The 101,566-nt window shown below is 40.5% G+C and carries 96 protein-coding genes (1 of these 96 only partly in view); 45 read left to right on the forward strand and 51 right to left on the reverse strand.

The features are described from left to right. The 9 genes from tatC to pdxA form a co-directional block, all read right to left on the reverse strand. Window positions 1–800, reverse strand: the 5' portion of a protein-coding gene (gene tatC, locus I5M19_RS13275; protein WP_200066813.1) for a twin-arginine translocase subunit TatC. The gene continues 67 nt to the left of window position 1, outside the view; only the first 800 of its 867 coding nucleotides appear in the window; its start codon is at window positions 798–800; its stop codon lies beyond the left edge, outside the window. A gap of 74 nt (window positions 801–874) precedes the next feature. Further along, window positions 875–2,209, reverse strand: coding sequence for an acetyl-CoA carboxylase biotin carboxylase subunit (gene accC / locus I5M19_RS13280; RefSeq protein ID WP_200066814.1), 1,335 nt, complete (start codon window positions 2,207–2,209; stop codon window positions 875–877). Window positions 2,210–2,301: 92 nt separating this feature from the next. After that, a complete protein-coding gene (gene accB, locus I5M19_RS13285; RefSeq protein WP_200066815.1) occupies window positions 2,302–2,778 on the reverse strand; it encodes an acetyl-CoA carboxylase biotin carboxyl carrier protein in 477 nt (158 codons plus the stop codon). 166 nt (window positions 2,779–2,944) lie between these two features. Further along, window positions 2,945–3,934, reverse strand: coding sequence for a beta-ketoacyl-ACP synthase III (locus tag I5M19_RS13290; RefSeq protein WP_200066816.1), 990 nt, complete (start codon window positions 3,932–3,934; stop codon window positions 2,945–2,947). An 11-nt stretch (window positions 3,935–3,945) separates the two neighbouring features. Next, on the reverse strand, window positions 3,946–4,884 hold the full coding sequence (plsX, locus tag I5M19_RS13295) for a phosphate acyltransferase PlsX (RefSeq protein WP_200066817.1): 939 nt from the start codon (window positions 4,882–4,884) through the stop codon (window positions 3,946–3,948). A 14-nt stretch (window positions 4,885–4,898) separates the two neighbouring features. Then, window positions 4,899–5,090 (reverse strand): 50S ribosomal protein L32, encoded by a 192-nt coding sequence (rpmF, locus tag I5M19_RS13300; protein WP_200066818.1) that lies wholly within the window; start codon window positions 5,088–5,090, stop codon window positions 4,899–4,901. Window positions 5,091–5,108: 18 nt separating this feature from the next. Next, on the reverse strand, window positions 5,109–5,630 hold the full coding sequence (locus I5M19_RS13305; protein WP_200066819.1) for a YceD family protein: 522 nt from the start codon (window positions 5,628–5,630) through the stop codon (window positions 5,109–5,111). 174 nt (window positions 5,631–5,804) lie between these two features. After that, a complete protein-coding gene (locus I5M19_RS13310; RefSeq protein ID WP_200066820.1) occupies window positions 5,805–6,989 on the reverse strand; it encodes a DUF5009 domain-containing protein in 1,185 nt (394 codons plus the stop codon). 78 nt (window positions 6,990–7,067) lie between these two features. Then, on the reverse strand, window positions 7,068–8,123 hold the full coding sequence (gene pdxA / locus I5M19_RS13315) for a 4-hydroxythreonine-4-phosphate dehydrogenase PdxA (RefSeq protein ID WP_200066821.1): 1,056 nt from the start codon (window positions 8,121–8,123) through the stop codon (window positions 7,068–7,070). A gap of 201 nt (window positions 8,124–8,324) precedes the next feature. Between pdxA and rsmA the strand changes: the two genes are divergently transcribed. Further along, window positions 8,325–9,104, forward strand: coding sequence for a 16S rRNA (adenine(1518)-N(6)/adenine(1519)-N(6))-dimethyltransferase RsmA (gene rsmA, locus I5M19_RS13320; RefSeq protein ID WP_200066822.1), 780 nt, complete (start codon window positions 8,325–8,327; stop codon window positions 9,102–9,104). A gap of 1 nt (window position 9,105) precedes the next feature. Here rsmA and I5M19_RS13325 read toward each other — a convergent pair whose 3' ends face one another. Then, entirely contained in the window at window positions 9,106–9,669 is a 564-nt protein-coding gene (locus I5M19_RS13325) for a hypothetical protein (protein ID WP_200066823.1), read from the reverse strand. 179 nt (window positions 9,670–9,848) lie between these two features. Between I5M19_RS13325 and I5M19_RS13330 the strand changes: the two genes are divergently transcribed. The 3 genes from I5M19_RS13330 (at window position 9,849) to I5M19_RS13340 (ending at window position 12,021) form a co-directional block, all read left to right on the forward strand. Then, window positions 9,849–10,787 (forward strand): NAD(P)-dependent oxidoreductase, encoded by a 939-nt coding sequence (locus I5M19_RS13330; protein WP_235985841.1) that lies wholly within the window; start codon window positions 9,849–9,851, stop codon window positions 10,785–10,787. Window positions 10,788–11,054: 267 nt separating this feature from the next. Then, window positions 11,055–11,528 carry a transcription elongation factor GreA gene (gene greA, locus I5M19_RS13335; protein ID WP_200066825.1) on the forward strand — a complete coding sequence of 158 codons (474 nt, stop codon included), beginning with the start codon at window positions 11,055–11,057 and terminating at the stop codon, window positions 11,526–11,528. 94 nt (window positions 11,529–11,622) lie between these two features. Beyond that, entirely contained in the window at window positions 11,623–12,021 is a 399-nt protein-coding gene (locus I5M19_RS13340; protein WP_200066826.1) for an HIT family protein, read from the forward strand. Between the two features lie 6 nt (window positions 12,022–12,027). On the opposite strand, the gene I5M19_RS13345 is transcribed toward I5M19_RS13340, so the two are convergent. The 4 genes from I5M19_RS13345 to I5M19_RS13360 all read right to left on the reverse strand — a co-directional run bounded on the left by I5M19_RS13345 (window position 12,028) and on the right by I5M19_RS13360 (window position 17,259). After that, on the reverse strand, window positions 12,028–12,963 hold the full coding sequence (locus tag I5M19_RS13345; protein ID WP_200066827.1) for a hydrogen peroxide-inducible genes activator: 936 nt from the start codon (window positions 12,961–12,963) through the stop codon (window positions 12,028–12,030). Between the two features lie 137 nt (window positions 12,964–13,100). Next, window positions 13,101–14,936, reverse strand: a complete 1,836-nt coding sequence (gene glmS / locus I5M19_RS13350; RefSeq protein ID WP_200066828.1) for a glutamine--fructose-6-phosphate transaminase (isomerizing) — start codon at window positions 14,934–14,936, stop codon at window positions 13,101–13,103. Between the two features lie 99 nt (window positions 14,937–15,035). Further along, entirely contained in the window at window positions 15,036–16,418 is a 1,383-nt protein-coding gene (locus I5M19_RS13355) for a DUF4270 domain-containing protein (RefSeq protein ID WP_200066829.1), read from the reverse strand. A gap of 16 nt (window positions 16,419–16,434) precedes the next feature. Continuing rightward, complete coding sequence (locus I5M19_RS13360; RefSeq protein ID WP_200066830.1) at window positions 16,435–17,259, reverse strand: glycogen/starch synthase; 825 nt, start codon at window positions 17,257–17,259, stop codon at window positions 16,435–16,437. 153 nt (window positions 17,260–17,412) lie between these two features. Between I5M19_RS13360 and panC the strand changes: the two genes are divergently transcribed. From panC to I5M19_RS13375, 3 genes are all read left to right on the forward strand, one after another. Then, window positions 17,413–18,246 carry a pantoate--beta-alanine ligase gene (panC, locus tag I5M19_RS13365; RefSeq protein WP_200066831.1) on the forward strand — a complete coding sequence of 278 codons (834 nt, stop codon included), beginning with the start codon at window positions 17,413–17,415 and terminating at the stop codon, window positions 18,244–18,246. Between the two features lie 105 nt (window positions 18,247–18,351). Then, on the forward strand, window positions 18,352–18,702 hold the full coding sequence (panD, locus tag I5M19_RS13370; RefSeq protein WP_200066832.1) for an aspartate 1-decarboxylase: 351 nt from the start codon (window positions 18,352–18,354) through the stop codon (window positions 18,700–18,702). Between the two features lie 57 nt (window positions 18,703–18,759). Continuing rightward, the gene (locus I5M19_RS13375) at window positions 18,760–19,383 is read left to right on the forward strand and encodes a thiamine phosphate synthase (protein ID WP_200066833.1); all 624 of its coding nucleotides are present in this window, start codon (window positions 18,760–18,762) and stop codon (window positions 19,381–19,383) included. Here the strand turns inward: I5M19_RS13375 and I5M19_RS13380 are convergent. Then, window positions 19,380–19,901 (reverse strand): GNAT family N-acetyltransferase, encoded by a 522-nt coding sequence (locus I5M19_RS13380; RefSeq protein ID WP_200066834.1) that lies wholly within the window; start codon window positions 19,899–19,901, stop codon window positions 19,380–19,382. The genes I5M19_RS13375 and I5M19_RS13380 overlap by 4 nt on opposite strands. Before the next feature lie 72 nt (window positions 19,902–19,973). Between I5M19_RS13380 and I5M19_RS13385 the strand changes: the two genes are divergently transcribed. Beyond that, window positions 19,974–22,352 carry a S9 family peptidase gene (locus I5M19_RS13385; RefSeq protein WP_200066835.1) on the forward strand — a complete coding sequence of 793 codons (2,379 nt, stop codon included), beginning with the start codon at window positions 19,974–19,976 and terminating at the stop codon, window positions 22,350–22,352. Between the two features lie 8 nt (window positions 22,353–22,360). Here the strand turns inward: I5M19_RS13385 and I5M19_RS13390 are convergent, their stop codons facing one another. Further along, window positions 22,361–22,882, reverse strand: a complete 522-nt coding sequence (locus I5M19_RS13390; RefSeq protein WP_200066836.1) for a hypothetical protein — start codon at window positions 22,880–22,882, stop codon at window positions 22,361–22,363. 68 nt (window positions 22,883–22,950) lie between these two features. Here I5M19_RS13390 and I5M19_RS13395 point away from each other — a divergent pair, with 68 nt between their 5' ends. The 4 genes from I5M19_RS13395 to infB all read left to right on the forward strand — a co-directional run bounded on the left by I5M19_RS13395 (window position 22,951) and on the right by infB (window position 28,170). Further along, window positions 22,951–23,370: a hypothetical protein gene (locus tag I5M19_RS13395; RefSeq protein ID WP_200066837.1), complete on the forward strand. Its 420-nt coding sequence runs from the start codon at window positions 22,951–22,953 to the stop codon at window positions 23,368–23,370. A gap of 114 nt (window positions 23,371–23,484) precedes the next feature. Then, window positions 23,485–23,949, forward strand: coding sequence for a ribosome assembly cofactor RimP (gene rimP, locus I5M19_RS13400; RefSeq protein ID WP_200066838.1), 465 nt, complete (start codon window positions 23,485–23,487; stop codon window positions 23,947–23,949). Window positions 23,950–23,952: 3 nt separating this feature from the next. Continuing rightward, window positions 23,953–25,188 carry a transcription termination factor NusA gene (gene nusA, locus I5M19_RS13405; protein ID WP_200066839.1) on the forward strand — a complete coding sequence of 412 codons (1,236 nt, stop codon included), beginning with the start codon at window positions 23,953–23,955 and terminating at the stop codon, window positions 25,186–25,188. Between the two features lie 60 nt (window positions 25,189–25,248). Continuing rightward, window positions 25,249–28,170, forward strand: coding sequence for a translation initiation factor IF-2 (infB, locus tag I5M19_RS13410; RefSeq protein ID WP_200066840.1), 2,922 nt, complete (start codon window positions 25,249–25,251; stop codon window positions 28,168–28,170). Between the two features lie 294 nt (window positions 28,171–28,464). Here infB and I5M19_RS13415 read toward each other — a convergent pair whose 3' ends face one another. Continuing rightward, the gene (locus I5M19_RS13415) at window positions 28,465–31,008 is read right to left on the reverse strand and encodes a ligase-associated DNA damage response DEXH box helicase (RefSeq protein ID WP_200066841.1); all 2,544 of its coding nucleotides are present in this window, start codon (window positions 31,006–31,008) and stop codon (window positions 28,465–28,467) included. 71 nt (window positions 31,009–31,079) lie between these two features. Here I5M19_RS13415 and I5M19_RS13420 point away from each other — a divergent pair, with 71 nt between their 5' ends. Further along, a complete protein-coding gene (locus I5M19_RS13420) occupies window positions 31,080–31,691 on the forward strand; it encodes a hypothetical protein (RefSeq protein ID WP_200066842.1) in 612 nt (203 codons plus the stop codon). Between the two features lie 240 nt (window positions 31,692–31,931). Here I5M19_RS13420 and I5M19_RS13425 read toward each other — a convergent pair whose 3' ends face one another. Continuing rightward, window positions 31,932–32,426, reverse strand: a complete 495-nt coding sequence (locus I5M19_RS13425) for a hypothetical protein (RefSeq protein WP_200066843.1) — start codon at window positions 32,424–32,426, stop codon at window positions 31,932–31,934. Continuing rightward, the gene (locus tag I5M19_RS13430; protein WP_200066844.1) at window positions 32,423–33,004 is read right to left on the reverse strand and encodes an RNA polymerase sigma factor; all 582 of its coding nucleotides are present in this window, start codon (window positions 33,002–33,004) and stop codon (window positions 32,423–32,425) included. The genes I5M19_RS13425 and I5M19_RS13430 overlap by 4 nt, the downstream gene beginning before the upstream one ends. Window positions 33,005–33,266: 262 nt before the next feature. Between I5M19_RS13430 and I5M19_RS13435 the strand changes: the two genes are divergently transcribed. Further along, window positions 33,267–33,629 carry a DUF6249 domain-containing protein gene (locus tag I5M19_RS13435; RefSeq protein ID WP_200066845.1) on the forward strand — a complete coding sequence of 121 codons (363 nt, stop codon included), beginning with the start codon at window positions 33,267–33,269 and terminating at the stop codon, window positions 33,627–33,629. A 113-nt stretch (window positions 33,630–33,742) separates the two neighbouring features. Further along, complete coding sequence (locus I5M19_RS13440; RefSeq protein ID WP_200066846.1) at window positions 33,743–34,426, forward strand: hypothetical protein; 684 nt, start codon at window positions 33,743–33,745, stop codon at window positions 34,424–34,426. A gap of 48 nt (window positions 34,427–34,474) precedes the next feature. Here the strand turns inward: I5M19_RS13440 and I5M19_RS13445 are convergent, their stop codons facing one another. Both I5M19_RS13445 and I5M19_RS13450 read right to left on the reverse strand, forming a co-directional pair. Then, window positions 34,475–34,987, reverse strand: a complete 513-nt coding sequence (locus I5M19_RS13445; protein ID WP_200066847.1) for a DinB family protein — start codon at window positions 34,985–34,987, stop codon at window positions 34,475–34,477. Next, window positions 34,965–36,185 (reverse strand): sensor histidine kinase, encoded by a 1,221-nt coding sequence (locus I5M19_RS13450; RefSeq protein WP_200066848.1) that lies wholly within the window; start codon window positions 36,183–36,185, stop codon window positions 34,965–34,967. The genes I5M19_RS13445 and I5M19_RS13450 overlap by 23 nt, the downstream gene beginning before the upstream one ends. A gap of 156 nt (window positions 36,186–36,341) precedes the next feature. Here I5M19_RS13450 and gltX point away from each other — a divergent pair, with 156 nt between their 5' ends. Further along, a complete protein-coding gene (gene gltX / locus I5M19_RS13455; protein ID WP_200066849.1) occupies window positions 36,342–37,862 on the forward strand; it encodes a glutamate--tRNA ligase in 1,521 nt (506 codons plus the stop codon). 42 nt (window positions 37,863–37,904) lie between these two features. On the opposite strand, the gene I5M19_RS13460 is transcribed toward gltX, so the two are convergent. The 5 genes from I5M19_RS13460 to I5M19_RS13480 all read right to left on the reverse strand — a co-directional run bounded on the left by I5M19_RS13460 (window position 37,905) and on the right by I5M19_RS13480 (window position 42,649). Beyond that, window positions 37,905–38,411, reverse strand: a complete 507-nt coding sequence (locus I5M19_RS13460; protein ID WP_200066850.1) for a GNAT family N-acetyltransferase — start codon at window positions 38,409–38,411, stop codon at window positions 37,905–37,907. A gap of 7 nt (window positions 38,412–38,418) precedes the next feature. Further along, window positions 38,419–39,165, reverse strand: coding sequence for an ABC transporter ATP-binding protein (locus I5M19_RS13465; RefSeq protein WP_214653060.1), 747 nt, complete (start codon window positions 39,163–39,165; stop codon window positions 38,419–38,421). A 2-nt stretch (window positions 39,166–39,167) separates the two neighbouring features. Next, the gene (locus I5M19_RS13470; RefSeq protein WP_200066851.1) at window positions 39,168–40,643 is read right to left on the reverse strand and encodes a DUF5687 family protein; all 1,476 of its coding nucleotides are present in this window, start codon (window positions 40,641–40,643) and stop codon (window positions 39,168–39,170) included. A gap of 1 nt (window position 40,644) precedes the next feature. Beyond that, complete coding sequence (locus I5M19_RS13475) at window positions 40,645–41,301, reverse strand: TMEM175 family protein (protein ID WP_200066852.1); 657 nt, start codon at window positions 41,299–41,301, stop codon at window positions 40,645–40,647. Between the two features lie 67 nt (window positions 41,302–41,368). Beyond that, complete coding sequence (locus tag I5M19_RS13480; RefSeq protein ID WP_200066853.1) at window positions 41,369–42,649, reverse strand: replication-associated recombination protein A; 1,281 nt, start codon at window positions 42,647–42,649, stop codon at window positions 41,369–41,371. 66 nt (window positions 42,650–42,715) lie between these two features. On the opposite strand from I5M19_RS13480, the gene I5M19_RS13485 reads away from it, so the two are divergent. Beyond that, on the forward strand, window positions 42,716–43,375 hold the full coding sequence (locus I5M19_RS13485; RefSeq protein WP_200066854.1) for a DNA-3-methyladenine glycosylase family protein: 660 nt from the start codon (window positions 42,716–42,718) through the stop codon (window positions 43,373–43,375). Window positions 43,376–43,424: 49 nt separating this feature from the next. On the opposite strand, the gene I5M19_RS13490 is transcribed toward I5M19_RS13485, so the two are convergent. The 9 genes from I5M19_RS13490 to I5M19_RS13530 form a co-directional block, all read right to left on the reverse strand. Further along, entirely contained in the window at window positions 43,425–44,408 is a 984-nt protein-coding gene (locus tag I5M19_RS13490; RefSeq protein WP_200066855.1) for a pyruvate dehydrogenase complex E1 component subunit beta, read from the reverse strand. A 98-nt stretch (window positions 44,409–44,506) separates the two neighbouring features. Then, window positions 44,507–45,214 carry a peptidoglycan DD-metalloendopeptidase family protein gene (locus I5M19_RS13495; protein WP_200066856.1) on the reverse strand — a complete coding sequence of 236 codons (708 nt, stop codon included), beginning with the start codon at window positions 45,212–45,214 and terminating at the stop codon, window positions 44,507–44,509. Window positions 45,215–45,218: 4 nt separating this feature from the next. Then, window positions 45,219–45,596: a 30S ribosome-binding factor RbfA gene (gene rbfA / locus I5M19_RS13500; protein ID WP_200066857.1), complete on the reverse strand. Its 378-nt coding sequence runs from the start codon at window positions 45,594–45,596 to the stop codon at window positions 45,219–45,221. A gap of 114 nt (window positions 45,597–45,710) precedes the next feature. Further along, a complete protein-coding gene (locus I5M19_RS13505; RefSeq protein ID WP_200066858.1) occupies window positions 45,711–46,937 on the reverse strand; it encodes an FtsX-like permease family protein in 1,227 nt (408 codons plus the stop codon). 34 nt (window positions 46,938–46,971) lie between these two features. Further along, complete coding sequence (locus I5M19_RS13510; RefSeq protein ID WP_200066859.1) at window positions 46,972–47,607, reverse strand: MBL fold metallo-hydrolase; 636 nt, start codon at window positions 47,605–47,607, stop codon at window positions 46,972–46,974. A 78-nt stretch (window positions 47,608–47,685) separates the two neighbouring features. Continuing rightward, the gene (gene gldD, locus I5M19_RS13515) at window positions 47,686–48,264 is read right to left on the reverse strand and encodes a gliding motility lipoprotein GldD (RefSeq protein WP_235985842.1); all 579 of its coding nucleotides are present in this window, start codon (window positions 48,262–48,264) and stop codon (window positions 47,686–47,688) included. Beyond that, window positions 48,261–49,061 carry a shikimate dehydrogenase family protein gene (locus tag I5M19_RS13520; protein ID WP_200066861.1) on the reverse strand — a complete coding sequence of 267 codons (801 nt, stop codon included), beginning with the start codon at window positions 49,059–49,061 and terminating at the stop codon, window positions 48,261–48,263. The genes gldD and I5M19_RS13520 overlap by 4 nt, the downstream gene beginning before the upstream one ends. A 120-nt stretch (window positions 49,062–49,181) precedes the next feature. Continuing rightward, window positions 49,182–51,386, reverse strand: coding sequence for an ATP-binding protein (locus I5M19_RS13525; RefSeq protein WP_200066862.1), 2,205 nt, complete (start codon window positions 51,384–51,386; stop codon window positions 49,182–49,184). 147 nt (window positions 51,387–51,533) lie between these two features. Continuing rightward, window positions 51,534–52,178, reverse strand: a complete 645-nt coding sequence (locus I5M19_RS13530) for a class I SAM-dependent methyltransferase (RefSeq protein WP_200066863.1) — start codon at window positions 52,176–52,178, stop codon at window positions 51,534–51,536. Between the two features lie 178 nt (window positions 52,179–52,356). Here I5M19_RS13530 and I5M19_RS13535 point away from each other — a divergent pair, with 178 nt between their 5' ends. Then, a complete protein-coding gene (locus I5M19_RS13535; RefSeq protein WP_200066864.1) occupies window positions 52,357–53,556 on the forward strand; it encodes a glycosyltransferase in 1,200 nt (399 codons plus the stop codon). Between the two features lie 3 nt (window positions 53,557–53,559). On the opposite strand, the gene I5M19_RS13540 is transcribed toward I5M19_RS13535, so the two are convergent. The 7 genes from I5M19_RS13540 to I5M19_RS13570 form a co-directional block, all read right to left on the reverse strand. Further along, window positions 53,560–54,408, reverse strand: coding sequence for a transglutaminase-like domain-containing protein (locus tag I5M19_RS13540; protein WP_200066865.1), 849 nt, complete (start codon window positions 54,406–54,408; stop codon window positions 53,560–53,562). Beyond that, a complete protein-coding gene (locus I5M19_RS13545; protein WP_200066866.1) occupies window positions 54,398–55,132 on the reverse strand; it encodes a peptidase in 735 nt (244 codons plus the stop codon). Before I5M19_RS13545 ends, I5M19_RS13540 begins: the two co-directional genes overlap by 11 nt. A gap of 20 nt (window positions 55,133–55,152) precedes the next feature. Next, complete coding sequence (locus tag I5M19_RS13550) at window positions 55,153–56,139, reverse strand: transglutaminase family protein (protein ID WP_200066867.1); 987 nt, start codon at window positions 56,137–56,139, stop codon at window positions 55,153–55,155. A 15-nt stretch (window positions 56,140–56,154) separates the two neighbouring features. Then, a complete protein-coding gene (locus tag I5M19_RS13555; RefSeq protein WP_200066868.1) occupies window positions 56,155–57,090 on the reverse strand; it encodes an alpha-E domain-containing protein in 936 nt (311 codons plus the stop codon). 103 nt (window positions 57,091–57,193) lie between these two features. Next, window positions 57,194–58,642: a circularly permuted type 2 ATP-grasp protein gene (locus tag I5M19_RS13560; RefSeq protein WP_200066869.1), complete on the reverse strand. Its 1,449-nt coding sequence runs from the start codon at window positions 58,640–58,642 to the stop codon at window positions 57,194–57,196. A gap of 208 nt (window positions 58,643–58,850) precedes the next feature. After that, entirely contained in the window at window positions 58,851–59,978 is a 1,128-nt protein-coding gene (locus I5M19_RS13565; RefSeq protein WP_200066870.1) for a mechanosensitive ion channel family protein, read from the reverse strand. A 103-nt stretch (window positions 59,979–60,081) separates the two neighbouring features. Continuing rightward, on the reverse strand, window positions 60,082–61,272 hold the full coding sequence (locus tag I5M19_RS13570) for a glycosyltransferase family 87 protein (RefSeq protein ID WP_200066871.1): 1,191 nt from the start codon (window positions 61,270–61,272) through the stop codon (window positions 60,082–60,084). 173 nt (window positions 61,273–61,445) lie between these two features. Between I5M19_RS13570 and I5M19_RS13575 the strand changes: the two genes are divergently transcribed. Further along, the gene (locus I5M19_RS13575) at window positions 61,446–63,581 is read left to right on the forward strand and encodes a tetratricopeptide repeat-containing sensor histidine kinase (RefSeq protein ID WP_200066872.1); all 2,136 of its coding nucleotides are present in this window, start codon (window positions 61,446–61,448) and stop codon (window positions 63,579–63,581) included. An 11-nt stretch (window positions 63,582–63,592) separates the two neighbouring features. Here the strand turns inward: I5M19_RS13575 and I5M19_RS13580 are convergent, their stop codons facing one another. Beyond that, window positions 63,593–64,210: a polysaccharide deacetylase family protein gene (locus I5M19_RS13580; protein ID WP_200066873.1), complete on the reverse strand. Its 618-nt coding sequence runs from the start codon at window positions 64,208–64,210 to the stop codon at window positions 63,593–63,595. A 92-nt stretch (window positions 64,211–64,302) separates the two neighbouring features. On the opposite strand from I5M19_RS13580, the gene I5M19_RS13585 reads away from it, so the two are divergent. The 5 genes from I5M19_RS13585 (at window position 64,303) to I5M19_RS13605 (ending at window position 68,916) form a co-directional block, all read left to right on the forward strand. Beyond that, the gene (locus I5M19_RS13585; RefSeq protein ID WP_235985843.1) at window positions 64,303–65,658 is read left to right on the forward strand and encodes a TolC family protein; all 1,356 of its coding nucleotides are present in this window, start codon (window positions 64,303–64,305) and stop codon (window positions 65,656–65,658) included. A 22-nt stretch (window positions 65,659–65,680) separates the two neighbouring features. Continuing rightward, entirely contained in the window at window positions 65,681–67,018 is a 1,338-nt protein-coding gene (locus I5M19_RS13590) for an efflux RND transporter periplasmic adaptor subunit (RefSeq protein ID WP_200066875.1), read from the forward strand. A 159-nt stretch (window positions 67,019–67,177) separates the two neighbouring features. Continuing rightward, on the forward strand, window positions 67,178–68,185 hold the full coding sequence (locus I5M19_RS13595; RefSeq protein ID WP_200066876.1) for an NAD(P)H-dependent glycerol-3-phosphate dehydrogenase: 1,008 nt from the start codon (window positions 67,178–67,180) through the stop codon (window positions 68,183–68,185). A 34-nt stretch (window positions 68,186–68,219) separates the two neighbouring features. Continuing rightward, window positions 68,220–68,525: a hypothetical protein gene (locus I5M19_RS13600; protein WP_200066877.1), complete on the forward strand. Its 306-nt coding sequence runs from the start codon at window positions 68,220–68,222 to the stop codon at window positions 68,523–68,525. A gap of 64 nt (window positions 68,526–68,589) precedes the next feature. Beyond that, a complete protein-coding gene (locus tag I5M19_RS13605; protein ID WP_200066878.1) occupies window positions 68,590–68,916 on the forward strand; it encodes a hypothetical protein in 327 nt (108 codons plus the stop codon). Window positions 68,917–68,918: 2 nt separating this feature from the next. Here the strand turns inward: I5M19_RS13605 and I5M19_RS13610 are convergent, their stop codons facing one another. Together I5M19_RS13610 and I5M19_RS13615 are read right to left on the reverse strand one after the other, a co-directional pair. Then, window positions 68,919–71,444 (reverse strand): FG-GAP-like repeat-containing protein, encoded by a 2,526-nt coding sequence (locus I5M19_RS13610; RefSeq protein WP_200066879.1) that lies wholly within the window; start codon window positions 71,442–71,444, stop codon window positions 68,919–68,921. 172 nt (window positions 71,445–71,616) lie between these two features. Further along, complete coding sequence (locus tag I5M19_RS13615) at window positions 71,617–73,428, reverse strand: DEAD/DEAH box helicase (protein ID WP_200066880.1); 1,812 nt, start codon at window positions 73,426–73,428, stop codon at window positions 71,617–71,619. A 168-nt stretch (window positions 73,429–73,596) separates the two neighbouring features. Here I5M19_RS13615 and I5M19_RS13620 point away from each other — a divergent pair, with 168 nt between their 5' ends. Next, window positions 73,597–74,466, forward strand: a complete 870-nt coding sequence (locus I5M19_RS13620) for an alpha/beta fold hydrolase (RefSeq protein WP_200066881.1) — start codon at window positions 73,597–73,599, stop codon at window positions 74,464–74,466. On the opposite strand, the gene I5M19_RS13625 is transcribed toward I5M19_RS13620, so the two are convergent. Continuing rightward, window positions 74,463–74,930, reverse strand: coding sequence for a DUF4293 domain-containing protein (locus tag I5M19_RS13625; RefSeq protein WP_200066882.1), 468 nt, complete (start codon window positions 74,928–74,930; stop codon window positions 74,463–74,465). The genes I5M19_RS13620 and I5M19_RS13625 overlap by 4 nt on opposite strands. Before the next feature lie 82 nt (window positions 74,931–75,012). On the opposite strand from I5M19_RS13625, the gene truA reads away from it, so the two are divergent. Together truA and I5M19_RS13635 are read left to right on the forward strand one after the other, a co-directional pair. Continuing rightward, window positions 75,013–75,777: a tRNA pseudouridine(38-40) synthase TruA gene (gene truA, locus I5M19_RS13630; RefSeq protein WP_200066883.1), complete on the forward strand. Its 765-nt coding sequence runs from the start codon at window positions 75,013–75,015 to the stop codon at window positions 75,775–75,777. Window positions 75,778–75,795: 18 nt separating this feature from the next. After that, the gene (locus I5M19_RS13635; RefSeq protein WP_200066884.1) at window positions 75,796–77,643 is read left to right on the forward strand and encodes an ABC transporter ATP-binding protein; all 1,848 of its coding nucleotides are present in this window, start codon (window positions 75,796–75,798) and stop codon (window positions 77,641–77,643) included. A 5-nt stretch (window positions 77,644–77,648) separates the two neighbouring features. On the opposite strand, the gene I5M19_RS13640 is transcribed toward I5M19_RS13635, so the two are convergent. Further along, window positions 77,649–77,897, reverse strand: a complete 249-nt coding sequence (locus I5M19_RS13640; protein ID WP_200066885.1) for a hypothetical protein — start codon at window positions 77,895–77,897, stop codon at window positions 77,649–77,651. Window positions 77,898–78,125: 228 nt separating this feature from the next. Between I5M19_RS13640 and I5M19_RS13645 the strand changes: the two genes are divergently transcribed. The 7 genes from I5M19_RS13645 (at window position 78,126) to I5M19_RS13675 (ending at window position 83,742) form a co-directional block, all read left to right on the forward strand. Beyond that, complete coding sequence (locus I5M19_RS13645; RefSeq protein WP_200066886.1) at window positions 78,126–79,004, forward strand: cell division protein FtsX; 879 nt, start codon at window positions 78,126–78,128, stop codon at window positions 79,002–79,004. A 40-nt stretch (window positions 79,005–79,044) separates the two neighbouring features. Then, window positions 79,045–79,302 (forward strand): DUF3098 domain-containing protein, encoded by a 258-nt coding sequence (locus I5M19_RS13650; protein WP_200066887.1) that lies wholly within the window; start codon window positions 79,045–79,047, stop codon window positions 79,300–79,302. Continuing rightward, window positions 79,299–80,093 carry an undecaprenyl-diphosphate phosphatase gene (locus tag I5M19_RS13655; RefSeq protein WP_200066888.1) on the forward strand — a complete coding sequence of 265 codons (795 nt, stop codon included), beginning with the start codon at window positions 79,299–79,301 and terminating at the stop codon, window positions 80,091–80,093. Before I5M19_RS13650 ends, I5M19_RS13655 begins: the two co-directional genes overlap by 4 nt. 30 nt (window positions 80,094–80,123) lie before the next feature. After that, the gene (locus I5M19_RS13660) at window positions 80,124–80,831 is read left to right on the forward strand and encodes a hypothetical protein (protein ID WP_200066889.1); all 708 of its coding nucleotides are present in this window, start codon (window positions 80,124–80,126) and stop codon (window positions 80,829–80,831) included. A gap of 33 nt (window positions 80,832–80,864) precedes the next feature. After that, on the forward strand, window positions 80,865–81,569 hold the full coding sequence (truB, locus tag I5M19_RS13665; protein WP_200066890.1) for a tRNA pseudouridine(55) synthase TruB: 705 nt from the start codon (window positions 80,865–80,867) through the stop codon (window positions 81,567–81,569). Between the two features lie 68 nt (window positions 81,570–81,637). After that, entirely contained in the window at window positions 81,638–82,588 is a 951-nt protein-coding gene (locus I5M19_RS13670) for a bifunctional riboflavin kinase/FAD synthetase (RefSeq protein WP_200066891.1), read from the forward strand. A gap of 77 nt (window positions 82,589–82,665) precedes the next feature. Beyond that, window positions 82,666–83,742: a DUF2157 domain-containing protein gene (locus tag I5M19_RS13675; protein WP_200066892.1), complete on the forward strand. Its 1,077-nt coding sequence runs from the start codon at window positions 82,666–82,668 to the stop codon at window positions 83,740–83,742. A gap of 78 nt (window positions 83,743–83,820) precedes the next feature. Here the strand turns inward: I5M19_RS13675 and I5M19_RS18740 are convergent, their stop codons facing one another. Continuing rightward, complete coding sequence (locus tag I5M19_RS18740) at window positions 83,821–83,943, reverse strand: hypothetical protein (protein ID WP_262895509.1); 123 nt, start codon at window positions 83,941–83,943, stop codon at window positions 83,821–83,823. A 1,165-nt stretch (window positions 83,944–85,108) separates the two neighbouring features. Further along, window positions 85,109–86,128, reverse strand: a complete 1,020-nt coding sequence (locus I5M19_RS13680) for an aldo/keto reductase (protein ID WP_214653061.1) — start codon at window positions 86,126–86,128, stop codon at window positions 85,109–85,111. A 131-nt stretch (window positions 86,129–86,259) separates the two neighbouring features. Between I5M19_RS13680 and I5M19_RS13685 the strand changes: the two genes are divergently transcribed. Then, window positions 86,260–86,589 carry a hypothetical protein gene (locus I5M19_RS13685; protein ID WP_200066893.1) on the forward strand — a complete coding sequence of 110 codons (330 nt, stop codon included), beginning with the start codon at window positions 86,260–86,262 and terminating at the stop codon, window positions 86,587–86,589. Between the two features lie 23 nt (window positions 86,590–86,612). On the opposite strand, the gene I5M19_RS13690 is transcribed toward I5M19_RS13685, so the two are convergent. Both I5M19_RS13690 and I5M19_RS13695 read right to left on the reverse strand, forming a co-directional pair. Then, window positions 86,613–87,593 (reverse strand): acyl-ACP desaturase, encoded by a 981-nt coding sequence (locus I5M19_RS13690; protein ID WP_200066894.1) that lies wholly within the window; start codon window positions 87,591–87,593, stop codon window positions 86,613–86,615. A gap of 44 nt (window positions 87,594–87,637) precedes the next feature. Beyond that, window positions 87,638–88,768, reverse strand: a complete 1,131-nt coding sequence (locus I5M19_RS13695; RefSeq protein ID WP_200066895.1) for a glycoside hydrolase family 5 protein — start codon at window positions 88,766–88,768, stop codon at window positions 87,638–87,640. A gap of 67 nt (window positions 88,769–88,835) precedes the next feature. Here I5M19_RS13695 and I5M19_RS13700 point away from each other — a divergent pair, with 67 nt between their 5' ends. The 10 genes from I5M19_RS13700 (at window position 88,836) to pyrH (ending at window position 100,643) form a co-directional block, all read left to right on the forward strand. Further along, window positions 88,836–90,182, forward strand: a complete 1,347-nt coding sequence (locus tag I5M19_RS13700) for a sensor histidine kinase (RefSeq protein ID WP_200066896.1) — start codon at window positions 88,836–88,838, stop codon at window positions 90,180–90,182. Between the two features lie 14 nt (window positions 90,183–90,196). Continuing rightward, the gene (locus I5M19_RS13705; protein ID WP_200066897.1) at window positions 90,197–92,278 is read left to right on the forward strand and encodes a cellulose biosynthesis cyclic di-GMP-binding regulatory protein BcsB; all 2,082 of its coding nucleotides are present in this window, start codon (window positions 90,197–90,199) and stop codon (window positions 92,276–92,278) included. A gap of 36 nt (window positions 92,279–92,314) precedes the next feature. Then, window positions 92,315–94,159: a glycosyltransferase gene (locus tag I5M19_RS13710; RefSeq protein ID WP_200066898.1), complete on the forward strand. Its 1,845-nt coding sequence runs from the start codon at window positions 92,315–92,317 to the stop codon at window positions 94,157–94,159. Further along, window positions 94,156–95,715, forward strand: coding sequence for a hypothetical protein (locus tag I5M19_RS13715; protein WP_200066899.1), 1,560 nt, complete (start codon window positions 94,156–94,158; stop codon window positions 95,713–95,715). The genes I5M19_RS13710 and I5M19_RS13715 overlap by 4 nt, the downstream gene beginning before the upstream one ends. Window positions 95,716–95,982: 267 nt before the next feature. Then, entirely contained in the window at window positions 95,983–96,420 is a 438-nt protein-coding gene (gene rplM / locus I5M19_RS13720; RefSeq protein WP_200066900.1) for a 50S ribosomal protein L13, read from the forward strand. A 28-nt stretch (window positions 96,421–96,448) separates the two neighbouring features. Beyond that, window positions 96,449–96,835: a 30S ribosomal protein S9 gene (gene rpsI / locus I5M19_RS13725; protein ID WP_200066901.1), complete on the forward strand. Its 387-nt coding sequence runs from the start codon at window positions 96,449–96,451 to the stop codon at window positions 96,833–96,835. 21 nt (window positions 96,836–96,856) lie between these two features. Further along, the gene (gene rpsB / locus I5M19_RS13730) at window positions 96,857–97,723 is read left to right on the forward strand and encodes a 30S ribosomal protein S2 (RefSeq protein ID WP_200066902.1); all 867 of its coding nucleotides are present in this window, start codon (window positions 96,857–96,859) and stop codon (window positions 97,721–97,723) included. Window positions 97,724–97,813: 90 nt separating this feature from the next. After that, complete coding sequence (tsf, locus tag I5M19_RS13735; RefSeq protein ID WP_200066903.1) at window positions 97,814–98,665, forward strand: translation elongation factor Ts; 852 nt, start codon at window positions 97,814–97,816, stop codon at window positions 98,663–98,665. 100 nt (window positions 98,666–98,765) lie between these two features. After that, entirely contained in the window at window positions 98,766–99,878 is a 1,113-nt protein-coding gene (gene nagA, locus I5M19_RS13740) for an N-acetylglucosamine-6-phosphate deacetylase (protein ID WP_200066904.1), read from the forward strand. 60 nt (window positions 99,879–99,938) lie between these two features. Beyond that, the gene (gene pyrH / locus I5M19_RS13745; protein WP_200066905.1) at window positions 99,939–100,643 is read left to right on the forward strand and encodes a UMP kinase; all 705 of its coding nucleotides are present in this window, start codon (window positions 99,939–99,941) and stop codon (window positions 100,641–100,643) included. Window positions 100,644–101,566 lie beyond the last annotated feature (923 nt).

Genomic DNA, 101,566 nt, shown 5'->3' on the forward strand with positions numbered 1-101,566 from the left:
CCTACTTCGTACAGAACAAATAGCGGTATACTTACTACTGTCATGGTCATCATATCCGGTGTTGGTGTAACAACTGCCGCAACTATCAAAATAATAACAATAGCATACCGCCTGCTCTCGCGCATAAATTTAGCAGTGAGTATACCCAGGGTCGACAGTATATATACTATAATAGGAAGTTCGAAAACCAAACCTGTTGCTAATGTTAGAGTGGCAACAGATGATATATAAGAATCAATGCTGAATAAGTTTTGAATCTTGTCACTTACCGTATAACTCGCCAGGAAATTAATAGACTCAGGGGTTATTACATAATAACCAAATAATACACCTAATAAAAAGAGTGTAGTGGCATAAAAAACAAAGCCTGATGCAGCTTTGCGTTCCTTTTCGTGCAGGGCAGGTTTAATAAAGCGCCATATTTCCCATAACAGGTAAGGAACACCTAAGGTAATTCCTATTATTAAAGATGAATTGATCTGCAGGGTAAATTGCCCCGCCATTTCGGTATTAATAAGGTTTATATTTATTTTATTGATACAGAAACCAGGCCGGTTAAGAAAGTCCCCTAAATGGCAAAGCATACGATAGGTCCAAAATGTTGGCTTACTGGGCCCCATTATAAAAACATCGTATATAGTATCAAAATAATAAAATACAAAACAAGTGATAATAACTATAAATATGGCCGAACGTACCAAATGCCATCTTAATGCTTCCAGATGGTCAAAAAACGACATTTCGGATTCCAGGCTGTTGCTTTTTTCTTTTATCGCCTTTATTAGTTTATTATCGCTCATTTGTATATTAAATATCCCTCTGTTAACGCTTAAAATCTACTTACGTTGTATAGTACCCTGAAAGTTTTTATTATTTAATATTCAAAAGTTTCCATAAACTTCGTGGTAAAGTTACCAGCCCGGAAATTTGGATCCTGAAGTAATTTTAAATGAAACGGAATAGTGGTTTTTATACCTTCGATAACAAACTCACTTAAAGCACGCTCCATAGTAGCCAGCGCCTCGTCGCGGGTTTGTGCCATGCAAATTACTTTCGCTATCATCGAGTCATAATTTGGTGGTATAATGTAACCGCTGTACACATGCGTGTCTACACGTACGCCGTGTCCTCCCGGAGAATGGAAGTTGGTTATTTTGCCCGGTGACGGGCGGAAGTTATTGAACGGATCTTCGGCATTTATACGGCATTCAATAGCATGCATGCTTGGCTCGTAATTTTTGCCTGATATTGGTATCCCTGCAGCTACTTTTATCTGTTCTTTTATCAGGTCGAAATTGATTACTTCTTCGGTAACCGGGTGCTCTACCTGTATACGTGTATTCATTTCCATAAAGTAGAAGTTGCGGTTTTTATCAACCAAAAACTCTACTGTACCGGCTCCTTCATATTTAACAGCTTTGGCGCCTTTAATAGCTGCTTCTCCCATTTTTTTACGCAGTTTGTCTGTCATAAAAGGCGAAGGGGATTCCTCTACCAGTTTTTGATGTCGACGCTGTATAGAGCAATCACGTTCTGAAAGATGACAAACCTTGCCAAACTGATCGCCTACAACCTGTATCTCAATATGGCGGGGATCTTCTACATATTTTTCCAGGTAAAGGCCATCATTACCAAAGGCTGCGCCCGATTCTGCACGGGCCGAATCCCAGGCGTTGCTAAACTCTTCATCTTTCCAAACTATACGCATACCCCTGCCACCACCACCTGCGGTTGCTTTTAATATAACGGGGTAACCTATTTTATTTGCTACGCTAATACCTTGTTTAACATCGGTAAGCAAGCCTTCAGAGCCGGGTATGGTTGGTACACCGGCTTTTTTCATAGTTTCCTTAGCGGATGACTTATCACCCATCGCATTGATCTGCTCAGAGGTAGCTCCAATAAATTTAATGCCATATTCAGCACAAATAGCTGAGAACTTAGCATTTTCCGACAAAAAACCATATCCCGGATGTATAGCATCGGCATTGGTAAGTTCCGCGGCCGAAATAATATTAGGAATATTCAGGTAAGAATCGCGGCTTGCAGGAGGGCCGATACACACAGCCTCATCGGCAAAACGTACATGCAGGCTGTCGCGGTCGGCAGTAGAATATACAGCTATGGTTCTAATGCCCATTTCTTTACATGTGCGAATTATTCGCAATGCAATTTCACCACGGTTAGCTATTAAAATTTTTTTAAACATTTCTTTTCAAATGTGCGGATTATAGATATGCAGATGTGCAGATACTTAAACGTACTTAATTCGCACGTCCGCTTATCTGCACATTTGCACATTTATTTAGGTTCAACCAAAAACAAAGGCTGGTCATATTCAACCGGCGAGGCGTTATCAACAAGTACTTTAACAATCTTGCCTGATACTTCTGATTCTATCTCGTTAAATAGTTTCATGGCCTCAATTATGCAAAGTACTTTACCTGAAGTTATTTCATCCCCTACGTTAACAAACAAAGGTTTATCAGGAGATGAAGACCGGTAGAATGTACCAATCATTGGCGATTTAATGGTAATGTAATTTGATGATTCGGCTGTTGCTGCAACTGCTTCGGCAGCCGGCGCCACTGCCGGGAAACTCGGCTGTACCGGAGGTGCCGGAACTGAAACTACCTGTTGAGGCATCGGTGCACTGATCACTGTAGGCGCCTCGTTGGTTTTTATAGTTATTTTAAAATCCTTTTGTTCGATAGCAACTTCATTTACACCTGATTTTGAAACAAAGCGTATAAGGTCCTGTATCTGTTTAATATCCATAGTAGCTATAAATTGGTATTGGATAAAAGTTTATTGTTCTAAGGTATGTATAAATTATGCAGATGTGCAAATATGTACAAATGCTTTTAACCTTTAATAATATATTTAATTAACATTAATTATTTAACAGATGTTTTAATATGATCAGCTTATCTGTATAGACTGATTAATAGGCCCATTTTAAATAGATAGATCCCCAGGTAAAACCGCCGCCAAAAGCAGCAAGTATAAGGTTATCGCCCTTTTTAAATTTATTTTCCCACTCCCATAAACAAAGGGGTATAGTGCCGTTTGTAGTGTTACCGTAACGTTCAATATTTACGATCACTTTGTCAGCGCTCACGCCTGTCCTGTTCGCAGTAGCATCAATAATGCGTTTATTAGCCTGATGCGGCACCAGCCATGCAATATCATCGGCTGTAAGTTGATTGCGTTCCATTATTTCGGCGGCAACATCGGCCATATTTGTTACCGCGAATTTAAATACTGCCTGGCCTTCCTGGTAGGCAAAGTGTTCTTTAGCGGCAACCGTTTCGTGCGTAGCCGGATTTACCGAGCCCCCCGCTTTTTGGAAAAGCAGTTGAGAGCCTGCGCCGTCGCTTTTTAATATCGAGTCAATAATGCCGTTACCCTCTGTATTAGGTTCAAGCAGGGCAGCGCCGCAACCATCACCAAAAATGATACAGGTGGCGCGGTCTTCATAGTTAATTATCGACGACATTTTATCGCCGCCAACTACCAGTACTTTTTTATGTTTGCCGCTCTCAATAAATTGCGACCCGGTAGCTAACCCGAATATAAAGCCTGAGCAAGCAGCCTGCAAATCATAACCCCAGGCATTTTTCGCCCCTATTTTATGGGCCAGTATATTTGCCGTTGCCGGAAAAGGAAGATCGGGTGTGGTGGTACAAAAAATAATAAGGTCTATTTCATCAGCACCTATGCCGCGTTTTTTTAAAAGCCCCTCTACTGCAGGTACGGCCATATCTGATGTGCCAAGGCCTGCGCCTTTTAATATTCTCCGCTCTTTAATACCTGTTCTGCTGGTTATCCACTCGTCGTTCGTATCAACCATGGTTTCCAATTCCTGGTTGGTAAGTACATAATCGGGCGCGTAACCATTTACAGCGGTAATAGCGGCATGGATTTTACTCATTTTGTAGTTTTTTATTGAAAAGCCTGCTTTATTTTATCAATAAGGCTGGTTTCGATCATGTCTTTTGATAAAAGGATCATGTTTTTAATAGCTTCAGGGCTTGATATGCCGTGCCCTACTACAACCGGTGCATTAACGCCAAGTATGGGGCTACCGCCATATTGCTCGTAGTTAAAACGCTCAAAAAATTCGTCCTTAAATCTCTTTTTTAAAGTGATTACATAAAAAGACTCGGCCATTTTTAAGATAACGTTACCTGTAAAGCCATCACAAACGGTTACGTCGTGATTGTCTTCAAAAAGGTCGCGTCCTTCAATATTGCCGACAAAATTAAAAAGTGGGGTATTTTTCATTAAAGGGTAGGCGGCCTGGCAAAGCAGGTTCCCTTTTTCTTCTTCTTCGCCAATGTTCATCAGCGCAACTCTGGGATTGGTAATGCCATAAACCGACTCGGCGAGCAGGCTGCCTAATACGCCAAACTGCAGCAGCACGTCGGCTTTGCAATCGGCATTAGCGCCTACATCCAACAAAATACCCAAACCGCCTTTCAGTTTGGGTACAATAGTTGTCATGGCGGGGCGCATAACGCCCGGAATTGTTTTTACGCTGAACATGGCTCCAACCAACATGGCTCCAGTATTACCTGCCGATGAAAAGGCTTGTATATTGCCCTCTTTAAGCAGGTTAAAACCAACGCTAATACTTGAGTTTGGCTTTTGTACAATGGCTTTTGTTGGGTGTTCGCCCATTCCGATTACTTCGGTTGTATGTACAAACTCGAAATGATCGGGGCTGAAATTATTTTCCTGAAGAATGTTAACTGTAGCATCTTTGTCGCCTATCAGCACCAGTTTTTGCTCTGCCGATAAAACCTTGTAGGCTTCAATTGCTCCTAAAACAGTTGCTTTGGGAGCGAAATCACCGCCCATCATGTCTAAGCCAATCTTCATTTCAGAAAATTAACTTATACGGCTACTGCTTTCTCGATCAAAACTTTACCGTTGAAGTAAACATTACCGTCAACAGTGTAAGCTCTGTGTGGTAAATGTACAGCTCCGGTGGTTTGGCATGTAGTTAAAGTAGGCGCCTCAGCTTTATAGTGCGTTCTGCGTTTATCTCTTCTTGATTTGGAAATTTTCCTTTTTGGATGTGGCATAAATCCTGTTATTTAATGTTATTTAAATTTTTTGAGCGCATCCCAACGCGGGTCTGTTCGCTCGTTTTGTTCATCATTAGCGGCCAATTTACTTAAATTGTCCAGCATATCCTTATCACAATATGGTGTGTTACCTTCATTACCGCAAGTGGCTATAAAAGGCAGCGCAACATTTACATATTCATAAATTAGCCCGGCAATGTTTATCTCATGATCGTTTTTGCCAAGGGTAATTATTTCATCATCTTCTGCAACCGCTTCATCACTAAACCTGGCTATCTGCTGTTCCTGTATATGCAGTTGCTGCGGATATTCTGACAGGCATTTATCGCATGTGGCGGTAATTGTTCCTTTAATATCAAAGTTCAGTATCAGCATTGTTTCCTGTTTTTCCAGTTCAACAACACATTGCAGATCAGCTTTTTTAACCAGCGAATAATCAAATTCGTCGAAAAAAGAATCTCCGACAACATATTCAAAGTTATGCTTCCCCAGCTTAAGGCCGGTAAAAGGAATTGCATATGTTCTGAGCGATTTCAATGAGCAACAATTAGCCCGCAAATGTATGGAAAATTACTAAAACAGAAAAGTGTTTTTTTATTTTGGTTTTCGGGGAATGATTTACTCCCGTCTTAATTGTCGACACAGGTGCTTTAAGAACTCATATCACAGGAATGCTTGAAATAGTAATGTGAAGTGTGGTGGTTCTCTCCCTCATATTCTCAATCGTATATTCACCTTATCCAGCAATCCGGTTAGCTGTACTATCAAAAAAGCGAAAACCAGGCAGCGTATAATTCCGCCTATGCCCTGATCAAGGTATTCGGGGTAAGCAAGGTCAGTCATTTCATACATGGGGTAAAACAGGTATGGTAATATATAACAGGTAAAGGTATTGGTACCTGCGGGCTCAATAGGTTTAAACCAATGGTATTTATGCTTATAATCAACCACAAAGGCAAATACCGCATACAATACCAAACTAATACCCGTACAAATAAGCACCCAAGAAGGGGTGTCTCGTATTTTAGAGATGCCCCCGCTAAAATAACGTACTATAAAACCCAGGTTAAAGAGTATTATTGCTATTACCAGCAGCCCCGCCCAAAACATTTTAATTTCTTTTTGTTGACGAAGCCGGATGTACATTACCGAGGTAAACACACCAGCCATAGTAAATGCCTGCATGGCACCGTTGCCTGATATCCATACATATTGATGTATAAATCCTAAAAAATTGAGCCAGCCAAAGTGATAGTCTATATTAAAAAAAACAAAAAACAGCCATACTGCTGCCTGTACCCATAAAGCGCCGTTGCTGTAATAATAAATAAGGCCGCAAACCAGGTATGCCCAGCCTATAAGTCCTAAAATGCCCCACCACGTTAAATGCAGCCAGGGATGATCCGGGTCGGTACTTTTGTATAATACACACATGGCTATAAGTAATACCACGCCAAAGCCCTGCAACAAGTATCTTTTAATTGCAGATGTTTGATTGCTGTAGTCTAAAAAAATGAAAAAAAAGCTGAATGTAGCCAGGCTTTCCCATACGGGCCTTGGCAAAAGGGTTGCCGGATCGTTATAGGTTTCCATGTTTGCATGAAAAAATCCGATAAATATAAGGGCGAACGAGCGGGTTAAAATACGTTTAGGTACTTGCCCGTCATGCTTTTTAAGGCGTTTTTCAAAGGCATACGGGATGGATAGTCCCACTATAAACAAGAATGCGGGGAATATGGTATCGGCTAAACCTAAAGCATCAGCATTAACACCTGCATGTTTAAGCCACTCAGGGGTGTTGGGTACACCATCCAGATCATTCACAAAAATCATCAGGAACATGGTAACCGCACGAAATGCATCAATTGACCGTATCCGGTTAATTAAATCACTCATTAAACAGGCTAATGTATTTTACAGATAAAATGTTTTATTTAACGGCAATTAAATTAAAACATTATGCGGTAATACTTCTTAGTCTCTGTCGCGGCTCATTTTTGAGAAAAGCAGCGGGTCTGCATTCAGTTCAGCCGTTTCTCTTCTATGCTTAATAATATGTACAGCAGTAAATAATGCTTCCCTGAAAGATATCTCTGAAGCCATGTTTTTACCTGCTATATCATAAGCCGTACCATGATCGGGCGAGGTGCGTACAAAACTAAGCCCTGCCGTATAGTTAACGCCCGACTCGAAAGCGATATGTTTAAAAGGTATCAAGCCCTGATCGTGATACATGGCCAGTACGGCATCAAACTGCAGGTAAGTACTGTTGGCGAAAAATCCGTCAGCAGCATACGGGCCAAAGGCCAATATGTCATGCAGGCGGGCTTCTTCAATGGCTGGTATAATGATCTCTTTTTCCTCAGAACCTATCAGGCCGTTATCGCTGGCATGCGGATTAAGGCCCAGCACCGCGATTTTTGGTTTACGTATCCAAAAATCATCGTGCAAACTTTTATGCATCAGTTTAAGTTTTGCCAATATTTTTTCGCCGGTAATGCTTTCAGCTACTTTGACAATAGGAATGTGTCCCGTTACTACGCCAACGCGCAACGTATCGCTCACTAAAAACATTAGGGATTCAGGCGCATTATCCCTTGCCTGTAAATATTCGGTATGACCGGGGAAGTTAAATTCCTCGTTCTGTATATTGTCTTTGTTGATGGGCGCAGTTACCAAACCGTCAATGGCCCCGCTTAGCAGATCGTCAGTAGCTTTTTGTAACGAAAGATAAGCATATTTGCCGCCCTCGGCTGTGGTCGTCCCCAGTTCAATACGTACATCATCTTCCCAGCAGTTTATCATATTTGCTTTTTTAAATTGCGCCTGCGATGGGTGATTTACTACGTTAAAACTCAGTTCGTTGATATGGGTTGTACGGCGATGAAAAGATGCAACTTTAGTGTGTCCGTAAACTATGGGCGTACAGTAATCATAGATACGAGCATCTGACAGCGTTTTAATAATGATCTCTAATCCGATGCCGTTTACATCACCTATACTTATTCCTATTTTGGGTTTATCACTCATGATATTTATTATTTAGTCCCGATGCCGTATTAAACCTGAGGTGCCTCAGCGTATAAATTATGCATCTGTGCGGCAATAGTAATTTGCGTTGTGCTTTAGGCTTTTAGCCTTTAGCTCACACTGCAAAGAAAAAGATTTTAAGTTTATATTTTCTTAATAAAGCACAAATATGCCTTTATTTGCTTAAATAACTAACGGATAATGACATTAGTAAGAGCAAAAAAACATTTAGGCCAACATTTTCTTACTGATAAAAACATCGCCGCAAAAATTGTGGAGAGCCTGCGCCCTGCAAACAAATATAGGCAGGTGCTTGAGGTTGGCCCGGGGATGGGCATCCTTTCTGATTTCCTGTTGCAAAAAACGGAGTATGAGGTTTTTTTAATTGATATTGATACTGAATCATACGAGTTTCTGCAAAAAAAATATCCGGAGCTGGGGAGTAAATTGCTTAATGCTGATTTCCTGCAACTCGACTTTCCTGCAACTTTTGCCCCGCAAATGGCGGTGATAGGAAATTTTCCATACAATATTTCCTCGCAGATACTTTTTAAGGTACTGGATAACCGCAACCAGGTAACTGAGGTAGTGGGTATGTTCCAGAAGGAGGTTGCAGAACGTTGTGCCGCCAAACCGGGCAGTAAGGAATATGGCATATTAAGCGTTTTTTTACAGGCCTACTACCAGGTAGAGTATTTATTTACAGTTAAAGCCGGAGTTTTTAATCCGCCACCTAAAGTGCTTTCGGCTGTTATCCGCCTTACCCGTAATGAAACTGAAACGCTGAACTGCGATGAAAAGTTGTTTTGGCAGGTAGTAAAGGCCGGCTTTAATCAAAGGCGCAAAACTCTGCGTAATGCGTTATCCTCATTGATCAATAAAGAAAAAATGACCGATAATCCAACGCTCGACCTACGTGCCGAACGCTTAAGCGTACAGGATTTTGTGAAGCTGACAAATGCGGTGGCGGAAAACCGCTGATTCAGCTGATCTGGATTATCACCGGCTCATCCGGCAGTTTTAATTTTTTAACTGATTCCGCCATTCGTTTTACAAATAAATAATTAGTTGTTCCGCCTATGGCTGCGCCAACAACAGGTATCAATCTTTCCGCGGTACGCACACCAAACATCATCAATAGTTTTTCTGCAATACCCTCCATCATGGTTTTTGTGACGGCCACCCCCGCTTCCACCTTAAATGACGTAGCTACAATGGTCATAAACTGTTCAAAGCTTACTTTGTAACTTCCTTTATTATAATAGGTGATGGCCATGGTAACCCGGAATTGCTGTGTTATCAGGTTCACAAAATCAACCGGCATACCAACAATCATGGTCAATATACCGCCTGATCCGGCTATCGCCCCCGATCCGGCTGCCAGATAGGCACACTGGTTAATAAATTTATCCAGCCCCATACGGTCAACTCCTTTTTTAATATTAAGCTGATCTATATGGTTAAATATTTGTTTGAATCCATCTTCCGACAGATGCTCTGCATAATTCTTTAATTGCGTGCGCGATTTTTTGAATGGTATTATCATAATTATTACTGATAGGCGTAAGCTCCCTGTAGTTATCACTATTAACGTGCCAATTTTTAATAAAACATAAAAGGCATAGTATTATTGGTGCCATTAGTGCATTTGTTTGTCAAAAATTTACTGGTTGATGGGTAATGTGCACCATTTTTGTAAGTTCGCTTTATATAATTTTTACTGCATTGAATAATAGTATATTAATCGTTGATGACATACACCCTATTTTTATAGAACGGGCGGAAACCCTGGGGTACAGTTGCGACTATCAGCCGGATATCAAAGCAGCAGATGCGCTTAACATTTTAAATAATTACGACGGGATGGTTATACGTTCCAAGTTTTTGGTTGATAAAAGTGCGATAGATATTGCTCCTAATCTGCGCTTTATATGCAGGGCAGGGGCCGGAATGGACAATATTGACGAACCGTACGCCATAGCCCGTAATATTACGCTGATTAACGCACCGGAAGGTAACTCAGATGCAGTAGGTGAACATGCTATAGCTTTATTGTTGAACTTAATGAATACTATTAACCTCGCCGATGCACAGGTACGCGCCGGGGTATGGGACCGGGAAGGTAACCGGGGGCACGAGCTTAAAGGTAAAACCGTTGGTATTATAGGCTATGGTCACATGGGGCAAAGTTTCGCGAAAAAGCTGTCGGGTTTTGGGGCAGAGGTTATAGCATACGATAAATATAAGACCGGGTTTAGCGATAATTTCGCACGTGAGGTAAGTATGGAGGAAATAGTGAAGAAAAGTGACGTATTAAGTATACATGTGCCGCTCACTAATGAAACAAACGGACTGGTTGATGATGAGTACCTGCTGCACTTTAAAAAACCGATATTTTTGATCAATACCTCACGTGGCAAGGTAGTTAAAACTCAGGCCGTACTAAATGCTATTAAACAAAAAAAGGTATTAGGCGCAGGGCTTGATGTGCTGGAAGTAGAGAAATTTCCCACCCTGGGTGAGCAAACCTGGTTCGATGATTTAAGGAAACAAGGGAAGGTGATATTAACCCCTCATGTAGCCGGATGGACATTTGACAGCTATCGTAAAATAAGCGAGGTAATGGCGCAAAAACTGGAAGATAGGCGTTTAATCATCCTATAAATAATGCTGAATTTAAAAGTGTTAAGTGCTATAGATATTGCGGATATATAGTGGAAACAAATTTTGGTCAGATCCGGTTCCGGCCAAAAAAATTTGGAATTTAAAACTTAAATATCTTATCTTCGTTTTACATTAAACAAGACTATGGAAGCTTTGCTCACGTAGTCTTGTTTGTTTTTAAAGCCATTACGCTCTTCTATTCACCAAAATAGTAGGGCGGTTTTTTTTGGCGGTAAACGTAAATTAAAAATTCTTAATAATTGTATTATGGCAGAGGTATCGTACTATACCAAAGAGGGTTTAGAAAAATTAAAGGAAGAATTACAACAATTAAAAACTACAGGTCGCGCTAATATTTCAAAAGCAATTGCCGAGGCCCGTGATAAAGGCGATCTTTCGGAAAATGCTGAATATGATGCTGCAAAAGAAGCACAAGGGTTACATGAAGCCAAAATTGCTCAGATGCAGCAGGCGGTGGCTAATGCCCGTTTGCTTGATGAGTCGAAACTGGATGTTACCAAGGTTTTGGCTTTATCTATAGTAAAGATAAAAAACCTTAAAAACGGTGCCACCATGTCGTATCAATTAGTGTCTGAAAATGAGGCAGATCTTAAGGCGGGAAAGCTTTCGGTTGCTTCGCCTATAGCTCAAGGCTTACTGGGTAAAAAAGTTGGTGAAAAAACCGAGATTACAGTACCCGCAGGTAAAATAGAATTCGAGATACTTGAAATAAGCCGTTAATATAACGGTACAGATAAACCGGATGGCTGTTCTTTGCTGCCCGGTTTATTTTTTATCTATCGAAACACTTCATGAATTAATTTCTTATTTAAACATGACCATATTTTCCCAAATAGTTGCTGGTGAAATCCCGGCGTATAAAGTAGCCGAAACAAACGATTTTTTAGCTTTTTTAGATATTAACCCTTTAGCAGAGGGTCATGTGCTGGTTATCCCAAAAAAAGAGATAGATTATCTTTTTGACCTGGATGATCTGACATATAATGCTATGCAGATATTCACAAAAATTGTGGCAACTGGCATTAAAGCAGCTATACCTTGTAAAAAAGTGGGTATGGCGGTTGTAGGTCTTGAGGTACCACACGCTCATATTCATCTTATTCCGCTAAATAATGTAGATGATCTGAATTTTTCACGGCCAAAACTGTCTTTTACTCCTGACGAGTTACAGGAAACTATGGAAAAAATCCGTGAGGCTATAAAAAACAGATAAAGGGAGTTATATTTCCATTATCTCTTTCTTCTTTTTACTTCGCAATCTTTTAGGTACAAACTCCAGGATCTCATTTTTAAGAGCCTCTATCATACGTCGTTTTAAAAAGTTCCGGTGTATCACCAGGCTTACTTCTCTTGCAGGCTCAGGACTTTTAAAATACCGCACCTTATCGCGCTGTTTTTCGTTCATGTCAGCCAGGGCAAGTTCAGGGAGTATTGTAGCGCCATTGTTCATTTCAACCATACGCTTAAGAGTTTCCACGCTGCCGGTATTATATTCAAAGTGTTGGTAGCCCTTGGTTGCTTTACGCCGCTGGCAAATGTTCAATACCTGTTCGCGCATGCAATGCCCCTCATTAAGTACCCACATTTCCTCCATATCAATATCATCTGGGTTAATGGTTTTCTTTTTAAACAGTTTGCTGTTTTTTGATACGTAGGCCACAAAATTTTCATAAAAAACCGGTATCTCCGTTAAATGGCTCTCGTGTAGCGGTGTCGACAGGATGCCGCAGTCCAGCGTGCCCAACTTTAGCTGCTGTATAATTTGCTCGGTAGTTTGCTCCCATACTATTAATTTAACCATAGGATATTTGGCTACAAATCCCTGTATTATTTTTGGTAATATGTAAGGCGATACGGTAGGTATAATGCCCACCTTTAACTCTCCTGAAAGTTCTTTTTGCCGGTCGGATATGATCTCTTTTATCTTCTCACTTTCAGCTAACAGAACTCTTGCCTGTGCAATTATTTCAATTCCTATCTCTGTTGGTATAACGGGTTGTTTGCTGCGGTCAAAAATTTTTACACCCAGCGTATCTTCCAGTTTTTGTATCTGCATGCTTAGTGTGGGTTGGGTTACAAAACATTTATCTGCTGCGGCTACAAAACTTCGGTAGGTATCAACGGCAATAATATATTCAAGCTGAGTAATGGTCATATCGGCAAATAGATTTAAACTATACAAATATAAAATGTTTATTGATTTTTTCTATTATATGCAGTAAAAGCCGATGTATTTAAAATAGAAACGGCCCTCTATTAAGGGCCGTTTCTATTTTAAATAATATAATAAAACTATTCTACCGTAACTGATTTCGCCAGATTACGCGGCTGGTCAACATTACAATCTCGCAGCACTGCTATATGATAAGCCAGCAATTGTAACGGTATGGTTGCCAGCAAAGGCACAAAAGTTTCACCAGTTTGCGGAATTTCGATCACATATTCTGCCATTTCCTTAACATCGGTATCTCCTTCAGATACAATGGCGATCACATGGCCGCCCCGGGCTTTTACTTCCTGTATATTACTTACTACCTTCTCGTAGGATGAGTTTTTTGTAGCTATAAATATTACCGGCATATCAGCATCAATTAAAGCGATCGGCCCATGTTTCATCTCTGCCGCAGGATACCCCTCTGCGTGTATATAGGATATCTCTTTTAGTTTTAATGCGCCTTCCAATGCAACGGGAAATGAGCTGCCACGGCCCAGGAAAAGGCAGTTGGTAGAGTCTTTAAAACGTTCCGCTATTATTTTAACCTGCTCGTTTGATAACAGCGCCTTTTCTACCAGATCGGGTATCTCATTCAACTCAGTAAGATATTCAACAAATTTACTTTGAGTAATGGTGCCACGCTGCTGTGCAATATAAAAAGCCATTAATGTTAGCACAGTAACCTGCGCTGTAAATGCTTTGGTGGATGCTACACCAATCTCAGGTCCGGCATGTGTATAAACCCCGGCATGAGTAATGCGTGGTATTGAGGCACCTACTACATTGCAAATGCCAAATATGGTAGCCCCTTTTTCTTTAGCCAGTTCAATAGCTGCCATGGTATCTGCAGTTTCTCCGGATTGTGAGATGGCAATAACCAGGTCCTTTTCACTGATAATAGGATTGCGGTACCTGAATTCTGAAGCGTATTCCACCTCCACAGGTACACGTGCATACTCTTCTATCAGATATTCACCCACAAGCCCCGCATGCCATGATGTACCGCAGGCTACAATAATTATGCGGTCAATGTTTTTAAGTTTTTCTACATACTCCTTAATGCCACCTAACTGTACATAACCCTCTTTAGGGTAAATACGGCCCCTCATACAATCTCTTATCGATCGTGGCTGCTCATATATTTCCTTAAGCATAAAGTGGTCGAAACCACCCTTCTCAAGCATTTCCAGCTGTAGCTCAAGCTCCTGTATATAAGGAGTTTGAATGGTGTTGTCGATGTTCTTTATCAGCAGGTCATCGCGTTTTATATAAGCTATTTCGTTATCATTTAAATAAATAACGTTCTTGGTGTATTCTACAATAGGAGTAGCATCTGACGCCACGAAGTACTCCCCCTTACCTACACCAATTACCATTGGGCTGCCTTTACGGGCGGCTATCAGTTCATCGGGCGCATCAGCACTCATTATAACTATGGCGTATGCACCAACAACACGGTTAAGGGCAAGGCGTACGGCTTCGCGCAAATCCAGCCCCGTTTCCTGTTGAATATCCTCCACCAAATGAATTAATACCTCGGTATCAGTATCACTTTTAAAGATATGCCCCTTTGCTAAAAGCGCTTCTTTAAGTACTACATAGTTTTCAATTATACCATTATGGATGATAGTAAGCTTTCTGTCGCCAGAGGAATGCGGATGGGAATTCCGGTCACTCGGAGCGCCATGGGTTGCCCAACGGGTGTGCCCCATGCCCGCGGTAGCTGTAAGGTCAATGTCTTTTACAAAATTTTCCAGATCGCTAACCTTACCCGCTTTTTTGTAAACTTTTAAACCTTTATTATTTAATGCAATTCCTGCACTATCGTACCCGCGGTATTCCAACCGATGTAAACCTTTTATAACAATGGGATAGGCATCCCTGTAACCTATATAACCTACTATACCGCACATAATTAACAAATTAGGGTGTTGCAGCAAACATAACTATGATGCAGCAAAAAAGCGTTTATTAGATAAACGCTTTTAAACTATAAAATTTTATAAACTTGCTTATTTTATTTTAGTATAAATAACATTAAGCTTTATGCTGTAAGGCGAATTATTACCTTGTATAATAACGCGATCGGGGTAAGATGCCGTTGGCGAAATATTTACCAGGTTTGTTAAAGCCGGATCTGCCGGAGCAATAAAAGTACCATAATCAACACTTTTACCAAGCATCAGATCTTGTATATAAGCGGTAACCAGGAAATGATATTCATTAGTGGCCGAGTTGTAGTAACCACCAAAAAACGAAGGCCCGTTAACCCCACGCGGATCACTTGTAGAAGCATCTTGCAAACGTATACGTTGTTTAGCCAGATCAAACCGATACATAGTAAGTTTAGGAGCCGGCGCATATGGGATGGTAGTACCCGGGGCTGGTGTAAGCACCAGTTCGGCCCGGTTAATAATAACGTTGTTCTGTAATGAATCAAACATGTTTTTTACATCCGGAAAACTAATCTTAGCCCTTAAGCCTGCCAAACCTTGCAAATAAACAAGAGAGTTAGTAGTAGCGGTACTGTTTAAAGCGGTTTGCACCTTTGTACTGTAAACATGTTTTATTTGAGCAGCATGACCAGCTGCGGGCACCGGCATGGTTACCACAGCGGTATCCAGGGTTCCGCCATTATTGGTTCTGTAATAAACACTTACTCTTGCCGAATCTAACGTAAATAATAGATTGCCTCCGGGGCCGGTAGTTTGCGCTTTATCTAAGTTAATATATAGACCCATAACCGCCGACTGAAATGCATTTATTGACGTGCGCAGGGAGGCCGGTCCAAATAAATAATATTGTGGGAATGCCGGATCAATAGGGATCCTGATCTGCGGTGCTACCTTTATAAGCGTATCTGGTGCCCCTTTAATAATATTATATACGCTTATGGTATCATGCGGGCGGGCTGTAAATGTTTTTGAGCCGAGCAAATCGGTATTATAATTCCATTGTTTGTTATTATAATAAGTTTTATTTGACAAAAAACGCTCATTTAGCTGATGTACATCAACCTTGAATTTTGAAGTTAACGAATCGCCATAAAAACCTTCGGCATAAGGTAAAATTAATCTTACTGAATCAATAGTTATTACGCCGGTTGGTAAAGTATAGGAGGTATTACCAGGTAACGTAAGTGCTGTAGCTATACTTGATTCAGTTGTGCCAAATTCCGGATCGTTGAAATAGGCTAACGGTGTTTTAGCAAGCCCCGTTGTTGATACGGTATCTTCTAATACAGTATTAATAACAATATTGGAATCAACAACCATGCTTCCGTGTAATTGGTTGGCATCATCAACCCCCAGCCCAATGGCATCCTGGTTTTTACAGCTATTCAAAATAAAAAGACTTATTAACAGGGTTAATAAGCCTAATTTGGAAAATTTCATATATAGTTTTAAAGCTTTATGCAACATGCACCAATTCTTCGCTGGTGATTTCGTCGTAAAAATTGTAATAATTTTCGAAATCCGAAGTGGAAACGTATTCTAAAACCGATTTATTGCTGTTTTTAACATTATTTAACACATCTTCGTCTATATTTTCGCTACCCAGCACAATAGCATCGCTATAATGTATGGCACCGGCATATAGGGCATTGTTGGTACCGTCTTTATAAAGTGCGGTGTGCTCTTCGGTCATATCGCCTGTAACTGCTTTCTGAGCAAAATCGGCATTCAGCTTTTCTTTAAAATCATTTTCATATACGGAGTAAACAACCTTTGAATTTTTAAACGTAGGGTCATCTTTATAAGTTGTTTTTAAGTAAGCAGGTATAAGTGCGCTCATCCAGCCATGGCAGTGAATTACATCGGGTGCCCAACCTAATTTTTTAACCGTTTCCAGCGCACCTTTACAGAAAAATATCATGCGCTCATCATTGTCGCCATAAAATTTTCCTTCCTTATCGTTAAAAACATATTTACGCTGAAAGTACTCTTCGTTGTCTAAAAAATAAACCTGCATGCGTGCTGCCGGGATCGATGCCACTTTAATGATCAACGGATTATCATTGTCATTAATTATGATATTCATGCCCGACAAACGGATAACTTCATGCAAACGGTTCCTGCGCTCGTTAATATTTCCGAAACGTGGCATTAATATGCGTATCTCAAAACCTTTTTCCTGCATTGCTTGCGGAAGCTGGCGAGTTATTTCGGCAATTTTTGTGAGTTCGAGAAAAGGAGACATTTCATGAGTTATGAACAAAAGCTTGGATTTAGCCATCACTTAATCAGTATTAAATTTAAAGAAATCAAAAAAATTTGAGTTTGCAAATATAAGCATTATTATATAAACTGGCAACCAATTATGCAAGTATGTTTTGGTTATTTTTAATGATTTACACACCTTTACCAAATTTTTGCAACACAATCAACTTTGAAAATTTTTACTACCCGAAAGGATCTCCGGAAATATTTATCGGCTTTTTCAGGCAACTCTGTAGGCTTTGTGCCAACTATGGGTGCATTACATAATGGTCACCTTGCCCTAATTACGCAAGCGCAGAAAAACAACGATTTGGTGATATGCAGCATCTTTGTAAATCCGACACAATTCAACGATTCAAAAGATCTGGAGAATTACCCGCGCCCTATTGCCGATGATATAGCTAAATTAACACAGGCTAAGTGCGATGTTTTGTTCCATCCGGAAGTTTTAGAGATATATGATGATAATGAGCATTGGCATTTAAACATTGGTGAACTGGAGCATTTGCTGGAGGGGAAGTTCCGCCCGGAGCATTATCAGGGTGTAATGCAGGTGGTATATAAACTGCTGGATATTGTTAAACCAACACGTATTTACCTCGGTCAAAAAGATTATCAGCAATATTTAGTGGTAAAACAAATGATAGCCTTAAAACATATCTCCGTTGAGCCGGTTATGTGCCCTATTCAGCGCGATGATGATGGCCTGGCACTAAGTTCACGTAACATTCATCTGAGCCCTGCCGAAAGGCAGCATGCACTTGCTTTATCAAAAACCTTGAATTGGGTAAAGGTTAATTTTAATGCCGGTAACATAGATAGCTTGCAGCGCCATGCTTTTACCATGCTGCAACAATCGCCAGGTGTTGATCCGGAGTATTTTGAACTTGCCGACGGGCAAACTTTACTCCCTGCTAAAGCCGATACCAAAAACGTGGTAGCCTTAACAGCCGCACGTGTAGGCGCCACCCGTTTAATAGACAATATGGTGGTAAAGGCTTAGTAATTGGTCGTTATAACAAAACTCGTATCTTTGCACCGTCATTTTTACCGGCGCCGCAAATGTTTAAGTATAAGTGGTAAGGTTATTGAAGGATGACAGGTAATTATGATTATTGAGGTATTAAAATCAAAGATACATCGCGTTAAGGTAACGCAAGCCGAACTGAATTATGTAGGCAGTATTACTATTGACGAGGATCTGATAGAAGCAGCCAATATTATTCCTAACGAAAAGGTGCAGATCGTGAACAATAACAATGGTGCACGGTTCGAAACATATGTGATAAAAGGCGAGCGTGGTAGCGGTACAGTATGCCTTAATGGCGCAACTGCAAGATTGGCACAAGTTGGCGACATCGTGATCATTATGTCATACGCGTATATGGAAACAGATGAGGCACGCGGTTACGAGCCGATACTTATTTTCCCTGATGCAAATAATAAACTGATCAAATAGATCTCTCACGTTTATTTCTTACTCTGAAATCACAGCGAACATCATTCCCGTACCGTCATGAAAAAATATATTTCAAAGTTCCATTACCTTACACAGGATCTGCCCGGCAGCAGTCATGTTGAACAAACCCGTATAGCCTGCGAAGCCGGTGCAAACTGGATACAGTATCGCTGTTTAAGTAAAAGCGACGAGGAATTGATAACCGAGATTAATGAAGTAGCAGCTATATGCGACGACTGGGGTGCAACACTCATCCTCACCAATCATTATCATTTATTGGACAAGGTTGACGCACAGGGTGTTCATATCGAAGATTTTGATGCGGATTTTGCAGCCATCCGTCAAGCTATAACCGACGAAAAAACTTTAGGTGCGTCAGCAACTAATATAGAAAGTTTGCTGCGTGTACAAAATACCGGTATGGTTGATTATTGCGGCTACGGCCCCTTTGCCCATACCGATACCAAGCCTAATAATAAACCTCTTTTAGGTTTTGATGGGTATCGTCAACTGCAAAAGCACCCGATAGAAATTCCGGTTATTGCTGTAGGGGGCGTGCAGTTAACGGATGCCGAACCTTTAATGCAGACCGGTGTTTATGGCATCGCGGTATCTGCCGCGATTAACCTGTCGCTTGATCCTGCGCATACACTTAAAGAATTTTATCAAAAAATATACTAAGTCAACGGGCCGTTTGTGGTATAGATATGTTCGTCCATTACTACAGTGTGTTTAATAACCGAGTTTTTTAAAATCCCCTGTTTGGTATACCCAGCCTTTTCCAGTACGCGCATTGATGCCGCATTTCCGCCTAAAATACCTGCCTGTATGCATATAATATCTAATTCGGCAAAACCATAATTGGTGATTAATTTTACTGCTTGGGGCATTATACCCCTGCCCCAATATTGCTCACTTAGCCAATAGCCAATTAAAGGTGTTTTTCTGTATACATCTTCCCTGAAATCCAGTCCTATAACTCCTGCAGCTTCGCCATTTATGTCAATAGCAAAGTTTGTGGGCGGCGATTCTTTCATTTTTAAACGTATAAAATCATCAGCATCTTTTAAAGTGTAAGGCGATGGAAACCTGTCAAGCAGATAAGCCGACACATTCCTGTTGTCCGCATTTTTTTGTAATGATAGTGCATCTGTGGCTTGCCAGGTGCGTAATTTAAATCCGTTTCCGTTTAATTCCATTTGTAACAATACGATCAATAAAAATAGGAATATTAACTAAACTGTTAAATTGCACCATAAAACTGTTCCGATATGAAAAGACTTTTTACTTTATTCCTCCTTTTTGCATGTTCAGGCGTATTTGCGCAAACCCTTGACACTTTAACCGTTGAAAAAATAATGCGCGATCCTAAATGGATAGGAGTAGCCCCTTCTAATATTCATTGGAGCGATGACAGTAAACATATTTACTTTAACTGGAACCCGGATGCAAAAGATCGCGACGAGCTTTTCGCTATCACCCCGACCAATTTAAAGCCACAAAAAATAAGTATTGCCCGGCAGCGTGATATGGTTCCGCAACACGGCAACTGGAATAAGAAGCATTCACAAAAGGTCTTCGAAAAAAACGGCGATCTGTTTCTTTACGATCTTTCTGCAAATAAAACCGTACAGTTAACCAATACCACCGACAGGGAAGGCAACCCGTCGTATACGGCCGATGAAAGCAGTATAGTGTACACACAAGGGAATAATTTGTTTAAAATGGACCTTACCCAGGGCCGGTTAATACAACTAACTAACTTTGTAAAAAAAGCTTCGTCAGGGGATCGTAAAAAAGGTGACAAAGGAGGCACCGAAGAAGAACGTTGGTTAAAGACGCAGCAAAAAGAACTTTTTGATATTATTAAAGTAAAAGACAAAGACGAAAAACTGGATGAGGAGGAACATAAAGCTTTTGAACCTATAAAACTTAAAGAGATAGCCATAGGTGATGATAGGTTGAGCGGTGTAGAACTAAGTCCGGATGGCAGGTACATCACCTACCGTTTAATCGATTTTCCTGACGGTGCCAAAAGAACCATAGTTCCCGACTACGTTACCGCATCGGGTTATACCGAGGATATTCCAAACCGTACAAAGGTTGGTGCGCCGCAGGCAACCTCAGTAAGTTATATTTTTGATACCAAGCGTGATACGGTTTACAGCATTCAATCCAAAGATATTCCGGGAATAAAAGATATCCCTGCATATTTTAAAGACTATCCGGAAGAACTGGCTAAGCTAAAAAAGAAGAATGCCGACCGGGAAGTAAGCATGAGCGGCCCGTTTTGGAGCGAAGATGGTAAAAATGCCGTGGTTATTGTAAACGCGGATGATAACAAAGACAGGTGGATAATGAAGCTTAATGCCGAAAAAGGGACGCTCAGTTTGATTGACCGCCAGCACGATGATGCATGGATAGGCGGCCCGGGCATTAACTCCTACTCGGGCGGCAGCCTCGGATGGACAGACAACACACACTTTTATTTCCAGAGCGAAGCCACCGGCTACTCGCACATTTACCTCGCAGATGTTACTACAGGAGAAAAGAAACAACTTACCTCAGGTAATTGGGAGGTACGTTCACTACAACTGTCAAACGATAAAAAGATATTCTACTTTACCGCAAATATTGAGCATCCCGGCATAACGCATTTTTACCGCATCCCGGTAGCAGGCGGCGTTCCGGTTAAGTTAACCTCCATGAAAGGCGGAAACGATGTGGAGCTTTCTCCTGATGAAAAATGGCTGGCTATCCGTTATTCTTTTTCTAACAAGCCCTGGGAATTATATGTGCAACCAAACAAACCCGGTGCTAAAGCAATACAGGTTACCCATTCAACAACTGCGGAGTTTAACTCCTACCCTTGGCGCGCTCCGGAGGTGATCAGCTTCAAAAACCGTTACAGAAAAGATATTTACGCACGCTTATATCGCCCTGAAAATCCCGACCCTGCTAAACCCGCGGTAATTTTTGTACACGGCGCGGGCTATTTACAAAACGTGCACTTTTGGTGGAGCGATTACTTCCGCGAGTATATGTTCAATAACCTGCTCACCGACAACGGCTACACCGTAATGGATATTGACTATACCGCAAGCAGCGGCTACGGCCGGGATATGCGGACAGGCATTTACCGCCACATGGGTGGTACCGACCTTACTGATCAGGTGGATGGGGCAAAACTCTTGGTGGATAAGTACGGCGTTAACCCTAAACATGTGGGTATGTACGGCGGCTCGTATGGCGGTTTTATGACGCTGATGGCCATGTTTACCGAGCCGGATGTTTTTGCCTCGGGCGCGGCCATACGTTCCGTAACCGACTGGGCGCATTATAATCATGGTTACACCTCGAACATTTTGAATGAACCATTTACCGACGAGAAAGCCTATCGCCAAAGCTCGCCCATCTATTTTGCCAACGGCTTAAAAGGCCACCTGCTGATGTTGCATGGCATGGTCGATCAAAATGTGAACTTTCAGGATATTGTACGGCTTACCCAAAAACTAATAGAATTGCATAAAGATAACTGGTGGCTTGCCCCTTACCCGGTAGAGGATCACGGCTTTGTACAGCCCAGCAGCTGGACAGATGAATATAAACGTATATTTAATTTATTTGAAACCACGTTAAAAGGGAAATAGCGTATTACTTAACTCTTTCTTCTTTGCAATTCTATAAAGGTTACAAAAGTGCTGCTATAAGCCATCATACAGTAACCTATAAGTAATTCCAGGCCTGAGAATACCAGCCAGGGAAATTGGGGGTGTGTAAAAAAAGCATGGCCATTGTCTGTTTGTAAAAATCTTAAAAGGTTGGCGCAAAACCCGGGAAATCCGTTTAAAAACATTATACCGCCTAACAGGATGACAATCACTTTTATAATTGAAGCCCGGTGCAAATTTAACTGGAGATTTGGTTCTCTAAAATCCTCTGCGAGCCGAAGGATGCTAACAAACCAACTGCTTTTAAATAAACATATAATTGATAAACACAAATAAATGGCGATCTGCAAGCCATAGAGAAATACGAATCCTGTAATTTGCTCGTAATTATCGCGACTATAACTCGATTGAAAAACACTAATCAGTTGAGGTACAGATATAATAATTTGCCAGCCAATATATAAACCGGCCATTTTGATTATTATAGTCCAAAAACTTTTAAAGGTCATTGTGGTAAGGTTTCAGGCAATTTCTGTTAATTTTTTGAAAAAAGCCAAAAAAAGCGTCAATTTAAATTATGAATAAATTTTTGATCCTTATCGTTCTATTGGGGCTTGGTTGTACATCATCTAAGAAGCAACCGGTTATTCATATAGGCTTAATAAACAAGGGGCAGTCGCTGCAGTTTACCGGGTTAGATAAAGCGGTGATGCAGGAGATAGCGCGCGATTCATCTGATGAAGTATGGCAAAGTTTTATCCCGGTTTACCGGATGCCTGCCGATACGGATATGAAAACCTACCAGCCTGTACAGCCGGGTAATTACCGCCTTAATGATAGTGCGGTGGTTTTTACACCCGATACCCCCTTTGTAAAAAAACAGGAATATTTTGTACGGTATTACCTTTTAGGAGAAGGGCTTGGTTTAAGCGATTATTTAAAAGGCAGTGCCAGTCCCGGAAAAACGCATTTTATTGATTTGATTTTTAAGCAATAAGCCTTTGTAATTAAAAAAAATACTTACATTTGCATCTGAAATAAAAAAGAGGGGGCGTTTGTCCCCTCTTTTATTTTATCAATCAAATTATCATTCAGCAAAAACTAAACGGTAATGAATATTGAAAAAAGAGTAACGGAGCTGGTAGAAGAAAAAATTGCCGATAAGCCAAACTTGTTTTTAGTAGATGTAAAAATGCACACTAACGGCAAACTGGTAGTGCTTGTTGATGGCGATAACGGTGTAGGTATTGATGATTGCGTACAAATAAGCAGGCACGTGGGCTTCCATCTGGAAGAGGAGAATGTGATAGAGACCGCTTATAATCTGGAAGTGTCATCGCCGGGGTTAGATACACCGCTTACATCAAAAAGGCAATATGCAAAAAACATAGGCCGCCGTTTAGCTGTTAAAATGAGCGACGGTACCAAACGCGAGGGCGAGTTATTGCAGGCCGGTGATGATTTTATAACCATAGCAGAACAAATAAAACAAAAAGGGAAAAAGGCTGAAACTGTTGAAAGCACTATCCCTACAGATAAAATAACAGAGACAAAAGTTTTAATATCATTCAAGTAGAAGATGAGCAATATTAATTTAATTGATTCTTTTCAGGAATTTAAAGATTTCAAGAACATTGACCGCCCCACCATGATGAGCGTTCTGGAAGACGTTTTCAGAAGCATGATCAGGAAAAAATACGGCACCGATGAAAACTGTGACGTAATTGTTAATACAGATAATGGTGACCTTGAGATTTGGCGAACCCGCCAGGTGGTTGAAGATGGCTTTAGCGAGGATGATGACCTGGAAATTGAGCTGGCCGAGGCCCTTACCCTGGATGATGAATTGGAAGTAGGTGATGAATATATTGAACAGATTACTTTGGAAAGCTTTGGCCGCCGTGCCATATTAGCTGCCCGCCAAACATTGGTTTCAAAAATTCTGGAACTGGAGAAAGACGAAATATTTAAGAAATATAAAGATCGTGTAGGCGAAATTGTGACCGGCGAGGTTTACCAGGTATGGAAAAAGGAAACGCTGATACTGGATGATGAGGGTAATGAGTTGCTGCTACCTAAAACCGAACAGATACCGGCTGATTACTTTAAAAAAGGCGACAGCGTTAGAGCGGTGGTAAGTAAGGTGGATATGCTGAACAGTAATCCTAAGATCATTATATCGCGTACAGCCCCCGAGTTTTTACAGCGTTTATTTGAGATGGAAGTGCCCGAAATATTTGACGGACTTATTACCATCAAAAAAATTGTACGCGAACCTGGCGAAAGAGCCAAGGTGGCGGTAGAATCGTATGATGATCGTATCGATCCGGTAGGTGCCTGCGTAGGTATGAAAGGATCACGTATACACGGTATTGTACGCGAGCTGAAGAACGAGAATATTGATGTGATCAATTTCACTAACAATATTCAGTTATATATACAGCGTGCCCTATCTCCGGCTAAAATAACATCTATTAAGCTGGATGATGAAAAGAAAACCGCGGCGGTATACTTAAAGCCCGATCAGGTTTCATTAGCAATTGGCCGAGGCGGGCATAATATTAAGCTTGCAGGTAAACTAACCGGATACGAGATAGATGTTTACCGCGAAGCAGATGAACATGACGAAGATGTGGATATTGAAGAATTCTCAGACGAGATCGATAGCTGGATAATTGATGAATTTAAGCGGATAGGCTTAGATACCGCCAAGTCGGTACTGGCATTATCCGTTGGTGAATTGGTTAAACGTACCGATCTGGAAGAAGAAACAGTAAAAGAAGTGCTATCAATTCTACAGGCTGAGTTCGAATAAACAGAATAACCAAAATTAAAATCGTATTTTTGCGATAATTAGCAGAGAAAAGAATATTAAATGTCAGAAGACAAATCCATAAAATTATTTAAAGCAGCCAAAGAGCTGAACATTGGCACGGGTACAATCGTTGATTTTTTAGCGCAAAAAGGCTATAAGGTTGATAAGCAGCCTAACGCCAAGCTAAACGGCGATATGTACGAAGTGCTTTTGAAGGAATTTGCTGTTGATAAGATTATTAAGGAGGAGGCCAAGCAGATAAGCATTGGTAAGATCAGGAAGGAAGAGACCGTTCAATTGCCGGAGCCTATTGAAAGCAGGCGTTCGCGTGAATTTGAGAACGAGGAGATACTGATCAAGAATACGGGGCATTTTACGGCCCCTGTTGAAAAGCCAAAGCCTGTTGAACCTGAAAAACCTAAAAGCGAAGAACCTAACGAATCGCTTCCGGGTGTGAAGGTTGTTGGTAAAATTGACCTTAATAACCTTAATGCTAAGCCGCAAGCGGCAGCCAAGCCTGCCGAAACAAAGCAGCCTGAGCCAGTTAAGGAAGAAGCTGTTGCGCCTGTTGCAAAAGAAGAGCCGGTTAAACAAGCTGCACCGGAGCCGGAAGTTATAACGCCTAAAGCAGAGGTGGCAGAACCGGTTGCCGAAAAGCCAGTCGCGGAGCCGGCTAAGGAAGAAAAACCTACAGCAGAAGAAAAGCTTGCGGAAGCTAAGCCTCCTGTGGCCGAAAAACCTGCAGCAGAGGAACAGGGCGAAGAGGAAAATGATGAAGTTATACGGGCAAAGGCTCAACGCCTTTCAGGCCCTAATGTAGTAGGTAAAATACAATTGCCAAGTACGCCAAAACGTAACCCCGTAGCCTCGTCATCTAATTCAGGTAACGCATCCGATCATAAACGAAAACGTAAGCGGAAGGATAACCAGCAGGGTGGGCAACAAGCTCCGCCAAGCGGAACTATTAATCCTAATCGTCCGGATTTCCGGAACCGGCCAAATAACCCGGGAGGGAATAACAGGTCGGATTTCAGGGGCAGAAACGCTTCTGGTCCTAAGGAAGAACCTTCAGAAAAAGATATACAAGATCAAATTAAGGCAACACTGGCGCGCTTAAGCGGTGCCGGTAAGTCAGGTAAGTTTGCTCAGCGTGCTAAGTTCCGCAGGCAAAAACGTGACGATGTGGCCGCGAATGCCGATGAACTGGCAGCAGAACAGGAATTGCAATCAAAAGTGCTCAGAGTTACCGAGTTTGTTACCGCTAACGAACTGGCACTGATGATGGATGTATCTGTAACGCAGATCATTTCCACCTGTATGAGTTTGGGTATGTTCGTATCCATTAACCAGCGCTTGGATGCTGAAACTTTAAGCATTGTTGCTGACGAGTTTGGCTATCAGGTGGAGTTTGTAAAACCACAAGATGAGGAAGCGAATCTGGAGGAAGAAGATGATCCGGCAGATCTGATACCACGCGCACCAATCGTGACCATAATGGGACACGTTGACCATGGTAAAACGTCATTGTTGGATTTTATTCGAAAAACAAATGTTATTGGCGGTGAAGCCGGAGGAATTACCCAGCACATTGGTGCCTACGAAGTAACCTTGCCTGAAGAAAAAGGAAAAATAACCTTCCTGGATACACCGGGTCACGAGGCGTTTACCGCCATGCGTGCAAGGGGTGCCCAGGTAACGGATATAGTAATTATAGTTATTGCTGCTGACGATAGTGTGATGCCGCAAACCCGCGAGGCCATAAACCACGCGCAGGCTGCAGGTGCTCCTATTATTTTCGCTTTTAACAAAATAGACCGGCCCGGAGCTAATGCCGATAAGGTACGCGAGCAGTTATCAACCATGAATATTTTGGTTGAAGAGTGGGGCGGTAAATATCAAACCCAGGAAATATCAGCCAAAACAGGTTTAAATATTGATCTGCTGTTAGAGAAGATATTACTGGAAGCTGAATTGCTTGAACTTAAAGCTAACCCTAACAAACGTGCCGTTGGTACAGTAATAGAAGCCGCGCTTGATAAGGGCCGTGGTATTGTAACTACAATATTGGTGCAGGAAGGTACACTAAAAGTAGGTGACGCTATATTGGCGGGCTGCTACAGCGGTCGCGTTAAGGCGTTAACCAACGAACGTGGCATGCGGGTAGATTCAGCAGGTCCTTCAACACCGGTACAGGTGTTGGGTATGCAGGGTGCTCCTACAGCTGGTGACAGGTTTAACGTACTTGACAGCGAACCCGAAGCACGCGAAATTGCTAACAAACGTTTACAATTACAACGCGAGCAGGGTTTACGTACACAAAAACACATCACGCTTGATGAGATAGGCCGTCGTTTGGCAGTGGGTAACTTTAAGGAGCTTAACATTATTGTTAAAGGTGACGTGGATGGTTCTATCGAAGCCTTGTCCGATTCATTACTTAAACTATCAACCGAACAGATACAGGTTAACGTTATATCAAAAGCAGTTGGACAGATATCCGAATCGGATGTATTGCTGGCTACCGCTTCTGATGCGATCATTATCGGTTTCCAGGTTAGGCCATCAAGCGGCGCCCGTAAACTTGCCGAAGCTGAACAAATAGATATCAGGCTATACTCTATTATTTACGACGCTATTAATGAAATAAAAGCGGCGATGGAGGGTATGCTTGAGCCTAAGTTTGAAGAAAAGATAATAGCTAACGTAGAGATACGCGAAACCTTTAAAATAAGCAAGGTAGGTACTATCGCAGGTTGTATGGTATTAGATGGTAAAATAAACCGTAATAGCAAGATACGTATCGTTCGCGATGGTGTAGTAATACACACCGGCGAGCTGGCATCATTAAAACGCTTTAAAGATGATGTAAAAGAAGTGAGTACAGGTTACGAGTGCGGTTTAAATATTGCCAACTATAACAATATAGAAGTAGGTGATATTGTAGAGGCCTACGAAAATGTAGAAGTTAAGCGTAAGCTGTAATAAGTAAACGCAAATAAAATATAATGGACGGTAACCCCGTCCATTTTTTATTTAAGAGGTTTTTGTAGTGTTATTTACTTGATTTATTCGCTACTTTTTTGTATATTGTATATAAGGAAAATGCCTCAAAAACGCTTTATTTTTTATTACCGCTCAATGGGTATCCAGCAGTAAAAACCTAAAAATTGTTACCTCTAAAAAACCGTTCAATGGTAAAAAAAACTCGCATATCTTCAGGGCGGAAATTAGAAAATGCCCGTTATGACTTGTATTCGATGTTTTTTATATGCAGGTTTAAAATCCTTTTTTTCGGGTAATGCCGGGTTTCCTGTTTCTGGTTTTGGGCAACTTTTCGGTATCATCAACGGCATAATTGCGTGCCAGTTTGGCTATGCGTTCCTCCATTGTTTCGGTAGTTAAGCGTTCGCGGCCAAGACTATCTACCATTATGGGGAAAGCGAAGGGTGTAGGGCGTTCTATCGTTTTTAAAACAATGGTTTGGGTGCTTATCCGCTGCAATGCGGCCCGAAGCCTGAACTCCTCCAGCTGAAAGGCCAGCGCCTCGTTATAAGCCTGCCGTACCAATAAGTTATCAGGTTCATATTCATTAAAAACCTCGAACAGCAATGAGGTAGATGCTTGCAGATGCTTATTTTTTACCGGTTGCCCGGGATAACCTGTAAATACTAATCCGCCAATATGGGCAATATCCCGAAAACGCCTGCGGGCCATCTCGTTGGAGTTAAGACTACTCTGTATATCGTCCAGTAAATTCTCTATTGAAAAAAATGCCACATCTTCTAATGCCTTTTCAATTGGAATGTCCTCATCGGTCAAAAGCTCAAAGCCGTAATCATTCATGGCGATAGAAAAGCTGGCGGGTTTTATTTTAGATATGCGATAGGCCAGTAATGAAGCCATCCCCTCGTGTACCAACCGCCCCTCAAAAGGATAAAACAGCAGGTGATGTCCCTCACGCGATTTAAATGATTCTATTAAAAACTCATGACGCTGTGGCAAATGCGATAATTGCGCCTGCAGATCGAACAAGGGCTTAAGGGCTTTTACTTCTATATCCTGTTCAATGCCATGTGCAACTTCGTCCAGTTTATCACGGAACACCGCCGATAGTTGCGATGATAAAGGCATACGCCCGCCCGCCCAACTGGGTATCAGGCCCTTTTTGGCATTTGATTTTTTTACGTAGGCGGTCATCTCTTTAACCCGTATAAACTCCAGGCTTCGACCCGCGAACCAAAAGGTATTGCCGGGTTTTAGTTTGGCCACAAAACCCTCTTCAATAGTACCTAAGCTGCCTCCGCTTAACCATTTAACGCGAATACTTAACTCGCTGGTAATGGTACCTATACTTAGCCGATGCCGCATAGCAACTCTTCGGCTGTTTACTTTATATAAGCCGTTCTCTATCTCTACCTTTAAAAATTCATCGTATTGAGCCAGTGTTTTACCGCCATTGGTAATAAAATCGAGTAATTGGTTAAACTCATCACGCCGCAGATCGGCAAAGGCAAAAGTCGATTTTACTTCACTGTACAATTCATCCGCTCTGAAACCATCAGATACGGCCAGCGTAACCATATACTGTATCAAAACATCCATAGTAAGCAGCATCGGATCCCGGCTTTCAAATACCCCCTGTTTTATAGCTTGTTTAAGGGCGGCACCTTCCAGTAATTCCAATGAATGGGTAGGTACAAAATAAGCTCTGGAAACCGCTCCGGGATGATGCCCGCTTCGGCCCGCGCGTTGCATAAAGCGTGCTACACCTTTAGGGCTCCCTACCTGCACAACGGTATCCACAGGCCGGAAATCTACACCCAGATCTAAACTCGAGGTGCAAACCACTACTTTTAAAGCTTCGGCATGCAGGGCCTGCTCTACCCAGTTGCGCAATTCATTGTCAAGCGACCCGTGATGCATAGCCATTACTCCGGCGTACTCGGGGTAATTATCTAATATGGCGTGGTACCATATCTCCGACTGCGAACGTGTATTGGTGAATATAAGTGTGGTTTTACTGCGTGCTACTATTTCCATTACTTGTGGCAGCAGCTTTACACCAATATGCCCCGCCCATGAATAGTTTTCAATATTTTCGGGGATAACAGAGCGGATATCCAGTTTTTTATCCAGGTTAGCACGTACCATCTTTATCCGTTCTGCTGGAAAATCATTCCCCAATAATACTTCAGCAGCTTGCTCCAGATTGCCTATGGTAGCACTTATCCCCCAAATTCTAAGCCCTCCCCAACCTTCTCCGAGGGGAGAGCGGGTTTTCAACTTACTTAATCCTAGCTCCACCTGCACACCTCGTTTAGTGCCCAGCAATTCGTGCCACTCGTCTATCACCACTACCTGCAGATTTTGAAACATTTTAGGGTATTCTTTCTGGGCCAGCATCAGGTGCAGACTCTCAGGCGTAGTAAGTAATACTTCGGGTAATTTCTTTTTCAGCGCGGCCTTATCAGCTGCTGAGGTATCTCCCGTGCGTGTGAGGATGGTCCAGGGTAAACCAATGTCGTTACATACCTCCTGCATAGCTTTTTTTATGTCGTTGGTTAACGCCCGCAAAGGGGTTATCCATAGCATAAGCAGTCCGTTATTTTTTTGTGTAGTATAATTTTCAGGATGTTTGTTGATGAAATCAGCTAAAAAAGGTAAAAAAAGCGCGAATGTTTTGCCGCTGCCGGTAGGCGCGTTAAGCAAACCCGAAAAGCCGGAAAGGTAAGCATCCGCCATTTCCTTTTGAAAGGCAAACTGGGTCCAGTTTTTTTGCCGGTACCACTCCCTGATAACTTGTTCGCCTTTTGAAATCATGCTGAACTAACAAATTAGCTTGTTTTTAGTTATTATGTAAAGTGTAATTTAAAATAAATTGTCAGGATAAAATGAACAGGTATAGATATTTAATACTACTGCTATTTACGGTAGCCATATTTTCGTGTAAACAAAAAACGTCATCATCATCTGCCGCAACTGAGCAAGTACCGGATAGCACCCAAGCCGACACTACACAAGTAGTGGCAAAAGACCAGTTAATAATTCCAGGAAAAAGCATAGGCCATATATTATTGAATGAACCGACAGATAGTGTAATTAAAGTTTTAGGTAAACCCGATAAACAGGATGCCGCCATGGGTAGTGTACTGATGACGTGGTATGCCGGCCATGATACCTCGGGCTATGAGACCAGCGTATTTGCGCATCATAACATGGGTGGTAACGATGAAGCTATTGCGCATATAACAAAGATAATGGTCACTTCACCGGTGTTTAAAACCGCCGACTCTATAAGCGTGGGTGATAAACTGACAGATATTGAAAAATATTATCCGTTAAAAAAATTGAAAACTTATCAGGTTAAAGGTAAACCGGTAGATGTGTATACAGCCGCAGATAAGGGGATTTCATTCGAGATTGATACAGCTACTAAGGAATGTAAAAGTATAGTGGTTCATAATGCAGGTGGTTCTCCGTCAGCTTATATAAATATGCATTAAAAATAAAAGCCTCCCAACCTTGCGTCGGGAGACTTTCAACCTAAACCTTATCACAATTAACCGGTAAGATTACCGGTCCGTATTATTTAATACAAATACTGTACCAATAACAATATATGGTTAAACTATTTTAAACTCATTATCTTCCAGGGTTTTAAGCCATATTTGTATTGTTTAAATTATGCAAACATAGTATGGTAAGGCAAAGTGTCAGTAAAATTAGACACTCGTGTATATCTGTTAATGATGTTTTAAACCTGATTTTTTCCTGAGGTAATTATCCAGCAGAAACAAACCCATCACTAAATCAAAAAACAGGAAGCCTTTTATTAACGGTCCTGTAAAATAGCTTTTAATTGCAGGGAGTTTTATTAATTCAGGTGTTTTAATGGTTGTGCCGGCCGTCCAGTTAACGGTGCTAAATGCAAATACCAGTAATGCCGCAACAGTAATGATAAAAAATGCTGATATGCCTAAAATAATACGCGTATCAATAGCTGCTTTTAATGGCTGCCGTGCATTTTCGGTACGGATGGTTTCCATCACTTTATAGGTAAATGCCATTGGTGGTTCATCCATTTCCATGCCCGTAAATTCGTTGTTAAGCAATAACAATTCATTGTACTTGCTTTTATATGCTTCATTGTTAGCAATAAGCGTAGCAATGGCTTTATGCTCATCTATTGAGCAGTTGCCATCAATATAATTCCAAAGTTTTTCTTCTATACTGTTCATATCAGCTCTTTAACTTCGTGTTTTAAATTGCGCTCCAGCTTTTCTTTTAAACGCTGGCGCGCCCTGAATAGTTTTACCTTAACGGTATTGGCCTCTATCCCTAAAGCTTGTGCTATTTCCTCTAAAGATTGCTCACCTTTATAAAAAAGGGTAATAATGGCCGCATCATCAGGCAATAGCTGTTCTATAGCCTGATTTAGATAGTATGACCTTGATTTATTTTCGATATTATTAACATCATATGTCCCCGGTTTATTTTCTATTTGTATATAAGTAGCCTCGTCATCAATAGAGGAGGTATCAATACGCTTTTTTCGCAAAAAGGTCATGGCGGTGGTATAAACAATACTATATAGCCAGGTACTGAACTTTGACTGCCGCTGAAAAGAGGCGAGTGAGCGATAAGCTTTTATAAAGCAATCCTGTGCTATTTCTTCTGCATCCTCCCTGTTTTTTGCAAAACGCATTGCCAGGGTAAAAACAAAGCGCTGGTGCCGCTTTACCAGATCGGCGTATGCCGACTGGTTGCCTGCCAATGTTTGTTCTATCAACTCAATATCTGAAAGCTTGCTTTGCATATACAATCTCTCTGACTACAACTGGATGATTAAGGTTACAACAATATTGAAAATTAGGTTCAGGAAACCGGAAGCAACAATACTTATTAAAAGTAGCAATAAATACACTTATACAGGATTGTAATGTGAAAAGAATAGCCTTAGTATTATTTTTTCGATCAGCCTGTAACCTGATCGAAAAAGTTGTTGTCATAGGTTACAAATACATCAGTAATTGGTGGCTTAACAACAAAATTTATTCACTTTAAAAAAATATCATATTATGAACGACGCAAGAATATTAATACCGATTTTGATCTCCTTAGGTTTTTTTGCAATGGTGTTTGGAATCTTTTATATCAGGAACCGGGAACGCATGGCGATGATCGAAAGAGGAATGGACCCCAGAAGTTATAAAACCCAACCAGCGCCTTATCAGAATTTAAAATGGGGCTTATTACTTATAGGCGCGGGTTTAGGTTTGTTTTTAGCCTATTTATTAGACCGTACCGTTTTTGTTAGTACCATGGACGATAATGCCGCAATTTATTTTGCCCTTATAGCCTTATTCGGCGGATCGGGTCTGGTGTTATCTTACCGGATAGAAAAAAAGGAACTGTATAATAAGAATAGTGATCTACAATAAAAAGAAGGAATTATCAGATAAAAAAGCGGATAATATGTTACATATTATCCGCTTTTTTTTATTTGGATATCTATTAAAAACTTAGTTATCTTTATATTATTAAACTTATGATCATGAAAAACACATTATTAACTGCTTTGCTTGTTGGTACATGCCTTGCCGCAAGCGCGCAAAAGGAAGAAAAACATGTTAAACTGAGTGATACTACCCAGTTAGTTTACGCTGTTGCAGACAACGGACACACTAAGGATGGTGCTTATTATATAAAGAATTTAAAAAACGACGGTTTGTTTTTAAAAGGATATTACAAAAATGATGAGCGTGCAGGCACATGGTATTTTTTTAATACGCAAAATAAATTAACCATGAGCTACGATTATAATGATAAAAAGATTGGGTATGTAGATCCTAATTCATTGAAAAACATTGCGGTTAACATATTGACTAAGGATGCCGAGGTGAAAGAAAAAGCTTCGGTACCGTTGCCGTTGTGCCCGATAGATTATTACTCATCCTTAATGGCTAGAGAAGCTAATATAGTTAGTGAAGCTGATCTGGACGCGGAGATAACCGCTCATATTGATGCTAAAGGCAATGCAAATTATACAGTTAGGTATATAAAAGGAAAACAGGCAACTCCTGAGCAAACCTTAAAAGTTGATAATAAATTTGATATTGACTGGGTTCCGAGCATGTATGATAATAAACCCATAGCATCCGAATTTACGGTTTATGCAACCATTAAAGCGAACGACAGGGATGCCTATAAAACACGCAGATTTCGTTGGGATAACTAACCAAATTTACACCTAATTAAAAAGCGGCTTTAATATAAGCCGCTTTTTTTATAATAAATATCTTTCCTTTAGGAGTTTTAGGTGATACAACTCATGGCCGGCAATCATATAAATCAATGCCCTTACGCTTACTTTATAATTATTTACAATGCCGCTATTTAAATATTGGTCGGATTTTAAGTCCCTGAACATATAAAGATTTGATGCACGGACAGCTTTAAACTCTTCGGCCAGGCTTTGTATGGTTTGGGTGTTGAAGTGAGCGTTTTCTACATATACATCCTGATCAAATTCAGGCAATTCGGTTCGCTCGCGCGAGAAACAGAATGCTCTGTATCCAAATACACGTTCGGTATCAATCATGTGACCAAGCACCTGCTTAACAGTCCATTTGTTTTCTTCATAAGCATAACCGGCTTGCTGATCGCTTAGATTACTGAAAAAAATGTAGCTCGATTCCTGCAAATCTGTCAGTAGGTCTAAAACATTATCTGGTAGTACAAGCGATACATAGGGTGCTGCATATTCAGGGTATTCTTCAGGCTGCGGTTTGTTTATCATCTTTAATACTTTTTAATACTATTCTGAACGTTGTTCCCTTTCCTACCTCGGAGTCACGCACAAAAATTTGCCCGTTATGGTAATTTTGTATCATACGCTTGGTAAGTGACAAACCTAAGCCCCATCCACGCTGACGGGTAGTGTACCCGGGTTGAAATACGGTATCAAACTTAGAACGGGGTATCCCCTTTCCGGTATCGGTGATATCAATAAATACCTGTTTTTTTAAGCGGTTACCACTTATTTCAACTTTTATACTGCCGGTATCTTCAATTGCATTTACTGCATTCTTTAATAAGTTCTCTAATACCCAATCAAATAAGGGAATATTTAATCCGGCTACTAAATTTCTATTCCCCGAAAGTTCAAAGCTGATCTTTTCACTCACACGCACTTTAAAATAATCAACAAAGTCTTTTACTACATCGTAAACCGCGTGTTCTTCTAATTTTGGTTTTGAGCCGATCTTGGAAAACCGGTCGGCTACAATTTCCAGTCTTTTTACATCATTCTCCATCTCAGCCATCAGCGGATCATCATCGGCATTGAATTTACTCTTTATCAATTCTATCCAGGCCATTAACGAAGAAATGGGCGTACCTAATTGATGGGCGGTCTCTTTAGCCAATCCTACCCACACCTGATTCTGTTCTGATTTGCGGGAAGAGCTGAAAGCCGTGTAAGCCACCATCAGGAATATGGCAATAACCGACAGCTGAATGTAAGGGAATATTTTTAGCTGGCTAAGCAGGTCCGAATCTTTATAATAAACTAACCATGGCTCATTCAATACGGTTAATTTTATAGGCTCATGCTGCCCTTTCATGTATTCCAGCTCATTCTGAAAATACAACGAGTCATATTTTTGTTTTTTTTGTTTAAGCTCCGCAGCCGAAAGTTTCATTAGTGTCTTCCCTGGGTCCAATCCGCGGTAATACTTAATCTCGCCTTTATCATTAGTTACAATTGCCGGTACAGTTAGGCTGTCGCGTACCGCTATAACATAATTCAGGAAATCGTTATCATAAGTGTTAACCAGCTGTTTCATACTTAATGCCCATACCTGCGCGCGTGTACGTTCCGACTGGGCAATGTTTTTTGCGAGGTAACTTGTGTAAAATAATGACCCGCTGGCAATAACTACCGCAAAGGCAAGTAGCGAATATTTCCAGCGTCGCTTTTGTTGATATGGGTTCATGTACTGATGAAAACGCCTAATGTTGGCCCAAATTACATAAAAATGTGATTAGTGTGAATTAGCGGCAACATATAATTAAAGCGCCGAATATCTGCGGTTAGTAAAAAAGCATTACAGCTTTTGCACTACCCTGCTAAACCCTATCTTTGCGGGGTAATGTCAGAAAAAAAAGTAAGAGTCCGTTTTGCGCCAAGTCCTACCGGTGGTTTACATTTAGGTGGAGTGCGTACCGTATTGTTTAACTACCTGTTTGCGAAAAAGCACGGTGGCGATTTTATTTTAAGGATCGAAGATACCGACCAGAGCCGCTATGTAGCAGGTGCCGAGCAATATATATTGGAATGTTTGAATTGGTGCAGTTTAAAGCCCGATGAAAGCCCCGTAGTTGGCGGGCCGTATGCGCCTTATCGACAAAGCGAACGTAAGCCTCTTTACAGGGAATATGCCGAACGACTAATAGCACAGGGGCATGCTTATTATGCTTTTGATACCCCGGAGGAGTTGGATCTGAAACGAAAGGATATTGCCAATTTCCAGTACGGGCATGCGCATCGAATGAGTATGCGTAATTCTTTAAGCTTGCCCATGCATGAGGTTGAGCAACTGCTGCATAACGGAACTCCGCATGTTATACGCATAAAAATGCCCGATGATGAAACCATCAGCTTTAATGATATGATTCGGGGATATGTGAGCTTTGAGACAGCGCAGGTTGATGATAAGGTGATATTAAAAGCTGACGGCATGCCCACCTACCATTTGGCCGTTGTGGTTGACGATTACCTGATGAAAATAACACACGCTTTCCGAGGTGAGGAGTGGTTGCCATCAGCACCGGTACATCTGTTACTTTGGGAATATTTAGGCTGGAAGGACGAAATGCCGCAATGGGCGCATTTACCATTAATATTAAAACCTGATGGGCATGGCAAACTGAGCAAGCGCGATGGTGCAAGATTGGGTTTTCCGGTATATGCCATGAGTTGGACCGATCCAAAAACAGGGGAAATTACCCAGGGATTTCGCGAGTTGGGTTTTTTGCCTGAGGCTTTTGTAAACTTGCTGGCTATGCTGGGCTGGAATGATGGCACCGACCAGGAAATTTTTACGCTGGATGAACTGGTAGAAAAATTCTCCATAGACCGCATAAGCAAGGCCGGTGCTAAGTTTGATTTTGAAAAGGCCAAGTGGTATAATGCGGAATGGATAAAGAACTCATCTGCAGATCAGCTGAAGCTTAAAGTGGCCGAAGTACTTCACGGGAAGGGGATCACTATTATCAACGAGGATTATTTGATTAAAATAATAGATACCGTTAAGGACCGCTGTGTTTTGCTTGCTGATTTTTATCAGCAGGCAGGATATTTCTTTAAAATGCCCGTCGACTACGATATTAATGCTGTTAAACCCAAATGGACCTTATCAAAAACTGAATTTTTCACTGAGTTGAAGAACGCTTTAAGCTACTCCGAAACTTTTGAACCTAACGATCTGGAAGCCCGTTTTAAGGCTCTGGCCGAGGAAAAGAGTTTAAAATTAGGCGAGGTAATGCTGCCTTTCCGTATTATGCTGGTGGGAGGTAAGTTCGGGCCGCATGTGTTTGATATTGCATCGCTCTTAGGCGAGGCGGAAACGTTGAGAAGGATAGATAAAGCGTTAGAAGTGTTTACCGCTTAATTACTGGGGGCTAAGGATCCTCGGTATATAAAATGAGCGATATTATTGCTCGTTTTTTAGCTCTTTGCGCATTACATAATCATTCATCCAATAGGGGCCAATGGGGATGTCTTCTTCGTAAATTACCGTGAAGCCCATTTTTTCGTAAAATGTTTTGGCCTTATTGTAGCGGTTCACGTTTAGATCGAGCAGAGATTTACCCGCTTCCCTGGTTTTTTCTTCTACGGCTTCTATAAGTGTTCTGCCATAACCCTTGCCTTGCGTAACCGGCAGGCAATAAAGCTTGTGCAGTTTATAAATATCCGGGTCTTCTGCCCGGGGAGAATATGCAGCAAAAGCGACCGTCAGGCCGTTTTCTATAAGTAATAAAAAAGTTTGCTGCCGGGTTTGCAACTGTTCTGTTATTTTTTTGCTGGCGTACAGTTCATCAAGCATAAAAATGATCTGTTCCTTTGCTAATATGGATGAGTATGCAGGCCACCACGTTTGTTGTGCTATTTGTACTATAGCATCGGCATCGGCGGCGGTAGCTTCTCTTATCAGGTGCATGTTACTTCTAATGATTTTCTTCTTCGTCGATTATTGGTGTATTGGCAGGTATAGTTTGCCCTACACCAAAATATTCTTCCAGATCTGCCAGCGTTGATGAACTTGTCGCGATATCTTTTATAATTACTCCTTTTTCCATCAGCAAAATGCGTTCGCAAACATCGGTAATGTGATTTAGGTCGTGGCTGGATACGATGGTAGTAACACCATGATTTTTATTCTGGTCTTTCAGTATGTTTTTTAACCGGAATTGTGTACTCGGATCAATATTGGCAAAGGGTTCATCCAGCATTAACAGTTGTGGTTTTTGCAGCAGGCAGGCGCCCACACCCACTTTACACTGGTTACCTTTAGAAAGGTCTCGGATGTATTTGCCTTTTTTTAATATTTCGCCGTTAAAAAAATCAGTTAATGTGGCCAGGTGTTCATCCACCTGTGCATTGGTTTGTTCATGCAGGCCGCCAATAAAATACAAATACTCTTCCGGCGTTAGGTAATCTATCAAAAAGCCTTCGTCCAGGTAGGAGGCAGTGTAGCTTTTCCAGTCCTCGGCACCGGCAACTTTATTGCCTTTTGATAAAACTTCTCCGCTTTCAGGACGTATAAGGTCAAGGATCATACGGAAGAGTGTGGTTTTACCCGCACCATTATTGCCTACAAGCCCGATACTTTCACCCTGTTTAATCTCTAACTGAGGTACGTTTACTACGGTTACGCCATTGTAAACCTTTTTAAGTTTTTTAATCTCTATCATGATTATTTATTTCTGAAGCCTTCGGCTATTTTAAATCGTTTGCTGTAAAAATCTTCTTCCAGTTTTTTTATCCAGAAGTTGCGTGTTAAAATAAATATTATCGCTACAACGGCTATCGCTGCAAAACCGAGGTTTGGATATCCCGCGTATTTAAACGGGAGATAAACCAGGTAAGGCAGCGCTATTAGCGGCAAGGATAATAATAACTGGGTTGCGCCCACGCCTTCCCAGTTCATGGCCGCACCTTTTGAAAGATCGATACGTTTATAGTTGCGATTGGCGAAAAATAATACTATAGTAATGTTAATGCCTAAGTTCCACAGGTACATAATAAAGTGGATCATAATAATGCGCCACCCAAAATATACATAAGGTGTGGTGAGTATAAACGCGATGGTTGATGCTATGGTAAACAGTAGGTATTTTGCCTTTAAAAAGTCGGTAAAGTTAATTTTGCTTACCAGTATCCCGTCAAAATGCGATGACTGCCAACTGTACATAAACTGACCGTAGTTGATGATGAATATCCCGGTCATAAACATCCCTACAAATATTTTTATGGTTTCGCCATAAGCGGCCTGTGTATAAAATATCAATCCGTAAAACATGAAGAACAAACCGATAATAAGTGTAGAGCGCGATCTTTTGTTGCGTAATATCAGTTTTATCTCATTCGCGGCCAGGTCTCCTACTATACCAAAGCGGCTAAGAACAGGTATTTCGGTACTGCTTTTATAAGCTGATGCTTTTTGAGAGCCTAACTCCTCCAGATAAAGATTTTCTTTAAGGTATAGGAAATTGAGCCAATACATGGCAACGCCCAACAATATGGGCAGCAACACCAGATACGGTTTAACGATAAGGTTCCCGAAGAATAAATAGGAGATATTACGCACAGAATAGATATGCCACATAAAATCGCCCAGCATTATCAAAATGAGCACTGCTGCGGCAATTAAAAAAACCCAGCCGTTAAGGTTAGCTTTACGCTTAATATACATAGCCAGGTAATTGTTGAATACCGACAAACCTATGATAGAAATGATAAACGCTATGGCAGATATAGCACCTGCTGCGGGTAATATTACTTTAAGAATAAAAGGAGTAAATAATACTATTGGCCAAAGGTTAAAAAACGAAAGCAAAGCTGTTAAAGCCAGGTAGCCTACTATGCTGTTACGGCGTACCGGAAGATGCAAATAGGGTTGAACCTTAAGTGTAGGTAACTCCTGCAGTTGCAGGCGCAGTAACAGATCTATCAGAAAATATATCAATATAATTCCGCAGAAGGTAACCGTTAGGTCGCTATCGGGTAAAACTTTGCCTAATATTTTATCTAAAAACAGACCGAATATGAGCACATAGGAAAAAAGCAGGAGCAGTAATATGCCCATAACCACTTTTACGCCGATGCTTTTGCCGGTATTCTTAGAGCGCCAAAAGGCTTTAAGCTCATGATTAAAAAAGGTTCCGATCATTTTAAGATGTTTTATATTCAGGATGTTTTTTATGATACCACTTATTGACAAAAACTATAGCAACAGGTATAAGTATGGGTATGTAAGATGCCAGCACAATATTAAAAAAAGCGATTACCAGCGACAGTAAAAATATTATCGGTGCCACAAGCGAGCGTAATTTTGAAACTTTTATAAAGTGACTGTTTTGTAAACCTGTACTTAATTTATTCTTGGGATCACTTACAATGTTTATAAGCCTGATGTTCATGAAACCGGTAAAGCATATATTTGTGACGTAAACTATTACAGGCGTTATCATTGGTGATTGCCAGTATTCACTGTATATTCCTGTGCTGAACGGCATCAACACTATAGAAAATAGCATTAACAGGTTGGCCCAAAGTAACTTGCTGTTGTAATTGTTCACATAACCAAATATACTGTGATGCCCGATCCAAAAGCGACCGATTACAAAAAAACTGATGAGCACTCCAATAAATTTACCAATAGAGTGATTAAATTCCTCTAAAAGATGGCTGTCAGTAAAATCAGACTGTAATTCCGGAATCTTTATTTCAATAATAAGCAAGGTGATGGCAATTGCAAATACAGCATCACTGAACAGGGCGATCCTGTCCATCTGGAATTTTTTGTGGTGAGGGTCAGTTGCATTCATATTCCGGTACGGAAGATAAGTTATTTACTATTATCAGGCAAGTGTTGGTTAAAATATAACCTAAAAGTTAATACTTGTATCTGTCTCCCCAAAGTTTCCTTAGCTTTTCTTTCAACTCTGTTTCGCGGGCATTGTTACCGGGCTGGTATAATTTTGTGCCTTTTATCTCTGCAGGTAAAAAATCGAGCTCGGCAAAGTTGCCTTCATAACTGTGGGCGTACTTATAGTCTTTACCATAGCCTATATTTTTCATGAGTTTGGTAGGTGCATTACGCAAATGCAAGGGTACAGGCAAGTCGCCGGTTGCTTTAACTAATGCCATTGCTGCGCCTATTGCCGTGGTAGCGGAATTGCTTTTAGCCGAAGTAGCCAGGTATATGCAGGTTTGCGAAAGTATCAGCTGCGATTCTGGCATGCCTATCTTGTTTACGGCCTCAAAACAGCTTTGTGCAAGCAGCAGGGCATTGGGATTGGCGTTGCCGATATCTTCTGAAGCCAGTATCAGCATACGGCGTGCTATAAACAGCGGATCCTCGCCGCCGGTTATCATGCGTGCCAGCCAGTAAACAGCACCGTTAGGGTCGCTGCCCCGCATAGATTTTATAAAAGCTGAAATAATATCGTAATGCTGTTCGCCTGTTTTATCATACAGGGCCATGTTTTGCTGTACATGCTCCAGAACCACATCATTGGTGAGGGTGATGGTTTTACTATCAAAAGCGTTTACCAGCAGCTCAAAAATATTCAGCAGTTTTCGGGCATCACCGCCGCTCAGGCGCAATAAAGCCTCGTGTTCCTTTATACTGATATTTTTTTCTTTCAGGATAACGTCCTCTTTTTTGGCCTTATTCAACAAGTTGAGCAGGTCTGTTTCCTCCAGCGGTTTCAGGATATATACCTGGCATCGCGAAAGCAAAGCCGATATTACCTCAAAGGAGGGGTTTTCGGTAGTGGCGCCTATCAGGGTTACAATACCGCGCTCTACGGCCCCTAAAAGCGAATCCTGCTGCGATTTGGAGAAGCGATGTATTTCATCAATAAACAAAATAGGAAGGGTTTCACCCTGTTCTTTAAGTAAGGAAGCTTTTTCTATTACCTCGCGTACATCTTTAACACCGGAGTTAATAGCGCTTAAAGAAAAAAACGGCCTGTATAAGGATTGCGATATGATGTAAGCCAGCGTTGTTTTGCCTACGCCCGGCGGGCCCCAAAATAGCATGGACGGCAAGGTGCCCGATTCAATAGCCTTGCGCAAAACTGCGCCTGGTCCTACCAGGTGTTTTTGCCCAACATAATCGTCGAGCGAAGCGGGGCGCATGCGTTCTGCTAATGGGGGCAGGTTGTTCATATGGTAAAAATCAACAATAGAAACGCTAAATCCTAAAAAAATTAGTAATTTTAATTTAACAATTATATGGCTCATAGGTTTACACTTGAAAATTATCATTCTATCTGCGATGCCCTTGCCTTAACAGATAGCGCGCTTGCTGGTATCATTCAGGAACATGGCTATCCGCCTATGTGGAGCCGCCCAAATACTTTTGAGTCACTGGTGCATATTATTCTGGAGCAACAGGTATCGCTGGCTTCGGCCCGGTCAGCGTTAAATAAACTGCGCGATAAGGTGCAGGAAATAACCCCTGCAAGAGCGCTGCTGCTAACAGAGGCCGAATTAAAAGCATGCTACTTTAGCCGCCAAAAAGCGGCTTACACAAAATACCTTGCGGCGGCAATTATAAGCGGACAAATTGACCTCGCAGCGTTTGAGCAGATGGAGAACGATGATATCCGCCGGCAGCTAACCTCTTTAAAAGGAATAGGCAACTGGACGGTGGATGTGTACCTGATGTTTGTTTTACAGCGTGCAGATATTTTCCCTATTGGCGACCTGGCCGCTGTGAATGCCTTTAAAAAAGTAAAGCAAACCCACCCCGCAATAACACGGGAGGATATACTGGTACTCACTCAAAGCTGGCAACCTTACCGTACCGTAGCTACCATGTTATTATGGCATTGGTATTTGTCTGTTCGGGCCGTGCCGGTTAAATCGAAGTACTTAAAGATTGGCAAATAAAAAAGCCCGCTTTGCAGCAGGCTTTAAATATAACATGGGTTAATATATATTATTTAGTAACGTACATTACCTCTTTAACCGCCTTAACTACCTTTTCAGGGTTTGGTAAGTATTCCTGTATCAGGGTTGGTGCGTAAGGCAATGGTACATCGCCGCCCATTATGCGCAGTATAGGAGCGTCTAAATAATCAAATGCGTCCTTTTGCACTTTAAAAGCAACTTCGGTAGCTATAGAGCCTAAAGGCCAGCTTTCCTCAACAATAACTAAACGGTTTGTTTTTTTAACAGAAGCTATTACGGTATCGTAATCAATAGGGCGAACGGTGCGCAGGTCAATAACCTCAGCGTGTATACCTTCTTTTTCCAGTTCCTCGGCAGCGGCGTTAACCACTTTCATTATTTTGCCAAAGCCTACTAAAGTTACATCGCTGCCTTCTTTAGTTACTTTTGCTTTGCCTATTTCAATATAGTAGGTTTCTTCGGGCACTTCGCCTTTATCACCATACATTAACTCCGACTCCATAAAAATTACCGGATCGGGATCAAGTATAGCTGATTTTAACAGGCCTTTTGCATCGGCAGGATTTGATGGTACTACTACCTTTAACCCCGGGCAGTTAGCGTACCAGTTCTCGAAACACTGGCTATGCTGTGAGCTTAACATACCGGCATTACCGGTTGGGCCGCGGAATACGATAGGCACAGAGAACTGGCCACCACTCATGGACATGATCTTGGCGGCGCCGTTGATGATCTGATCGATAGCTACCAGCGAAAAATTAAAGGTCATGAACTCAATGATAGGACGCAGCCCGTTCATGGCGGAACCAATACCTATACCCGCGAAACCTAATTCAGAGATAGGCGTATCAATAACGCGCTTAGCGCCGAACTCATCAAGCATACCCTGACTTACTTTATAGGCGCCATTATATTCAGCAACCTCTTCGCCCATCAGGTATATTTTATCATCCTTGCGCATTTCTTCCTGCATGGCTTCTCTTAGCGCTTCCCGGAATTGTATTTCTCTCATTATGTTATTAAATAATGTTTTTTAGCGAACGCAAATATAAGCACTAATGTGTAAAATACAATTGGTGCCCTGCATAATAAAGTGGTTACAATAGGTAGCTAATACTTAATAAGTTCGGCAAAATGTAATATAAGTTCAGGGTCAGGGATGTTTTGCAGGTATTTATCTTTTTCGGAGTAATATCCTACACCCGGATAATCGCCATATGCATCACCAATATCCAGCATCAGCTGAAAATGCAGATGAGGCGGCCAACTGCCATTTTCTGCGGCATTACCAAAAGTGGCTATTTGCTGGTTGGCCTTTATTGTTTGCCCTTTGGATAAGCTACTAAGGCTTCCCCTGCTTAAATGACCATATAGACTGTATAATGTTAGGCCCTCCAAATCATGCTTAAGAATAATAGTGGGTCCGTAGTCTCCAAAATGATCGTTATCTGCAAAGCTGTGTACCATACCATTAAGCGGTGCATAAACAGGCACATTTGCATCGCCCCAAATATCTACACCCAGGTGCAGTCTGCGCGGCTCATTCCCTGTATTAAATAAGGCGCTGCGCGTGTATACCGTTCGGTGCTCCATATATCCGCCAATACCGTAGCGGCAATTGCAATTGCTTAGTTTTTGGCCAACCCAATTGCTGAATGCGCTTGTATTGGTTACCAGACCGGGCGTTAGCTCGGCATTGGCTTCGGTAAAATCAAGCTGATAAAGTTTATCGGTAATGGCATTAATATCCACCACTTTGCCTGTGATAATATGCGGGTTGGCCTTAAAATGTGCTGCCAACAGTTCAGTGGCATTCATTAGCTTATTCTTCGCCGGTATCCGGTTGTCTTTCTTCTTTGCTTATTTTGTCGAATATTTTATCCATACGCTCTACATATTCGCTGGTGTCATCAACAAAAAATTCCAATTGCGGTATTATCCTCACCTGATCTTTAATGCGCGCGCCCAATTTATACCTGATCTCGGAAGCGTGTGATTTAACGATGTTTAAAGCTTGCTGGTTATCAGTATTATTGAAAAAGCTTAAAAAAACACGCGCGATAGCCAGATCGGGTGTTACACGCACGTGGGTGATTGTTACTAAAGTATTGGGCAGATAGTTTGCCCCTTCGCGCTGAAAAATGGCAGCAAGATCTTCCTGTATTACTCCGGCAAATTTTTTCTGACGTTTTGATTCCATAATGATTTAATAACGCCGGTTAGGCAAATGAGTTTGATTTGTTGTATTGAAAGGGAAAATATAAAGCTAATGAAATGAAAATGCCCTGCAAATAGTTTTTTTTATTCTGTACCGTTACAGGTCGCGTTTTATCTGATCCAAACCTTTTATGCTTAAACGGGAGCTAATGCCGGAGGCTATTGTGGCTATAACTAACACCGTGAATAATACCAGCCCGAAGTCGCTGGGTTTAAAGGCAACAGGATAGGCATCTAATACAGACATGCCGGCCCCCATTTTTATAAATTTGAAATGCTGTTGCACAAGGCAAAACAGAAACCCTATGATAATACCGATAACAGCACCTATTAATGATATCATCATTCCTTCGAAAAAGAAAATGCCTTGTATCAGTTTTTTGTTGGCGCCTAAACTGGTAAGGATGGCAATATCTTTACGCTTGTCGATTACCAGCATGGTTAAGGAACCTATGATGTTAAAGATGGCAATGATAAGTACGAACGTAAGGATCATAAATATAGACCAGCGTTCAAAATTGATAGTTTTGTATAGCTCAGTATTTTGCTGTTTGCGGTTTTTTACTGTGAATTTATCGCCGATATGATCAATAATATTTTCCTGCATGGCATCGATGTCGGTACCGGGTTTATAATTGATCTCGATAGAGGATACGTTTACAGGCTGATCCAGCAGATCGCGGGTAAACTCTATCGGGGTAATAATGTTGTCGTCAAAATCCTGCTGTATGGCAAATACTCCGGATGGCAAAATGGAACGGAATACAAAGTCATTCATAGGGTTGGCAGCACTTACGGACGTTCGCCTGGGCGAGTAAATTTGTAAGGGTACAAACTGGTTTTTTAAACTTACCCCTAAACTTGCTTGTATGGTGGAGCCGATAACCGCGTACAGGTAGTCCTTGTCTTTTAGTGTGAATGAGCCTGATTGTATGGTGCTGTCGAGCGAGCGATTTTTTAAAAAATCATCACTTACGCCCTTCACTGTAGCAATAAACGGATGATCGTTATATTTGATAAGGGCTTTTTCCTGCAATACTCTGGTATATGAAACAATAGAGCTATCCTTACTCATGTTGTTAAGATAGGGAATATTGGGGTCGAAAGTTTTACCCAGGCGGGGTTCTATCTTTATTTCGGGAGTGAAGTTACTGTATAAGGACAGGATAACCTCCTCGAACCCATTGAATACCGAAAGGATAATAATAAGCGCAGCGCTGCCCACCAAAACGCCCAGCATGGATATACCGGATATGATATTGATGGCATGGGTTTGTTTTTTAGAAAACAGATACCTTTTAGCTATGTAAACTGAAGTATTCAAAATTTATGTATTCGGCTAAGTTATTGCTTATAACTTATAAATAAGGATTATGTTGTTTTTCGTATCCTATGGTTGTTTCCGGTCCGTGTCCCGGGTAAACTGTGCAATCATCCGGCAATATAAAAAGCTTTTCTTCGATATTTTTTACCAGTTGGCTGTAATTGCCACCAGGAAGATCTGTTCGGCCTATGCTGTTACGGAATAACACATCTCCCCCTATCAATATATTTGCCGCAGTGTCATAAAAGCAAAGGTGGGCAGGCGAGTGGCCCGGTGCAAATATCAATTCAAGTGTGGTATTGCCAAAGGTAACCGTGCCACTTTCGGGCAGGTAAACCTCGGGCTGCGGTGATACCTCATACCTGAACCCCATTGCCGGGGCATACGCAACCACAGCCGCCAGTGTTTCCGACTCGCCCCGGTTGAATTGAGGTGTAAGACCATACTGATCAAAAATAAATTTGTTGCCTAAAACATGGTCGATGTGGCAATGCGTGTTTAGTAACAGAACGGGCTTTAGTTGATTGTCTGCAATAAAATTTACCACCGCGTTTTGCTCCTCGGCGGTGTACATACCCGGGTCGATTATTACGCATTCGTGGCTGTCATCAAATAGTATATAGGTGTTTTCCTGATACGGATTATTTACGAACGAGTGAACTTTTGCCATGCTGCAAAGCTAATTGATAAAAGGGTAAGCAGAAAGCGCAGATGTATAATATATCCGCTTTATCCTTCATAGCGGAAGCTAATCCTTCCATTTAAAGGTTTTGATCATTACATCCACGTCTTTTTTTATAAAGGTGAGTACGGGCTGAATGGAATCAAGGCGGGGTTCGGTGTTAAAATAAAGTGCTCCCCGCAGGTAATGACGGGTACTGTCGGTTAAAAAAAACTGCGCTGAAGAAGCGGCATTGCCATCAATAGTGTAATAAATGCCATAAATATGGCGGCGTGGATAAGCAATTACTCCCTCATCAATAGAAGTTGCTTTAACAGTGTGTTTAAAACTTAATTTGTGTGCATCTTCTATAAGCTGGTCAAATTCCTTTTTTGATTTAATATTCTCGTAACTTAAATGCAGGGTGGCGTTAAATTGCGGAAACTGTACATTTTGCCAGCAGGGTTTTGCGCCAGGGCTTTTATCCTGTTCAATTGTGGCATATTTGGGGTACTCAAAAGTAAAGGGGCAGCCTTCTGTATAAGGCTGGTATTCCTTTTTTGGAAAAACGATACGGAAATATCCGCGTGGTTTTGGTGAATAGTCGGCGTTACCGCCGCATGCTGTAAAAAACAATACGACAATAAGTAACGAAAACCATTTCATGATTGTACATCGTTTGAGTTCCATATCTCCCAGGCTTTTTCTGCCTGCAATACTAACATTTCATATCCGTTTTTGGTAGTGGCGCCGCCCTCTTCGCCTTTTTTTAAAAACAGGGTTTGTTCAGGGTTGTATATCAGATCGTATAATAAGTGCTTGCCGGTAATACCTTCATAGGGTATTGGCGGGCAGTCATCAATATTAGGTGTGGTACCTACAGGGGTGGTATTAATAATAAGCTTGTGTGCAGAAATTATGGCCGGGGTTAGATCCTTAAATAAAATATTATTTTTATGAGGCCTGCGTGTTACGGTTTTATATGCAATACCTTTATTTTCAAGCACGCACTTAACGGCCCTTGCAGCTCCGCCGTCGCCTAATAAAAGTGCTTCATCATGTCGGTTAGAGAGCAGGGGACTAATTGATCTGTCGAACCCATAAATATCTGTATTGAATCCTTCTAGCCGAAAATCGTGCCCCTTAACACCCACTTCGCCGGAAAAAGCTGCTTGTACCGGGCTTTCTTTCATTATACGTATACAATTCACAGCACCTGCGTTTCTGGCATCATGTTCTATCCAATCGAGATATTTAAGTACACCTACTTTATGGGGTATGGTTACATTAAGCCCGCAAAGATTAGGGGTAGATCGTAATAACTCCGGCAGATCCGTTAAATGTTCTAAAGGATATAGTTCATACTTGCTATCAGTAATGTTATGCGCTTTAAATTTGTCAGTAAAGTATTTTTTTGAGAATGAGTGAGAGAGCGGATATCCTATAAGTCCGAATTTTTTCATTTTATTAGTAAATAACGTATAAAAACTACTTGTACTACAGCAGGGGATAGAAACGGTTTCTTTATAAGTTTCAGTTTACGGTAATATTAGTAACAAACAGCGTGGATTTATAATTTTTATTTAATTAGCGCGTACAACTGTTAAAGCAGCGTAAAGCTTATCAATTTCAATAGGTTTAAGCAAAAAGCCGTTAAAATAACTACGGTATTCGTCATTACCCTCAGCAGTTATATCTGCCGTTAGGGCAAAAATAGGCGTTTTTTTATTCAAATTATCTGTAAGGCGTATTTGTGCGGTGGCATCATATCCGTTCATTTCGGGCATATGTATGTCCATTAAGATAAAATCGTATAAATTAAGTTTTGCCTTTTCAACAGCCTCAATACCGTTCACCACATGATCTGATAGTACACCCCAGTTAGACAATAATTTACGGGCTACCATAGCGTTAATTAAATTATCCTCAGCCAGTAGTATTTTTTTTCCCTTTAAGTCTTCTTTATCAACAGGCAGTATTTTTACCGGTGTAACGGCCTTTTTTAATTTAAGTTCAAAAGAAAAAGACGAGCCTTCGCCTATGGTGCTTGTTACGTTCACGGTACTGCCGTATAATTCCGTAAGTTTTTTAACAATGGCCAGGCCGAGTCCGGTACCACCCTGTTTGCGGGTAGTAATAGATTTTGGCTGCGAAAAACTTTCAAATATTTCAGCAAAATGATCCTGATGTATTCCTGCTCCGCTATCGGTAATGCTAAATTTAAGGGTGTGCGAGCCTTTATCCGCATTTATCCGTTCAACTTCAATTTTAACAAAGCCGTCGTCGGTATATTTAATAGCATTACTTATTAAATTACCTAATATCTGTGATAGTTTGGTTTCATCCAGTTCATAGCAATCGGCAACCGTTTTATTAATATGAAGTAAAAGATCTATGCCTTTTTGCTGTGCAAGGGAATTATAAGTTTTTAATACACGGCTTAGAAGATTGTTTATCAAACATGGCTGATTTTCGACCTGTACTTTCCCGTTATCCAGTTTGGTGAAATCAAGTATATCATTTATGACCAGCAGTAAGTTATTGGAAGCGAAATTCAATGATTCCAACAGTGTTTCGTCATAGCCGTTTTTACTGGTTAGTAGCGATGTAATGGTAGTCACGGCATTAAGCGGGGTCCTGATCTCGTGGCTCATGGTCGACAGGAACTCCTGCTTCATACGGGCCGATTGTTCGGCTCGTTGTTGTTTCTCAATAATAGCCGCCTTTTCTTTCTGGAGCCTTGCTTCCTGCTCCATGGTTTCCATTTTGGTGATGAGTTCGTAATTCTCTATCACCTTTAATGTTTGAGTATTTATTACCGCTTCTTTTTGATGCAGATAAAGTTCCAGATATTCAAGTGAGCGTACGGTATCATTTTCCAGTTTAGCTATTTGGTAAAGCAGATAGTTACACTTAAATTTTATAATGGCTATTTTATACTTCTTGCTAAAATGAAGGCCTTTTTTCAATATATCTTTTGCCCGGGACAAATCGCCAATGGCAATATATAAAGACCCCATTTTTTGATAGGCCATTGCCAGCCCCAGTTTTTCGCCTGCATTTATGTGTATATCAATAGCGCTTTTAAAATCATCTTCGGCCTGCTTAAAATTACCGGTATGGGTATAAACCTTGCCTCGTCCATAAAATGCAAAAGCAAGGCCTCTTATATCACCGGTTTTGGTTTTAATATTTATTGATAACTGAATGGTATGCAGTGCTTTGGCGATTTTCTTTTGTTTAAGATAAATGCCCGACAACGGGTTGTAAACATTTGATACCAGATTTTGGTCTTTTGCTTTTTTGGCAGCTTCTATAGCGTTTTCGTAGGCGCGTACAGCACTTTTAGGATCTCCAAAATACTCGTAAATGGTCCCTAACGATTTATAAGTGCGCGCCTGGTTGTGATGATCATTGAATTTTTTATATATAACAAGGCTGTCAAATAAATTAATAAGCCCCAAATGATGGTTGTCGGTTTTATAATAAACCCCACCAATACTGTATTTCGCATCAGCTATGCCTCTTTCGTCGTTTAGTTGTTCAAAGTAAGCAATGGCCTCGGTTGCTAAATTTACCGACCGTTTATATGCACCCCTTATCATGTAAAAAAGTGATAATTGATTAAGGCTTTTTGCTATAAATTCGTCATTATTATGTTCGCGACTAAGGGACAAGGCATTATTTGCCAGTTTTATACTATGTTTAATATTATGGATACGGCTTTTGTAGGCCTCATCCAATAACAAAGTAATAGTGTGGGCATTAGTAAGGGTAACTACCTCCATGTTATTCAAAATACTAATTAGCTACACAATTGAATACGTATTATTATGCCTTTTAGTTGCTAAATGTAATAAATATCCGTATAAATCCCCGTAGAACAAAAAAGTCGCATTTACAAAGTAAATGCGACCTTAATATTTTTTTTGAATTTACTTTATAGCTTCAAATTTTACCACAAGTTGCCAGCGTCTTTCGCTTTCCACTAATTTAAACATAGGATCCGCTGAGTCATTAAACTCGCAGCGACGGATGTTGGTGAACCCGACATCCCGGAGTTCCTTTTCTGTTGATTCCCAGTCCCAAAGCCATAAATGCTCCAAATAACCAAAAAGGTGTTTGGTTACCGCCTTAAAGCTTTTTGGGCGAACTTCCACACCCATCATCATCCTTTTGATTAGCCTGATAGAAGCTTCGGCATCTCCATTATCTTTATCGGCTATATAATCACGAACTAAAACTTCCAGATCCGGCATTATCATCCTGAAGATACCACCGGGTTTCAGCATTTTGTAAGTGTTGCGCAAGGCAATCCTGAAATGCTCTAATGACATATGTTCCAATACGTGGGAGCAATAAACTCCGTCTGCAGAGTTGTCCTTTATACCGGGTAAACCCTTTGTTATATCGCCGTATTGTACATTTTTATCAAAAACCTGGCCCAGGCTGTTTTTAAGTACAAAACCAAGCACAGGGGTATTCTGAATTACTAATGTGGGCGATACATCAAAATTTTTCCATTCAGTAGGTGAACATTGTCCGCAACCGTAGTGGACATATAATTTGTCTTCAGGCATCTTTGTTTAAAAGTGTTCTAATAGTTATATAAGTACAAAATTTACTTAACGATCTAAATATAAATTATTTTAACTAATAATGAATTTAATAAAAAAACTTATTGCTGATACCCCTATAGGTTATAAAATACCCGATGCCGCATATAATTTATTAGTTTAGTAGAACTAATTTTGGAGTATGCTTAATAACAGAAATATACTTTGCATAAGCGGTACAGAATGGCATGGTAACTATATTAAGGCGGTAGTTGAGCTGATGAAGGTTTTAGCTGCAGATAATAAAGTGCTTTTTGTAAATAATGCTCACACTTATAAAGATGCTATTGCGGGTGTTAATCATAAGGTTAAGGTGGATTATATTCAGGCGTTAGGATTAAAACCCCGTATAAGTAAAATGCCAACGGAAGGTGGCGGCACTGTTTATATTCTTACACCCCCGTTGGTTTTTCCGGTTAGCTTTTTACCCGAGGGTGCTGTTTATAATACCTTATTAACTTTTAACGCATGGCTGTTAAAAGGTAGCATAAAAAAAGCGCTGCGGAAGCTTGATATGAATCACGAACTTATCAACTTTACATCTTTTAACCCTGGTATGGGTTATATGACCGGGAGGCGCTTTAATGAAAAAACGCTGATATATCATTGCTATGACGAAGTTAAGGGTGCCCCTGCATGGCTAAGCAAGCATGGTGTAAGGCTTGAGCAAGCTTTTATGAAAATGGTTGACGCGGTTATAGTAACCTCTCAGGGTTTATTTAATAGTAAGAAAGACGAATGCGCCCGTTGTTATATTGTTAAAAATGCCGTAAAAGCAGGGCTTTTTAAAAAGGGGTTTAACGCTGATATAAATAAACAAAAAAAAGTAATAGGTTATGTTGGATCGGTTGACGAACGATTGGATTACGACATATTGCACCTTTTGTTTACCAGTTTGCCTAATGCTGACTTTGTGTTTGTAGGCAGAATTATGAGTGAAGAGATTGAAGCGAAATTAAAAAAATATAATAATGTGCAATTGGAAGGCGCAAAACAACCAGATGAATTACCTGCGTATTTAAAGCGTTTTTCGGCAGGTATCATTCCATTTATCAAAGACGAATTTACCAGGGGAATATATCCCATGAAGATAAACGAATATCTGGCAGCGGGTTTACCGGTAGTAAGCACAGATTTTAGCGATCTTTCGGATTTTGAGAGCATCATTAAAATAGCACCTACCAACGAGGAGTTTTTAAACGGTCTTGTGGAGGAAATGGAAGGCGACACCACAGAAAAAAGAATGGCGCGCCTCGCCATGGCAGAAAGCAATACATGGAATAAGCGGGCAGATGAATTATCGGCAGTAATTGAAACTGTGGAGCATGAACTTAACTCCTGATATTTAATAATAACTTATGCCATGGAATATTGAACGGGTATAATAAATAGGTTCAAAAGGTTGCTCATCTGCATACTCACATGCTACACGGATATTGGTGCAGCTAACATCCCCAAAAATGCTGGCAATTGCCGCATCTGCTGCATCACGGCCGGTTGCAATTTTAACCAGCCCGTTAAGCGGTATAAGCCTTGTAGCATCAAATAATACCCATTCGCCACCCAGGTAAGCCTCAAAACAGGCATGAAAATCGGGTGGATTAAGCCGGTAGGCATAGCCGGTAAAATACCTGGCAGGTATGGTTAACGCACGGCAAAGTGCAATTCCCAGATGTGCAAAATCGCGGCAGACACCCGCCTGTTGGGTAACGGTATCATACGCCGAGGTCTCCGAATCGGTAAAACCGCTTAGATACTCCACGTTTTTATATATCCAATCCGTAATGGCAAATACCTGCTCATATGAATTATTAATATGTCCAAAAGTATTATTGGCGAGGCGGTACAGCATATCCGACTGGCAATACCTGCTCGGATTAAGGTAGGTTAAAACCGATGGATGAAATTTACTTACCGGAATTTCAGGGATTTTGGAATGATCCTTTACTTCGTAATAATTATCAACCGTGGCATCATAATGTATGTCTATAGTTCCGGTATCCTGTATGTCCAATCTTACAAACCTGTTTTCACCATTTACGGCGTTCAGTTCTTCGGCTTTTAAATACGGGGCTATAGTTAACTTTTCATCTAACACGGTTTGGTTAGCCGTTCGTAAAGCATGCACATTTAATATGAGGGTGCTTGGCGCCTTAACCTCATATTGCAAGGCGGCTGATACTTTAAATTTCATTGTCAGGGGGTAGTTTTTTAAAAGCCTTATCCATCCATTCGCCTGGTATGTTTTCCAGCGCATCTTTTAATTCATCGGCCCATTGTGCCGATATACTTGCAAGGTCATGTTGCGTGTAACGCTGTTCAACCATCATAAAGGTGCCTTTTTTGTATAGGGCCACGTCTATAGGAAAATCAACGTTGTTACTACTTACGCGTGTAGAGTCGAACGATAAAAAACCGGCCTTTAACGCCAGGCGCATATCAGAGTCTTCGTCAACTATGCGGTTGAGTATAGCCTTGCCGTGTCCTGAATTTCCTATTACTACAAATGGAGCACCCTGCCCTAACTCAACCCAATTACCTTCGGGGTACAATAAGAATAATTTATGCTCTTCGTCATCCTTAAGCTGGCCTCCTATAATGGTATTAAGGTCGAATTTAAAACCGGCTTTTTCCAGTACGGCCCTGTCTTCCTCGGCCACCCGCCTAACCTGTTTGCCAAAGGCGTTTACTGCCTGATAAAGCTTGCTGTACTCTTCAGTTTCCAATAATTCATCAAAGTAAACAATCGCCTTATCGCGAACGGAACGCAATCCGCTGGTCATGATGAAAAGTGAATAGTTCTCCTTTTGTACAATAGTAATCTTCTTTTTTACGGTGGTATCTGTACCTGTAGTTATGCGCGTATCTGATAAGGCAATAAGCCCTTGTTTAACTTTTATTCCTAAACAGTAAGTCATTAGTTTAAATATTTTTGCCCTTATTGCTGTCTCTGTTGTTGCTGCTGCTGTTGTTGCTGTTGAATTATTTCCATATACCTTTCGTAACTGTTTCTTGATGCTGTTTCTTCAGTTTTTGGAGCTGAAACGGTAAATAAATCTTTTTCTTCATGAAGGGGATGGTCTTCGTATCCAACAGAAACAGAAACTTCGAGCGTATGTTTTGCTGAACCTTTATAAACTCCTTTAACAGGGGAGCAATCAGAAAAATTACGACCTACCGCCAGGCGTACGTGCGTTTCATTGGCTACGCAATTGTTGGTTGGATCAATACCCAGCCAGCCATATCCCGGCAGATATGCCTCGGCCCAGGCATGGGTGGCTCCCGTACCACGCATACCATCACGATTAGGGCAAATATAGCCGCTAACATAACGCGCTGGGATGCTTACCGAACGCAGCATGACCATCAGAATATGGGCGAAATCCTGGCAAACACCTGCTTTAAGGTTCCAAATTTCATCTAACGTTGTTTCTACTGTGGTAACACCCTTGATGTATTCAAAATTTTTATAAACATATTCGCAAAAACGCAATGCGGTTTTGTAAGGCGTATCATTTATTTTTCGCACATCCTCAACAATGGGAAATAATTCGCTGAGGCCCTCAAAATACTCCTGCTTTAAAAAGTCGATATAAGGTACAATGTATTTAAGGCTGAAAAGTTCATCCCATTGGGTAACTGATGCCACGTCATCAACCGGCAAGGGGCGCGGATGTGTATTTATTGATAGTTTTGAGTTGATGACAAGGGTTGTATGCGGATCAGTGTAAGTAAAGCTGCCCACCTCGTTACCATAATAATCTACATAAGTATCTACCTGCGGATTACCTGTAATATGCAGATCGTGTTTTATCACATCCTGATAGATGTCAACTATCGGAAAAAGTATGATCTTGTTGGCGCTGTCGCGCACCGGACTATCATAATTGTATTTGGTAATATGCTGTATTTTAAATTCTGGCATAGTTTATTCGCTTAATCAGGAGTTTGCAAAATAGTATTCATTTAATGAATTACCAATATTATACAGGTCATCTTTAACCAGGGTAAGAAACTGATGCAGCCCAACCTCGCTTATACTTTTAACGGAACTGTATTTAATGTTGCTTTGCAGTTTACCTATATCAAAAGATATTTCTCGATAGGTATTGGCGTTGCTGTTATTACGCAACCGGTCAAAATAGCGTTGTATGTTGTTAACCGAATAAATAACCGAGCGGGGGAAATCATTATTAAGTATTACCTGTTCTATTACATTTTGTGCCTCCAACCCGTCGCGGTAGGTTTTCAGATATAATTCATAGCCCCCAATAGAAAGCAACAGGTATTTCCAATAGGTGATATCAGTTAATAAATTGGGATTGTTGTTAATTGGACCGAATTTAACATCGAGTATATCTATAGATTGAATTGCCCGCTCCAGATATTTGCCAATATTCATGAAACTGCGCGATTGCCCGCGCTCCATAGTTATTTCCGCGGTTCCGTAATATAGCATAACCTGCTTTATTAACTCGTCCAGCAGGCCTATCGGGTCTTCTCTTTTAACCCTCACATCAAAATTAGTAGCCTTAACAGTATGGTAGTATTCATTCAGACACTGCCAAAGGTCTTTGGGGATATGTTCCTGTACGCTGCGTGCGTTTTCACGGGCCAGCGTAATGATGGTTAAGATAGAATTGGGGTTAGTTTTATCGGTGATCATATACTTTAGTACCGCCCTGCTATTACTTTCTAACTTAGCTTCCAGATCTTCATCGTGACCTGAAAATATGCGCAGCACAGGGGCCCAGGTAAACTCCTGTACCGAATCCTGAGAGGCATTATAATTAATTTTCAGCATCCTCAGAATACCATCGCTGCGCTCAATATACCTGCTTAACCAGTAAAAACTCGCTGCTACCCTGCTTAACATATCAATACAGCCCCCCGGCTCCTGTCAGGGAGATCATTTTAAACTCTGTTTGAACTACTATTTGCATTATCTTAATAAATTATAGCCCTTTAGGCATGTATGGTTAACTGAGCACCCATGTATCTTTGCTTCCACCACCTTGTGAGCTGTTTACAACAAGCGAGCCCTCTTTTAGGGCAACACGCGTTAAACCACCCGGCACTATCTCAATACCGTCAGGACCGCAAAGCGCATAAGGGCGCAGATCAATTCGCCTTGGTTGTAATGAACCCTGTATATAGCATGGCGCGGCAGACAGACTTATAGTAGGCTGCGCTATGAAATTCCGGGGATCTTTTAATATTTCACGTTTGTAATCTTCTATTTCTTTTTCCGATGCGGCGTGGCCCATCAGCATGCCGTATCCGCCGCTCTCATTGGTTTTTTTAACAACCATTTTATCAATATTTGCGAAAACATACTCACGTTCATCCTTGTTTGACAGTCGATGGGTAGGTACGTTCTTTAGCAAAGGTTCCTCATTTAGGTAATACCTTATCATGTCAGGTACATAAATATAAGTTGCCTTATCATCAGCAACGCCGTTACCTATGGCGTTCACAATAGCTACGTTACCTTTTCGGTAAGCCCCCATAATGCCTGCAACCCCTAAAATGCTGGAAGGGTTAAACACCAGCGGATCCAAAAACTCGTCATCAACCCGGCGGTATATTACATCAACCTGTTGCAGCCCGGTAGTGGTTTTCATGTAAACTATGTGATTGCTCACCACCAGGTCGCGCCCCTCTACCAATTCCACTCCCATTAAACGGGCTAATGTGGTGTGCTCAAAATACGCCGAATTGTAAATGCCCGGACTTAATAACACAATGGTAGGGTTGCTTATTTGCCTCGGCGATAACGACATCAAATTTTTATACAATATGGAAGGATACTCAATTACACTGCGTACTCCGCAATTAGGTATCAGATCAGGAAAAAGCCTTTTGGTAATTTCTCGGTTTTCAAGCATATAACTTACACCAGATGGTGTTCGCAGGTTATCCTCCAAAACGTAAAAGGTTCCGTCGTTATCACGTATAAGGTCGATACCGGCGATATGTACATAAATATCATATGGTACATTTAACTGGTACATTTCCCGTAAAAAATGCGGGCAGGAGTAAATGATATCTATCGGGACAATACCGTCTTTTATAATGAACTGATTATGATAAATATCCTTAAGGAATAAGTTAAGTGCGGTTAGCCGTTGTTTGATCCCTTTTTCTACAAATGCCCATTCTGCCGAAGTAATGATGCGGGGGATGATGTCGAAAGGAAATATCTTTTCTATCCCCTCACCGCTGTTATAAACAGTAAAGGTTATGCCCTGTGTCATAAACAGCCGTTTAGCGAGATCCTCTTTTTTGCTCAGGTCATCCGGCGATTCTTTGGACAGGTATTCAATAACTTTTTCATAATGTGCCCGAATTGTACTGTCTTCGTTATACATTTCGTCCCATACGCCACTTATTTTACTGTATTTTTCAAAATGTTGTAAGTTGTACATAAAAAACTTTCACGGATTTGCCTAAAAAAAGAACCTGAATAGATTATTTAATGCGTAAAGGCATTAATTTTTTGTAAATTATGAAAAAAAACAATGTCATAATGTAATTTTTACATTATGTAAATTTTATTTTTACTATACATAGTATGTTTTAGGCTTTATTTTAAAAAAATGAGCAAAGCAAGCCTATAAAACAGATAAAATTTATTCACCGCTCTAATGATTTTTCGGCTATTTGGTCAACTTCCCGGTTGTTTTGAGATTTTACCTCCGGCGGGTTTTTCAGTAATACCCGGCTAACCGGCAGACTGTCGGGATAATTATCGCGAATAAAAGTGATCAGGTTTTCACGGATATAACATCGCAGATCGAATGCTTTCCCGGAAGTACTTGCACTAACCAATGCGCGCAATTCAACAGTGGTTTCTTTAGCATCAGTTACCTGAATAATTTTAACACGCCTATCCCAAAGGTCGGAGGCTTCCATCAGTCTGTCAAACTCCTTACGCAAGGCATCAAGCGGGATATTATAATCCATATATAAAAAAACGGTTCCTAATATTTCCGATGATATTCGTGTCCAGTTCTGAAAAGGCTTTTCTAAAAAATAGTTAATCGGCAATATCAGCCGTCGCTGGTCCCATATACTCAAAACAACGTAAGTTAATGTGATATCTTCCACCCGTCCCCATTCACCTTCAACAACTAATACATCGTCAATACGTATGGGCTGTGTAAATGCTATCTGAAAGCCGGCTAAAAAGTTTGACAACGATTTTTGTGCAGCAAAACCAATGATAATTCCGCCTACACCTACCCCCGTAAGCAGCCCGGCACCAATGCGGCGTACGTTATCAAAACTGAGCAGTATCACCGCAATTGCAATAAATATAATTACCGTGGCCAATATTTTTCTGATGAACTGTAACTGTGTCCTTATTTTACGCTCTTTAAGGTTATCATCTTTATTAAGGTCGTAAGTATGATAAATATAATCTTCAAATACGTTTATTGCTTTAATGAGTAATGCTGCCAGCGAAATAATTAGTGCTATACCAACCAGTTTGTCGAACAAGGCGTAGTTTTTTTTGCTCAGGTCCATTAGCGGCACCATCATGTTAAGCACCAACAGCGGTACAAAGTGGTTCATTGGCCGCCCGAGGTGGATAATGGCACTCCGGAACAGGGAATAGTCTTCGGTTTTTTTATAAAGCTTAAGTATCCCTTTAATAATGGCTTTTAAAATAAACCCTACTATTACGGCTATTACAATAATTATTAAATTCCATACAAGCGGGTTTATCTTACCTGCCCAACTTTCAATTATGTTTTTCATATTTATCTCTTAATTATCATAACATTATTTGATAATAAATGTTGAAAATTTTATATTTTTTTATGAAAATCATTATAATAATGAAAAAACAGAAAAATAAAAGTCAGACTAACAAGGTCGATCTGTCGGCTTGGATGTCTGTTATACCCTCTCCTGCAAAGTCTTTAAATATCAGTTCGAATGCTATTTTAAACCAGATAATTATACACGGCCAGGCCTTTACGGCATAATTTTGCATTAATACCCGTGCAGGCCGTGGGAATGCATCTGTTGGCCCCAGTCCGGTTATTATCAGTAGTAAAACCAGTATAAAAATGTGGAAAGGAGTGAAAGGGCGTTTTTGCATCATGATATAGATAACGGCGCCTGCTACCGCTATAATAAAGGTTGGATGCTCAGATGCTGTGCTGAAAATCACTACCATTAACAATACAGAGCAAAGTATTTGTATAGTGAATTTAAATGAAGCATACTGCTTAAAACGAAGTAATGGAATGGCGAATAATATAGCGCCCCAAATCAAAAATGGCCAGTTAGGTACAGTGCTGTTTTGCGCTAAGCGTCTTACTACACCCATGATACACATATCCTGCCCGGTGGTAAGGCTTTGATTGTTTACATTTTTGATAGTTAATGCCGCGAACCAGTCGTGATAAGATTGCACTAAAAAAGAAGGGCCTGAAATTATTGCCGGAAGACAAAGAATGATCACCAGCCACACCGCACTCCAGCTAATGAATTTTAATTTGTTCTTTGAAAAAACAAAAAAGGCCAGGCCAACTATGGGGTAAATTTTCATTAATGCGCCAAAAACAATAAATAAGGTGGCATATTCTTCTTTACCTTTTTTTACCATCAGGAAGCTAAGTATTATTAACGCAGCAATAATTGGATTGAATTGCATGTAGTGTGATGAATTGGCAAATTCAATTACACAAAAAAGCAGTATAAGTGTTTTGATCCGGTTGGTGAACGGAAGCAGGTTGATTGCCGCTAAAAACGCAGCAGCATTGGCAAGCTCCCACAATAGGAAGCCGGGGCCCTCGGGCAAAATTGCAAATGGCGCTATAAAAAGCGTAAAGGCAGGGCCGTATATGTATACATCATAGTATTCTTTGGGGTAAAACAGATACAAGTTAACATTCGCTTTCATGTGGTAATATGAATCACGAAAGATGAGGTAGTTATTATCTATATGTCTGAAATATTTTAACTGCCAGCAAAACACAGCTACTGCTATGTATAGTAAACATACCCATTGGTGCCCCGTAAGGAATAGGAATTTTTTTGCCATGATGATCGCGATAAAAGTAATAAATTAACAATTTATTAAGGCCCGGAAGTTTTTTGTTTTCAGGAATATCTTTAACTATTAAGTGAATTGCTATATTTAACGTGTTAAAATAATATCAGTCAATGCCATTATCAAGCACATGTTATTTTAATCTACCTAATTAATTACTGAATATGCCTTATCTACATATACTTATTAAGCGGGCAATAAAAAAGTGTTACTGGTTGCTGTTATTTATAGTAACCCCATGTTATGCGCAGCTTGCAAAAGTAAATGAGTTACAGCAGAGGCTTAAGCAGCCTTTGGAAGATACCGTGCGGCTTACTGTATTGAAACAATTATCACTGGCTTATTCTTCTGTAGATCCTGAAAAGAAATTTTACTATGCTAATGTATATAAAAATTTAGCTGAAAAGCTTAATAACCATGAAGCTGTCGCTGATGCTTATATCAATATGGGCGTATCGTACGGTTTGCGCAGCAAGGCAGATAGCGCGCTTTATTATTTTATTATTGCCTATAACCGCGCTGAAAAGATTAATTATGAATTGGGAATGGCGCGGAGTTTATCGAACATAGGATACGCTTATGATCGGTTAGACTCTAAACAGGAATCAATTAAAAATTATTTACAAGCACTAAATATTTTTAAAAAAATAGATTACGCCCGGGGTATAAACCAAACGCTTACCAATATTGGTTCTTTATATTTCGACCTTAATCAATATAAACTTGCCGAAAGCTATTTTGCCCAGTGCCTGGCTAATGCAACTGCAAATAAAGACACTGCCGGCATAGGATATGCCCTTTATACTTTAGGAAATAGCTATCAGGCAATGGGCCAGAATAAAAAGGCGCTTACTTATCTTACTAAAAGTCTTACTATACGCCAGCAGCTTGATGACAGACCCGGCATTGCATTGGTGAGACGGGCAATTGGATTGGCCTATTACAATCAGAAACAATACGATAAAGCTTTAACAAACTTTAATATCGCCTTAAGTGCTACCCGGGAGCTTAAACAGGCATATGAACAGGGTGCTACCTTAGATGAAATAGCTAAGGTATATATAGCATTACATGATTATAACAAAGCTAAAGTTGCCGCAAATGAATGTTTAGCCATAGGTAGAGAGATCAAATCCAAAATAATGGAGTCAGCGGGGCTTAACCGTTTAATAGCTGTTTACAAAGGTGAAAATAATATTGCTAAGGCGTTTCAATATCAGTCGGAATATATAGCCACCCAGGATAGTATTTCAACTGAGAAGATATTAAATGATATCACGCTGACCGAGATAAGCCGGATGCGGGCCGAGAATGCCGAGCTTGCTAAAGATAATAAGGTTATCAGCACCGAAAACAGTAATTATCTTACCCATTTAAATCAGTACGCCAATTTACTGGTGATTGTATTTATCACACTTTGCTCAGTTATTTTACTACTGTTAATACAATACAGGCGTAATATGGATAAGCAGGCTGCTAATAAAGTTTTACAAAAGCAAAAAGAAGAAATTACAACAATAAACAAAGAGCTGCAAACACTTAACGAAGAAGTTACCACACAGATGGAGCTTACGCATTCGCAAAACATTGAGTTGGAACATTTAAATGGAGTGAAAAATAAGTTCTTTTCTATCATTTCGCATGACTTGCGCAGCCCTATAAGTAACCTCCAGAGTTTGTTCAGTGTTTACCGGGAAGGGGTAGTTGATAAAAGCGAATTCAGTATGTTGCTCGCTAAACTGGAAGATACTATAATTTCTACCGGCAATTTTTTAGATAACTTGTTAGAATGGTCAAAAAATCAATTAGAAGGTATTAAAATAAATCCGGTTGATTTTGATGTAAATGAGTGTGTTGCGGAAAATATACGCCTGTTTGAGAGTAAAATAATTATGAAGGGACTTAAAGTAACTAACCACATCATTCCACCCGCTATGGTGCACGCAGATAAGGATATGATAAACCTGGTTGTACGGAATCTTTTCTCTAATAGTGTTAAGTTTTGTAATCCTGGTGATGAAATAAAATTTGAGTCGCATACTGACGAGGGAAAAGTGATTATAGCTATACATGATACCGGGCCTGGAATAAGCCAGGGTGACAGAGAAAAACTTTTCAGTTTAGAGCATAGCTTAAGTACCGGCACACAGGGCGAAAAGGGAAATCATTTAGGGTTAATACTCTGTAAAGATATGGTAACTCAGAATAACGGGGATATATGGTTCGATACTAACCGTGATAAAGGAACTACTTTTTGTATTGCACTGCCTGTTAGTAAACAGCAATTAATTGAAGGATAATTTTTTGTGTGCTACAAAGTGTAAAAGCTATAACCCTTTTTGCTCCAATAGTCTAACGCCAAAGGCAGCGTATATAGCAAGCGGGGATAAGCCTTAAGGCTGTCATGAAAAACTACTATTGAGCCTTCGCGGGTATGTTTTATAACATTTTTCAGGCAGGCGTCAGGAGTTAAATGCGTGTCAAAGTCGCCGCTTAATACGTTCCACATAATTATTTTAAGCTGCGGACGGGCTTGTTTCAATAGCTTTATCTGTGCTTTTTTTATACGACCATATGGAGGACGGAAAAGCGGTGATTGAGTTAGATCATCAGCTTTTAAAAAATTTTGCAGATAGGTATTGTTATCAGTATCCCAGCCTTTTAAATGGTTAAAGGTATGGTTCCCTATAGCATGTCCTTCGTTTTTTACCTGTGTAAAAATGTCCGGATGTTTGGTAATATTATCGCCAATGCAAAAAAAAGTAGCCTTTGCATTATACTGTTTTAAAATATTTAGCACAAAAGGTGTAACAATAGGTATAGGGCCGTCGTCAAAAGTTAAATATATACAGCGGGTGTTTGGCGGGCCATCCCAAATTAAACCGGGATAAAGCTTTTTAAGCAGCCATGGGGTTTTTACCAGGTACATTCGCTAAACAAGTTAATATGTTGCATTTTTATTAAAAAATTTTAAAGCTTGCAAAGTAAATATCAGTTACTTACCATTGTATGCCACTAATTATGAAACTAAAATTATCCACAACAAAAGTAACCATTGCTTGCCTAATATTATTTTCGGTTGTTAATTTAACAGCGAATGCACAGGAGCTTATTACTTTGCAAAAAGCTATCGACCTTACCCTCGAGAATAATTTAACCATAAAGCAGGCAAAATTTAATGAGGCCTTAAGTACCGAAGATTACAAGCAATCAAAATATAATATGCTTCCGAGCGTAAGTGCCGGACCACAGGCATCAGTTAATTTTGGACGTAGTATTGACCCTTCTACTAATCAGTTCGTTAATCAGCGTATTGTTGGGGTAAGCGGTAATGTTAGTGCACAGGTATCTTTGTTTCAAGGGGGGCAATTACGTAACCAAGTGATTGAAAATCGTATTTTATTGGATGTAGATAAAAGTAATACTGCTAAGATTAAGAATGATTTGATATTAAGCGTGGTAACGCAATATTTGAGCATTTTAACTAATCAGGATCTGGTTACTGCGGCAAAGCAGCAGATAGATATATCAAAAATAGCGCTTGACCGTGCTCAAAAAAGTTATGATGTGGGCAACCAAACATTGGCAGATCTTGCACAGGCCAAAGCACAGCAATCAACCGCTGAATTGAATTTAACCAATGCCCAAAACCAGTTAGATCTTTCCGTATTAGTGTTAAAGCAATATATGGAAATGAATCCGCTTACCGATATTAAGGTAGAAAAACCGGATATTAGTAAACTTACTGATGTTAAAACATTGTACGATGAACAAAGTGTTTTGAATACTGCACTTGGTATTAATCCGGATGTGTTACTGGCCAAAACAAGAGAAGAATCCTTTGCTCAGAATATTAAAATTGCCCGGGGATCTTATTTCCCAAGTATAGTATTGTTTGGTTCAGCCGGTTCAAACTTTTCTGATGCGCGAACCTTATTGGGAGGCGGTAAATATCCTTTTTTCACACAATTGAATGACAACTTTAATCAATCGATAGGATTATCAGTTCAAATACCCATATTTAATCGCTTTAGTGCGCGCACAGCGGTACGTAAGGCAAAAATAAATTATGAAAATGCTAAGGTGAGCACTCAGCTTGCCGAGGATAATTTAAGTAAAGTAATTATACAGGCGGTGTATGATGTACGGGCCGCCAATAAAAAATATCAAAGTACCCTGCAAACATACCAGGCAAACAAAGAAGCCTTTAACGTAATTGAACAACGATACAACGTAGGGTTGGTAAACTCGCTGGATTACAACACTTCGTTAACTAATTTGAATACTTCTGAATTCAACCTGATACAGGCCAAGTATGAGCTGGTATTCAGAAGCAAAGTAATTGATTATTATCTCGGAAATCCTATAACCCTTTAAAAATTAAAAATCCTGAAACATCATGGGAAAAACTACTAAATATATATTGATTGGCCTTGGAGCATTAATAGTATTATTGCTTATTGCTAAAGCTACCGGCATAATTGGTAAACCTAAAATTACGCAAGTAGCGGTAGAAAAAGCCGAAGTGCGTGATATTAATGAAACTGTATCCGCCAGCGGAAAAATTAAACCGCACGTAGAGGTGAACATCAGTCCGGAAGTTTCCGGTGAGGTGGTTGATTTGCCTATAAAAGAAGGTGATGTAGTTAAAAAGGGCCAGGTGCTGTGTAAGATCCGTCCGGATATCTTAAAATCAGGGTATGAGCGTGCAGTTGCCTCATACAATACCCAAAAAGCAAGTGTTGGTAACTCTAAACAAATGCTTAAACAAGCCGAAGCTGCATTTACCAACCAGGCTGCCGCTTACAAAAGAAGCAAAGAACTTTATGATAAAAAAGTGCTGACTGTTTCAGAGTATGATCAGGCTAAGGCCAATTACGAGAGCTCCAAGGCATCTTTAGAAGCTGCAAAGCAAAACGTAATAGGATCACAATACGGATTAGAGCAAGCTGCGGCATCTGTAAAAGAAGCGCAGGATAATCTGGCCAAAACAACTATTTACTCACCGATAGATGGTGTGGTATCTAAACTGTCCATTGAACAGGGCGAGCGTGTATTAGGTACACAGCAATTTGCCGGCACCGAGATCATGACCATCTCTGACCTGGATAATATGGATGTTAATGTTGATGTAAATGAGAATGATATCAACCGTATTGGTATAGGTAATCCGGCTTTGATTGAAATTGATGCCTTTTTAGGGAAAAAATTTACAGGCAAGGTTATAGAAATAGGTAGTTCGGCGAATGTAGTTGGTACTAATGCCGATCAGGTAACTAACTTTACGGTTAAAGTGCGTATCACCGCAAAATCATATACTGATCTGTTAAAGAAAAATGCCGAAAATCATTCACCGTTCCGTCCGGGATTAACCGCAACTGTTGATATACAAACCAATCATGTAAAAGCACTTTCTATCCCGATACAATCGGTAACCACCCGTGATGAGAAAAAGCCAGCTGCTACAACAGGAACTGATGACGATAAAAAAAGCGTAGCTAACTCGACGTTACCTAAAGAGTATGCTTTTGTTTTGCAAGGAAATAAAGTAAAGCAGATTGAAGTGACCACCGGTATACAGGATGATACCTACATACAGGTAAAATCGGGTATTAAGCAAGGCGAGGATGTGGTGTCTGCTCCGTTTGCTGCCATATCAAAAACACTTAGGGATGGTATGCAGGTAGAAAAGGTTGATAAAAGCAAGCTTTTTAACGGCGACGCTAAAAATAATTAATAGATAACAAATTAAAATATACTGGCTAAGCCGGAGCGTAAAGTATCACAACTTTTACTCCGGCTTTGTACTTTAGGTAATTTGCGGTTTTATGCATAATATTTTATTAATTTGTGCTCCCCCGGTAAAACCAATTATCCGGCAGTACATTTATCATTAATGCTTGAGCAAAAAAATAAGATCGTAGTAGTAGGTGGCGGAAGCTGGGCTACAGCCAATATAAAAATGCTTACCGATAACACCATTGAGAAAGAACTTTTTTGGTGGATGCGGAATGAGCAGGCCGTTGAGCACATTAAAACCTTTAGACATAATCCTAATTATTTAAGTTCGGTAGAAATAAGGGTTTCGGCGGGCAATATATCTTCAGACCTTAAGATACTTCTTAAAAAAGCAAATTTTGTACTTTTAAACGTACCCGCCGCTTTTTTAAAGGAGGCATTGCAAACCATAACCGCCGAAGATCTGAAGGGAAAAAAAATAGTATCAGCCATAAAGGGTATAGTACCTGATGAGAATTTAATAATAGGCGAATTTTTAAATCAGCATTATAATATACCTTTTACTGATTTTATGGTAATTAGCGGGCCCTGCCACGCTGAGGAGGTTGCACTGGAGAAATTATCCTACCTTACTATAGCATCGCAGGATATGACATTGGCAGCCGAATTTGCAGGTATGATAAATACACGCTACATAAAAACCATTATCTCCGATGATATTTACGGTACGGAGTATGGGGCGGTACTGAAAAACGTATACGCCATTGCCAGCGGTATTTGCCACGGTGTAGGTTATGGCGATAACTTCCAGTCGGTATTGATATCTAACGCCATACGCGAACTGGAACGTTTTGTGGCTGCTGTGCATCCCATTGACCGTGATATAAAAGAATCCGCCTATCTGGGCGATCTGCTGGTAACTGCATACTCCCAATTCAGCCGTAACCGCACTTTTGGTAATATGGTAGGTAAGGGGTATACGGTAAAGTCGGCGCAGTTGGAAATGAATATGATAGCCGAAGGGTATTTTGCAGTAAATTGTCTACACCAGGTGAACAAACAGTATGGGGTGTATATGCCCATATGCGAAGCTGTTTATGCGATTTTATATAAAAAAGCAACACCAGTTATTGAAATGCGTAAACTGGCAGAGAAATTGAGTTGACAATATAATTGTTAACAAATTAAAATCTGCCCCCATGAAACGTTTATTTAAAACCGCAATGTTTGCCGCTGGATTGTTTGCTGCGTCGCATGGCTACGCTCAAACCCATAAAGACTCTACCATTACTCATAAAATAGGGAAAACCGCCAAAAAGGTAGGGCATAAAACATCTGAAGTAGCTGCTAAAGGCGCGGCTTCAATAGTTGATAAAAAGTACGATGGTAAAGCCGGCCCTAACGGCGAAACTATCTACATTGATAAAAATTCCGCTTATTATTATATCAATAAAAAGGGACACCGGGTTTATTTGAAAAAATCAGAGCTGATAGATAAACCCTAAAAAATAAATAAGTAAATTACAGCGTCTGCTTCGGTGAAGCAGACGTTTTTAATGCTACCCCTATATGAAAATATTTATACATACTATTACATTTGTTGTTCTTATCACCGCCATGTTAGCAACCGCTTGCAGTAAAGGAGGGGCATCCAATAAAATGCTTCAAGGTACATGGCGCTCATCAGATGGTGAAACCACCTTAAAAATAACTGCTAAGCAGTTTGCGCTTGAAAGTGATTCGCCCGTTCCCGAAGATTATTTTATAAAAGGCGACACTATTTTCACCTCATTTGAAGGTAACCAGCCCTATACTAAGTTTGTTATAGAGAAGCTGGATGATCATCACCTGAATTTACTTTTCCCTGATTCGGTATCCATCGCTTTTGAAAAATAATATCAGTATACTATTGTTAAGCTTCCCGATAAACTTGGTTTATTCCCCTCAAAAGAGATAACATAATAATATATCCCTGCAGGTAATTTTTTGCCATTATAAGTGCCATTAAACGGATTAGCATACCCCCGGGTTTGAAAAATTTGTGTGCCATAACGGTTAAAAATCGTCACAGTAGCTGATAGATCATGTTCCAGACCGGTAATAATCCAGGTGTCATTTATGCCATCCCCGTTAGGTGTAATAGTATTAGAATATAGAGTGACCGAAGCATATCCTATTCTTAATTCTTGTGTAGCTGATGCTGCCTTATAATATTCGTTACCTGATTGTCGGGCGGTGATAGTTACAACACCGGGACGAAGTAGATGGACAATACCATTGGTTATACTGGCTATACTTGGGTCACTGGTGGTAAAATTAATTGGTAATCCTGAACTTGCTGAGGCCGTTAATTCAAAATCATTATCATCTATGTTTTTTTCTTCGAGTGGTGTAAATACAATGCTCTGGCTTATTTTACCTATCGTCAGAGTACCGCTTAGGTAAGTAATTGTATAATTGGCGGTACTTGCATCGCCCGTAAAAGTAATGGGATATTTCCCCGGAACGCTATTCTCATCGGCTGTAGTACTCAGCGCAAAACTTACTATTATTACTTGCTCGTTATCACCATTTACCAATCCGCTATAGGTAGTGGTAAACGTAGGATTGGCTTGCTTATATTCGCGTGTTTTATCATCAGCTTTTATTTGTAAAAGAGCCCTTGTTACCACCAAAGTTTGACTAACAGGAGTGGCCGGGTCATAATCTGTTCCACCTGCCTGTGTTGCGGTAATAGTAGTTGTGCCCGCGCCGGTAATATGAATATGGCCATTAACAATGGTAGCTATATTTGTATTACTGCTTGTATAGATAATGGGGTTTGCGGGATTATTACTTACCGCCCCGGCATTAAAATCACCTGAACCATACACCACTGACTGTAAGGGTGGGAAATTTATCGATTGCTTGTTTGAGGCATTGTTTCTGTAAATCGATATAGTGTTGCTTTCGTTGTTGGCAATTAACAAATCCGGAATGCCATCGCCATCTATATCAGCAATCTTTACATTTTGAGGGTTTATCTCTGAGGCTAAAATAATTCTTGAATCAAACTGCGCTCTGCCTGGTGATGAAATATTATGAAAAACAGAGACCGTATTATCACCATAATCCGTTGTTACAGCGTCTATACGTCCATCTCCATCTAAATCACCAATTGTAGAAGCTTGTGGTATGTTTCCGGTATTAAAATTTTTATTAGCGCTAAATGACGTGGAGGTAATAACTCCACGTGTAGTGTTGTTTAATAGTACTGATAAATAAAAATTACCTACTGTTCCGGGGCCAAATGAATCACCCAGATTTGATATAACCAGATCATTTTTTCCGTCACCATCTATATCTGCGGTATTAACGACCAAAGGGGTTGGCGCAGTAGGATAACTCACTTTTTTTTCGAATGATGATGCGGTTATACTCCCCTGAGTAGTAATGTTATTAAAAACAGAAACCGTATTGTTTAAAAAATCTGTAAGAACAAGGTCGCTTTTACCATTGTTATTCAAATCGGTGATACATACGCTAAAATATCCGTTGCCGTTAGATATATCGAGCGGCGATGTAAATGATGAGGTAGTGATGGTGCCTGATGTACCTGTGTTTTTTAATAAAGAGAGGTTTACATTGCCCGTAGCATAGGTTACAGCGATATCAGGTTTGCCATCGTTGTCAATATCGCCTGTTTTAACAACATAGGGGTATGAGGTAGTTGCTATATCAACTTTTTGTTTAAACGATCCGGCATTTAATACATTAGCTATAGCTATATTTTTGAATACAGAGATGTTGTTATCGGTATTATTAGCCACCAAAATGTCAGGCTTTCCATCGCCATCCACATCATTAATCTCAATATAATTAGGAAAAGAGTTGGTAGCGAGATTGAAACTCGGCGCAAACGAAGACCTATCTATTGCTCCGCTTGTTGCGGTGTTACGATATATGGATATAGAGCCGGATGTTCTGTTGGCAACTACCATATCGGGTTTACCATCGCCGTCCAAATCGCTTATACCTATTGATGCGGGACCCTCGCCAGTAGGGAAATTTACACGGGCGTTAAAATATAACGCTGATATAGCGCCTTTTGAAGCAAACGTTACGTTGAACGGATAGCTGGAATACCCTGTTAAATGATTGTCGGTATTTAGTATTGATATAGGCTGGAAGGTGGCTCCTATTGGTACCTGAACAACTAGTGAATTACTGCTTGCAGATATTATTTTGGAACGTGTTGCACCAAAAAAAACAATGTTATTATTTATATCTGTATTAAAGTTGGTGCCGGTAATAGTAACTATTGTTCCCACCCTGCCATTTGCCGGTGTAAATGAACTTATAACCGGAGCCTGGGCAAATATTGTAGATACTGAAAAAAAGATATTCGCAGTAATTATTAATATATAAAATATTAGTTTGTTCAAGTTATTATATATTAGTTTTCAATTTAGGTAAAATACTTATCATTTAAACTAAAGTTTAATAAAACAAAAACCTCCCAGATGCAGCGCAAATGAGAGGCTTTGTAAACAAAACTAAACTAAAACTAATTATTGCTTCGTAAGTGAAGCTCCTATGAAAACTAACTAACTAATATTAAAATCTTCTGCGGCGTTCTGGCCTTTCTTCGCGACGCTTTCCCGAAAAATCACGAAAACCGCCACCAGAATTACTTTTTTCCCGGTTATAACCACCTTCGCGCCTGTTGCCGCTTCTTTCGCGATTGTAACCACCGCCTTCACGTTTGTTGTAGCCGCCACCACCGCCACTGCGGCGTGTGCTGCTGGTACCTTCGCCGGATATTTCTATCCTTACGTTACGGCCTTTAAAATCAACTTCCTTAAAGCCGTTCATTACCTGCTCAACATCTGCATTTTGCACTTCAAAAAACGAGTAAACGCCTTTTACATCAATTTTACCAACTGTACGGCCGCTAATTTTGGTGTTGTTACAAATGTAACCCAGCAGATCGCCGCGGTTAAATTCGTCAACTGACCCTAAGTTGATGAACAGACGGGTGTACTCCGATTTCATCCCGTCGCGGCCAAAGCGTTCTCCGCCATCTCTGCGATTTTCATCTACAGATGCGTTAAGATCAGGTGCGTTTTTATAATATTCTAAAAAGCTGTTGAACTCTAATGAGGCAAAGCGTTTAATGATCTCCTCTTTGCTCAACTCTTTAAATTCATCTATAATACGTGGCAGGTATTGCTCGATTTGCTGCTCGTTCACCTGTACATTATGTACCTTGTGTACCAGCGCAAACAGTTGTTTTTCACAAACGTCAAAACCTGTAGGTATTTCAGCTTTTACAAACTTTTTACCAATTACACGTTCTATCTGGCGTATTTTACCTAATTCCTTACTGTTGATGATAGCGATAGATACCCCTGTTTTACCTGCACGTGCGGTACGGCCGCTACGGTGAGTGTAGTTCTCTATCTCGTCCGGTAATGAGTAATTAATAACGTGAGTTACATCATTAACATCAATACCACGTGCGGCAACATCAGTAGCAATTAATAATTGCAGGCTGCGGTCGCGGTAGCGTTTCATTACCTTATCGCGTTGTTGTTGCGAAAGGTCGCCGTGTAGCGAGTCGGCATTATAGCCGTCTTTAATAAGCGCTTCAGCTATATCCTGGGTTTCTATTTTAGTACGGCAAAATACGATACCAAAAATCTCAGGGTTAAAATCCACTATACGTTTAAACGCGGCATATTTATCACGGGCACGTACAACATAATACTCATGGTCTATGTTCTCGTTACCGGTATTTTTTTCGCCCATGGTAAGTTCATGGGGATCGGTCATATATTTTTTCGCGATCCTTCTTACCTCTGATGGCATGGTTGCTGAAAACAACCAGGTTTTTTTGTTTTCGGGAGTAGTAGATAATATGCTGTCAATATCTTCCTGAAAGCCCATGTTGAGCATTTCATCAGCTTCATCTAATACTACATATTTCACCTGCGAAAAATCTATCGCTTTGCGGTTAATAATATCCAACATACGGCCAGGCGTAGCAACTACAATCTGTACGCCTCGTTTTATCTGGCGTAACTGATCGGAAATACTTGCACCACCATAAACAGCTACAACGTGTACACTGTTCATGTTTTTGGCGTAATTTTTAATGTCGTTCGTGATTTGTAAACAAAGTTCACGAGTGGGGCATAAAACAAGCGCCTGAGGATAATTTTCTTCGAAATTGATCAGTTCTAATAACGGCAGTCCAAAAGCAGCTGTTTTACCGGTCCCGGTTTGGGCTAATCCGACAAAATCGTTGCTGCCTGTTAACAATACCGGGATTGACTGCTCCTGGATTGGGGTAGGATTTTCAAATCCTAACTCAGTAATGGCATTAACAATATCATGACGGATTCCCAGTTCAATAAATGGGTTCATGATTTAAAATAACATATTTGGCTACATCGCCAAATCGGCTGCAAAGGTACGGTTAATATTTTAAAAATCAAACAGTGTGATTTCTTTTAAAATGATAAGACCTAAAATTATCAAAATCAATAGGTTAAGTTGAAAAATGTATATATTTAAAATATTAAAATCCTAAATATGAAAATCATAAAAAACTCATTATTAATACCGTTGTTCTGTTTAATATCCGGATTCTGTTATTCCCAAAAATCACCTTTTGATACCACCTTATATGGGCGTAACGCTGCCGTTGGTAAATATGCAGATATACGCGGCTTTAAAATGTATTACGAAGTATATGGTAAGGGTGAGCCTATGCTCATTATTCACGGTAATGGCGGATCTATTAATAATTTTTTGTACCAAATACCTTATTTTGCTAAAAATTATCAGGTAATACTTGCCGATAGCCGTGCACAAGGTAAATCAGTTGATGGTCAGGATAGTATTAGCTACGAGATGATGAGCGATGATCTCAATGCCTTATTAGATCATCTGAATCTGAAAAATGTGAATGTGATAGGCTGGAGCGACGGCGGTATAGAAGGGTTGCTATTAGCCATTAACCATCCGGATAAGGTGAAAAAACTTGCTGTTACTGGCGCTAACCTCTGGCCGGATAGTACCGCCGTTGATCCGTTTATATACACCATGGTGATGAAGCAGAATATGATAGCTGCAGATACCATGAAAAAGATAAAGAACCCGACTGCCGGGATGCGTAATCAGGTAAAGCTATTGCACCTGTTATCCTTCGAGCCGCATATTAAACTGGAAAGCCTGCATAAAATAAGCTGCCCAACATTGGTTATAGGCGGCGATCATGATGTAATACGAGTAGAACATACTGTGCAGATAGCGCAGGCTATCCCGAAATCATATCTGTGGATAATTCCCAACTCCGGACATTCCACACCTATTTACAAAAAAGATCAGTTTAACGAGATAGTAGGCGACTTTTTTACCCAGCCATACCGGAAAATAGATAAGTACGCCAGGTTTAATTAGCGAAGCCTGTCAGCAGATTTTATCAGCTTTTCATCCCGTTGTATAGCTTTTACCGCGAATATAATAAGGATGATACTCAGCGAGGTCAGAAAAAGGCCAATGCCCATGTTGCGGTATTCCAGAGTAATTTCACCTGCTACTTTTTTAACAGTTTGTGCCATCCAAAAGCTATAACCAATTAATACCAGTATGGTGCTATAACATAAGGCTATTTGTTGCTTGCGATTCTTGTAAAAAAAAATGATAGCCAATGGCAATAATGCCATTATGCCGGTTACTACCGCCAATGCTATAAATGTTTCTGTATGGGTTTCCTGCCCGTTCACGTTTTGATAAATGCCGGTAACCATTATGTTCACCGGTTGGCTGTTTACATAAATACCGTTCACCAATGGGAAAACATACAGACCGAAAAGCACCAGAGAGGCAAATAGCAGGTATATACTTTGTATGCGCTGAATCATTATTATGTTGTGTTATGAGTTATTGCAAAGATAGAATGGTAATTGGTAAAACTAAAATCGTAAATGATGTTAACTTTGCGACGTGGCAACTCAAAGGTATTTTATTGAATTAGCTTATGATGGTACACAGTATCATGGCTGGCAGGTACAACAAAATGCAGTAAGCGTGCAGGAGTTACTCAATAAAGCATTATCTACCTTACTAAGGCAACCGATAGAAACCACGGGTTGCGGTCGTACCGATACAGGGGTACATGCTAAAGAATATTTTGCCCACTTTGATGCAGAGGGTTTGGATGCCTGCGCTCCGGGAATAGATAAGAAGGGATTAAATGCTCTGCTTCCGCATGATATCGCAATAAAAAATATTATCCCGGTGAATGCTGATGCGCATGCCAGGTTTGATGCCGCCTTACGTTCTTACGAATACCATATCCATTTTCAGAAGGATCCGTTTTTAAACGGATTTTCCTTACTGCTGCGTGATACACCTGATATAGAGTTGATGAACGAGGCAGCAGCTATTATCATGGAATATTCAGATTTTAGCTGTTTTAGTAAATCAAACACTCAGGTTAAAACCAATAATTGTAAAATTGTAAAAGCGGAATGGGTAAACACTGCATACGGGATGGTATTCTATATATCGGCAGACCGGTTTTTGCGGAATATGGTAAGAGCTATTGTGGGTACTTTGTTATTAGTGGGCCGCGAGGAAATTATGGTGCACGATGTGCGGGAGATAATAAACAGCAGAAACCGCAGTAAAGCGGGCATGAGTGTGGCAGCATGCGGTTTATATTTAACCGAGGTAAAGTATCCGTATTCGCTTATACCTTTGGCGTAACAGAATTGATTGCAGTAAATGAGCAAAGAAAATAAAAATAATACTTCAAAAACTCCAGCTTCAGGAACAACAGTTACCGGCAAGGCACTTGACTGGAAGCTATTGCTCAGGGTGATGCACTATGTAAGGCCATACCGTACTATTTTTATTATTGCGGCTTTCCTGACAGTTTTTTTAGCTGCAATTGCTATTGTTCAGCCTATTTTAATACAAATAACGCTGGATAAATATATTTTAACCAACAATTACAGCGGTTTGGTTTTTATGGTAGAGCTGATGATAGGACAGCTTATCATACAAACCTGTGCGCAGTATTACCAAACCTACATGACCAACTCCCTGGGGCAATCGGTTATACGTGACCTGCGGATTGATATATTTAACCATATTACCAGTTTGCGCCTTCGGTATTTCGATCGTACTCCTATAGGGATGCTGATAACCCGTACGGTATCAGATCTGGAAACTATAGCGGATATATTCTCAGAAGGTCTTATATCCATTATAGGCGATATGTTGCTGGTTTTTGTGGTTATAGGCTATATGCTTTTTCAGGATTGGAAACTTGCCCTGATAACGCTTATACCTATGCCGCTTTTATTGGCATCAACTTATGTATTTAAAGAGGCGATAAAATCTTCCTTCCAGGAAGTGCGTACACAGGTGGCCCAGTTAAATACATTTTTGCAGGAGCATATATCCGGTATGAGCATCATCCAGAACTTTGCCCGCGAAGATCAGGAAATGCGAAAGTTTGTTGCCGTAAATAAAAAATATAGAGATGCCAATATCCGGTCCAACTGGTACTACTCTATATTTTTCCCTGTGGTAGAGATATTGTTCGCTGTTTGTATAAGCTTACTGGTGTGGTACGGTTGCCGCCGTATTCTTAGTGATCAGCAATTGCACAGCCTGTCTGCGTCGGCAACTGGGGTTACTCCCGGACTTATTACAAGCTTTATTGTGTTGCTGAATATGCTTTTCAGACCTATACGCCAGCTTGCCGATAAGTTTAATACCCTGCAAATGGGAATGGTTGGTGCCGACAGGATATTTAAAGTGTTGGATACCGACGATGTAGCGGTTGATACCGGGAAACTTGCACCGCCTGAAATAAACGGCGACATTGTATTCAATAAAGTGTGGTTTGCCTACAACGAGGAAAACTGGGTGCTGAAAGATATTAATTTTCATATTAAACCCGGCGAAACCCTGGCACTGGTAGGCGCAACCGGGGCGGGTAAATCATCTACCATAAATATACTTAACCGCTTTTATGATATTGGTAAAGGGAGTGTAACAGTTGATGGTATTGATATACGTGATTATAAGGTTGATTATCTGCGTTCAAAAATTGCTACCGTTATTCAGGATGTATTTTTGTTTACTGATACCATCGCTAATAACATTACCCTTAATAATCCCGGCATAACTCGTGAGCAAATCATAAAAGCAGCTAAAGATGTTGGCGCCCATGAGTTTATTGAACGTTTACCCGGCGGGTATGATTATAACGTAATGGAACGTGGCGCTACACTATCGGCAGGGCAGGCGCAGCTCATTTCGTTTATACGTGCGTTGGTTTATAACCCGACCATACTTGTTTTGGATGAGGCCACCTCGTCGGTTGATACAGAAACCGAAATGCTGATACAAACGGCTATTAATAAACTGATGGAAGGCAGAACCGCTATAGTAATTGCCCACAGGTTATCAACCATACAAAGCGCTGATAAAATAATTGTACTTGACCACGGCGAGATAAAAGAAATAGGCACCCACCAGGAATTGCTGCGGATAGATGACGGGTTTTACCGCAAACTATACGATCTGCAATTTAATTCGGCAGGTATAGCGAAAGCATAACCGGACTACTTAGATTCAAGCCGACGCTTATCTTCAGATTGTTTAGGCTGATCTTTGGAAGGGGCATGTTTTACCGGTTGTACGGGCTGTTCTTCTTTTTCGTGCTTTTTGGCTATGTCGCCCGTATGTGGTTCGTCAGCTTTATAAATCTTATCTTCTTTTTTTACTACGCTTTTATGTCCTTCATCATTTGGCCTGTCGGTTGGTGTATCCGCAGGTGACGGTTTGTTGTGTGAGTTTGCAGGCTTTGTCATATTGTAATAAACAGCAACCTTATGTATTTGTTTATATAGCAACCGCACAACGTTTTTTTTTGCTGTAAGGTTAAATAATACGGATGCTAAGCCGTTAATAATTGTTAATTATCAGGTATAAACTTTTACCTTTAGAGCAGGTTTGTTAATTTCGCAAACTAACTGGGTAAGTGCCGGTCAAGTATCGGCTTATTAATCGTAACACATATATACATTATACCAACCGGAATGGAAGAATTTGAAGCGAGTGCGTCGGCAAAAAAAACAAAAGCGATATATATATCAACCGTATTTGGTATAGCTATGGTTTTATTGATGATAGGGTTGTTGGGGTTGATACTGGTACATGCCAATAATCTTTCGCGCTATGTTAAGGAGAATATTGTGCTTAATATTTTTATGGATGAATCTGCCCATGAGACGGATGTGCTGCAATTGCAAAAGCAACTGGATGCCAATGTGATGGTAAAGCAAACCCAGTATGTAAGTAAGGAACTTGCAGCCCGTAACCTGCAAAAAGACCTGGGTGAAGATTTTGTGAAATTCCTGGGATATAACCCGCTGTCGCAATCGTTGGATGTATACCTTAAAGCTGATTACGCCAATAACGCCGGTATAGATAAATTTAAGGCACAACTGTTAAAGAACCCGCTTGTTAAAGAGGTGAAGTATCAACAATCTTTGGTTGACCAAATGAACCAGAATCTTACCTCTATAAGCTTAGTGATATTAGCCTTTGCAGGTATATTTATTGTGCTTTCGGTAGCGCTTATCAATAACACTATAAGGCTGGCTATTTATTCGCAGCGTTTTCTTATTAAATCAATGCAGTTGGTGGGAGCCACTAAAAACTTTATACGCAAGCCATTTTTATTATATGGCATGTGGCACGGCTTGTTAGGCGGCTTAATTGCAGTTGTTATACTTATAGGTACTTTATATTTAGCCAACCAGCAAATACCTGATCTGGTGATACTGCAAAGCTATACGGAATTTGGTATTGTATTTTTAGCGGTAATTGGCATCGGGATATTTATATCTGCTTTTAGTACCTATTTAGCAGTAAACAAGTTTTTACGTTTAAAAATATACGACCTTTACAGGTAACATTTATCCTAATCACAGTTTTAAATAATATTATTGATTAATGGCACTGCAACAAACAAAAAGCCGCGCTACAAAGCCGCAACCAACCGATGCCGCACCCGTGCAGTTTGTATTCGGTAAAGAGAATTATCGTTTATTTATTATAAGTATTGTTATAGTAGCCTTCGGTTTTGTACTGATGAGCGGCACTACCGATATTTACAGCACCACAAAAATTGTAATAGCTCCTATTGTAGTGCTTGCAGGTTTTGCTTTCGGATTTTACGCTATTCTAAAGAAGCCTACAACTAAAGCATGAACATTTGGCAGGTAGTGATCCTGTCTATAATTGAGGGGATCACAGAGTTTTTGCCGGTATCTTCAACCGGTCACATGATCATCGCATCATCCGTAATGGGTATTGCAAGCAACGATTTTGTTAAGCTGTTTACCATTGCTATACAGTTGGGAGCCATCCTATCGGTAGTGGTGTTGTACTATAAACGCTTTTTGCAATCGCTTGATTTTTATGCCAAGTTATTGGTAGCTTTTATTCCCGCTGCTGTATTCGGCTTATTGTTCAGTAAAAAGATAGATGAATTATTGGAGAGCGCCTTAACCGTAGGTATCACCCTTTTCCTGGGTGGTATCATCCTGTTATTTGTTGATAAATGGTTTAACGACCCCGTTGTTAAGGAAGAGAAAAAGGTAGATTACCTTACCGCCCTTAAGATCGGGTTTTTCCAGTGCCTGGCTATGGTGCCGGGCGTATCGCGCTCTGCCGCTACCATAGTAGGTGGTATGTCGCAAAAGCTGAGCCGTAAGGCAGCTGCCGAATTTTCCTTTTTTTTAGCCGTACCTACCATGTTTGCAGCTACCGCCAAAAAACTGCTCGATTTTTACAAAGAAGGGCAAGTTTTTACAGGCGAAGAAGTTAAACTCCTGCTTATAGGTAATGCTATTGCTTTTATAGTGGCTATGCTGGCTATAAAAACTTTTATAACCTTTTTAGAGCGCAGAGGCTTTAAGCTGTTTGGGTGGTACCGTATAGTAATAGGCGGGGTAATAATTATCCTTTACCTTTCGGGCCATAATTTACAAGTGATATAAAACGTATTGAACAATTAGAAGGGTTGTAATATGCGAAAGCTTGTTTTGGTAATTATATCCTTTCTATTTGTACTACCCGGTTATACGCAGCAATATAAGTTTGATGATTTTGTTGAAACTAATCCACCAAAATATCTTAGTAAGGAGTGGTCTGAGCTTAATTTTTCAAAAAGCTTTAAAGTAAGTATTGTCGAAGGCGTTCTTAAGATAAATGATGACGATAAACTGCATGGACGGGTTCTCTTAAATATTGAAGGAGGTGAATTGATTGGTTTAAATCATGGAGAGTGGGGGGGAGCTTTACTTTATAAAGGAAAAGCCGGCACGATTGATACTATAAAGAAAGGAAATATTGTTGGAATTCTTAATTTTCAAAATCAAATATACTTTATTGAAGGACTTGCTCATGGTTCTTTCAATTCCGGAGCCCTATATAAACTAATAAAGAAGCGGAATAAGTTTATATACGATAAAGTATTAAACCTTGAAGATGCACCTCAGGTATCTTTAGTTTTGAAGGATAAACTTTTGATAGCAAGCTTTAGTAACTTTTACGTTTTTAAAAATGGGAAAATTGAAACTGTTTTTAAAAAGATGTTCTGGGATTCTCTATACCCTAATTCCATTGCTGTGCTAAATAACGAAACATACATCGGAATACGCGGCGGGTTTGTGAAACTAAATATTCCCGATAAAACAATTAAATTCTACAGGTATAATCATATCACACAAAAATAATTGGTTTTAAAACTTATTTTTGTCACTTAATTCATGTTTAAATTAATTCAGGATTTTGCCGATGGCCAGCTATTGCTGGTAAATAAGCCCTACAAGTGGACGAGCTTTGATGTAGTAGGCAAAATACGTAACGCCTTTAAGCCGCTAAAGTTGAAGGTTGGGCATGCGGGTACGCTTGATCCGCTGGCTACCGGCCTGCTTATTATCTGCACCGGGAAAATGACCAAGCAGATTGATACCTTTCAGGCGGAAGAAAAGGAATACACCGGTACCCTTACGCTGGGTGCAACCACCCCCACTTATGATCTGGAAAGTGAACCCGAGGTGAAATTCGAGACCGTTACCTTAACCGACGACGAGATAAAAGCTGCCTGCGAACCCTTTATCGGCGATATACAGCAATACCCTCCGGCACACTCCGCTATAAAGATTGACGGGGAACGTTTATATGAAAAAGCACGCCGTGGCGAAGAGGTGGAACGCCGCCCCAGGTTGGTAACCATCACCGAGTTTGAAATAACCCGGATTGAGCTGCCTGAAGTGGATTTTAGGGTGGTTTGCAGTAAAGGGACCTATATACGCTCGCTGGCGCATGATTTTGGCGAAACATTGGGTTGTGGGGCCTACCTGTCGCGCTTAAGGCGTACACGCAGCGGTAACTACTGCATAGCTGATGCTCATGAAGTAATGGAACTGGTTACCCAAATACGCGAATTAAAGGCGATAGATCCCCAATAACTTCTGTTACGTCATAAATCAACTAAAACCTTTCGGTTTATGCTTTGTACCTTTACTTTTGCGTAATTATGAAGATCTATCATCATATTGATGAATTTACACCTGTAAAAAATGCTGTGGTCACCATTGGTACTTTTGACGGGGTACACATCGGGCATCGTAAAATCATCTCCCGGATAAAAGAAGTTGCCGCTACCGGCGATGGCGAAACAGTTATACTTACTTTTTTCCCGCATCCGCGGATGATACTCAATCCTGAAGACGAAAAAATTAAACTGATAACCACTATTGCCGAAAAAGCGGAACTGCTGGAAAGCATGGGAATAGATCATCTCATCATCACTCCATTCTCCCGCGATTTCTCTAACCAAACTGCCGAAGGCTACATACGCGATGTGCTGGTAAATAAAATTGGTATAAAAACCATTGTGATAGGCTACGACCATCGTTTTGGGAAAGACCGCCTGGGTGGTTTAGAAGACCTGCTGCGTTTAGCTCCCGACTATGGTTTTGACGTAGTGGAGATACCGGAGCAGGATATACACGACGTGGCCATAAGTTCTACCCGTATACGCCGCGCATTGCTGGAAGGCGAAATAAACATAGCTAATGAATGCCTGGGTTACCCGTTCTTTATCACCGGAAGAGTGATACGCGGCGACCAGTTAGGCAGAACCCTGGGTTACCCCACTGCCAACCTTATGGTGGAAGAAAAATATAAGCTGATACCTGCAGATGGCATCTACGCTGTTAAGGTGAAGCTGGACGATAAGGAATATACCGGCATGGCGTACATCGGTCACAGGCCTACGGTAAACGGCATGACACGTAACATTGAGGTTAACATATTCGATTTTAACCGCGAGATATACGGGCAACAGCTACGTATGGAGTTTTTGCACTTTGTACGCGATGATATTAAATTTGCATCGCTGGAAGAACTTACCGTACAATTAGCTAAAGATAAAGAGGATGTGCTGGCCCTGCTGGTTATTAATAACCCGCAATTTAATACCTGATAGCTTAGCGCTTAACCCTGCGTTTTTATTTATCGTATAAATTAATATATTTGATATGCGGAAAGCCGCATTTATGTATGAGTAAACTTAATTTAGATAAACAGGAAAGCGAATTCCTGAATAAAACCATCAGTTACTGGGAGCAGCAAAAGCTTGTTGATGCCACGCAGGCCGAAAAGCTGCGCCACTCCTACGAAATAAAAGGGTTCGACTGGATGCGTTTGGCAAAATACTCCTTTTGGGTAGCCCTCATCTGCGGTGTAGTAGCCGTAGGTTCGCTGATAGTGGACGACGCTGTGATAAACTGGTTAAAAGGACTGTATTATACACCAGATATTGTTATCAGCCTGTTATCGGGCGTTACGGCGGCAGCCTTGTTTTACCTGGGTCGCAGGCGTGGCAAGCTGTATCCCGAAAAAATATTCAGTAACGAGGCGGTTATATTTACAGGTGTGCTTTTTACCGCCTGCTGCATAGCCTATCTGGGCAAAACTTTCGATAACGGTTCAGGCCATTACTCACTTTTGTTTTTAGCATCGGTATTTGTGTATGGCTTTTTAGCCTGGCGCATGGGTTCGCGCATGATATGGCTTTTCGCGCTGGTATCATTAGGCAGCTGGTTCGGTACCGAAACGGGGTATCAAACCAATTGGGCACTGTACTTTTTGGGGATGAACTATCCGCTGCGCTTTGTAGCCTTCGGGCTGGTGCTGGTGAGTGCCTGCTATGTATTACGGGGCCGTAAGTGGTTCAGCTTTTTTTGGGAGCTTACCTACGTGGTGGGCCTGCTGTACCTGTTTATGTCGTTATGGTTATTGAGCATATTTGGCAATTACGGCAGCCTTGATGTTTGGTGGCAGATAAAACAGATCAGCCTGTTTTACTGGGGTATCATATCGGCAGTGGTAGCCGGGAGCTTTTTGCTGTATGGCTTAAAATATAAGGACGTAATAGCGCGCGAGTTTGGTATCACCTTTCTGATCATCTTTCTATATACCAAGTACTTCGAATACTTTTGGGATGGCACAAATAAAACGCTGTTCTTCGCCATACTGGGCCTGTCGTTCTGGCTCATTGGCCGCAAAGCGGAGATCATCTGGAACATTCATTCCAGGGAAGAAAGTGACGGTTTTGAAGTTGAAAGAGGAGCATAGTATCAATTAGATTATCGCTATTCAAATCATTCCATTCTTGTTATTCAGAATTTGAATTCCCCCTGCCCGGGGATATTATCATTCCGAACGATAGTGAGGAATCTTATACGCCCCGCAATCATTCAAACCATCAAAAACTATTGCTTCGTACCGCAATAAGGAATGGTAATAGTTTTGTCCGTCCGCTTCTTGGGCGGACATAACGGACACGCCATTATTTGCAAATAAATTCTGTATTATTCAAGAATTATCTGTATATTTGTATAGGTGTATCATGTTCCTGCGAAAGTTAATCATCTTGTCCGCTTTGTCCGAAAATTCCGCACCCCTCTGCGGACGGACAAACAATCCCTCACATATTCTATAGCATTTGCCCGCTTAACTGCTCTGCATCTGAAAAGTATATATAAATATTGCTATAAGAGGGGTATTTTTAAAAATCCGGCATGGATTTTTTTTGTTTATCAGCAGAAAAATATAGCGGTAGCAAGTATACGTGCAGCTAACAAGTGTTCAAGATTTCTCACTATCGTTCGAAATGACACAACAGCCTGTCATCCTGAACCTACTGTTTATTTACCTTGCAAATGAGGTGCTGAAATAAATTCAGCGTGACCGGGTGATTAATTAAACAGCGTGACCAAGATGGTATTTATACATACCACAACCAGCCTGTCATCCTGAATTTGTTTCAGGAACCCATTATGTTTTACTTTGGCAGGTGGGATGCAATATATCAGCCTAACGTTAGCATATTTAGCCAAAACATCATCCTCTTGTCATTCTGAGCGAAAGCGAAGAATCTTATACGTGCAGATAACAAGCGTTCAAGATTTCGAACGATAGTGAGAAATGACACACCAGCCTGAACCTACTGTTTATTTACCTTGCAAATGAGGTGCTGAAATAAGTTCAGCATGACTGAGTGGTTAATTAATATACCAATATATACCACAACAAGCCTGTCATCCTGAACTTGTTTCAGGAACCCACGATGTATTTACTATGGCAGGTGAGGTGATGCAATATATCAGCATGGCCAACATTAGTACATTTGCACATCTGCATATCCACGCATCTAACCATCCATATTACATCTTGTCCGTCCGCAGAGGAGTGCGGAATTTTCGGACAAAGCGGACAAAGTTGTTTAACGGACAAATCGGGTTTTACTTTGCAGATGAGTTGCCGATATGAATTCAGCATGACCAGGTGAAGCATCTTGTCCGCACCTGTCCGTTATGTCCGCTCCTCTAAACGGACGGACAAACTATTGCTGAATAGATGCTTCACTCCATTCGGTATGGCCCGATGCAATGTTGCCTGACTACTGAAATCAAAGTAGCCGAATGGGCTTTTGGTATATCTATCTCTTCTCTACCTTATCATAAAATCCGCCGAACGAATTCATCTTCACGGCATCTTCTGCAAAAAAATCACCCGGGAAGCCTAATTCAATTTTGCTCACCTCATCTAATTTTTGGATATGGTCTGCAGTTAACACAACGTCAACGGTTTTTAAATTATCTTTTAATTGTTCCACCTTGGTAGCACCCACAATAGGAATGCACGAGAAACCTTTGCTCATGGTCCATTGCAATGCCACATGACTTTCGGATACACCCAGTTCTTCGGCTATCGCCATTACCACGCGGGTTATTTTCTCGGCACGTTCGTTCAGGCGTTTGCTCTCCGGTTTTATACGGCCTTTCTCTCCCTTCAGGTATTTGCCGGTTAAGGCGCCACCTGCCAGCGGAGCCCAGGGGGTAACCGTCATCCCGAAATGTTTGGCCATTGGTATCAATTCGCGTTCGGCAGTTCGGGCAAGCAGGCTATACTCTACCTGCAAGGCAATAAACTGACTCCATCCCATCAGTTCGGCCAGGGTGTTACCTTTGGCTACTATCCATGCAGGTGTGTCACTTATGGCAGCGTAGTTTATTTTACCCTGTCGTATCAGATCATCCATGCCGCGTAAAACCTCATCTATGGGGGTTATATCGTCCCAGATATGCAGGTACAGCACATCAATAAAATCAGTTTTCAAACGTTTAAGGCTATCCTCAACGCTGCGCATCATGTTTTTGCGGTTATTGCCCGATGCATTTACATTGGTGGTGTTATCCTTTAAAGTGTATTTGGTAGCCACTACAAAATGGTCCCGATCCTGGTGTGTCAGGTAATCTCCGATGATCTTTTCGCTGGTACCCAGTTTATATATATTGGCGGTATCCAAAAAATTACCCCCTGCATCGGCATAGGCGTCCATTATCTCAAAGCTGGTGGCTGCATCAGCACCCCAGCCGGCTTCGGTACCAAAACCCATAGTGCCTAAGCATAATTCAGAAACTTTAAGGCCCGAGCGGCCCAGTAATTTGTATTTCATAAAGCTTGTGTGTATAAAGGATATAACGCCGTATTTAATGCCCGGTTTTCATAAACAAAAAATAGCGCTCATTGCTAAGTAAAACAATAATAATTGTTACTTGTAAAGTAAATATAAAATATCGCTTTAATATGAAGATCATCAATACCGACCATCCGGTTTCGCCACGCGAATATGCCAATTATTTGAGGCGCAAACTAAACCCCTTGTATAAATTGCGCAGGCATAACGATATTGACTTTGACATAACCGATACTGCAGATAGTATTGAAATATTAAAACCTGATATGTATGACGGGTTCCTTTTCCGTCTGGAATTTAAGGAAGACGAGATAGATGTTATAAAAACAGAACACTATACCGACGATGTAAATGTATTAACCCTTGAAGATATATTGAATAATCTTTACATGGAATACCCGGGAGAGGATAACATCAGTTCTATTGCCGAGGAATCCTGAAAGATATCTTCAATAATACCAGATTAACCCTCTATCCAGCTGAATTTGTATTCCAGCATAGGGTTCTTCATACGCTCCGCTACACGCAGCAATCTTGAAGGCAGGTTCATCAGGTAATCACGTGCTTTTTCGCCGGTTTCCTCTAAGCCTGTAATACTTTCAATATGCCAGTCTTCCAGCAGCTCTTTTAATATATCTACATAATCAATAGCAGTATATATACCCAGACGTTGTGCAGCATCGGTAAAATGCCCAAAGGTTTGGCCTATTTTAAGGCCTACTTCGCGCAGGAAGTGTGCAGGCATAACTATTTTTTTACGCATCATATCTTCAAATGCAAGCATGGCCTCGTTAGGGTCAACCTCAAATATCTTCTCGATGAAATATTTATAGGCTTTCGCATGTCTGGCTTCATCGCCTGCTATAACGCCGCACATTTTAGAAAGCAGCGTATCTCCGTCTTTTTTTGCTTGTGATGCCACCCTGCGGTGAGAAACGTTGGTAGCCAGTTCCTGAAAAGAAGTGTATATAAAGTTACGGTACGGATCGTGCCCGGTTCCTATATCAAAACCATCGGCAATAAGGTATTGGGTTGATACCTCCATCATACGCATATTAACCCTGCCCGACAGGTAAAGGTATTTATTCAGCAGATCGCCGTGGCGGTTTTCCTCAGCGGTCCAGTGTCTGGTCCATTTCATCCAGCCGCCTTCCTCATCGCGCGATACGCCCTCAACCATAGTAAGCCATGATTCGTAGGTAGGTAAAGCCTCTTCGGTAATGGTATCGCCTATCAATACAGCTATTAGGTCATATGATAAGCCTTCTGCACTCTCGCGCAGTTCCTTTATCTCGCTGAAAAAGGTATCTCTTGAAGAGTCAGGCAAAAAGTCTGATGGCTGCCAAATAGAGTCGATAGGCTTCAAGTACTCATGCATCTTTTCGAGCATGAATTTTTGAATATGCACCATTACCTCTCTGCGTTTTTCTTCAAAAAATTTCATATAAAATTATTAGTTGGCAAAGTTAATCAATTATATTATAAATATTATTTCGATGATTTGTAATCTATGGCGTCTTTCATACAATCAGACAAATTACTGATTGATGGTGGTCCGTCAAAAATAGAGAAGTTAGTATTATAATCCCATAACATTCCGGGTATATGCATTGTTTTTAAATACTTGCGCACTGCCTTAATATACCTGCAACGGCTGTTTTCATCACTATATTTAGTATATACCCCATATTCGCCGCACAGTATCGGAACATTATACTTAACCGACCAACTTTTAACAATTTGCAACTTATCCCTTACCGATTGTTCGTTGCCGTCGGTTTTATACTGGTAATAGTTGGTTTCGCCCCAGGTACCAATGATCTGTGGATTAAGGGGTGGGTATGTTTTCGGATTATAAGGGAAAGGTATCCCCGTAGTGGCAACCTGGTCGCCAACCCAATCAGCACCCTGGTGGGTAAATAAAAAAGGCTCGTAAAAATGAAAGGTATAAATAATATTTTCATCTGCCAGTCTTACCATCCGGCTAAGTTCATATATACTGTTGTAGTTTGATGCACCTACAATTAGTGTACGTGTGGGGTCTATTTTCCTTATGGCAGTAACTATATTATAGGCCGCATCCTTCCATATCTGCTCATTCATACGCTGAGGTTCGTTATATAATTCAAAAAAAACATCATCGGGGCTTTCCCTTATATATTTTTTAGCTATAATTAACCATGAAGCAATTATCTTTGGAGTTTCGGTGAGGTAATTATTATCGTTTAATTTACCATAATGATAATCTATTATCAACTTTAAGCCGTAATTATGGCATTGTTTCAAAACTTCATCAATATGAGCAAATACTTTCTCAATCGGGATGTGAGCGTTCTCAAAATAAGCAAATGCTACCGGCAAACGCACGCTTTTGAATCCGAGTGTCTTTATCAGTGCAAAATCGCTGTTTTTGATGGGGTTTACAGTTAAAACGTTCTTATTCCATGTTTGCTCCAGCCATGATATGCTGATACCGTTATCAAGGCTTTGGGCTCTTTTGAATATTACTGATCTATCTGCCTGGGGCGGTGGATTGCTTTTTGCATTATAAAAGGTTGTGAGTAGGATTAAGCATATAAAAAGAGGATTTTTATACATAATTGAAAAAAGTTTTTTCATACCCTGTTTTTTCGACTATATTAATCAGGTTTAATTAAACTATCTTACTAATAATTTAAGGAAACAAATGTTTGTTCAAATTTCGAAAGAGGAATATAAAAAAGAAGTACTAAAAAAGGCGTGGTATCAAACAAATAATATTATCTGGACTATAATATTTTTATACCCCATTTTCAGTATCGTCGATTTTATTTATGCTAATGATATTTGGCTTCAATTCTTTATTGTAAGGATAATTACCGTTTTGGTAATTTACGGCTTATACAGTTTGTTCCAGGGGAAAAAATACAATTACCGCACATTACTGCATATTTGCTTCCTTATCTTATCAGCCACCTATGCTGTTTTATGTAATATAGTTAATCTGCAGGTTCAAACTATTTACTTTTTAATTTATGCGGCTATACTGCTGTTCTTTAACTTGCAGGTGTTTTGGGAGTCAGTTAATTCCATTATACAAACATTAGCGGCGCTTTTATTACTGGCTGTTTTTTACAATACACTTAACGAGAACACTTTAGATCTTGTTATTAGCAATGGCGGGCAATTCTTTTTCATTATAGCTTTTATTTCCTGCCTTATACCTAACGCGCGCTACAAGGTAATTGCACGTGATGTGCGCTCACAAATACTAATAGAAAAATCAAACGAGCAGCTTAAAGAGCAGAACCGGGATATAAATGAGAAAAATAATATTATTGACCGGCAGTACGAGCAGTTGCGTAAGCTTGACGATCAGAAAAATAGCTTTATAAATATTGCCGGGCACGATCTTAAAAACCTTATCGGCTCCATAGTAATGAGCAACAATATGCTTAAGGAGGAAGACTACCGTTTAAGTTCCGATCAGAAAGAATTTGCTAACTATATTTCGGAATCGGCCGAAAAAATGCAGTACATGCTTAATAAGTTAATGGATGTTAAAGAAATAGAATCTCCGGAGATGAAATTCAATATGGAGATTTTTGATATTAACGCCGAAGTAATGCATGTATTTAAAGGTTTGATAGAAACCGCCCAGATGAAAAATATTCATTTGGTTGATAATATTTTAAAGCTGCCGTTAAATGTAAAACTTGATAGGGTTTTTGCGGGCCAGGTTTTTCAAAACCTGCTCTCAAATGCTATTAAGTTTTCACAAACCAATAATAATATAAAGGTTATCACCAGCTTGCAACGGCAGAAATTTGTTTTTGAGATAATAGATGAAGGAGTTGCTATTGGCCAGCAGGAATTAGATATGATGTTTAACAAATTAAAAACATTAAATGATGCCTCCGCCAGTATAGAAAGCAGACTCGGCCTTGGACTTTCCATAGCCAAGCTGATGACCAAAGAACTTGGCGGTGAATTAATGTACCGCAGCGATGATAACGGCAATTATTTTAGAGTAGAGTTTTACGTGATAAATTAATATTAACAACCGGAATGAAGAGATTATTTACCTTACTGGCATTCATTTTTATAAGCACAGTTACCTTTGCACAAACCATTTTGTCTTTTAAGGCGATGGGGCACGATGAGGATGAACCTATATTCGGGATGAGTGGTGCTACCTCTTTTTACTTTAAAATAGCGCCTCAGTACAGAATAGATGGCAGTAAGCTTGTTATATATTATGAGCCTTCGCAGGCATTGATCCGTGATAAATCATATATCAACCTTTTCATCGGCAACCGCCCTGTCTACAGCGGCAAACTAACTAAGGATTCTATTCAGCGCCTTTCCATCAACCTTACTAAGGCCGATATATCTACAGATCATTACTTAAAAATACAGGTAAAAACGCTACTTACTATTACTGACGATCAATGCCGCGATCTTGATAACCCTGCAATGTGGCTTAAGATAAAAAACTCTTCCTATATCTCCTTAATGCGGAGCAACTCCAATTTTTTCGAAAATATTAATATCAGCAACTGTTTCGATTCAAAACGAGCGGTGGTATATCCTAAAAATCCCACTCTTCACGATCTGAAAGCCGTAGCGTGGGCATACTCCAGATTAAAGAAAACGCAAACAAAAAATATTGCTGTTTATGAACTTGATCAGCTTCCGGACAGCATCCGCAATTATATATTGGTGGGTAAAGCATCATCTCTACCGGCTGATAAACGCGCATTGGTAAAAGTTACTCCTCAAAATAATCAGGGTTTGTTTTATCTGCATAAATCTGTTAGTACAGTAACCGATACCGTTACCCGTATGATAGATGTTAGCGGGAGGTTTGTACCTGTACGTTCTGTGTCGCAAGATGTAGTGCCTAACGAGATACTTTTTGTATCGGGTGGCGATGATGCCGGCTACGAAAAGGCGATCACCGCTTTGGGTAACATGAATATTCTGAACTCTACATTTGGCGATTACCTGCTAGTTAATAAAGCCCAGAACGAGTTCTTTAAAACCATTGATGAGAATCGCTCTAAACTAACACTTAAGCAAATAGGCGGGGTAAGCGATTTCCTGTCGGGTATTGGTTCATTAAAAAGCGCTTTCAACTTTAAAAACAGCGACTTTAGCTTTACTCCTAAAGAGGTAGAGATAAGGTTTATTGCCAACTATAGTGCACTTAACCCCGGCGACCGTGGGTTCTTTAACATTTACCTTAACGGTTTACTGCTTAGCAGCGAAAAACTGGATGCCAGTGGTAAGCTTAATGCCAGCGTTACCATTAACAGGTATCAGCACCATAAATACAACACGCTGGAAGCAGAATTCAGGTTTTACCCTAATAACGGTAACTGTAAAAATAGCTTTACCAATTTTTTTGCAGAGGTTGACGTGGATAAATCCTATTTGGAATCAAAAAACCCGTTCATTACCAGCGACTTGAGTTTTTACCAATATCCGGAAGCATTTAATAGCGGCACTACCCGTATTGTAGTATCAAAAAAATACGCCAAATATGCAGCAGGAGCTATGGGTGAAATTATTTATGAGTTGAATAACAATATCAACGCTAATAATTTCCCGGAGTTTATGTACTCTGATGAAGTAACCGCGGCGGATCTAAAAAAGAACAACCTGATTGCATTGCTATCAAAAGACGACAAGCTGCTTAATCAGTTTCCTGATGCACCTATAAAGTTTAATCGTGATTTCAGGTTGTATAATACGGATAACAACACGGTAGTTTACTCTCTTTCGGATACCACCTCAAACGGTCTGGCGCAGATATTTTATGGACGAAGCAATAATGCCACATTGGTACTTACGGCTACCGGTAAGCACCTGGCTGATGCATTTTTATCGGCATCAAAATCTATAACCGAACAGCTGTCAACGCTGTCGAGCAACGTGTGTGTATCTGATGTAAGTGCTAATAAATATTTATTTAATATTAATAAATCGAGTGATAACCTGCAATATGTAGATACCAAAAGTTCGCTAACCCGTTTTTGGGATAGTTACAACCTGTATATATTGCTGGCCATACTGGTGCTGATCTTATTATCCTTCCTGTATATACGCTCAAGGGTTCAAAAATCACAGGAGTTGTTTAATGATTAATACGCCTGAATATTTGAATGACCTTTTAACTTTTTCATGACCATGTCAATCCCCGAACTGTTAGTTAATGATGGATTTATTACAGAAGGAGATCGTGAAAAAATTACGAAATATTCAACTGAATCAGGTTTATCCTTCATCAAAATAGCGCTTAATTTTGGTTATATATCTCGTAAGAATTACGAACGTTCGTTACTGAATGCAGGATATGTTATTGAAGAAATAAGAGAGCAGCCTTATGATAGCGAAATTTTGGCCAAAACAGACCTGAACTTTGCTCATGACAGGGTAGCGCTCCCTTTGCGTGTGCAGAATGGCAAGATAGTGGTTATAATGGCCGACCCCGGTGATGAGCTTTTCCTGGACTTTATTAAATTTACATATGATATGGAGGCCAGTATCATACTTGCTTCCGATCTGGATATTATCTGGCTGAGCAATGTGCTTATTGGGGAAAAGTACAATAAATCTGCCGTGTACGAATTGTTAAAGCGCGACCCGGATAGTTCTGCCATTGTAACCTTCTCCAGCGCGCAACTGGTATTTATATTTGTAGTTCTGGGTTTGGTTACTGTAGGTTTGGTACTTAGTTTTAAAAATACCACCATTATTATTAATGTGCTCATCAGTACCTTTTTCTTAATTGCCATTATATTCAAACTGTTTTTAGCACTGGTAGGGTCAAGGTTTGAGCTTCACCAGGCTGTTACCAAGGAGGAACTTAAACTTGTAGAGGATGAAGACCTGCCCATATATACAATTTTATTACCCGTATACAAGGAAGACCGACTGGTAAAAAAACTCATATGGAATTTGCAATCCATTGATTACCCGCGCCATAAGCTGGATATTAAGCTATTGATAGAAGAAGAGGATGATAAAACCCTAAATGCGGTACGTAACCTGGATTTTCCGGCAATATTTGAAGTAATTGTGGTGCCGTACCATATGCCTAAAACTAAGCCAAAAGCATGTAATTATGGGCTGCATTTTGCAAGGGGAGAATACTTAACTATTTATGATGCCGAGGATATACCTGATACTGATCAGCTTAAAAAAGTTGTGTCGTTATTTGGCAAGCTCCCTTCAAATTATATATGCGTACAAAGCGCCCTTAACTATTTTAATCGGAATGAAAATTTTTTGACCCGTATGTTTACGCTTGAGTATTCCTACTGGTTTGATTATATGCTGCCCGGGCTGGATACGCTGGATATACCCATACCATTGGGCGGTACAAGTAACCATTTTAAGCTTGACCCATTAATTGAATTGGGAGCGTGGGATCCGTTCAATGTGACAGAAGACGCTGATCTGGGTGTTAGGGCCTATGCAAAAGGGTATAAAATTGCCATTATTAACTCTACCACTTATGAAGAAGCCAACAATGAGCCTTTTAACTGGATAAGGCAACGTTCGCGCTGGATAAAGGGGTATATGCAGACGTTTTTAGTGCATATGCGTAATCCTGTCGCTTTATGGAAGGAGATAGGCTGGAAAGGTTTTTTAGGATTTAACTTTTTTATAGGCGCTACTCCCATTACCTTTTTGGTATATCCTATAATGCTGGGCTTTTTTATATGCTATGTAGTGTTTGACCTATCATCAATACGTACCCTTTTTCCTGACTGGGTGCTGTTTATGGCTATATTTAACTTAATGGTAGGTAATATATTAATGATTTATATAAACATGATCGCCGTATTTAAGCGCCGCTATTACGAGCTGATATTATTTGCCATTGCCAACCCTATCTATTGGTTAATGCACTCCGTAGCAGCTTATAAAGGCCTTTATCAGCTTATTGTAAAGCCCTTTTACTGGGAAAAAACAAATCATGGTTTAAGTAAGGTGAATAACCCTGTAAATGTTGTTAAATGAGGTTAAGCAAATCCGCATATTTAGCAGTTATAACATTAACGCTTATTATATACTACCTTGTATGCGGTATATATTTGAATGGCTTAGGGTATTACAACCACGAATCGCTATTTTATATTGAAAAGGCAAAAATAGTTTTTGAGGGAGTTGGCAATCGTTTAAAGGTAATGGGTCTTACCTCTCCTATGATCCCCTTCTATGCCACATTTGCTTTTTCCGGCATTAGCTCAACTCTGGCACCCGTACTTGCATCAGCATTAGGCACTGGTTTATTATTCTACATTATTGCCGGCACATTGGTTAAAAGGCTTAATGATGATTTTTATATATGGTTACTGCTGGGCTTGTTCCTTTTTCATCCGGGAATGCTTTATGCAGCATGTTCCGGCAAAAACATTTACCTGGTGCTAACCTTTTTTTACCTGTTTTTTCTTAATCTGTTCAAATTCTTCCGCTCAAATACCACGTTCCATGTATCGGTGGCGAGTATATGTTTGGTGATACTTATTTTTTGCGATTATAAATTTGTATGGATAACGCTTTTCTTTTTACCTCTGGTGTTGTCTATCACTCTGCACAGTTTAAATCTCGGTGAGCAGGAATCCATCTTCCGGTTGTTCTTAAGCTTTAATAGCCCGTCATTAAGGCGCAAGTTGCTTAATAAAACCTTTTCGTTATACATTATACTGTTTGCCCTGCCGCTGGCATCTATACTGTGTTACAAACTGCTTAACCTTACCCACGCCAGCGATCTCAACTATTTTAACGAGAGCCCCTACGCCACCTGGAACGTATTGATCGATAAGCTGAGTTTCGACCAGCAAACCACTAATATCAACTATAAAATTCCGGAACTGAGCCTGCTGCTGTCGGCCCGTGTGCTCCTGTTTTGCCCCATGATACTTATTGCCGTGTATCTGTTTCGCGAGAGTACTTATCAGGTGCTTACCATCCTCATCCCCTTCGCTTTCATTGAATTTTTGCATATTAAGTACGATAAGGTTTTTCTGGCCTACCAGTACTACCTCATATTTATAATGCTTGCTTTTTTATGCGTTATATTTAAATCGCATACGGTAAAAAACAAACAAGCTTTTAAAGTACTGCTGGGCGTAACCATGGTATTACAAATAGGTATAGGCTGGTATTATCTTAAAACGTCCTCTATACCCGAAGAACAGAATTTTGTAAACATACTTATTAATCGTACCGAGGACGATACGGAAAAGGATAATATGGCCGTAGCGGGGTATATTAGTAGTCTTGCAGGTGATGTGCACGTTTTGGCTGATGATGCTACCGCCTATCCGGTAATTGCCTTCACTAAAAATTTAAATAACCTGATATTGCCCTATCAGCCCCAGTTTTTAAGCGGACTGGAAACCCCCGACAAATATGCTGACTATATACTAATAGCTACGGCCAAAAATCCGGTAACCGGCTATACGCAACTGAATAACAAATACCTTATCACCATAAAACAAAGTATTCCCGATATCGGCTTCCGCAAGGTATACGAAACAGACAACTGGATACTATACAGGGTGGTAAAATAGAGTTGCGGGCTAAATATTTGAAGCTGACGCTTCAATGTTAAGTGTCTTGTTAGGCTGATATAGCGTGTATCCTCTTGCTAATCTTAACCGTTAAAGTTGCTTTAAGTAACGATATCTTTTATCAGCGTATTGCTTGTTTTTATTTGCCCTGATAATCAGAGGAATAATAACCGCAAAAACCATTTGTAAATTAAACAATTAACCCTATCTTTGCAGTCCCGAAAATGCGGGGTATAATAAACATTTAATTAAATTAATTTAAAGCAAGTGAATACGTTAAGTTACAAAACTGTCTCAGCCAACAAAAAAACCGTTACTAAAGAATGGGTTGTTGTTGACGCAAACAATGAGATTTTGGGGCGCTTGTGTACTAAGATCGCGATGATGATCAGAGGTAAGCACAAGCCAGGGTTCACCCCACACGTAGACTGCGGAGATAATGTAATAGTTATTAATGCAGACAAGGTAAAGTTGACCGGAAACAAGTTTAATGATAAAACTTATGTTTCTTACACCGGGTATCCTGGTGGTCAGCGTTTCATTTCTCCTAAGGAGTTAATGGCGAAACATCCGGAGCGTGTGGTTGAAAAAGCCGTACGTGGTATGTTACCTAAAAACCGTTTGGGCCGTGCCTTATTTGGCAACCTGCATGTATATGCCGGTGCAGAGCATCCTCATGCCGCTCAAAATCCAAAAACCATTTAACTTTTAATTTTAAAGGAGAAACACGAAAATGCCAACAACTAACACTTCAGGCAGAAGAAAAACCGCTGTTGCCCGCATCTACTTAACTGAAGGCAACGGCGCAGTTACCGTAAATGGTAAAGATTACAAAGAGTACTTCCCAACGTTGCCGTTACAATACATCGTTATGCAGTCAACCGAAGTTTCGGGTTCTGCAGGTAAATTTGATGTAAAAGTAAACGTTGCAGGTGGTGGTATCAAAGGACAGGCAGAAGCCGTTCGTTTAGCTATCGCTAAAGCAATTGTTGAACTGGATGCTGAAAAGAAACCAGCGCTGCGTGCTAAGGGTTTAATGACACGTGATGACCGTATGGTTGAGCGTAAGAAACCGGGTCGCAGAAAAGCACGTAAGAAATTTCAATTCAGTAAACGCTAATTTTTTAAGGAGGATTCAACAATGGCAAGAACAACATATCAGGATTTACTGGATGCAGGTGTACACTTTGGTCACCTTACCCGCAAATGGGACCCGAAAATGTCGCAGTACATTTTCATGGAGCGCAACGGTATCCACATTATCGATTTAAATAAAACCTTATCAAAGGTTGAAGAAGCTGCTGCAGCTATAAAACAAATTGTAAAATCAGGCCGCAAGGTATTATTCGTAGCTACAAAAAAACAAGCTAAGGATATTGTTGCCGAGCATGCTAAAAGCGTGAACATGCCTTACATAACCGAACGTTGGTTAGGTGGTATGTTAACTAACTTTGCTACCGTACGTAAGTCGATCAAAAAGATGTCAAACATCGATAAATTGACGAAGGACGGCACTTACAGCAATCTTTCTAAAAAAGAAAGACTGATGATACAGCGCGAGCGTATTAAACTGGAAACTTTGTTAGGTGGTATCTCGGATCTGAACCGTTTACCCGCAGCATTGTTTTTAATTGATGTTAAGAAAGAGCACATCGCGGTATCTGAAGCTTTAAAGCTTAACATACCAACATTTGCAATGGTTGATACCAACTCTGACCCATCAAACATCGATTTCCCTATCCCGTCAAATGATGATGCTACTAAATCAATTACTTTGATCACCAGCATCATGATTAAAGCGATTGAAGAAGGATTAGATGAGCGTAAACGCGAGAAAGAGGATGAGGCTGAAAAAGAAGCAGCAGCAGCGAAAGCAAAGGCTGATGCTCCGGAAGCAGCACCTGCAGACCGCTCTGCTAACGACGGTGGCAAAAGGAAAAGGACTGCTGAAGCTACTACTGCCGAAGCCGATACCGAAGCCCCTGCAGCTAAATCAACAGAAGAATAATATTATTTCAGAGTTGCAAAGCCTTAAGGTTGGAATTTTTTAACGTTCAACTTTACAGCTTTGCAACTTTTTAACAAAAAAAGTATACCCATGTCTACAGTACAAATATCTGCAGCCGATGTAAACAAACTGCGCCAGCAAACCGGTGCAGGCATGATGGATTGCAAAAAAGCTTTAATTGAAACCAATGGCGATTTTGAAGCCGCTATTGATTTTCTGAGAAAAAAAGGCGCTAAAGTTGCCGCCAGCCGTCAGGATCGTGAATCAAACGAAGGTGTTGTAATAGCACGTACTTCTGAAGATTTTAAACGTGGTGTGATCATTGAACTGAATTGCGAAACCGACTTTGTGGCTAAAAACGCGGAGTTTGTTGCTTTCGGTAACGAAATCGCTAACGCTGCTGTACAAAATCAACCTAAAAGCATCGAAGAGCTTAACCAGTTAGAAATAGACGTTGAAAACGTGCGTGTTAAAATTGGTGATGCTATTATTGATAAAACCGGTAAAATAGGCGAAAAGATAGGTGTATCTAAATACGAAGTTGTTGAAAGCGATAAAGTAGTTGCGTATATTCACGGTAACTTCCGTTTAGCGGTATTGGTTGGCCTGAGCAAAAACGTTGAAGGTGCTGATGAAGCAGGTAAAGATGTTGCTATGCAAATTGCTGCCATGAACCCTGTTGCTATTGATAAAGACGGTATTGATGCGTCAGTTATTGAGCGCGAGCTGGAAATAGCTAAAGACCAGATACGTGCCGAAGGTAAACCTGAGGCAATGGTTGAAAAAATATCATTGGGTAAATTAAACAAGTTCTATAAAGATTCTACCTTATTGAATCAGGAGTTTGTAAAAGACCCATCTAAAAACGTTAGCCAGTTTCTGGATAGCGTTGATAAAGGCCTTACGGTTACCGCGTTTAAGCGAGTGGCTTTAGGAGCTTAATTTATTTATCCCCGCCTAACAAGGCGGGGATTTTTTTTGCCTGTTATTTTTTTCATTATATTGTTTATCAAGCAATTATTAACGATAAAAATTTATTATTATGCTAACAGTGCTTCATAACCTCAGGCTAATTACTAACGAAAAAATTTTAACAGGTAAAGCAATATTAATTACCGGCGATAAAATTATCGCTGTAGTAAGTGATTCCGATATCTCTGCTGATGCCGTAAAACACGACCTTAACGGGGCTTATGTTGCTCCGGGATTTATCGATCTGCAAATTTATGGCAGCGGTGGTAAACTGTTTGCCGGTAAACCTGAGGTTGCTGCCCTGCAACGTATGGAGGATGACCTGTTGGCACAAGGCACTACCGGTTTTTTTGCCACCATCGGTACCAACAGTAATGATATTGTAGAGGCCGGTATTGAAGCCGCCAAGGCTTACCGCACGCATGCCAAGGGCAACTTTTTAGGCATACATCTGGAAGGTCCTTACCTTAACCCCATTAAAAAAGGTGCTCATCCCGATAAATTCATAAAAAAAGCTACCCTTGCCGAAGTAAAGGGTTGGGTGGAGAGTGCTGATGGTGTTATAAAAATGATCACCATTGCACCTGAATTGCAGGATCAAGAGGTGATTGATTATTTGCACGGGCAGGGTATCATCATATCATCAGGCCATAGCAACGCTACGTATGAGCAGGGTAAAGCGTTTTTAAACAAACCCATACCTGCCGTAACGCACCTGTACAATGCCATGCCCCAAATGCACCACCGCGAGCCCGGCTACATCCCGGCTATTTTTGAGGAAAAGCCTTACACCAGTATAGTGGCTGATGGCTTGCATGTAAACTTTGCCATGATACGTTTGGCCAAACAGGCCTTGGGCGATAAGCTTTTTTTAATAACGGATGCCGTTACCGCCGCTACCGAAGGTGCCTACCAGCACCGGTTTACGGGTGACAGGTATGTAATGCCCGATGGCACCCTCTCCGGCTCTTGCCTTACCATGCTTAAAGCGGTGCAAAACTGCGTGCAGCATGTAGGCATTAACTTAGCCGAGGCCGTTAATATGGCAAGTTTATACCCGGCGCAACTGGCATCGCTGCCTGAAAAGGGTAAAATTGAGCCTGGTTTTGATGCCGATATCATTATTTTTGATGATGATTTTAAGGTGCAGCACACCATGCTTGCCGGGCAATTAATTAACTAAAAACACATAAAATTTTAACAATACCTTTAATTGACTATTTTTGAAAAACCATTCTACCAGATGAAATATAAAAGAGTTCTACTAAAATTAAGCGGTGAATCCCTGATGGGCGAAAGGCAATATGGTATTGATAATAACCAGGTATTGCAATATGCACAGGATATTAAAAACGTACATGAGGCCGGGGTAGAGATTGCCGTAGTTGTAGGCGGTGGTAACATTTTCAGGGGTCTTAGTGCCGAAAAATCGGGAATGGAGCGTGCTCAGGCTGATTATATGGGGATGCTGGCCACCGTTATTAACTGTATGGCGCTGCAAAACGCGCTGGAAAGTGTAGGCGTTGAAACCCGTTTACAGTCTGCCATAAAAATGGAGCAGATATGCGAGCCTTATATACGCCGCCGTGCTATGCACCATCTGGAAGTGGGTAAAATTGTGATATTTGGCGCAGGTACCGGTAACCCTTACTTTACTACCGATACAGCTGCATCCCTGCGGGCTATTGAGATAAAAGCAGATGTGGTACTTAAGGGAACCCGTGTTGATGGCATTTATACCGCCGATCCGGAGAAGGATCCTACCGCTACACGCTACGATGAGATATCTTTTCAAGAAGTTTATGCTAAGGGACTGAACGTGATGGATATGACCGCTATCACCCTTTGCCATGAAAATAAGCTGCCTATTATTGTGTTCGATATGAATAAAGAGGGTAATTTTATGAAGATAGCACAGGGCGAGCAGATAGGCACCCTGGTGAAATAATACTGAATACAACGGCAATAATTTAAAGATCCCGAGGCGATATGCTTTGGGATCTTTGCTTTCAGCTTATCTCTTATTACCCTTGTCCCCTTGTTATTCCGAACGGTAGAGAGGAATGTTGTATGTCTGGTTAATTAGCTGGAGTATAAGTTTTCTCTTCGCTATCGCTCATTCGAAATGACAGGTGGGTGATCTGTCATTCCGAACGATAGAGTGGAATCTTATATGCCTGGTCAATTAGCTGGAATATAAGTTTTCTTTTCGCTATCGCTCATTCGAAATGACAGGTGGGTGATCTGTCATTCCGAATGATAGTGAGGAATCTTATACGCCCCTCAATCATTCAAACCATCAAAAACTATTGCTTCGTACCGCAATAAAGGGTGGTGATAGTTTTGTCCGTCCGCTTCTTGGGCGGACATAACGGACACTGCGGACAAGCCATTATTTACAAATTAATTCTGTATTATTAAAGAATTATCTGTATATTTGTATAGGAGTATCATGTTCCTGCGGAAGTTAATCATCTTGTCCGCTTTGTCCGAAAATTCCGCACCCCTCTGCGGACGGACAAACAAACCTTCACATATTCTATAGCATTTGCCAGCTTAACTGCCCTGCATCTGAAAAGTATATATAAATATTGCTATAAGGGGAGTATTTTTAAAAATCCGGCATGGATTTTTTTGTTATCAGCAGAAAAAAATAGCGGCAGCAAGTAAGGCTGACACCCTGAACCCTCTGTTTATTTACCTTGCAGGTGAGGTAATGAAATAAATTCAGCATGACCGGGTGGTTAATATATCAGCCTAACATTAGCGTATTTAGCCAAAACATGATCCTCTTGTCATTCTGAGCGACAGCGAAGAATCTTATACGTGCAGCTAACAAGCGTTCAAGATTTCTCACTATCGTTCGAAATG

Source organism: Mucilaginibacter segetis (genome assembly GCF_016522075.1).
Lineage (GTDB): Bacteria > Bacteroidota > Bacteroidia > Sphingobacteriales > Sphingobacteriaceae > Mucilaginibacter > Mucilaginibacter segetis.

Bases quoted from the DNA above. Each gene is read 5' to 3' on its own strand.
- I5M19_RS13530 (WP_200066863.1), bottom strand. From the start codon at position 52,178: ATGCCTGAAGACAAATTATATGTCCACTACGGTTGCGGACAATGTTCA.
- I5M19_RS13715 (WP_200066899.1), top strand. From the start codon at position 94,156: ATGAGGTTAAGCAAATCCGCATATTTAGCAGTTATAACATTAACGCTT.
- I5M19_RS13480 (WP_200066853.1), bottom strand. From the start codon at position 42,649: ATGAACAACCTGCCCCCATTAGCAGAACGCATGCGCCCCGCTTCGCTC.
- I5M19_RS13680 (WP_214653061.1), bottom strand. From the start codon at position 86,128: ATGAAATACAAATTACTGGGCCGCTCGGGCCTTAAAGTTTCTGAATTA.
- rbfA (WP_200066857.1), bottom strand. From the start codon at position 45,596: ATGGAATCAAAACGTCAGAAAAAATTTGCCGGAGTAATACAGGAAGAT.
- nagA (WP_200066904.1), top strand. From the start codon at position 98,766: ATGCTAACAGTGCTTCATAACCTCAGGCTAATTACTAACGAAAAAATT.
- I5M19_RS13415 (WP_200066841.1), bottom strand. From the start codon at position 31,008: ATGATTTCAAAAGGCGAACAAGTTATCAGGGAGTGGTACCGGCAAAAA.
- I5M19_RS13670 (WP_200066891.1), top strand. From the start codon at position 81,638: ATGAAGATCTATCATCATATTGATGAATTTACACCTGTAAAAAATGCT.
- I5M19_RS13590 (WP_200066875.1), top strand. From the start codon at position 65,681: ATGGGAAAAACTACTAAATATATATTGATTGGCCTTGGAGCATTAATA.
- I5M19_RS13695 (WP_200066895.1), bottom strand. From the start codon at position 88,768: ATGAAAAAACTTTTTTCAATTATGTATAAAAATCCTCTTTTTATATGC.
- I5M19_RS13425 (WP_200066843.1), bottom strand. From the start codon at position 32,426: ATGAACAGTATAGAAGAAAAACTTTGGAATTATATTGATGGCAACTGC.
- I5M19_RS13565 (WP_200066870.1), bottom strand. From the start codon at position 59,978: ATGAAAAACATAATTGAAAGTTGGGCAGGTAAGATAAACCCGCTTGTA.
- I5M19_RS13465 (WP_214653060.1), bottom strand. From the start codon at position 39,165: ATGATAGAGATTAAAAAACTTAAAAAGGTTTACAATGGCGTAACCGTA.
- I5M19_RS13705 (WP_200066897.1), top strand. From the start codon at position 90,197: ATGAAGAGATTATTTACCTTACTGGCATTCATTTTTATAAGCACAGTT.
- I5M19_RS13545 (WP_200066866.1), bottom strand. From the start codon at position 55,132: ATGACTTACTGTTTAGGAATAAAAGTTAAACAAGGGCTTATTGCCTTA.
- accB (WP_200066815.1), bottom strand. From the start codon at position 2,778: ATGGATATTAAACAGATACAGGACCTTATACGCTTTGTTTCAAAATCA.
- pyrH (WP_200066905.1), top strand. From the start codon at position 99,939: ATGAAATATAAAAGAGTTCTACTAAAATTAAGCGGTGAATCCCTGATG.
- I5M19_RS13380 (WP_200066834.1), bottom strand. From the start codon at position 19,901: ATGGAATTAAACGGAAACGGATTTAAATTACGCACCTGGCAAGCCACA.
- I5M19_RS13470 (WP_200066851.1), bottom strand. From the start codon at position 40,643: ATGATCGGAACCTTTTTTAATCATGAGCTTAAAGCCTTTTGGCGCTCT.
- gldD (WP_235985842.1), bottom strand. From the start codon at position 48,264: ATGAAATGGTTTTCGTTACTTATTGTCGTATTGTTTTTTACAGCATGC.
- I5M19_RS13430 (WP_200066844.1), bottom strand. From the start codon at position 33,004: ATGCAAAGCAAGCTTTCAGATATTGAGTTGATAGAACAAACATTGGCA.
- truB (WP_200066890.1), top strand. From the start codon at position 80,865: ATGTTTAAATTAATTCAGGATTTTGCCGATGGCCAGCTATTGCTGGTA.
- I5M19_RS13460 (WP_200066850.1), bottom strand. From the start codon at position 38,411: ATGCACCTGATAAGAGAAGCTACCGCCGCCGATGCCGATGCTATAGTA.
- I5M19_RS13690 (WP_200066894.1), bottom strand. From the start codon at position 87,593: ATGAAATTTTTTGAAGAAAAACGCAGAGAGGTAATGGTGCATATTCAA.
- I5M19_RS13360 (WP_200066830.1), bottom strand. From the start codon at position 17,259: ATGGCTAAATCCAAGCTTTTGTTCATAACTCATGAAATGTCTCCTTTT.
- panD (WP_200066832.1), top strand. From the start codon at position 18,352: ATGATTATTGAGGTATTAAAATCAAAGATACATCGCGTTAAGGTAACG.
- I5M19_RS13435 (WP_200066845.1), top strand. From the start codon at position 33,267: ATGAACGACGCAAGAATATTAATACCGATTTTGATCTCCTTAGGTTTT.
- I5M19_RS13375 (WP_200066833.1), top strand. From the start codon at position 18,760: ATGAAAAAATATATTTCAAAGTTCCATTACCTTACACAGGATCTGCCC.
- I5M19_RS13485 (WP_200066854.1), top strand. From the start codon at position 42,716: ATGGCTCATAGGTTTACACTTGAAAATTATCATTCTATCTGCGATGCC.
- I5M19_RS13510 (WP_200066859.1), bottom strand. From the start codon at position 47,607: ATGGCAAAAGTTCACTCGTTCGTAAATAATCCGTATCAGGAAAACACC.
- accC (WP_200066814.1), bottom strand. From the start codon at position 2,209: ATGTTTAAAAAAATTTTAATAGCTAACCGTGGTGAAATTGCATTGCGA.
- I5M19_RS13635 (WP_200066884.1), top strand. From the start codon at position 75,796: ATGAGCAAAGAAAATAAAAATAATACTTCAAAAACTCCAGCTTCAGGA.
- I5M19_RS13310 (WP_200066820.1), bottom strand. From the start codon at position 6,989: ATGAGTGATTTAATTAACCGGATACGGTCAATTGATGCATTTCGTGCG.
- I5M19_RS18740 (WP_262895509.1), bottom strand. From the start codon at position 83,943: ATGTCCGCCCAAGAAGCGGACGGACAAAACTATTACCATTCCTTATTG.
- rimP (WP_200066838.1), top strand. From the start codon at position 23,485: ATGAATATTGAAAAAAGAGTAACGGAGCTGGTAGAAGAAAAAATTGCC.
- I5M19_RS13605 (WP_200066878.1), top strand. From the start codon at position 68,590: ATGAAAATATTTATACATACTATTACATTTGTTGTTCTTATCACCGCC.
- I5M19_RS13640 (WP_200066885.1), bottom strand. From the start codon at position 77,897: ATGACAAAGCCTGCAAACTCACACAACAAACCGTCACCTGCGGATACA.
- glmS (WP_200066828.1), bottom strand. From the start codon at position 14,936: ATGTGCGGTATAGTAGGTTATATAGGTTACAGGGATGCCTATCCCATT.
- I5M19_RS13540 (WP_200066865.1), bottom strand. From the start codon at position 54,408: ATGAAATTTAAAGTATCAGCCGCCTTGCAATATGAGGTTAAGGCGCCA.
- tsf (WP_200066903.1), top strand. From the start codon at position 97,814: ATGTCTACAGTACAAATATCTGCAGCCGATGTAAACAAACTGCGCCAG.
- rpsB (WP_200066902.1), top strand. From the start codon at position 96,857: ATGGCAAGAACAACATATCAGGATTTACTGGATGCAGGTGTACACTTT.
- nusA (WP_200066839.1), top strand. From the start codon at position 23,953: ATGAGCAATATTAATTTAATTGATTCTTTTCAGGAATTTAAAGATTTC.
- I5M19_RS13475 (WP_200066852.1), bottom strand. From the start codon at position 41,301: ATGAATGCAACTGACCCTCACCACAAAAAATTCCAGATGGACAGGATC.
- I5M19_RS13395 (WP_200066837.1), top strand. From the start codon at position 22,951: ATGAATAAATTTTTGATCCTTATCGTTCTATTGGGGCTTGGTTGTACA.
- I5M19_RS13700 (WP_200066896.1), top strand. From the start codon at position 88,836: ATGTTTGTTCAAATTTCGAAAGAGGAATATAAAAAAGAAGTACTAAAA.
- I5M19_RS13710 (WP_200066898.1), top strand. From the start codon at position 92,315: ATGACCATGTCAATCCCCGAACTGTTAGTTAATGATGGATTTATTACA.
- I5M19_RS13355 (WP_200066829.1), bottom strand. From the start codon at position 16,418: ATGAAATTTTCCAAATTAGGCTTATTAACCCTGTTAATAAGTCTTTTT.
- I5M19_RS13570 (WP_200066871.1), bottom strand. From the start codon at position 61,272: ATGGCAAAAAAATTCCTATTCCTTACGGGGCACCAATGGGTATGTTTA.
- I5M19_RS13595 (WP_200066876.1), top strand. From the start codon at position 67,178: ATGCTTGAGCAAAAAAATAAGATCGTAGTAGTAGGTGGCGGAAGCTGG.
- I5M19_RS13620 (WP_200066881.1), top strand. From the start codon at position 73,597: ATGAAAATCATAAAAAACTCATTATTAATACCGTTGTTCTGTTTAATA.
- plsX (WP_200066817.1), bottom strand. From the start codon at position 4,884: ATGAAGATTGGCTTAGACATGATGGGCGGTGATTTCGCTCCCAAAGCA.
- I5M19_RS13615 (WP_200066880.1), bottom strand. From the start codon at position 73,428: ATGAACCCATTTATTGAACTGGGAATCCGTCATGATATTGTTAATGCC.
- I5M19_RS13555 (WP_200066868.1), bottom strand. From the start codon at position 57,090: ATGTTAAGCAGGGTAGCAGCGAGTTTTTACTGGTTAAGCAGGTATATT.
- I5M19_RS13560 (WP_200066869.1), bottom strand. From the start codon at position 58,642: ATGTACAACTTACAACATTTTGAAAAATACAGTAAAATAAGTGGCGTA.
- I5M19_RS13385 (WP_200066835.1), top strand. From the start codon at position 19,974: ATGAAAAGACTTTTTACTTTATTCCTCCTTTTTGCATGTTCAGGCGTA.
- I5M19_RS13535 (WP_200066864.1), top strand. From the start codon at position 52,357: ATGCTTAATAACAGAAATATACTTTGCATAAGCGGTACAGAATGGCAT.
- I5M19_RS13585 (WP_235985843.1), top strand. From the start codon at position 64,303: ATGAAACTAAAATTATCCACAACAAAAGTAACCATTGCTTGCCTAATA.
- I5M19_RS13685 (WP_200066893.1), top strand. From the start codon at position 86,260: ATGAAGATCATCAATACCGACCATCCGGTTTCGCCACGCGAATATGCC.
- I5M19_RS13440 (WP_200066846.1), top strand. From the start codon at position 33,743: ATGAAAAACACATTATTAACTGCTTTGCTTGTTGGTACATGCCTTGCC.
- I5M19_RS13600 (WP_200066877.1), top strand. From the start codon at position 68,220: ATGAAACGTTTATTTAAAACCGCAATGTTTGCCGCTGGATTGTTTGCT.
- pdxA (WP_200066821.1), bottom strand. From the start codon at position 8,123: ATGAGTGATAAACCCAAAATAGGAATAAGTATAGGTGATGTAAACGGC.
- infB (WP_200066840.1), top strand. From the start codon at position 25,249: ATGTCAGAAGACAAATCCATAAAATTATTTAAAGCAGCCAAAGAGCTG.
- I5M19_RS13625 (WP_200066882.1), bottom strand. From the start codon at position 74,930: ATGATTCAGCGCATACAAAGTATATACCTGCTATTTGCCTCTCTGGTG.
- I5M19_RS13420 (WP_200066842.1), top strand. From the start codon at position 31,080: ATGAACAGGTATAGATATTTAATACTACTGCTATTTACGGTAGCCATA.
- I5M19_RS13390 (WP_200066836.1), bottom strand. From the start codon at position 22,882: ATGACCTTTAAAAGTTTTTGGACTATAATAATCAAAATGGCCGGTTTA.
- I5M19_RS13495 (WP_200066856.1), bottom strand. From the start codon at position 45,214: ATGAATGCCACTGAACTGTTGGCAGCACATTTTAAGGCCAACCCGCAT.
- I5M19_RS13450 (WP_200066848.1), bottom strand. From the start codon at position 36,185: ATGAACCCATATCAACAAAAGCGACGCTGGAAATATTCGCTACTTGCC.
- greA (WP_200066825.1), top strand. From the start codon at position 11,055: ATGGCAGAGGTATCGTACTATACCAAAGAGGGTTTAGAAAAATTAAAG.
- I5M19_RS13675 (WP_200066892.1), top strand. From the start codon at position 82,666: ATGAGTAAACTTAATTTAGATAAACAGGAAAGCGAATTCCTGAATAAA.
- I5M19_RS13490 (WP_200066855.1), bottom strand. From the start codon at position 44,408: ATGAGAGAAATACAATTCCGGGAAGCGCTAAGAGAAGCCATGCAGGAA.
- I5M19_RS13580 (WP_200066873.1), bottom strand. From the start codon at position 64,210: ATGTACCTGGTAAAAACCCCATGGCTGCTTAAAAAGCTTTATCCCGGT.
- rsmA (WP_200066822.1), top strand. From the start codon at position 8,325: ATGACATTAGTAAGAGCAAAAAAACATTTAGGCCAACATTTTCTTACT.
- rpsI (WP_200066901.1), top strand. From the start codon at position 96,449: ATGCCAACAACTAACACTTCAGGCAGAAGAAAAACCGCTGTTGCCCGC.
- I5M19_RS13550 (WP_200066867.1), bottom strand. From the start codon at position 56,139: ATGCCAGAATTTAAAATACAGCATATTACCAAATACAATTATGATAGT.
- I5M19_RS13445 (WP_200066847.1), bottom strand. From the start codon at position 34,987: ATGATAAACAAACCGCAGCCTGAAGAATACCCTGAATATGCAGCACCC.
- I5M19_RS13290 (WP_200066816.1), bottom strand. From the start codon at position 3,934: ATGAGTAAAATCCATGCCGCTATTACCGCTGTAAATGGTTACGCGCCC.
- I5M19_RS13325 (WP_200066823.1), bottom strand. From the start codon at position 9,669: ATGATAATACCATTCAAAAAATCGCGCACGCAATTAAAGAATTATGCA.
- I5M19_RS13520 (WP_200066861.1), bottom strand. From the start codon at position 49,061: ATGAAAAAATTCGGACTTATAGGATATCCGCTCTCTCACTCATTCTCA.
- gltX (WP_200066849.1), top strand. From the start codon at position 36,342: ATGTCAGAAAAAAAAGTAAGAGTCCGTTTTGCGCCAAGTCCTACCGGT.
- I5M19_RS13650 (WP_200066887.1), top strand. From the start codon at position 79,045: ATGGCACTGCAACAAACAAAAAGCCGCGCTACAAAGCCGCAACCAACC.
- I5M19_RS13645 (WP_200066886.1), top strand. From the start codon at position 78,126: ATGGAAGAATTTGAAGCGAGTGCGTCGGCAAAAAAAACAAAAGCGATA.
- I5M19_RS13655 (WP_200066888.1), top strand. From the start codon at position 79,299: ATGAACATTTGGCAGGTAGTGATCCTGTCTATAATTGAGGGGATCACA.
- I5M19_RS13525 (WP_200066862.1), bottom strand. From the start codon at position 51,386: ATGGAGGTAGTTACCCTTACTAATGCCCACACTATTACTTTGTTATTG.
- I5M19_RS13575 (WP_200066872.1), top strand. From the start codon at position 61,446: ATGCCTTATCTACATATACTTATTAAGCGGGCAATAAAAAAGTGTTAC.
- I5M19_RS13340 (WP_200066826.1), top strand. From the start codon at position 11,623: ATGACCATATTTTCCCAAATAGTTGCTGGTGAAATCCCGGCGTATAAA.
- rpmF (WP_200066818.1), bottom strand. From the start codon at position 5,090: ATGCCACATCCAAAAAGGAAAATTTCCAAATCAAGAAGAGATAAACGC.
- I5M19_RS13660 (WP_200066889.1), top strand. From the start codon at position 80,124: ATGCGAAAGCTTGTTTTGGTAATTATATCCTTTCTATTTGTACTACCC.
- I5M19_RS13345 (WP_200066827.1), bottom strand. From the start codon at position 12,963: ATGACCATTACTCAGCTTGAATATATTATTGCCGTTGATACCTACCGA.